Origin of the sequence: Brachybacterium vulturis (assembly GCF_043641765.1) — a bacterium.
Classification (GTDB): Bacteria; Actinomycetota; Actinomycetes; order Actinomycetales; family Dermabacteraceae; genus Brachybacterium; species Brachybacterium vulturis_A.
On record NZ_JBHZRO010000012.1, the window covers coordinates 1 to 115343 of the forward strand.

At 71.0% G+C, this 115343-nt stretch carries 94 protein-coding genes and 1 pseudogene (1 of these 95 running past the window's edge); 52 read left to right on the forward strand and 43 right to left on the reverse strand.

All coding sequences use genetic code 11. The features are described from left to right. Position 1: 1 nt before the first annotated feature. Positions 2–1246 carry a sensor histidine kinase gene (locus tag ACHUEU_RS10560; protein WP_394216082.1) on the reverse strand — a complete coding sequence of 415 codons (1245 nt, stop codon included), beginning with the start codon at positions 1244–1246 and terminating at the stop codon, positions 2–4. A gap of 143 nt (positions 1247–1389) precedes the next feature. On the opposite strand from ACHUEU_RS10560, the gene ACHUEU_RS10565 reads away from it, so the two are divergent. Continuing rightward, positions 1390–2382: a CPBP family intramembrane glutamic endopeptidase gene (locus ACHUEU_RS10565; RefSeq protein WP_394216083.1), complete on the forward strand. Its 993-nt coding sequence runs from the start codon at positions 1390–1392 to the stop codon at positions 2380–2382. Positions 2383–2462: 80 nt separating this feature from the next. Here ACHUEU_RS10565 and ACHUEU_RS10570 read toward each other — a convergent pair whose 3' ends face one another. Further along, complete coding sequence (locus ACHUEU_RS10570; RefSeq protein WP_394216084.1) at positions 2463–2873, reverse strand: VOC family protein; 411 nt, start codon at positions 2871–2873, stop codon at positions 2463–2465. A 164-nt stretch (positions 2874–3037) separates the two neighbouring features. On the opposite strand from ACHUEU_RS10570, the gene ACHUEU_RS10575 reads away from it, so the two are divergent. Further along, a complete protein-coding gene (locus tag ACHUEU_RS10575; protein ID WP_394216085.1) occupies positions 3038–4102 on the forward strand; it encodes a CAAX protease in 1065 nt (354 codons plus the stop codon). Between the two features lie 206 nt (positions 4103–4308). After that, a complete protein-coding gene (locus ACHUEU_RS10580; protein ID WP_394216086.1) occupies positions 4309–5631 on the forward strand; it encodes a hemolysin family protein in 1323 nt (440 codons plus the stop codon). A gap of 81 nt (positions 5632–5712) precedes the next feature. On the opposite strand, the gene ACHUEU_RS10585 is transcribed toward ACHUEU_RS10580, so the two are convergent. Continuing rightward, the gene (locus tag ACHUEU_RS10585) at positions 5713–10341 is read right to left on the reverse strand and encodes an endo-alpha-N-acetylgalactosaminidase family protein (RefSeq protein WP_394216087.1); all 4629 of its coding nucleotides are present in this window, start codon (positions 10339–10341) and stop codon (positions 5713–5715) included. A gap of 418 nt (positions 10342–10759) precedes the next feature. On the opposite strand from ACHUEU_RS10585, the gene ACHUEU_RS10590 reads away from it, so the two are divergent. The 3 genes from ACHUEU_RS10590 to manA all read left to right on the forward strand — a co-directional run bounded on the left by ACHUEU_RS10590 (position 10760) and on the right by manA (position 14844). Beyond that, a complete protein-coding gene (locus tag ACHUEU_RS10590; RefSeq protein ID WP_394216088.1) occupies positions 10760–12511 on the forward strand; it encodes a pyruvate dehydrogenase in 1752 nt (583 codons plus the stop codon). Positions 12512–12607: 96 nt separating this feature from the next. After that, on the forward strand, positions 12608–13639 hold the full coding sequence (locus tag ACHUEU_RS10595) for a hypothetical protein (protein WP_394216089.1): 1032 nt from the start codon (positions 12608–12610) through the stop codon (positions 13637–13639). A 2-nt stretch (positions 13640–13641) separates the two neighbouring features. After that, the gene (gene manA / locus ACHUEU_RS10600) at positions 13642–14844 is read left to right on the forward strand and encodes a mannose-6-phosphate isomerase, class I (RefSeq protein WP_394216181.1); all 1203 of its coding nucleotides are present in this window, start codon (positions 13642–13644) and stop codon (positions 14842–14844) included. 36 nt (positions 14845–14880) lie between these two features. Here manA and ACHUEU_RS10605 read toward each other — a convergent pair whose 3' ends face one another. Further along, positions 14881–15948: a MauE/DoxX family redox-associated membrane protein gene (locus ACHUEU_RS10605; RefSeq protein WP_394216090.1), complete on the reverse strand. Its 1068-nt coding sequence runs from the start codon at positions 15946–15948 to the stop codon at positions 14881–14883. A 179-nt stretch (positions 15949–16127) separates the two neighbouring features. Between ACHUEU_RS10605 and ACHUEU_RS10610 the strand changes: the two genes are divergently transcribed. The 6 genes from ACHUEU_RS10610 to ACHUEU_RS10635 all read left to right on the forward strand — a co-directional run bounded on the left by ACHUEU_RS10610 (position 16128) and on the right by ACHUEU_RS10635 (position 24504). Beyond that, positions 16128–17573, forward strand: a complete 1446-nt coding sequence (locus tag ACHUEU_RS10610; protein ID WP_394216091.1) for an aldehyde dehydrogenase family protein — start codon at positions 16128–16130, stop codon at positions 17571–17573. A gap of 101 nt (positions 17574–17674) precedes the next feature. After that, a complete protein-coding gene (locus tag ACHUEU_RS10615) occupies positions 17675–19000 on the forward strand; it encodes a M48 family metallopeptidase (RefSeq protein ID WP_394216092.1) in 1326 nt (441 codons plus the stop codon). A gap of 74 nt (positions 19001–19074) precedes the next feature. After that, positions 19075–20505 (forward strand): MFS transporter, encoded by a 1431-nt coding sequence (locus ACHUEU_RS10620; RefSeq protein WP_394216093.1) that lies wholly within the window; start codon positions 19075–19077, stop codon positions 20503–20505. Positions 20506–20632: 127 nt separating this feature from the next. After that, positions 20633–21919: a hypothetical protein gene (locus ACHUEU_RS10625; protein ID WP_394216094.1), complete on the forward strand. Its 1287-nt coding sequence runs from the start codon at positions 20633–20635 to the stop codon at positions 21917–21919. 319 nt (positions 21920–22238) lie between these two features. Beyond that, entirely contained in the window at positions 22239–23237 is a 999-nt protein-coding gene (locus ACHUEU_RS10630) for a hypothetical protein (RefSeq protein WP_394216095.1), read from the forward strand. Positions 23238–23316: 79 nt separating this feature from the next. Continuing rightward, on the forward strand, positions 23317–24504 hold the full coding sequence (locus tag ACHUEU_RS10635) for a hypothetical protein (RefSeq protein ID WP_394216096.1): 1188 nt from the start codon (positions 23317–23319) through the stop codon (positions 24502–24504). 4 nt (positions 24505–24508) lie between these two features. Here ACHUEU_RS10635 and ACHUEU_RS10640 read toward each other — a convergent pair whose 3' ends face one another. From ACHUEU_RS10640 to ACHUEU_RS10650, 3 genes are read right to left on the reverse strand one after another with little or no spacing between them, the layout of a single operon-like run. Then, entirely contained in the window at positions 24509–26041 is a 1533-nt protein-coding gene (locus tag ACHUEU_RS10640; RefSeq protein WP_394216097.1) for an MDR family MFS transporter, read from the reverse strand. A 43-nt stretch (positions 26042–26084) separates the two neighbouring features. Continuing rightward, on the reverse strand, positions 26085–27008 hold the full coding sequence (locus tag ACHUEU_RS10645) for a hypothetical protein (protein WP_394216098.1): 924 nt from the start codon (positions 27006–27008) through the stop codon (positions 26085–26087). Then, a complete protein-coding gene (locus ACHUEU_RS10650; protein WP_394216099.1) occupies positions 27005–27460 on the reverse strand; it encodes a hypothetical protein in 456 nt (151 codons plus the stop codon). The genes ACHUEU_RS10645 and ACHUEU_RS10650 overlap by 4 nt, the downstream gene beginning before the upstream one ends. Before the next feature lie 364 nt (positions 27461–27824). On the opposite strand from ACHUEU_RS10650, the gene ACHUEU_RS10655 reads away from it, so the two are divergent. From ACHUEU_RS10655 to ACHUEU_RS10675, 5 genes are all read left to right on the forward strand, one after another. Next, positions 27825–28895: a transglycosylase family protein gene (locus ACHUEU_RS10655; RefSeq protein WP_394216100.1), complete on the forward strand. Its 1071-nt coding sequence runs from the start codon at positions 27825–27827 to the stop codon at positions 28893–28895. 276 nt (positions 28896–29171) lie between these two features. Continuing rightward, positions 29172–31232 carry a polysaccharide biosynthesis protein gene (locus ACHUEU_RS10660; RefSeq protein WP_394216101.1) on the forward strand — a complete coding sequence of 687 codons (2061 nt, stop codon included), beginning with the start codon at positions 29172–29174 and terminating at the stop codon, positions 31230–31232. Positions 31233–31236: 4 nt separating this feature from the next. Continuing rightward, positions 31237–32394: a DegT/DnrJ/EryC1/StrS family aminotransferase gene (locus ACHUEU_RS10665; RefSeq protein ID WP_394216102.1), complete on the forward strand. Its 1158-nt coding sequence runs from the start codon at positions 31237–31239 to the stop codon at positions 32392–32394. Between the two features lie 6 nt (positions 32395–32400). Beyond that, positions 32401–32952, forward strand: coding sequence for a DUF6875 domain-containing protein (locus ACHUEU_RS10670; protein ID WP_394216103.1), 552 nt, complete (start codon positions 32401–32403; stop codon positions 32950–32952). Next, entirely contained in the window at positions 32949–33170 is a 222-nt protein-coding gene (locus ACHUEU_RS10675) for a hypothetical protein (RefSeq protein ID WP_394216104.1), read from the forward strand. The genes ACHUEU_RS10670 and ACHUEU_RS10675 overlap by 4 nt, the downstream gene beginning before the upstream one ends. A gap of 19 nt (positions 33171–33189) precedes the next feature. Here ACHUEU_RS10675 and ACHUEU_RS10680 read toward each other — a convergent pair whose 3' ends face one another. After that, complete coding sequence (locus ACHUEU_RS10680) at positions 33190–34311, reverse strand: phenylacetate--CoA ligase family protein (RefSeq protein WP_394216105.1); 1122 nt, start codon at positions 34309–34311, stop codon at positions 33190–33192. A gap of 223 nt (positions 34312–34534) precedes the next feature. Next, positions 34535–35878 (reverse strand): phenylacetate--CoA ligase family protein, encoded by a 1344-nt coding sequence (locus ACHUEU_RS10685; RefSeq protein WP_394216106.1) that lies wholly within the window; start codon positions 35876–35878, stop codon positions 34535–34537. 147 nt (positions 35879–36025) lie between these two features. On the opposite strand from ACHUEU_RS10685, the gene ACHUEU_RS10690 reads away from it, so the two are divergent. Together ACHUEU_RS10690 and ACHUEU_RS10695 are read left to right on the forward strand one after the other, a co-directional pair. Then, on the forward strand, positions 36026–37021 hold the full coding sequence (locus ACHUEU_RS10690; RefSeq protein WP_394216107.1) for a sugar transferase: 996 nt from the start codon (positions 36026–36028) through the stop codon (positions 37019–37021). Further along, positions 37014–38075 (forward strand): ATP-grasp domain-containing protein, encoded by a 1062-nt coding sequence (locus ACHUEU_RS10695; RefSeq protein WP_394216108.1) that lies wholly within the window; start codon positions 37014–37016, stop codon positions 38073–38075. The genes ACHUEU_RS10690 and ACHUEU_RS10695 overlap by 8 nt, the downstream gene beginning before the upstream one ends. Before the next feature lie 72 nt (positions 38076–38147). Here ACHUEU_RS10695 and ACHUEU_RS10700 read toward each other — a convergent pair whose 3' ends face one another. The 3 genes and pseudogenes from ACHUEU_RS10700 to ACHUEU_RS10710 all read right to left on the reverse strand — a co-directional run bounded on the left by ACHUEU_RS10700 (position 38148) and on the right by ACHUEU_RS10710 (position 40946). Further along, complete coding sequence (locus tag ACHUEU_RS10700; RefSeq protein ID WP_394216109.1) at positions 38148–39110, reverse strand: phenylacetate--CoA ligase family protein; 963 nt, start codon at positions 39108–39110, stop codon at positions 38148–38150. A gap of 774 nt (positions 39111–39884) precedes the next feature. Then, a pseudogene (locus ACHUEU_RS10705) lies at positions 39885–40049 on the reverse strand (IS3 family transposase); the annotation flags it as partial. A gap of 531 nt (positions 40050–40580) precedes the next feature. After that, positions 40581–40946, reverse strand: coding sequence for a hypothetical protein (locus tag ACHUEU_RS10710; protein ID WP_394216110.1), 366 nt, complete (start codon positions 40944–40946; stop codon positions 40581–40583). A gap of 1156 nt (positions 40947–42102) precedes the next feature. On the opposite strand from ACHUEU_RS10710, the gene ACHUEU_RS10715 reads away from it, so the two are divergent. From ACHUEU_RS10715 to ACHUEU_RS10725, 3 genes are all read left to right on the forward strand, one after another. Next, a complete protein-coding gene (locus ACHUEU_RS10715) occupies positions 42103–43044 on the forward strand; it encodes an iron-containing redox enzyme family protein (RefSeq protein WP_394216111.1) in 942 nt (313 codons plus the stop codon). Then, the gene (locus ACHUEU_RS10720; RefSeq protein WP_394216112.1) at positions 43041–43253 is read left to right on the forward strand and encodes a CDGSH iron-sulfur domain-containing protein; all 213 of its coding nucleotides are present in this window, start codon (positions 43041–43043) and stop codon (positions 43251–43253) included. The genes ACHUEU_RS10715 and ACHUEU_RS10720 overlap by 4 nt, the downstream gene beginning before the upstream one ends. Before the next feature lie 68 nt (positions 43254–43321). Beyond that, positions 43322–44578, forward strand: a complete 1257-nt coding sequence (locus tag ACHUEU_RS10725) for an O-antigen ligase family protein (protein ID WP_394216113.1) — start codon at positions 43322–43324, stop codon at positions 44576–44578. 19 nt (positions 44579–44597) lie between these two features. Here ACHUEU_RS10725 and ACHUEU_RS10730 read toward each other — a convergent pair whose 3' ends face one another. Then, on the reverse strand, positions 44598–45779 hold the full coding sequence (locus tag ACHUEU_RS10730; RefSeq protein ID WP_394216114.1) for a phenylacetate--CoA ligase family protein: 1182 nt from the start codon (positions 45777–45779) through the stop codon (positions 44598–44600). Between the two features lie 1053 nt (positions 45780–46832). Here ACHUEU_RS10730 and ACHUEU_RS10735 point away from each other — a divergent pair. After that, positions 46833–47006: a hypothetical protein gene (locus tag ACHUEU_RS10735; protein WP_394216115.1), complete on the forward strand. Its 174-nt coding sequence runs from the start codon at positions 46833–46835 to the stop codon at positions 47004–47006. On the opposite strand, the gene ACHUEU_RS10740 is transcribed toward ACHUEU_RS10735, so the two are convergent. The 4 genes from ACHUEU_RS10740 to ACHUEU_RS10755 all read right to left on the reverse strand — a co-directional run bounded on the left by ACHUEU_RS10740 (position 47007) and on the right by ACHUEU_RS10755 (position 51710). After that, entirely contained in the window at positions 47007–48086 is a 1080-nt protein-coding gene (locus ACHUEU_RS10740; protein WP_394216116.1) for a glycosyltransferase, read from the reverse strand. It abuts the gene before it with no gap. A gap of 242 nt (positions 48087–48328) precedes the next feature. Next, positions 48329–48886: an arsenate reductase/protein-tyrosine-phosphatase family protein gene (locus ACHUEU_RS10745; RefSeq protein ID WP_394216117.1), complete on the reverse strand. Its 558-nt coding sequence runs from the start codon at positions 48884–48886 to the stop codon at positions 48329–48331. A 2-nt stretch (positions 48887–48888) separates the two neighbouring features. Then, a complete protein-coding gene (locus tag ACHUEU_RS10750) occupies positions 48889–50469 on the reverse strand; it encodes a tyrosine-protein kinase domain-containing protein (RefSeq protein ID WP_394216118.1) in 1581 nt (526 codons plus the stop codon). 266 nt (positions 50470–50735) lie between these two features. Beyond that, a complete protein-coding gene (locus tag ACHUEU_RS10755; RefSeq protein WP_394216119.1) occupies positions 50736–51710 on the reverse strand; it encodes a glycosyltransferase in 975 nt (324 codons plus the stop codon). A gap of 596 nt (positions 51711–52306) precedes the next feature. Here ACHUEU_RS10755 and ACHUEU_RS10760 point away from each other — a divergent pair. The 9 genes from ACHUEU_RS10760 (at position 52307) to ACHUEU_RS10800 (ending at position 64113) form a co-directional block, all read left to right on the forward strand. Continuing rightward, entirely contained in the window at positions 52307–53455 is a 1149-nt protein-coding gene (locus ACHUEU_RS10760) for a glycosyltransferase (RefSeq protein ID WP_394216120.1), read from the forward strand. A gap of 51 nt (positions 53456–53506) precedes the next feature. After that, the gene (locus ACHUEU_RS10765; protein ID WP_394216121.1) at positions 53507–54748 is read left to right on the forward strand and encodes an O-antigen ligase family protein; all 1242 of its coding nucleotides are present in this window, start codon (positions 53507–53509) and stop codon (positions 54746–54748) included. A 16-nt stretch (positions 54749–54764) separates the two neighbouring features. Further along, positions 54765–56039 (forward strand): oligosaccharide flippase family protein, encoded by a 1275-nt coding sequence (locus tag ACHUEU_RS10770; RefSeq protein WP_394216122.1) that lies wholly within the window; start codon positions 54765–54767, stop codon positions 56037–56039. Between the two features lie 474 nt (positions 56040–56513). Continuing rightward, positions 56514–57308: an O-antigen ligase family protein gene (locus tag ACHUEU_RS10775; RefSeq protein WP_394216123.1), complete on the forward strand. Its 795-nt coding sequence runs from the start codon at positions 56514–56516 to the stop codon at positions 57306–57308. A 95-nt stretch (positions 57309–57403) separates the two neighbouring features. Continuing rightward, positions 57404–58345: a methylenetetrahydrofolate reductase gene (locus ACHUEU_RS10780; protein ID WP_394216124.1), complete on the forward strand. Its 942-nt coding sequence runs from the start codon at positions 57404–57406 to the stop codon at positions 58343–58345. Continuing rightward, positions 58342–60675: a 5-methyltetrahydropteroyltriglutamate--homocysteine S-methyltransferase gene (metE, locus tag ACHUEU_RS10785; RefSeq protein ID WP_394216125.1), complete on the forward strand. Its 2334-nt coding sequence runs from the start codon at positions 58342–58344 to the stop codon at positions 60673–60675. Before ACHUEU_RS10780 ends, metE begins: the two co-directional genes overlap by 4 nt. A gap of 42 nt (positions 60676–60717) precedes the next feature. Then, on the forward strand, positions 60718–61569 hold the full coding sequence (locus ACHUEU_RS10790; protein WP_394216126.1) for a PHP domain-containing protein: 852 nt from the start codon (positions 60718–60720) through the stop codon (positions 61567–61569). 172 nt (positions 61570–61741) lie between these two features. Continuing rightward, positions 61742–62809: an L-threonine 3-dehydrogenase gene (gene tdh, locus ACHUEU_RS10795; protein ID WP_394216127.1), complete on the forward strand. Its 1068-nt coding sequence runs from the start codon at positions 61742–61744 to the stop codon at positions 62807–62809. A gap of 86 nt (positions 62810–62895) precedes the next feature. Further along, positions 62896–64113: a glycine C-acetyltransferase gene (locus tag ACHUEU_RS10800; protein ID WP_394216128.1), complete on the forward strand. Its 1218-nt coding sequence runs from the start codon at positions 62896–62898 to the stop codon at positions 64111–64113. Between the two features lie 224 nt (positions 64114–64337). Here ACHUEU_RS10800 and ACHUEU_RS10805 read toward each other — a convergent pair whose 3' ends face one another. Then, complete coding sequence (locus ACHUEU_RS10805) at positions 64338–65699, reverse strand: MATE family efflux transporter (protein WP_394216129.1); 1362 nt, start codon at positions 65697–65699, stop codon at positions 64338–64340. Between the two features lie 165 nt (positions 65700–65864). On the opposite strand from ACHUEU_RS10805, the gene ACHUEU_RS10810 reads away from it, so the two are divergent. Then, positions 65865–69155 (forward strand): efflux RND transporter permease subunit, encoded by a 3291-nt coding sequence (locus ACHUEU_RS10810; protein ID WP_394216130.1) that lies wholly within the window; start codon positions 65865–65867, stop codon positions 69153–69155. 81 nt (positions 69156–69236) lie between these two features. On the opposite strand, the gene ACHUEU_RS10815 is transcribed toward ACHUEU_RS10810, so the two are convergent. Beyond that, the gene (locus tag ACHUEU_RS10815) at positions 69237–70379 is read right to left on the reverse strand and encodes a glycosyltransferase family 4 protein (RefSeq protein WP_394216131.1); all 1143 of its coding nucleotides are present in this window, start codon (positions 70377–70379) and stop codon (positions 69237–69239) included. Between the two features lie 151 nt (positions 70380–70530). Between ACHUEU_RS10815 and ACHUEU_RS10820 the strand changes: the two genes are divergently transcribed. From ACHUEU_RS10820 to ACHUEU_RS10830, 3 genes are all read left to right on the forward strand, one after another. After that, the gene (locus ACHUEU_RS10820) at positions 70531–72105 is read left to right on the forward strand and encodes a sensor histidine kinase (RefSeq protein WP_394216132.1); all 1575 of its coding nucleotides are present in this window, start codon (positions 70531–70533) and stop codon (positions 72103–72105) included. A 60-nt stretch (positions 72106–72165) separates the two neighbouring features. After that, complete coding sequence (locus tag ACHUEU_RS10825) at positions 72166–72855, forward strand: response regulator transcription factor (RefSeq protein ID WP_394216133.1); 690 nt, start codon at positions 72166–72168, stop codon at positions 72853–72855. Positions 72856–72944: 89 nt separating this feature from the next. After that, entirely contained in the window at positions 72945–73406 is a 462-nt protein-coding gene (locus ACHUEU_RS10830; protein WP_394216134.1) for a hypothetical protein, read from the forward strand. A gap of 3 nt (positions 73407–73409) precedes the next feature. On the opposite strand, the gene ACHUEU_RS10835 is transcribed toward ACHUEU_RS10830, so the two are convergent. Both ACHUEU_RS10835 and ACHUEU_RS10840 read right to left on the reverse strand, forming a co-directional pair. Beyond that, positions 73410–74198, reverse strand: coding sequence for a ferritin-like domain-containing protein (locus tag ACHUEU_RS10835; protein ID WP_394216135.1), 789 nt, complete (start codon positions 74196–74198; stop codon positions 73410–73412). 1 nt (position 74199) lies between these two features. Continuing rightward, on the reverse strand, positions 74200–75132 hold the full coding sequence (locus ACHUEU_RS10840; RefSeq protein WP_394216136.1) for a hypothetical protein: 933 nt from the start codon (positions 75130–75132) through the stop codon (positions 74200–74202). A gap of 133 nt (positions 75133–75265) precedes the next feature. On the opposite strand from ACHUEU_RS10840, the gene ACHUEU_RS10845 reads away from it, so the two are divergent. After that, on the forward strand, positions 75266–77065 hold the full coding sequence (locus ACHUEU_RS10845; RefSeq protein ID WP_394216182.1) for a hypothetical protein: 1800 nt from the start codon (positions 75266–75268) through the stop codon (positions 77063–77065). Positions 77066–77136: 71 nt separating this feature from the next. Here ACHUEU_RS10845 and ACHUEU_RS10850 read toward each other — a convergent pair whose 3' ends face one another. After that, entirely contained in the window at positions 77137–78624 is a 1488-nt protein-coding gene (locus ACHUEU_RS10850) for a pyridoxal phosphate-dependent decarboxylase family protein (RefSeq protein WP_394216183.1), read from the reverse strand. Between the two features lie 114 nt (positions 78625–78738). Here ACHUEU_RS10850 and ACHUEU_RS10855 point away from each other — a divergent pair, with 114 nt between their 5' ends. Together ACHUEU_RS10855 and ACHUEU_RS10860 are read left to right on the forward strand one after the other, a co-directional pair. Continuing rightward, positions 78739–79068: a GNAT family N-acetyltransferase gene (locus ACHUEU_RS10855; protein ID WP_394216137.1), complete on the forward strand. Its 330-nt coding sequence runs from the start codon at positions 78739–78741 to the stop codon at positions 79066–79068. 25 nt (positions 79069–79093) lie between these two features. After that, positions 79094–79603, forward strand: a complete 510-nt coding sequence (locus ACHUEU_RS10860) for a mycothiol transferase (RefSeq protein WP_394216138.1) — start codon at positions 79094–79096, stop codon at positions 79601–79603. 35 nt (positions 79604–79638) lie between these two features. Here ACHUEU_RS10860 and ACHUEU_RS10865 read toward each other — a convergent pair whose 3' ends face one another. Both ACHUEU_RS10865 and ACHUEU_RS10870 read right to left on the reverse strand, forming a co-directional pair. Continuing rightward, complete coding sequence (locus ACHUEU_RS10865) at positions 79639–79986, reverse strand: hypothetical protein (protein ID WP_394216139.1); 348 nt, start codon at positions 79984–79986, stop codon at positions 79639–79641. Next, the gene (locus ACHUEU_RS10870) at positions 79983–80453 is read right to left on the reverse strand and encodes a hypothetical protein (RefSeq protein WP_394216140.1); all 471 of its coding nucleotides are present in this window, start codon (positions 80451–80453) and stop codon (positions 79983–79985) included. Before ACHUEU_RS10870 ends, ACHUEU_RS10865 begins: the two co-directional genes overlap by 4 nt. 255 nt (positions 80454–80708) lie before the next feature. Here ACHUEU_RS10870 and dnaB point away from each other — a divergent pair, with 255 nt between their 5' ends. Then, positions 80709–82085 (forward strand): replicative DNA helicase, encoded by a 1377-nt coding sequence (gene dnaB, locus ACHUEU_RS10875; RefSeq protein ID WP_394216141.1) that lies wholly within the window; start codon positions 80709–80711, stop codon positions 82083–82085. Between the two features lie 75 nt (positions 82086–82160). Here the strand turns inward: dnaB and ACHUEU_RS10880 are convergent, their stop codons facing one another. Together ACHUEU_RS10880 and ACHUEU_RS10885 are read right to left on the reverse strand one after the other, a co-directional pair. Continuing rightward, the gene (locus ACHUEU_RS10880) at positions 82161–83708 is read right to left on the reverse strand and encodes an HNH endonuclease signature motif containing protein (RefSeq protein WP_394216142.1); all 1548 of its coding nucleotides are present in this window, start codon (positions 83706–83708) and stop codon (positions 82161–82163) included. 94 nt (positions 83709–83802) lie between these two features. After that, complete coding sequence (locus tag ACHUEU_RS10885) at positions 83803–86379, reverse strand: ATP-binding cassette domain-containing protein (protein WP_394216143.1); 2577 nt, start codon at positions 86377–86379, stop codon at positions 83803–83805. A 72-nt stretch (positions 86380–86451) separates the two neighbouring features. Between ACHUEU_RS10885 and ACHUEU_RS10890 the strand changes: the two genes are divergently transcribed. Continuing rightward, positions 86452–87015, forward strand: coding sequence for a DUF421 domain-containing protein (locus ACHUEU_RS10890; protein ID WP_394216144.1), 564 nt, complete (start codon positions 86452–86454; stop codon positions 87013–87015). An 84-nt stretch (positions 87016–87099) separates the two neighbouring features. Here the strand turns inward: ACHUEU_RS10890 and ACHUEU_RS10895 are convergent, their stop codons facing one another. From ACHUEU_RS10895 to ACHUEU_RS10905, 3 genes are all read right to left on the reverse strand, one after another. After that, positions 87100–87537 carry an OsmC family peroxiredoxin gene (locus ACHUEU_RS10895; protein ID WP_394216145.1) on the reverse strand — a complete coding sequence of 146 codons (438 nt, stop codon included), beginning with the start codon at positions 87535–87537 and terminating at the stop codon, positions 87100–87102. Between the two features lie 149 nt (positions 87538–87686). Then, positions 87687–88673 (reverse strand): malate dehydrogenase, encoded by a 987-nt coding sequence (locus tag ACHUEU_RS10900; RefSeq protein ID WP_394216146.1) that lies wholly within the window; start codon positions 88671–88673, stop codon positions 87687–87689. Between the two features lie 52 nt (positions 88674–88725). After that, positions 88726–89952 (reverse strand): AI-2E family transporter, encoded by a 1227-nt coding sequence (locus tag ACHUEU_RS10905; RefSeq protein WP_394216147.1) that lies wholly within the window; start codon positions 89950–89952, stop codon positions 88726–88728. A 23-nt stretch (positions 89953–89975) separates the two neighbouring features. On the opposite strand from ACHUEU_RS10905, the gene ACHUEU_RS10910 reads away from it, so the two are divergent. Continuing rightward, entirely contained in the window at positions 89976–91013 is a 1038-nt protein-coding gene (locus ACHUEU_RS10910) for a diacylglycerol/lipid kinase family protein (RefSeq protein WP_394216148.1), read from the forward strand. 43 nt (positions 91014–91056) lie between these two features. On the opposite strand, the gene ACHUEU_RS10915 is transcribed toward ACHUEU_RS10910, so the two are convergent. Further along, positions 91057–93003: a solute carrier family 23 protein gene (locus tag ACHUEU_RS10915; protein ID WP_394216149.1), complete on the reverse strand. Its 1947-nt coding sequence runs from the start codon at positions 93001–93003 to the stop codon at positions 91057–91059. Positions 93004–93182: 179 nt separating this feature from the next. Between ACHUEU_RS10915 and ACHUEU_RS10920 the strand changes: the two genes are divergently transcribed. Continuing rightward, positions 93183–94394, forward strand: a complete 1212-nt coding sequence (locus tag ACHUEU_RS10920) for an MFS transporter (RefSeq protein WP_394216150.1) — start codon at positions 93183–93185, stop codon at positions 94392–94394. A 73-nt stretch (positions 94395–94467) separates the two neighbouring features. Continuing rightward, complete coding sequence (locus ACHUEU_RS10925; RefSeq protein WP_394216151.1) at positions 94468–95292, forward strand: alpha/beta hydrolase; 825 nt, start codon at positions 94468–94470, stop codon at positions 95290–95292. A gap of 81 nt (positions 95293–95373) precedes the next feature. On the opposite strand, the gene ACHUEU_RS10930 is transcribed toward ACHUEU_RS10925, so the two are convergent. After that, positions 95374–95655: a hypothetical protein gene (locus tag ACHUEU_RS10930; protein WP_394216152.1), complete on the reverse strand. Its 282-nt coding sequence runs from the start codon at positions 95653–95655 to the stop codon at positions 95374–95376. Positions 95656–95772: 117 nt separating this feature from the next. Here ACHUEU_RS10930 and ACHUEU_RS10935 point away from each other — a divergent pair, with 117 nt between their 5' ends. Then, positions 95773–97059 carry a serine/threonine protein kinase gene (locus ACHUEU_RS10935; protein WP_394216153.1) on the forward strand — a complete coding sequence of 429 codons (1287 nt, stop codon included), beginning with the start codon at positions 95773–95775 and terminating at the stop codon, positions 97057–97059. A 7-nt stretch (positions 97060–97066) separates the two neighbouring features. Here ACHUEU_RS10935 and ACHUEU_RS10940 read toward each other — a convergent pair whose 3' ends face one another. The 4 genes from ACHUEU_RS10940 to ACHUEU_RS10955 form a co-directional block, all read right to left on the reverse strand. Next, positions 97067–98638 (reverse strand): serine hydrolase domain-containing protein, encoded by a 1572-nt coding sequence (locus ACHUEU_RS10940; RefSeq protein ID WP_394216154.1) that lies wholly within the window; start codon positions 98636–98638, stop codon positions 97067–97069. 28 nt (positions 98639–98666) lie between these two features. Next, the gene (locus ACHUEU_RS10945; RefSeq protein WP_394216155.1) at positions 98667–99392 is read right to left on the reverse strand and encodes an SWIM zinc finger family protein; all 726 of its coding nucleotides are present in this window, start codon (positions 99390–99392) and stop codon (positions 98667–98669) included. After that, positions 99389–102484 carry a DEAD/DEAH box helicase gene (locus tag ACHUEU_RS10950; protein WP_394216156.1) on the reverse strand — a complete coding sequence of 1032 codons (3096 nt, stop codon included), beginning with the start codon at positions 102482–102484 and terminating at the stop codon, positions 99389–99391. The genes ACHUEU_RS10945 and ACHUEU_RS10950 overlap by 4 nt, the downstream gene beginning before the upstream one ends. Before the next feature lie 78 nt (positions 102485–102562). Beyond that, complete coding sequence (locus ACHUEU_RS10955) at positions 102563–104173, reverse strand: MinD/ParA family ATP-binding protein (RefSeq protein WP_394216157.1); 1611 nt, start codon at positions 104171–104173, stop codon at positions 102563–102565. Between the two features lie 119 nt (positions 104174–104292). Here ACHUEU_RS10955 and ACHUEU_RS10960 point away from each other — a divergent pair, with 119 nt between their 5' ends. Continuing rightward, positions 104293–105048, forward strand: a complete 756-nt coding sequence (locus ACHUEU_RS10960) for a protein phosphatase 2C domain-containing protein (RefSeq protein WP_394216158.1) — start codon at positions 104293–104295, stop codon at positions 105046–105048. Positions 105049–105638: 590 nt separating this feature from the next. Here the strand turns inward: ACHUEU_RS10960 and ACHUEU_RS10965 are convergent. The 8 genes from ACHUEU_RS10965 to upp form a co-directional block, all read right to left on the reverse strand. Then, positions 105639–106397, reverse strand: a complete 759-nt coding sequence (locus tag ACHUEU_RS10965) for a winged helix-turn-helix domain-containing protein (protein WP_394216159.1) — start codon at positions 106395–106397, stop codon at positions 105639–105641. Positions 106398–106766: 369 nt separating this feature from the next. Beyond that, positions 106767–107513 (reverse strand): urease accessory protein UreG, encoded by a 747-nt coding sequence (gene ureG / locus ACHUEU_RS10970; RefSeq protein WP_394216160.1) that lies wholly within the window; start codon positions 107511–107513, stop codon positions 106767–106769. 51 nt (positions 107514–107564) lie between these two features. Beyond that, a complete protein-coding gene (locus ACHUEU_RS10975) occupies positions 107565–108470 on the reverse strand; it encodes an urease accessory protein UreD (protein ID WP_394216161.1) in 906 nt (301 codons plus the stop codon). Then, positions 108445–109158: an urease accessory protein UreF gene (locus ACHUEU_RS10980; RefSeq protein ID WP_394216162.1), complete on the reverse strand. Its 714-nt coding sequence runs from the start codon at positions 109156–109158 to the stop codon at positions 108445–108447. The genes ACHUEU_RS10975 and ACHUEU_RS10980 overlap by 26 nt, the downstream gene beginning before the upstream one ends. Before the next feature lie 2 nt (positions 109159–109160). After that, positions 109161–110870, reverse strand: coding sequence for an urease subunit alpha (locus ACHUEU_RS10985; protein ID WP_394216163.1), 1710 nt, complete (start codon positions 110868–110870; stop codon positions 109161–109163). Beyond that, positions 110863–111435 (reverse strand): urease subunit beta, encoded by a 573-nt coding sequence (locus tag ACHUEU_RS16490; RefSeq protein ID WP_463454939.1) that lies wholly within the window; start codon positions 111433–111435, stop codon positions 110863–110865. Before ACHUEU_RS16490 ends, ACHUEU_RS10985 begins: the two co-directional genes overlap by 8 nt. 10 nt (positions 111436–111445) lie before the next feature. Beyond that, positions 111446–111748, reverse strand: coding sequence for an urease subunit gamma (locus ACHUEU_RS10995; RefSeq protein WP_394216164.1), 303 nt, complete (start codon positions 111746–111748; stop codon positions 111446–111448). A gap of 81 nt (positions 111749–111829) precedes the next feature. Beyond that, positions 111830–112468 carry a uracil phosphoribosyltransferase gene (gene upp / locus ACHUEU_RS11000; RefSeq protein WP_394216165.1) on the reverse strand — a complete coding sequence of 213 codons (639 nt, stop codon included), beginning with the start codon at positions 112466–112468 and terminating at the stop codon, positions 111830–111832. A 79-nt stretch (positions 112469–112547) separates the two neighbouring features. On the opposite strand from upp, the gene ACHUEU_RS11005 reads away from it, so the two are divergent. The 6 genes from ACHUEU_RS11005 to ACHUEU_RS11030 form a co-directional block, all read left to right on the forward strand. Then, on the forward strand, positions 112548–113090 hold the full coding sequence (locus tag ACHUEU_RS11005; protein WP_394216166.1) for a dihydrofolate reductase family protein: 543 nt from the start codon (positions 112548–112550) through the stop codon (positions 113088–113090). Between the two features lie 29 nt (positions 113091–113119). Next, on the forward strand, positions 113120–113599 hold the full coding sequence (tadA, locus tag ACHUEU_RS11010; RefSeq protein ID WP_394216167.1) for a tRNA adenosine(34) deaminase TadA: 480 nt from the start codon (positions 113120–113122) through the stop codon (positions 113597–113599). 66 nt (positions 113600–113665) lie between these two features. Then, complete coding sequence (locus ACHUEU_RS11015) at positions 113666–113950, forward strand: type II toxin-antitoxin system Phd/YefM family antitoxin (RefSeq protein WP_394216168.1); 285 nt, start codon at positions 113666–113668, stop codon at positions 113948–113950. After that, positions 113947–114339 carry a type II toxin-antitoxin system VapC family toxin gene (locus tag ACHUEU_RS11020; RefSeq protein ID WP_394216169.1) on the forward strand — a complete coding sequence of 131 codons (393 nt, stop codon included), beginning with the start codon at positions 113947–113949 and terminating at the stop codon, positions 114337–114339. The genes ACHUEU_RS11015 and ACHUEU_RS11020 overlap by 4 nt, the downstream gene beginning before the upstream one ends. A 155-nt stretch (positions 114340–114494) precedes the next feature. Beyond that, positions 114495–115280, forward strand: a complete 786-nt coding sequence (locus ACHUEU_RS11025; RefSeq protein ID WP_394216170.1) for an ABC transporter ATP-binding protein — start codon at positions 114495–114497, stop codon at positions 115278–115280. Next, on the forward strand, positions 115277–115343 hold the 5' end (the start) of the coding sequence (locus tag ACHUEU_RS11030) for an ABC transporter permease (RefSeq protein WP_394216171.1). Its footprint extends 809 nt past the window's final position; 67 of the gene's 876 nt are visible here — the first part of the coding sequence; its start codon is at positions 115277–115279; its stop codon lies off the right edge, out of view. Before ACHUEU_RS11025 ends, ACHUEU_RS11030 begins: the two co-directional genes overlap by 4 nt.

Sequence of the window (115343 nt, forward strand, 5' to 3'; positions counted from 1 at the left end):
TTCACCAGAAACGCCCTCCAAATCCCCTCCCGACCTCCCGCAAAACGCACCCAAAATCCGGCCGGCGGATCCAGGCTGAGAGGGTCGAGACCGGTTCCGGCGGCAGCGGGTTCCGGGCCCGCAGCCGCACCTGCTCGTCCCGCCGGGAGAGGGTCACCTGCAGCGGCAAGCCGGGCGCATGCTTGGCGGCGTTCACCGTCACCTCGGCCAGGATCCGGGCCAGGGCCACCACGGTGCTGCGCTCACGGGAGGTGAGATCCTCCGCGGTCAGGCCCTCCCAGCTCAGCTCCACCTCCTGCCCCTCCTCCCGGCAGCGCTCGACGATGCCGGTCAGAGTCGGGGCGGTGGCCAGCGGTGCATCATCCTCGGCGGTGCGCAGTCCCGACAGCACCGTGCGCAGCTCCCGGTTCGCCTGCTGAGCGGCATCGCGCACCGTGCCCGCGGTGCGGCGCAGCGCCACCGGAGAGAGATCCTCGCGGTAGGCCATGGCGCCGGCATGCATCGCGATCGCGGCCAGGTGGTGGGAGATGCTGTCGTGCATGTCCCGGGCCAGCGCGGCGCGTTCCTCGGCGCGCACCCGGGCGGTCTCCGCCTCCCGCTCACGCACCAGCGCGGCGGCCTCCCGCTCCGCGGCGGTGCGCTCCCGCTGGGCGGTCTCCCGCTCGCGCTCTGCGGAGGCGGTCCGCTCCTCCAGCGAGGCGAGCAGCTCGTGCCGCGTGCCCACCACATGACCGAGCAGCAGCGGGATCAGGGTGAGCACCACGACGATCGCCATCGCGACGAGCATCAGGGCCTCGGGGGCCTCTTCCCGGATCCGGGCGTCGAGGCTCAGCGACGCCATCGAAGTGCCCGCGACCAGCAGGATCGCGGCGACATCGAGCGTGGTGCGGCGTCGTACCCCGATCCGGTAGAGGGCGAGCGCCGCAGCCGGCAGCGACCATGAGCTGTGCCCGGCGGCCGCCGCCAGCAGCAGATGCGCCGCCGTGTGCAGCCGGCCCGGTCGCAGGAACCGCAGCGGGCCGATGAGCAGGGTCGCGACCGCGCCCACCAGCGCATCGACGAGGTAGAGCCCCACCAGTCCCGCCGGCGGCTGGTCGGAGAACTCCACCAGCAGCGCGCCGAAGAGAATGAGGAACACCAGCAGGCCCAGCGCCGTGCCCACCAGGCTCTGCGCGAGCGCGATCGCCCACTGGCGCGGGCTGCGCACGGAGGGCGGCGCCGGTGAGCGGGGCGCGATGACGGTCATGGCACCAGGGTAGGGAGCAGGATGCGGCCGACGGATCAGCCGCTCGGACGATGCCCCGACCCGCGAGGTCAGCCGATCGGCGGTGGGGAGGAGGAGACGAACAGCGGACGCGGGTGCTCGCGGGTGACCGGCAGGATCGGGGCATGATCGACCACGACCTGCGTCCTCCTCCGCAGCCCCCGGCGACGAGCGCCCCCGGCGGCATCGGTGCGGCCCTGCCTGCGACTCTTCCTGAGCCCCAGCCCTATCATCGCGCCGCTCGCGCCCTCCGGCATCGCCGCTACTGGTGGCGGCCGCTGGTCGCGCTGGTGGTCACCGCCGTCGTGTTCGTGGTGATGAACCTCCAGGTCATGGCGCCGCTCCTGATCGCCGGCGAGATCTGGCCGGCCGCCGCGACCAGTCCGTCCCTGACCGATCCGCTGAATCCCGCCGATCAGTTCCTCGGCCTCGGCATGCTCGCGCTGCTGGTCCCCGCGGTGCTGGTGGGCACGCTGGCCGGCTACGGCCGGGCAGGGATCGCCCTGTCGGTGCGGGGCCGGTTCCGCTGGGGGCTGCTGGGGAGGGCGGCGCTGGTCGTGGCACCGGTGTACGTGGTGGTGAACCTGGTGCTGAACCTGATCCTGGAGCGCGAGGCGATCGTGGTGCCGCAGCTGGGTGTCGGCGTGGTCCTCGCCTGGCTGCTGGTGCTGGTGCTCGCTCCGCTGCAGTGCGCGGGGGAGGAGCTCGCCTTCCGGGCGCTGCCGATGCAGATGCTGGGCACCTGGCTGCGCTGGCCGCTGATCGGGATCCTGGTCCCGGTGCCGCTGTTCATGCTGGGGCACGGCTACAGCTGGATGGGCCAGATCGACATCGCTCTGTTCGCGATCGTGATGGGCCTGCTGGCCTGGAAGACCGGCGGCCTGGAGCTCCCGATCCTGCTGCACACCGCCAACAACTGGACCCTGTTCGCGATCGCCCCGCTGATCCCCGGCTTCACCGAGCAGGGCGAGGTGGAGCTGCTGGGGCTGCTGCTCGCGCTGGCGCCGATGCTGCTGCTCGCGGCCGGGATCTGGTGGTGGTACTCGCGGCGTGCGGGCCTGAGACTGGGGGAGCCGCAACGGGGGAGCGGTGCGACCCTCCCGCCGACCGGCGAGTAGGTCCACTCGTCGGCTGGTCGGCTGGTCGGGCGCGGGGCCGCGGATATCGTCCGGCCCCGCGCCCACCGCCGATGCGGAGTTCAGGCGCCGGAGACGTTCACCTGCCACAGCACGCCGAAGCGGTCGGTGACCTGGCCGTAGTGATCGCCCCAGGGGGCCTGCTCGAAGGGCATCCCGAGGGTTCCGCCGTCGGTGGTGAGCCGCTCGATCAGTGCCTTCGCCTCCGCGACCGTGTGGGGCATGATCAGCAGCGAGTAGGCGGAGCCGTCGAGCGGTCGCGAGTCCTCGCCGATGTCGTCACCGCCGGCGAGGGTGACCAGGCCGCCATGCAGCTGAGCGTGGGCCACAGCTCCGGGCGGCGGGGTGAATCCCATGTCCGGCATGCCGTCGTAGGTCATCAGATCGAGGGTGCCGCCGAAGATCTCCGCGTAGTACTCGAGGGCTTCCCGGGCGTTGCCGGGAAATGCGATGTAGGGCGTGGAACTGAGCATGTGACCTCCTGGGGGAGGGGCCCTGTGAGAGACCCGCGGGAGGCCATCCTGGCACCGCCGGCCGACGGACGGAACAGCAGGGGGCCCGCCTTCCGCCACCGATCACCGTCATCGCAGGTGGTACCCGCCAGCCTCTGGGCCGGGCGTTCTACAGTAGGGGCGACATGTCTCCAGACCATTCCCTCCCCACCGCCGCCCCCTTCCATCGCATGGCGACACTGCGCCCCGCCTGGGCGGGCCGGATCCGGCCGCTGCTGACCCTGGCCGCCGCTTTCATCGCCTACGTGGTGCTGATCTCGGTGGTGCTGGTCCTGACGATCCTGGTGCTCGCCCTCGCCCCGGGCGTGAACGTGGCCATCGGGGTCACCAGCGGCGACCCCACCAGCGTGCTGGACGTCGCGCTCGCCCTGGCGATGGGCGTGATGTGGCTGCCCGCCGCGATCATCGGCGTGCGCTTCGGAGGCTGGCGACCGCTCGGCACGGCGTGGTCGGTCGCCGCCCGGCCACGCCGCGAGCTGCTGCGAGCGCTCGGCCCGTGGGGTATTGCGATGGGCGTCGTGGTGGTCGTCGCCGCGGGGCTCTCCGGTGCGGTCGCCACCGCGATCACCGGGGCCGACGGCAGTGGGGCCGGGGCGCCCGCGGGTGCGGCCGACGCCACCGGCTCCGTACTGCAGCTGCTGCTCGTCACCCTGATCGTCCTGGCCCTCGCCCCGCTGCAGGCCGCAGGATTGGAGCTGGCCCTGCGAGGGATCGTGATGCAGGCGCTCGGCACCTGGCTGCGCAGCCCGCTGCTGCCGCTGCTCGCTGCCGGCGCCGTGATGCTCATCGGCCGTGAGCTCAGCGCCGCGGTGCTGCTGCCCGCCCTGGCCCTGGGCCTCGCCTCGGCGGTGCTGGCCTGGAAGAGCGGCGGGCTGGAGCTGTCGATCCTGCTGGTCGCGACGATCACCGCCGCCTCCCAGGTGGTCTCCGCCGTGGGCGCGGGCACCGGCGCCGGGGCCGGAGCTGCCGCGCTCAGCGCCGCGGCCGCCGCGCCGGGCACCTCCTCGGCCGCACTCGCCACTGCCGCGTCCGGATCCGCCGCCCTGGCCGGTGGCCTCGCCGCGGCGGTGGCGCTGCTGCTGCTCACGGTGGTGATGGTGTCCCGGATCAGTGCTCGCGAGGGAGTGGCCCTGCTGGAGCCGGTCACCCGCCCCGCCGGCGAGCCCGCCCCCGCACCGGTGCCCTACTGATCCGCCTGCCGCCTGCCGCCTGCCGCGGGTTGATCTCGGCCACCACTTTCCTGACCTATATGACGGTTGAGCGTCCATAGGGCGTTCGACCCTTGTATGAGGCGTATTTCCGGTGGCGGAGGTCTGCTGCCGTTGCTGTGACCGGCGGACCGGGAAACCGCCGGCGCGTCCCAAGTCACCGTCGACGCGGCAGGTAGCGTTGCCTCATGGACCTCTCCGTTCTCCTGAACATCGCCCTCGTGCTCCTCTTCGTGCTGATCGGCGGCGTGTTCGCGGGCACCGAGATGGCGATCGTGAACCTCCGCGAGACGCAGATCAAGCAGCTCGAGGAGAGCGGCCCCCGCGGTGAGCGCACCGCGACCCTGGTGCGGGACCCCAACCAGTTCCTCTCCGCCGTGCAGATCGGCGTGACCGTGGCAGGGTTCTTCTCCTCCGCCTACGGTGCCTCCACCATCGCTCCCTCCCTGGTGCCGGTGCTCACCGAGCTCGGACTGGCGGAGGCGACCGCAGGAACCGTGGCGCTGATCGGGATGACCCTGGTCATCGCCTACCTCTCGCTGGTGCTCGGCGAGCTCGCCCCCAAGCGCCTCGCGATGCAGAACGCGATGGCGATGACCAAGATCGTCGGTCCGCCGCTGGGTGTCTTCGGGCAGCTGATGCGCCCGGTGATCTGGCTGCTGTCCACCTCCACCAACCTCGTGGTGCGTCTGCTGGGAGGGGACCCGGACGCCGACCGCGAGGCCGTCTCGGCCGAGGAGATCAAATCCATGGTCCGCTCCTCCGATGCGCTGGACCAGGCCGAGTCGCGCGTGCTCGCGGACGTCTTCGATGCCTCCGAGCGCACCGTCGTCGAGGTGATGCAGCCCCGCCACCAGGTGCACTTCCTGGACGGCGCCCAGACGGTCACCGAGGTGCGGGTGGAGATCCGCAACTCCGGCTTCTCCCGCTACCCGGTCACGGGCGAGGACGTCGACGACGTGCTCGGCTTCGTCCACGTGCGGGACATGCTGCTGGTCGAGGACCCGGCCGTCACCCGCATGGCGGAGCTGGTGCGCCCCATCGAGCACATCCCCGGCACCGTCCAGGTGCTGATGGCGCTGAACCGGATGCGCGCCCACGCCGATCAGATCGCCGTGGTGGTCGACGAGTACGGCGGCACCGACGGCATCGTCACCCTGGAGGACCTGCTCGAGGAGCTGGTGGGGGAGATCTACGACGAATTCGACCGCGAGTCCTGGCCCGCCCCCGGCGGGCTCGACAGCATCCTGGAGGCCGACGGCACCTTCGAGGGCGGGCTGATCCTGCAGGAGTTCGAGGCCGCCACCGAGATCGGACTGCCCGACACCGGCGGGTACGAGACCGTCGGCGGATTCCTCATGGCCCAGCTGGGCCGCATCCCCGAGGCCGGGGACCGCGTCGCGGTCGAGGGCGGGCTGCTCGAGGTGGTCGAGGTCGACGACCGCCGGGTGCAGATGGTGCGCTTCACCGCTGTGGAGCCGTCCCCGGACGAGGAACCGCAGGCCGACTGAGAGATCCAGTCCGCTCCCCGAGCGGGGAGCGGACCGGATCTCATGGCCGCGCGATGACTCGTCGAGGGACGCTGTCCGTGCTCACCCGCCGCAGGTGATGCGGGCGTCGGCCCAGTCGCCGTGGTCGCTGCCGTTGCCGTCCCCGCCGTCGTCCACCACGAGGGTGAGCTCCTGGACCCCGGTGAGATCGGCGGTGAGCGGCACGCCGTCGTCCCCGGCGCCCAGGATGGGGGTCGGGCCGGCGAGCACTTCACCATCACCGAGGACGGTGAAGCGGATCGAGGCGGCCGCGGAGCTGATCTCGTCGTCCACCCCCACCACTGCGGAGAACTCCGTGCACGCCCCGGGGAGCTCGACTGTGATCTCCGAGGAGGCGTGCACCCCGATCCCCTTGGGGTGGACGACGCCGTTGAGGGTGAGCGGGTTGCCGTCCCCCGCAGCCTGCTCGCCGTTGGACTGGTCCCATTCGACCGGCCCCCACCCGTTGGCAGGCTCACCGACCACCCGCTCCTGCATATCGTAGAGGAACATCTGCCCCTCCGGCAGGCTCACGACCGTCGCCGCACCGCTCCCGGACCGGGGCGAGCCGGCCACGGTGTAGCGGACTGTCGCGGTGACCTCACCGCGGGGTGTCTCCTCCGTGGTGGTCACCTGCCAGGTGGCGCTGGTCGAGTCGCCGGGAGCGAGCTCCGAGGCGCCGGGGTCGACCAGCTCTGCGGTCCAGCCCTCGGGCACGTCGAGCTCGTGCTCGATGTCCGCGATCGCCTCGTCCTCGTCGTTGGTCAGGGTGGTCGTCACCTCGGTGGGCTCGCCGATGGTCGCGGTGCCGGCCGCCGCGGAGACGTCCACGGTGGCGCAGGCGGGCTGGTCCTGGGCCTCGCCCAGATCCTCGACCCGCAGGTTGTCCATGATCAGGTCGTTCTGAGCCCCACCTCCGGTGTTCTCGATACCGATCCAGGTCATGTCGTGGCAGGACCCGACGGTGAACTCGTGGCTGAACTCCTGGTCGGTGCCGCGGGCCTGGGGGATCGCGATCTGCTCGAGCACGCTCGAGCCGGGATCGCCGTCGGGGTCGGCCGCCACGGTGTCGCCGCCGATCACGAGCCGGTAGGAGTCCTCGAAGGCCGTCTGGTGAGCGAAGGAGACGCGGTAGCGGTGCCCCTCCTGCAGCGGCAGCGAGGCCTCGGTGGTGCGGAGGATCAGTCCACGGTTCTCCTGGTGGGCCATCAGCGACCAGGAGCCGTCCAGGACGTTGTCGAGCAGCTTCCCGCCCTCGACCACGTCGCCGCTCGCATCGGGCCCGTACCAGCCGGCCTGCGAGTACGGCTCATGCAGCTCGGCCAGCTGGGTGCGGGCGTCACCGCCGAGGCCGGCCGACCCGGTGACGAAGGGCCAGTAGCCGGTTTCGACGTGCTCGAAGTCCTCGAACAGCACGGTCTGCTCCGTGGGGGCGGGATCCTCGGGCTCGACGAAGGGGACGACGCGGACGTCGTCCACCTTCACGGGGGCGTCCCCCTCCCCGGCGGTGACGGAGAACGTCACCGGGGAGCCGTCGGTGCTGAACGTGACCCGCACCCGCTGGTAGTGCTGGCGGTGCTTGTCGTCGGACGCGGTGGCGTTGATCGCCGTCGACGTGGAGACGGTGGTCGCCGCGATCCCCTCCTCGCTGCCGTCCGAGGGCTCGTCCCCGTGCTTGTCGTGGCCCTTGCCCTTGCCTTTCTCATGACCCTTGCCCTTGCCGTTGCTGCCCGGAGCGGGCTCCTCGGAGACGGCGTCCTGACCTGCCTGATGGGCCGACGGCACGACGCCTTCGCCGCTGGCGGCGACCGTCACCTCGCGCGTGGCCGAGGGGTCGATCTCGACCCACGCCCAGGCGCTGTAGCTTCCCTCGGGCAGGGGCGCGGAGGGATCCTCGGCGTCGTGCAGCTCCTGGGAGATGCCGCCCTCACCGGCGCCGATCGTTGCCAGGAGGTTCCTGTTCCCGTCGGTCTCGATCGTCACCTGGCCCTCAGGGGACCACGCATCGAGGGTGCCGGAGAAGAAGCCGGGATCGGTGACCGGTGTGCCCTGACCCCACTGGGGCTGGGGCAGCTCGGGCACCGAGCCGGTGGGGTGGAGGACGTACGCGCTGCCGGCCTCGGCCTCGATCGTCACGGCGCCGTCGATGACCGGGACGGTGACCCGGTCGGTGCGTCCGGTATCGGTCAGCCGATACATCACCAGCGAGCCCTGCGAGGCCCACTGCGGGGTCAGCTGCCAGGTGCTGGTGCCGCCCTCGGGGTTCCAGTGGTACAGGCGCTTCTCGCCGTCGTCCCAGGGCAGAAGGTACTTCCCGTCCTCATAGACGGTGGCGCCGCCGCTGGTGATGGTGCGGTCGGTGGGGATCTCGTCCCCGCCGATCGAGTCCACCTCGCTGGTGGCGACGGTGCCGTCGGCCAGCACCACCCGGCCGTCCTGCCACTGCATGATCGGCGCCTGCTGCATGTACTTGGTCGGGAGATTCCGCTCCCAGACCATGTCGAAGAAGGCATCGGCGTCGTGCTGCCCGCTCCATCCCTCGAACTCCTGCACGTTCGCGTTCGAGAGCAGCGGGTCCGGGTTCCACACGTCCTTGCGGTCGTTGTCGATGAACCGGATGACCTGGGAGTTCACCCCCTTGTTGGTGGAGCCGCCGTAGTTCTCGTCATTCGCCCAGTGCGACCAGATCGAGGACCTCGGCATCTTGTTCGCCCACTCGGTGGAGACCACCCAGCCCTGCGCCTCGAGCTCCTGCGCCAGGCGCTGGCCCTCCCAGCCGTTGGGGTAGTAGACGTCCATGTACAGGAAGCTGAGATTTTCCGGAGCCTCGTCGCGGAAGGACTGGGAACGGTCCAGGACGGCGGTGCTGCCCAGATCCTTCGGTCCGTCGATCCGGTAGGACTGGTTCATCCAGTTCCAGCCGGGCCGGATCGGGTCCTGCAGCAGCTCCTCGCTGAAGGCGTGCGCCTCGGAGTACGACTCGGTCGCGTTGACGTGCACGCCGAAGGTCGCGTTCCACTCCTCGCCCTCGGTGACCAGGGTGTCCAGATCCTCCTTGCCGCCGGCGCGGAGATTGTAATGATCCGCGTAGTCGGGGTGGGCGGAGTCGTGGCCCTCGGCCTGGTAGCCCTTGAGCATCACGGACTGGCCGAGGCTGTCGGTGGCCAGGGCGACGCGCTTGGTGTCGTCCAGGGTGCGCAGGAACGGGTGGGTGGCCTGGGAGACGATGTTGAAGGGGATCCGCTTGATCACGTCGTCGGGCACGTTCTCCGCGCCGTTGATCGACGTGGCCACCTCGCGGGCGGCGATCGCGGCGTCCTGCCAGGTGATCGCGTCGTCATCGTTGCCGTCGGCCACCGGTCGCACCCGGACGAACGGATCGGCATCCGGGCCGAGACCGAGATCTGCGGTGGAGCCGCGCACCACGAAGGTGCCGGGGGAGACCGTGCCGTAGGTCGCGCCCTCGCCCGGGGCGAGCGAGACGATGTACCGGGAGTTGTCCCCCTGGACCCGTGCGGCCGTCTCCCCGCCGGCGGTGTTGTCCTCGACGGCGTTGGTCTCGAAGCCGGCGGCGAGCTCACCACCGGTGATCAGGGCGACATGGGTGGGATCGGAGACCGAGGTCCCCGGCTCCTGGGATGCCAGGTCGTAGAAGTGGTCGCCGCTGCGGCCACGGTCCACGGAGAGGTCCGCGGCGGTGAGCTGGGCACCGTCCTGGGTGCCGTTCGCGGAGGCCAGGTCCAGGCGCGGCACCGAGATCCGGTGCACGACCCCGTCGGGGTCCACGAAGTTCGTCAGCCGCCAGGTGAAGGTGCCCTCGGAGACCGAGAGCACCGCGTCGAAGGAGACGCCGGACAGCTCGGGCACCGTGAGGTGATAGGTCGCCTCGGCGCCGTCCTCGGAGATCTCCGGCGCGGAGGTCTCGACCTCGTAGGAGACGTCATCGATGGTCACCGAGGTGTGTGCGGAGCCGTACCGGCCGGCGAGCGAGGCGCCGTCCAGGGTGTAGTCCACGACCTGGGGGAAGTCGGGGTGCAGGCGCACCTGCAGGGTGCCGTCGGAGATCTCGACGGTGCCCTCGGGCGGAGTGACGACGATCGGGTCCGGGTCGGTCTCCTCCCCGATCACGTCGACGTTCAGCTCGGCGAGGGAGGCTACCTCCTCGGGAGGCGAGGTCTCCGGATCCTCGGCACGGCCGCCCCAGGAGCTCAGCCACACCACCTTGAGGCAGGTCGCGTCGACAGGGCTGTCCAGGGTGATCGTGCGCTCGGTGGTGGCTTCGGCCAAGGAGCCGCCGAAGCCACCCGTGGCGACGACGGAGTAGGCGTCGTCAGCGCAGTCGGCGGCCAGTGACGTGTGGATCTCGTAGTCACCGATCCGTCCGGAGCCGTGGGAGTCCGCCCGGGGCTGCAGGCGCACGCGGGCCACCTCGACCGGCTCCTCGGAGACCTGAACCGAGAGGTGATGGGGCAGCGGATCCTTGCCACCGCGCCATGCGGTGTGCCAGATCGTCCCGGCGTCGCCGTCCAGCACGTTCTCCGGCGGCTGATCGGCTTCGGCGGAATCGGCCTCGATGATCCGCGTCGCGTCCTGGGGAAGCGGTGCGTAGGTGGGCTCCGCCGTCGCCGGGGCCGTCAGCCCCAGGGGTGCCAGCAGCGCCGCGGCGGCTCCCAGCGCCACTGTGGCAGTCATGCCGGGAGCCCTGCCTGCCCGCTGTCCGGTGCGGGGTCGGCCGCGCCGGCGCCGGATGTCGGTGAATCGTTTTGCATCAGGGGTGCGAGGACGGTCTGAGCGGGGAATCATCGATGCCTCTGGGTGGGGGAGGGTGAGCATGCACTCCCGAGGACCGCAGCGCTCGACCATGAGCGGCGGCAGGCCTTCGAGGGTGCGACCGGTCACAATCATGCCGTACGGAGCGCCGAGATGCCATCTCTTCCGGAGGATCCGCTCCTCCACGGCGCAACAGGCGGGCTCCGAGCGGGATATCGCCGACCGCTCGGCGAGGACGGGCCCTCGGGGCGGTCCGCGCCGCTAGGGTGGCCGGGACGGGCGCCGCGCCCGGGGCCGACGCCCACCCCAACCCTGTCGCCCGTTCCCTGGAGGCACCATCATGGCCCGCAGCACCTTCGCCCAGCTCCTCGTCACCCAGCTCCGCGACCTCGGCGTCGAGCGCATCTTCGGAGTCGTGGGCGACTCGCTGAACCCCGTGGTCGACGCCGTGCGCACCACCGAGGGCATCGAGTGGGTCCACGTGCGCAATGAGGAGGCGGGAGCCTTCGCCGCCGGCGCCGAGGCGAGGCTGACCGGGAAGCTCGCCGTCTGCGCCGGATCCTGCGGTCCGGGCAACACCCACCTGATCCAGGGCCTGTTCGACGCCCACCGCGACGGTGCCCCGGTGCTCGCGATCGCCTCCCACATCCCCTCGGGCAACATCGGCACCGGGTTCTTCCAGGAGACGCACCCCGAGATCCTCTTCCGCGAGTGCTCGCACTTCTGCGAGATGGTCAACTCCGGCCCCCAGGGAGCGACCCTGCTGCACATCGCCGTGCAGACGGCGATCGCGAAGCAGGGCGTCTCGGTGATGGTGCTCCCGGGTGACGTGGCCGATGAGGAGGTCGACGTGCCCCAGCGCTGCGAGCTCGCCACCGATCTGGGTCGGGTCCAGCCCGCCGCCGCGCCCGTCGGTCGCCTCGCCGAGCTGATCGACGAGGCCGACACCGTCACCCTCTTCACGGGCGCCGGGGTGCGGGACGCCCGCGAGGAGGTGCTCGAGCTCGCCGACCGGATCAAGTCCCCGATCGGGCACGCCTTCGGCGGCAAGGAGGTCATGCAGTACGACAATCCCTTCGACGTGGGCATGAGCGGTCTGCTGGGCTACGGCGCCTGCTACGAGGCGATGCACGAGGCGGACCTGGTGATCCTGCTGGGCACCGACTTCCCCTACAGCGAGTTCCTGCCCGGCGGGGACACGAAGCGAGCCCCGCGGATCGTGCAGATCGATGCCGATGCCTCGCGACTGGGTCGCCGCGCGCCGCTGGACCTCGCGATCCACGGCGACGTGGGCCTCACCCTGCAGGCGGTGCTGCCGCTGCTGACCCGCGAGAAGAGCCCCCGCTTCCTGCACCGGCAGCTGAAGGATCACCACAAGGCGCTGACCGGAGCGGTCTCCGCCTACACGAAGAACGTCGAGAAGATGACGCCGATCCACCCCGAGTTCGTCGCCGCGACCCTCGACGACCTCGCCGACGAGGACGCCGTGTTCACCGTGGACACCGGCATGTGCAACGTCTGGGGCGCCCGCTACATCACCCCCAACGGGAAGCGTCGCCTCTTCGGCTCCTGGCACCACGGCAGCATGGCCAACGCCCTGCCGCAGGCGATCGGCGCCTCGATGGCGTTCCCCGACCGCCAGGTGATCTCGATGAGCGGCGACGGCGGCCTCGGCATGCTGATGGGGGAGCTGCTCACCGTGAAGCTGCATGACCTGAACACCAAGATCCTGGTCTTCAACAACTCCAGCCTCGGCATGGTCAAGCTCGAGATGCTGGTGGAGGGCCTGCCCGACCACGGCACCGATCACGAGGACGTCGACTACGCGGCGATCGCGCGGGGCGTGGGCATCGGCGCGGTGCGCATCACCGACCCGAAGACGCTGAAGAAGCAGCTCGCCGCCGCGCTCGCCACCCCCGGCCCGATGCTGATCGACGTGGTCACCGACCCCGACGCCCTCTCGATGCCGCCGAAGATCTCCGCGCAGCAGATCCGCGGCTTCGCCACCGCGTCGACGAAGATCGTGCTCGGCGGCGGCGTGGGCAAGATGCTCGGCATGGCCTCGGCGAACCTGCGCAACATGCCCCGCTGATCCGCAGGTCGTCCCGCGGATCTCCGCGCCCCGGGGCCTCTGTGTGGAATGCTGGGCCCACCGGAGCCGATGCACGTCCAAGGAGGGGTACCGCCCGTGGCACTGATCCATCCGCGCAGCCTCGAGCGCTGGCAGGAGTGGCGAGGCTCCCGTCGTCGGGTTCGCGGCATCCACCGTGCCCGCTCCTCCGAGCCCATCCCCGGGTACGTGCTCCACACCCGCGAGGGGGAGGGCTCGGCCCGCATCCTGCTCGGCATCGACACCGCCGACGGCGCTGCCCACGGCGGACTGCCCGCAGTGCTGCCCTACGTGCACGGCAGCGCGGTCGTGGTCACCCCGGCCGGGCTGGCCCTGGATGAGCTGGAGGGCCCCGAATGGCAGCACCGGCGCATCACCGAGCCGTCGGCCGCGCTCGACGGCCTCGGCATCACCTCGCTGCTCACCCTCGGCTGGCACCGCGAGGTGGGGCGCAGCCTCCATGAATGGGCGCGGGAGGCGGACGTCCCCGGCGCCGTCGTGCAGCACGACGTGCTCACCCCCTTCGCCCCGCCGCTGCCGCCGGATGTCACGCTGCTGTCCTGGACCGCCGCGGACGGGGAGTTCCACCGCGCCGACCGCGACGACATCGTGGTGCGGGCGGTCGGCTCGCAGCGGCTGTGGCAGGCACGGCACGAGGCGTCGGGGGAGCAGCCGGTGCTCGATGCGCAACCGGTGTTCCTGGGCCAGCTCTCCACGATCGAGCTGCCGCGCCGGGTGAGCCTGCGGGCGGCCGAGTCGTACTGCCGCTTCGCCGGTGCGCTCTACCAGCCCGGCCCGGCGGAGACCGACCGCCTCGCCCGCGCCGCGCACCTGCTGCTGCGCCGCCGGGGCATCGGATTCCAGGATCCCTCCGTCACCCTTCCCGAGCAGGGCCGCCCCCTCGCCTCGGTGTTCTCCGCCGACGTCCTCGATGCCGCCATGCGCGGCCTCCCGGCCTGGGTGCACGCCCCCGGCGCCCCCTCCTGGCTCGCCGCGCAGTGGGAGCGCTACGGCATGCGCCGGGTGGGAGGGGAGCCGACTCCGGCACCGGAGCTCGGCACCGACGAGCCGGCACGCCTGATCGCCCAGATCCTCGAAGGCGGTGCGTGAGCCTGTTCGAGCTCGGCGGCCACCTCCAGCGCTACGCCTGGGGATCGGCCACGGCGCTCCCGGAGTTCCTGGGCCGGGAGGCCGACGGCAGCCCCTGGGCCGAGGCATGGTTCGGGGCGCATCCGCTCGCCCCGGCGTCGGCGCCCGACGGCACCGGCCTGGACGCGGTGATCGCTGCGGACCCCGAGCAGATGCTGGGGGCGGACGTCTCCCGTGCCTTCGGCGGGCAGCTGCCGTTCCTGCTCAAGGTGATCGCTGCGGAGCGGCCGCTGTCGCTGCAGGTGCATCCCACCCGGGAGCATGCCGCGGAGTCCTTCGCCGCCGAGAGCGCCGCGGGCATCGACCTGCACTCGCCGCTGCGCAGCTACCGCGACGCGAACCACAAGCCGGAGATGCTGATCGCCCTGACCCCGTTCACCGCGCTGTGCGGGTTCCGGACCCCGCGGCGGGCGGCGGTGATCCTCGACGGGCTCGGCACCCCTCTCACCGATCGGCTGCACACCCTCCTGGTCGACAACCCCACCGCGCACGGCATGCGCGCCGCGTTCCGCACGCTGGTCTCCGCCTCGCTGCGGCCCGCCCCGGAGGCGGTCGAGGCGGTGGTCGAGGCCTGCCGGTCACGCTTCGCCGCCGGCTCCTCGCCGTCCCCGCGCATCGACCGCTTCGTCTCCCTGCTCGCGGACCATCACCCCGGGGACCCGGGGGTGGTCGCGGCGCTGCTGCTGAACCCGGTGTCCCTGCAGCGGGGCGAGGCGATGTACGTGCCCGCCGGGGCGCTGCACGCCTACCTCCACGGCACCGGCCTGGAGGTGATGGCGACCAGTGACAACGTGCTGCGGGCAGGCCTGACGGAGAAACGGCTCGACGCCGACGAGGTGCTCCAGTGCGTCAGCGTCACGGCGACTCCTCCGCTGCGGGTCGCCCCGGAACGCCAGAACCCCACCTCGATCGCCTACTACGCCCCGGTCGACGATTTCGAGCTCGCCCTCACCGAGCTCAGCGACCCGGTCGGTCCCTCGGCCGGGACGCATCCGATCCCGGGCTCCGGGCCACGGATCGTGCTCGGTCTGGAGGGCACGGCCACCCTGGAGACCACCACCGGCAGCCATGCGCTGCGGGCCGGGCAGGCGGTCTTCGTCCCGGCGGCCGACGGTCCGCTGCGGGCGCGGGGCCATGGCAGCTTCGCGCAGGCCAGCGTGCCCTGAACCGGTCTCGGGTGCGAGCCCGGACCGGGCACGAGGTCACGGCGCGAACGAGCGCGGCTGGCCCTGGTCCTGCGTCTCGCTCAGCTGCGTCCGGATCTCCTCGACGAACTCGATCACCGTCGAGCCGCCGTCCACCGGCCCACCGGCGAGCAGCCCGTCGGCCCCGAGCAGCACGGCCGAGGGTGCGGTCCGGCCCCCCAGCGCGGAGCGGGCCGTGAACTGCAGGTCGTGCATCGCCAGCTCCCCCACCCGCTCGGTGGTGCGCTCCCGCAGCTGGTCCACCGGCCGCGAGAACACGAACCGGACCTGGAGGACGGGCGAGAGCGCGTCGATCCACTCCGGGGCCCGGTCCAGCACCCGCTCGCAGGGCCCGCAGCCCTCCGAGGTGAAGACCAGCAGAGCGGCGCGCTGCGCGGTGAGCTGGGCCAGGGTGATCAACCGACCGTCCGGCTTCTGCAGCACCGCCGCGGGGGTGGCGGCGCGCTCGTAGTCCAGCAGCTCCTCGTCCTCGTCGCCGCTGTCCGCCGGTGAGCTCCCGGCCCCCGACGCTCCGGGTGCCGGCCGGGCGACCTCATCGGTGCCGCCCACGGTATCGGTGCCGCCCACGGTGAGGACGGTCAGCGCGATCGCCAGCAGCACGGCGATCCCGAGCCCGATCAGTGACAGCGGGGCCTGCACCAGCACGGTCGTCATCGTCCCGCTGGCGGCCGCGACCACGGTCAGCAGGCCCAGACCGACGAGCAGCAGGTTCCGCCCCAGCGTGAGCCGCGAGACGGTCGGCGCGGAGAGGGTGCCGAAGCATGCGCACTCCACCGGCTCCTCGAAGGCCAGCGCCCGGGTGATGATCACCAGATAGGCGACCATCAGCAGCGCGATCGCCGCAGCCACCGCAGTCTGCAGCGGCACGGAGGGGATCCACAGCACCAGGGCGAGCACGATCTCCGTCACCGGCAGGACCGACGCGATCGTGCGGTGCAGGCCGCGCAGCGGCAGCCGCAGCGAGGTCATCGCGTCCTCGGTGCCCTGCCGAGCCCCCAGCTTCGCGAGCCCGGAGACCAGCAGCGTGAGCATCAGCAGCAGCGGTGCGGCCAGCAGCACGATCATCCTCGAGCCCCTCCTCCTCGGCCCGGGCATCGGGCTCGTCGCCCCCTATTCTGCGTGATCGATGCTCCCGGGTGGGCAGCGCCCGTCCCCGCGCCGCATCCCGTGTCGGACCGGGGCGTGGGTGTGAGCCGCGACCACCGGCCCTCCCGCCCACCGTGGGCGAGACCTACCCTGGCTCCATGTCGACAGATGCGCACCAGCCCAGCAGCTCCTCCACGACGACAGCCGACGAGGGCACGGGGCGAGCCCGGATCGTCGCCGAGGTCGCCGCGCTGCGCACCTCCTTCGAGGCCGGTACCACCCGGCCCGTCGCCGCTCGTCTCGCTCAGCTCGAGGCGCTGCGCCGCGGTCTGCGGACGGAGGAGCCGCGCCTGGCTCGCGCGCTCGCCGAGGACCTCGGCAAGTCCCGTACGGAGAGCGCCCTGACCGAGATCGGCGTGGTCGCCCAGGAGATCACCCACACCCTCAAGCATCTGCGCTCCTGGCTGCGGCCCGAGCGCCTCTCTCTGGGCCCGCTGCTGGCCCCGGCCTCCGGGGAGCTGCAGCGGCAGCCGCTGGGCACCACGTTGATCATCGCCCCGTGGAACTATCCGGTGAACCTCACCCTCGCGCCGCTGGTCGCCGCGATCGCCGGCGGCAACACCGCACTCGTCAAGCCCAGTGAGGTGGCACCCGCGACCTCCGCCGCCCTCGCCCATCTGCTGGCCACCCACCTCGACCCCGCCTGGGTGCGGGTGGTCGAGGGGGCGGTCGAGGAGACCGCGATCCTGCTCGAGCAGCGCTTCGACCTGATCTTCTACACCGGCAACGGCGCCGTGGGCCGGATCGTGGCCCGTGCCGCCGCCGAGCACCTCACCCCCACTGTGCTCGAGCTGGGCGGGAAGTCGCCGGTGTTCGTCGACGAGGGGGCCGACCTCGCCGCCACCGCCCGACGGATCATCTGGGGCAAGTTCACCAACGCCGGGCAGACCTGCATCGCTCCCGACTACCTGATGGCCACGCCCCGCACTCTCGAGCGCCTGCGCCCTCACCTGCGCAGGGCCGTGCGCCAGCTGTACGGCGCCCGCCCCGAGCGCAGCCTGGACTTCGGCCGGATGGTCAACGACAAGCACTTCGAGCGGGTGCTCGCCCTCATCGACGACGAGAAGACGATCCTCGGCGGCACCGCCGAGGCCGACCCCGCCACCCGCTACCTGCCGCCCACGATCATGACGGGCGTGGAGTGGGACGACGCAGTGATGGGGGAGGAGATCTTCGGCCCCGTCCTGCCGCTGCTGGCCGTCTCCGGACCCGATGAGGCGATCGCCCGGATCCGGGTGGGGGAGAAGCCGCTGACCGCCTACGTGTTCTCCCCCCACCGCGAGGTCGAGGAGCGGTTCGCGGAGGAGACCTCCTCCGGCTCCCTCGCCCTGGGCCTGACCCTCGCCCATGTGGGCAGCACCGGGATGCCCTTCGGCGGGGTGGGGGAATCCGGCATGGGCGCCTACCACGGCCGCGCCGGGATCGAGGTGTTCACCCACGCCAAGCCGGTGGTGAAGAAGCCGCTCACGCCCGACACCCTGAAGCTCGTCTACCCGCCGTACCGCGGCCTCAAGCGCCGGGTGCTGCGTCGGCTGATGCGCTGAGCCCGGCCCGCCGCCCGGCGTTGCCGCCTCCGCAGACCCGCCCTCGGGGTTATCGTCGGCCGTGAGACCGCGCGCCTCGTCGGTCGAGAGGAGTCCTCGCGATGACCCAGCAGCCCCCCGGCCCGCCACCGCCCACGCCCACCGCGCCCTCCGCCGCGTCCGGGCCCGAGGGCCCCGCGCCCCGCGAGAGCATGCGCCCCGGCGACCCGAACCTGCTCAACGGCGCGACCTCGCACGGCGTCCTGGGGCGGAAGAGGATCCGCCACCCCTGGGAGCTTCCCCTGCTCGGGGCGGGCATCGCCCTGGCGACCCTGGCCTACATCGCGTGGTGGACCCTCATCATCTCGACCCTGGTGCTGCAGGTGACCGAGGGTCAGGCGAGCGTCGCCAGTCTCTGGCAGTACGTCGGGATCCTGCCGATCTTCCTCCAGCTGGCGTTCGTCCTGCCGCTGGCCCCGCTGCTGATCTGGTGGGCCCGCGCGATCATGTATGCACGGATGCGCACCCGGGCCGTGCGCATGAGCCCCACCCAGTTCCCCGAGGGCTACCGGATGGTGGCGGAGGCCGCGCAGCAGTTCGGGATGCGACGCGTCCCCGACGCCTATGTGCTGCTGGGCAACGGCGTCATCAACGCCTTCGCCTCCGGCCACGGGTTCCGTCGCTTCGTCGTCGTCCACTCCGACCTGTTCGAGGTGGGCGGGCCCTCCCGCGATCGGGAGGCACTGCGCTTCGTGATCGCCCACGAGGTGGGCCACCTCGCCGCCGGCCACGTCTCCTACTTCCGTCTCGTCTTCACCACCGTGATCCGCATGATCCCGCTCCTGGGCCCGGCCCTCTCCCGCTCCCAGGAGTACACCGCCGACAACTTCGGGTACGCTCACTGCCCCGCTGGAGCACCCGGCGTGATGGGGGTGCTCTCCGGCGGGAAGTACCTGAACGCCGAGGTCAACGTCAACGAGCTCGCCGATCGTGCCGCGACCGACCCGAGCCTGTTCGTGCACTGGGTCAACTGGGGCTCCTCCCACCCGGTGACCACCTGGCGGGCCCATGCCCTGCGCGACCGCTCGGCGCCCGGCTCGCTGTGGATCCGTCCCGGCGGGTCGCTGTTCACCTCTCCGCTGCCGCCGGGGCACGTGTGGTCCTCCCGCTACCCGACCCCGGGGGATGCACTGGCGATGCTCGCCGCTGCCGACGCGCGCCGGCCCGCCGGCGCCGGGGGCCAGTTCGGGCGCTTCTCCAGCATCGACTACTCCCATCGTCCGTCGATCCGGGAGATGCAGACCTCCGCCCCGCTGCTCTCGGGCCGCACCGACTATGTGATCCCGCCCGGCCCCTACCGTGACGACGCCCGCGGCCCGCTCCTCGACACCGCACAGAACCCCTTCGGGCCCCCACCGGACCGGCAGGGACCGCAGATGCCGTCCTGACCGCTCCTCCGCCGGGCTGTCCCGCCGGTCACCACACCCTCCTCAAATCTGCATCGAGTGCTTAAGGTGAGCCGGTGATCCCCGACCCCAGCGCGCTGACCCCACCGGTGCGCCGCAAGCCGCTGCTCGCCGTCCTCCTCGCCCCGCTGTTCATGGCCCTGATCGCCGTGAGCGTCATCAACGTGGGCCTCACCGCGATCGGCGAGGGCCTCGAGGCGGACACCGGCGAGCTGCAGTGGGTGATCTCCGGGTACGCGCTCGCCTTCGGCATGCTGCTGGTCCCGGCGGGCAGGGCGGGAGACGCCACCGGACGGCGGCGCATGTTCATCATCGGCGTCGGGGTCTTCACCCTCGGCTCCCTGCTGTCGGGCTTCGCGCCGACCGCCGACATGCTCAACCTCGCCCGCATCCTGCAGGGCCTCGGCTCGGGGCTGCTGAACCCGCAGACCGTCGCACTGATCCAGCAGCACTTCCGCGGCCACGACCGGGCTCGGGCCTTCGCACTGCTGGCCACCACGGTCGCGGTGGCCACCGCCGTCGGCCCCGTCGTGGGCGGCGCGCTGATCCAGATCCTCGGCCCCGAATGGGGCTGGCGCTGGATGTTCCTGATGAACGCCCCGATCGGGGTGATCGCGATCATCGGCGCCCTGAAGTACATCCCCGATGACAAGGCACGGGGGAAGGGCCGGCCGGACCTCGACCCCGTCGGCGCGATCCTGCTGTGCCTGGCGATCCTGGGGATCATGCTGCCCTTCCTCGAGCGCGGCGTGAGCGCGCTGGTGTGGATGTTCTTCCCTGCCGGGCTGCTGGTGCTGGGCCTGTGGTGGGTGTGGGAGCGGCGCTACAAGCGCCGCGGTCGCAGCCCGATGGTCGACACCGCGATCTTCGTCAACCAGGCGTTCCGCAACGGCATCCTCATCGTGGCGGTGTACTTCCTGGGCGCCACCAGCGTGTGGATCATCGTGCCGCTGTACCTGCAGATGCACCTGGGTCACACGGCCTTCGAGGCCTCCCTGATGGGGGTGCCCTCCTCGATCGCCGCAGCAATCAGCTCCCAGGCGCTCGGCAAGCGGGTGCTCACCTACGGACGCCGCATGGTGATCGTGGGCTTCGGCGTCGCTTTCGTGGGCCTGGCCGGCACCGCGGTGACGACTCTCTTCGTGGAGAACGGCACGGTCGCCTTCTGGTGGCTGGCGGTGCCGCTGACCCTGATGGGGCTCAGCCAGGGCATGACCATCTCCCCGAACCAGACCCTCACCCTGAACTCGGTGGACCCGCGCTTCGGAGGCGTCGCCGGGGGCATCCTGCAGCTCGGCCAGCGCACCGGCGCCGCGATCGGCACCGCGATGATCCCCGGCATCATCTTCTCCCTCACCGAGGGCGGCACCGCCTGGCTCGAGGCGTTCATCATCGCGCTGACCATCATCATGGCGCTGACCCTGGCCGCGATGGGTGTCAGCTTCGCCGATCGCGCCCGGGAGAAGGCGGGCAAGGGCGCGCTCTGAGCTGCGCCGTCGCAGCCGACGGGCCGTGCTCCTGCGCTCGCGTCCGTGAGGTGGGGGCCAGTACCCTCGCAGCAGGCGAGGACACCGGCCCGGGGATGCTGTGCTCGGCGGTCGGGGGGAGGAACGCATGGGGACGCGAGGACGCGACCGCCCCACCGGACGAGCTCTGCCGATGGGGTGGGGCGCGGAGACCGCGTCCCCCGGATCGGACACCCCGACCGGTCGATCCGGCCTGCACCCGGACCCCGACGGGGCCGACGGGCCGGAGCCCGCAGCCGCCCCGCACGGCCGGTCCCGTCCGTCCCGCAGGAGCCGTCGGCTGATCGCCGTCTGCGCGGTGCTGGCCCTAGTGGTCGGACTGCTCATCGCCCTCCCGCGCCTGCTCGGCGCCGCCACCGGCCCGGAGCACGTCACCGAGGAGTTCCTGCAGGCCGTGGTCGACGGTGACCTCGACACGGTGCGTGCGCACACCCAGGACGCCTCCTCCGCCAGCGCCGCCGCCCTGACCGCAGAGGTCCTCGCCGGGGCGGAGGACCGACTGGACTCCTTCGAGATCCAGCACGTCGCAGTCCAGGCCGGCGCCGCGACGGTCACCGCCGAGCTGCGCACCGGGGCCGAGCGCGGCGAAGGCACCTTCACCCTGACCTCGAGCGACGACGGCCCCTTCTCGCCGACGGTGTGGGAGCTGGCGCCGGTCGTGCTGCCCGAGCTCCAGATCGACCTGACCTTCGGCGTGCAGGAGATCGAGATCGGGGGAGCCACCTTCCCGGTCCACGAGATCCTCGTCGACAGGGAGACGTCCGAGCCGCGGGTCGCGGTCCAGCTGCTCCCCGGCACCTACGAGGTCCGCCTGCCCCAGGTGCCGCCCCACGTGGAGGCACCGCACCGCGCCCTCGAGGTGCCGGCCACCTTCGGGTCGGAGAGGATGCCCGTGCACGATCTGCAGCTCACCCTCGACGAGGACGGCCAGACCGAGGTGCAGCACCAGATCGACGCGGCGCTGGAGGAGTGCACGGCCAGCACCTCGAGCGCCCCCGAGGGATGCCCCTTCGCGGTGCCCGACCCGGAGGAGGACGAGACGGCCATCGGTGGGGTCCTGCCCGTCGTGGAGCGCGGCACGTGGGCGCTCATCAGCTCACCGCACATCGCATCGAGCCCAGTCAATGCGTTTCTCTGGACGGTGCAGGGCGTCGGGACGGCGGAGTTCACCCCCGCCGACGGCGCTGCACCGATCGACGTGCCCTTCATGGTCGCGGGGACCGCAGCTCTCACCGGCCAGGGCGCGCTGGAGGTGCGCCTGCACAGCGCGGGCGCGGTCCCCTTCGGCTACTGCACCGACGCGGAGACCGGAGTCATCACCGGGGTGGTCCTCCTCGAGGAGCCCGAGCAGGACCTCGTCTCCGAGTGCGGCTGAGCGCCCCGCCCGAGCACCGCTCCGGCCGCCCGGGGCACCCCTCGGGCTGACGCGGACCCGGGGCCGCAGCCTTCCGCCCGCTGCCCTCGCGCCGGAGAGCCGGTCGCAGTATCCTCGGCACAGGCGAAGACGCTGACCAGGGAGCGCTGTGGTCCGTGGACGGGAGCAGAGCACCGGCCGGACCATCCGCACGGGATGGACCGAGGCCGATGACTCCCTCACGGCCGTTCCGGCGCCCGCACCTCTTACCACGCGCCCCCGCCGACAGAGCCGCCGCCAGCAGGGTCCCCACCGGCAGGGCCTCCGCCGTCTGGTGGCCATGCTGGCCGCGCTCGCCCTGCTCGCCATCGCGATGCCGTGGCTGCTGCTGCGCGGGCAGGAGCCCGAGGAGGTCGCACGCGCCTACCTCGATGCCCTGATCGCCGGTGACCTCGGGCTCGTGCGCGATAATCACGTCCCGGTCCACGGCGCGACGGACGTCGCGCTGAACGCTCCCCTCCGGGAGGCCACCCCCGGCTCGATCACCGGGTACACCGTGGACGAGGTCGAGGTGCGCGGGGTCATCGCGACCGTCCGGGTGACGCTGCGCAACCCGCGGGAGGAGCACACGGCGGTGCTCTCGCTGATCGCCGTTCCCGACGGTCCGCTGCGCGCACTGCGTTGGGAGCTGGAGCCCGTCCCGCTGCCGCTGCTGACCCTGGGCCCGCGGGCCAGCACCGATGTGGTGCTCCTGAACGGTCGCCCCGTCGAGATCCCGATGGTCCGCTGGGCGGGCCGACGCACCGACCGGCCGAGCGTGGCCCTGCATGTGCTGCCGGGCCGGTACACGGTGGAGCTGCCGCCCGCCGCCGCGCCCCTGGTGCCCCGGACCACGGAGGTCTACGTGCCCCCGGTGCTCGGGCACTGGCAGACCGGACTGATCACCGTGGACTACCGGCCGAGCCGGTACGGGGAGGACTCGGCGCAGTCCGTGATCCTCGGCGAGCTGGCACAGTGCCTGCGCAGCGGGGTGGCCAGGCCTCCGGGCTGCCCCTTCGGTGCCGACCTCCCGGCGGACACCCCCGGCAGCTGGCGGCTGCTGGAGCTGCCGGAGATCACCTTCGGCGCAATGGTGGGCGAGACCTTCGACTATCGCGGCGAGGGCCTGGCCGCCGAGTTCATCGCAGCGGAGGGCCGCGCAGGGGGCGGCGACCTCCCTGCACCGCGCCCGCGCGTGCACCGGATGAGCGTCGACTTCGGGGTGACCCTGCGCCGGGACGGCGCAGACCTCGAGGTCCAGCACTGGGCCTTCACCACGCTGCGCCCCTGGCCGCGGTGAGCAGCCGCTGTCCTCCGGCTGCTGCCCTCCCACCGGATACTCTGCGGGGACGCAGAGACGCACGAATCCAGGGGGCGCAGTGCCGCGCAGGCAGCAGACGGGATCGGGCCGCACCATCGGGGTGGGGTGGTCCGACGACAGCTCCGCCGACGACGGCCCCGGCGCTGAGCGGTCCGCTCCCCAGGCGCCGGGCGGAGCCGGTCGCTCCGGCCCCGGGGGTCCGCTCCCGCCACCGGCCTCCGCGGCGGGCCGACGCCGTCGGCCCCTGCTCCTGGTCGGCGCGGTCGCGGCGCTCCTCGCCCTGGTGCTGGTCCTGCCGTCGGTGCTGCTCGGCGGAGTCCCGGCCGAGGAGGTGGCCGAGAGGTATCTCGAGGCCGTCGTCGCCGGTGATGCGAAGACGGTGCGCGAGCACCTGGCTCCGCAGGACGACGTCCTGGACATCGCCCTGACCGATGCGGTGCTCGCCGCCACCGGGGATCCCATCGAGCGTTTCTCGATCGATCGGGTGAGCATCGACGGCGACAGCGCCGAGATCATCGCGACGCTCGCCCGGGGCGAGGTCGCCCTCGAGATCACGCTCCATCTCGCACGGCACCGGGAGGGTCTGCTGCGGCGCCCGGTCTGGGAACTGCAGCCGGTGCAGCTGCCCGTGCTCAAGGTCGAGATCCCCGTCGGCAGCGACGCGCTGCGGATCAACGGGCACCTGCTCGAGATCCCCGTCGCGCACCGGCCCCGCGAGGCGTTCGTGATGAGCGAGATCCGGCTGCACGTGCTGCCCGGCAGCGTCGAGCTGCAGGCGCAGGAGATCGGGGACCACGTCACCCCGCGCACGGTGCGGGTGGAGGTCCCGCCGGTGCTCGGCGACTGGACCAGCCGATCCGCTGATGCCGGCTTTGAGCTCACCGAGCAGGGAACGGAAGAGCTCTCCGGGCAGCTCGTCGACTCGCTCGAGACCTGCGCCCGCAGCACCTCCGCGCATCCCGAGGGATGCCCCTTCGCCGCTCCGTCGGGAGTCTCGGGCCCCGGCAGCTGGGAGCTGACCCGCGTCCCCGACGTCCACGTCGCGGAGCAGGAGCATGGCCTCATCCACCTCATGGTGTTCGCCGACGCCGAGTTCACCGTCCCGCCCAGCGCGAGCGGCACCGCGCCGCAGACCCACCGGGTCGTCATCGACGCCGATGCGATGGCGGTGCTCGATCGAGACGGCAGGTTCCACACCGACTGGCTCCTCGGGCCGGTGTACGGCGACAGCACGCCGGGGGAGTGACCGCTCAGCCCGCGGTGGGCTCTTCGCCCGTGAGATCCTGCGACGCCCCGGGCTCGGGACTCTCCGCGGCGGCCGCCTCCTCGGGGCTGCGGCGCACGAACAGCGCGATCACCACGGTGACCAGGCCCAGCACGGCGGAGAGCGTGAACGCCGCCGAGGTGCCGTCGGAGATGCCCTCGAGCGCGCTGCCGCCGGAGTCGACGGTGCCCGCCGCGACGCGCGCCATGATCGAGACCAGCAGCGCGGCCCCGGCCGCCCCGGCGACCTGCTGCACGGTGCCGACGATCGCGGAGCCGTGCCCGTACCGCTGTCGGGGCAGGGAGCCCATCGCGGTGGTCATCAGCGGAGTGAACACGAAGGCCAGACCCAGGGACATGATCACGTGGCCCAGCACGATCAGCCAGGGCTGCTCCGGCACCCGGGACATGATCCCGATGCCGACCACCACGGCGGACAGGCCCGGCACCAGCAGCGGTCGCGGCCCCACCCGGTCGAACAGCCGGCCCACCAGCGGCGCGAGCAGACCCATCGCCAGGCCGCCCGGCAGCATCATCAGCCCGACCGACAGGGTGGACAGCCCCAGCACCTTCTGCAGGAAGATCGGCAGCAGCACCACCACGCCGAACATCGCGCCCATCATCACCACCATCAGCACGACGGCCACGGTGAAGGTGCGGGAGGAGAAGGTGCGCAGGTCCAGCAGCGGACGCTCCTGCTTCTGCAGGGCGAGCTGACGGCCGACGAACAGGCCCAGGGAGAGCACGCCCACGACGAGGCAGACCACGGCCGCGACCGGTGCCCCGCCGGAGGCGGCGTCGGCCGCACCCTCCCCGCTCCCGCCGCTGGAGACGCCGGTCAGCCCGTACACCAGGGGGCCGAAGCCGACGCCCACCAGCAGCACCGACAGCGGATCGGCCGGTTGGTCGGAGGCCTCGTTGACGTTCTCGATCCGGCGCAGCCCGAACAGCAGGGCAGCGACCGCGATCGGCAGCACCAGCACGAACAGGGCCCGCCACGGCGCGAAGGACAGGATCAGCCCGGAGATCGTGGGGCCCAGCGCCGGAGCCACCGAGATCACGATCGAGATGTTGCCCATCACCAGGCCGCGCCTGCGGGGCGGCACCAGGTTCATCACCGTGGTCATCAACAGCGGCATCATCACCGCGGTGCCCGAGGCCTGCACGATCCGGCCGATCAGCAGCGGCAGGAACGAGGGCGAGAGGGCGCAGATCAGGGTGCCCACGGTGAAGGTGCTCATCGCGAGCGCGAACACCTGACGGGTGGAGAAGCGCCCCATCAGGTAGCCGGTGGTCGGTATGACCACGGCCATCGTGAGCATGAAGCCGGTGGTCAGCCACTGCGCCGTGGTCTCGGCGAGGTCGAGGTCCTTCATGATCGGCGGCAGCGCGACCGACAGGATGGTCTCGTTGAGGATCACCACGAACGCGCTGACCAGCAGCAGGATGATGACGCTGCGATCGCGCGGGGAGAGGGTATCGGCGGCGTGTGCAGGAGCGGGGGCGGAGAAACCAGGCACCGGGGAAGTGTAAGAAGTCGGGCCGTCGTTCGACCAGTGCTTTTCAGGAGCGCCGCGCGACCGTCCGCCGCGGCAGGCGGAGCCGCTCCAGCGGCAGGAACGCCGCCCAGCAGATCGCGGTGGGCAGGAAGTGGATGCCCAGCAGCACGAGGGTGCTGAGGTGGAAACCCAGGTAGAGCGCGACCGCGACGTAGAGCGCCTTCCCCCGCAGGAACAGCACGACGGGGGAGAGGGCCTCCAGGGCGAGGCCCGCCCACTGCGCGGGCACGAACACCCAGGGCGTGAACTCCACCAGCCAGTGCGCCAGGACGCTGCCACGTCGGATCGACGCCCAGGTGAGGATCGCGCTGTTGCCCCAGTTCGCGAGCGAGCCCGAGTACAGGATCTTCGGGATCACGGAGAAGAAATAGGTGGCCACCACCGCGATCTGGATCGCGCGCAGCGCCCAGCCGGCGGCCTCGCTATGGGTGGGGGCGGTGCCGTTCGCCGCCGTTCCGGTGGCCGCGTCCCCGGTGGCCGGCACCGCACCCCCTGACGCAGGACCGCCGCGCTCCACCCCCGCGACCGTGGGCAGGACGGCCGTGGCCACCATCAGCGCCATGTGGTCGTGGGCGATGTAGCCGTAGGAGTTGCTAAAGAGCATCCACAGCCAGAACGCGACCGCGACCACCGCCCCGGACAGCCGGGGCCGCCATCCCGCGATCCCCGCGGCGCAGCCGGCGAGGATCAGGACCAGCAGGGTGAACGCCACCGGTGCGGTCACCGGTGGCAGGTGCAGCAGGCGGGCCAGCGCGATCGGGGTGTAGAACCCGGCGTTCCCGGCATGGGAGAGCACGTCCCGCGAGAAGGTCAGCACATCGATCACCACGAAGGCGTAGATCAGCACCCGCAGCACCCGCACGCGGGCCAGCGGCAGCGCCGGGAACAGCACTGTACGGAGCGGGCTCACGGGGTTCGTGTCGCTCACGGCGCCTCCCACCGGGTGACCTCGATCAGCTCGTCCTCGCCGTGCGCGGTGCCGTCCTGCAGCTGTATGATCCGCTGGCAGAGCACCAGCGCGCTCAGCGGTGGCTCGTCGGGGTGGCGACGGTCGTACTCCGCCGCCAGCGGCGCCAGCAGCTGCGGATCCGCCTCGATCGCGGGGAGGTTGTTCTCGACGTCGGCCCGCTCGATGCCCACGGTGCGCTGGCCGAACCGGATCTCGAAGGGCTCCCCGTCGCCGCGGATGCCCTGCAGGCAGGTGTTGACCACCTCGCCGTCGGGATCGGTGCCGTAGGAGAACTGGTCCAGCACCCCGAAGGGGAACAGATCGTTGGACCGGGTCAGCCCGCCCACGCTCAGCACCCCCACGCACAGAAGCACCACCAGCCCCCGCCAGGCCATGGAGACCGGGGAGAGGCGAGAGGGGGAGGAGGGCACCCGAGGAGCGTATCGGGATCGCGTCGGAGCGGGTGCGCACGGCTCGCGACACCGGTCCGCGGCGCTCACGGCACCCGCGTGCGACGCTCGTCGACCCGAGATCGGGGCCCCGCGCGCGCGGGACCGAGGCGGCGCCCCTTGTACTCAGTAATTCCGACGATGTCATTCCTCTTTGCGGCAAATTGAGTAAAAGGTACTTCAAAAGTTGGCGCGGAATTGGCATCGGGCGTTCTGAATGTGCTGGTGGGGCGGGCATCGTGGAGTCATGGTCGACGTCTCGACGTCGACCGGCTCCGCCGCACATCTCGGCACGTCCCCTGACCTTCTCCGCATTCTTCCCCCGCGCCCTTCCCAGGAGTTCCCGATGTCCGCACCCTCACGAGTCCCCACCCATCGCGCCGACGGGTCCGCGGTCTACTTCCGCGGCGCGCGCGTGGCCCCGAAGATGGCCGCCGCCACCGGCGGCGCCGTGATCGCCGCGGGCCTGGGCGTCACCGGGGCAGGGGTCGCCACCGCGGACACCGCCGTCTGGGACAAGGTCGCCCAGTGCGAGTCCACCGGCAACTGGTCGATCAACTCCGGCAACGGCTACTACGGCGGGCTCCAGTTCTACCAGCCCACCTGGAAGGCCTTCGGGGGGCAGGAGTTCGCCTCCTACGCGCATCAGGCCACCAAGGCCGAGCAGATCGCTGTGGCCCAGCGGGTGCTCGATCGCCAGGGCCCTGGCGCCTGGCCCGTCTGCGGCCAGCGCGCGGGCCTGACCCGCGACAACGGGGGAGCGGACGCGAACGCGCAGCCCGGCGAGCGAGAGGGCAGCTCCTCCCGTGACAGCGATCGCGCCTCCACCGGGGCGCTCGTGGTCGACGGCAAGTTCGGCCCGGCCACCACCCGGGCGCTCCAGGGCTGGGTGGGCACGAGCCAGGACGGCTCGCTCTCCACCGGTGACATCAAGGCCCTGCAGTCCACGGTCGGCGCGGTCCCGGACGGCAAGATCGGCTCGGAGACCACTCGCAAGCTGCGCGCGGCCATGGGGCTGGGCAGCAACGGGGTGTGGGACTTCCGGTCCAACTACTCCACCGTGAAGGCGCTCCAGGTCTTCCTCAACGAGGGCGCGCCCGCGAGCGCTCCCGCCCCCTCAGCTCCCTCCGCCCCGTCGGCGCCGAGCACGGGCGACCTCGTGGTGGACGGCAAGTTCGGCCCGAAGACCACCAGCGCGCTGCAGGGCTGGGTGGGCGTGAGTCAGGACGGCTCGCTCTCGACCAGCGACATCAAGGCCCTCCAGGGCAAGGTCGGGGCCGTCCAGGACGGCAAGATCGGCTCGGAGACCACCCGCAAGCTGCGGGCCGCGATCGGGCACGGCAGCAACGGCGTGTGGGACTTCCGCACCAACTACTCCACCGTGAAGGCGCTGCAGCAGTACCTCAACGCGCACTGAGAACCCGCGGGCGAGCGCCCGCCGCAGGACATCACCGACGACGCGTCGGCCCCGATCGGGGTCGGCGCGTCGTCGTCGTGGTCGCGGTGGCTCTTCCCGGTGGGGCGACACCTGAGAGCCCCACGTCTCGGAGCCGACCCGGCCTTTAATACCTGGAAATATGGTGCAAAACGGACATAAGGGAGGTAAGGTCGTGCTCGGAAGGGCGGACATAACGGACATACTGGGGCAGCGTGCCAGGTTTCCCGTTCCGCGTACCGCTGTGGAAGGAAGATCATGTCCATCTTTACCCTGCGCGACGAGACTCGTCCTGAGCATCGCACCGGAGAGTCGAAGCGAGCCTCCGCAGCACGTCGCTGGGGGACCAGACCTCGTCTCATCCGACGGGACCCGGGGGAGCTGCACGTGGTCCCCGAGGCCGGGGCGGCCGCCCCTGCGGAGGCCGAGCCCGTTACGCCTGCGCCGACGGCGGTGCAGAGGCCGCGAGCCAGGCGTGCGCGACGTGAGCTGCAGCCTGCCGCACTTCCCTTCGCCCTGGTCGACGCTCTGGTGTGGTTCGTCGGCCTGTGGATCGCCTCGGGGCTCCGGCTGGAGACCCCTGCCATCTCGGCCGGTCTCGCGATCGACGGGCGAGCCACTCCGTTCTTCGGCCTGCTGATCTGTGTCGGCTTCGCAGTCCTCGCCTACACGCTCCTGGCGCGCACGCTCCGCCTGCATCAGGGACGGCACCTGGTGGGCAGCTTCGACGAGCTGATGCCGCTCGCCGTCACCGTGGGAGCCGTCTCCGCCGTCGTGACCGTCCTGAACCTGGCGGCGCCGGTGCGGATGGTCCCGCTGACGGCCCCGCTGATCGCCGCACCCCTGGTGCTGGTGCTCGCTGGGATGGTCCGCTACTTCGTGCGACGGGCCGTGCTCCGCGCCACCCGGCACCTACGGAACGACACGACCGCCCGGGCGCTCATCGTGGGTGCCGGTGAAGTGGGTCGTACCCTCTCCGACTCCATGCGCTGCGACGGCTCCGCCGTCTGGGAGCCGGTCGCCTTCCTCGACGACGACCCCCGGAAGCGACACCTCCGCCATGCCGGTGCCGCGGTGCTGGGGACCACGAAGGATCTGGCGCGAGTCGCGGCGAGCTCCCGCGCCGATGTGCTGGTGATCGCCACCCCGTACATCAGTGCCGTGGCGATCGGAGAGCTCACCGCGGAGGCCACCGCGCTCGGTCTGCCGGTGAAGATCGTGCCGCCCCTCGGAGAGATGCTGGGCGGGGTGCGCCATACCGACCTGCGCGAGATCCAGCCGCACGACCTGCTGGGCCGGCGCCCGGTCGAGACGGACCTCAGCACCATCTCCGCAATGCTCGCGGGGAAGACGGTGCTCGTGACCGGAGCGGGCGGATCCATAGGCTCGGAGCTGTGCCGCCAGATCTCGAGCTTCGGCCCGAGCGAGCTGGTGATGCTCGACCGTGACGAGTCCGCACTGCACGCCCTGCTGCTCACCATGGACGGCACTGCGGACCTCGGGAAGGACAACATGGAGCTCGCGGACATCCGCGATGCTGAGCGCCTGGATACGGTCTTCGCCCGGCACCGCCCTGACGTCGTCTTCCATGCCGCGGCCCTCAAACACGTGAACATGCTCGAGAAGAGCCCGGACGAGGCATACAAGACGAACGTGCTCGGCACCCACAACGTGCTCGAAGCGGCCGAGCGCCACGGCGTCGAACGGTTCGTGAACGTCTCCACGGACAAGGCCGCCGACCCTCACAATGTGCTCGGCCTGAGCAAGCGGGTCGCGGAGGGTCTGACCGCGCAGAAAGCGCTGACGAACCCGCACGGCTCCTGGGTCAGCGTCCGGTTCGGGAACGTGCTCGGCACCCGCGGTTCGGTGATCCACACCTTCATCGCGCAGATCGAGCGCGGCGGCCCGGTCACGGTCACCGACCCCGAGGTGACCCGGTTCTTCATGACCGTCTCCGAGGCCGTGCAGCTCGTGCTGCAGGCGGCCGTGGTGGGGGACAGCGGCAAGGCCCTCGTGCTCGACATGGGCGAGCCGGTGCTGATCGAGCATCTGGCCCGTCAGCTCATCGAGGCCTCGGGGCGTGATGTCGACATCGTCTACACCGGACTGTGCCCCGGCGAGAAGATGCACGAGGTGCTCTTCTCTGCCGGAGATTCCTCCCAGCCCACGGCCCACGCCCTGGTCACCGGAGTCCCGGTGGCTCCGGTGGACATGCGGGACATCCCGACCTCGTACTCCCTGCACCAGGCAGATCAGTTCATGGGCGTCATGTCCAACGTGTGCGGCTCGATGAGCGCTCCTGTGGCCGTGGGGTTCTGACGCCATGACTCGAGTGCTCCTGTCCGGACCGGACATGTCCTACGCCGAGCGTGCCGCCGTGGTCGAGGCCTTCGACTCGGGGTGGATCGCACCGCTCGGACCCGCTGTCGACGACTTCGAGAAGCGGATGGCGGATCGGCTCGGGCGCCGTCACGCCGTCGCCCTCAGCTCCGGGACCGCGTCCCTCCACCTGGGGCTGCTCGCCTGGGGCGTGGGCCCCGGGGACGTCATCCCGACGTCGACGATGACCTTCGCCGCGACCGCCAACGCGATCACCTACACCGGCGCGACCCCGTACTTCATCGACGCGGATCCGCAGACCGGTCAGATGGACCCCGCTCTGCTCGAGGAGGTGCTCGCCACGCTCCAGCGGGAGGGGAGGTGCGCCCCCGTCGTCGTCCCCGTGGACCTGCTCGGCAGATGCGTCGACTACACGCAGATCGGCAGCATCGCCTGGCGGTACGGTGCCCGCGTGCTCGCCGACTCGGCCGAGTCCCTCGGCGCGCACCATGCCGGGCGCCCCGCCGGGAAGCATGGGGACGCCGCGATCCTGTCCTTCAACGGCAACAAGGTGATGACCACCTCGGGCGGCGGGATGTACCTCACCGACGACGAGGCCACCGCCACGCGAGTCCGCTTCCTGGCCACCCAGGCCCGGGAGCCGGTCGCGCACTACGAGCATCGGGAGGTCGGGTACAACTACCGTCTCTCGAACCTCCTGGCGGGGGTGGGCATAGCCCAGCTCAGCCGGCTCGACGGCATGATCGCCCGGCGCCGGGCGCGCCGCGAGGCCTATGCCGCCCTGGTCGCTGATGCGCCGGGGGTGGAGATCTTCCAGCGGGACGGCGACCAGGAGGACAACTGCTGGCTCACCGCAGTGGTCGTCGATCCCGACGTGGCGGGCTTCACCGCCGCCGACCTCGGGGCGGCGCTGACGGCGGCCCGGATCGAGTGCCGACCGCTATGGAAGCCAATGCACCTGCAGCCGGTCTTCTCCGCGGCCCCGGCCAGGGTCACGGGAGCCGCGGAGCGGCTCTTCACCACCGGACTCACCCTCCCCAGTGGGTCTGTGCTCACCGAATCCGAGTGCCGGCAGGTGGACGGGGTGCTGCACGAGTTCCTCGCGTCGCGACGGCCGTGCACGACGACGGCGGAGGTCTGAGCCATCGTGCCGATCGGTGTGGAGATCGTGGACGACGAGATGTCTGTGAGGGAACGTCAGGCAGTGAGGGCGGTGCGGTCCCTGGTGTGCGACGACTTCGGGATCGACGAGCGGCAGGTCGAGGAGATCATCCTGGAGTGGATGGGGTCGTACCTGTCGGCCGCGCACCCCGAGCTGCCCAGGCCCGGTGCGGTCTGTCCCTTCGTGAAGCCGGCCCTGGATGCCGGTGTCGTAGAGGTCCGCAGCGGGGGCGTCGCGGAGCGTGACCCCCAGCCCGTCGTCCTCGACGTGACCCGTCGTGCCCTGTCCGAGTTCGTGGAGACCCCGCTGCCGGGGCGGGAGAACCCGCTCCGTGCGCTGGTGCTCGTCTTCCCGGACCTCCTCGGGAGCGGGTACGTGATCGACGACGTCCACGAGGCGCTCAAGATCGAGGCGGTGCGGGCCGGTCTGATGCTGGGTCAGTTCCATGCCGATTGTCCTGAGCCCTCGGCGCGCAACGCGGACTTCCCCGTCAACGTGTCTCCTGTGCCACTGTTCGCGATCCGGTACGGTACATGACCGTCCACGACATCCTGTTCCTCCACGGGGACGGGGACTGCTTCCTGGAGTATGTGCAGCGGTTCGGTCATCTCTACCGCAAGGACCGGAGGATCGACCCGGTCTTTCGTGAGCTCTACGACCGTGCGACGGCACGCTTCGGCGCCGACGCCGGCAGAGAGGGCGACGGCGCCGGGGACCAGCGGCCGAGGTGCCCGGTCACCGGGACGGTCGGCTGAGCGGCGTCATGCGCTCTCCCTATCGAGGACCTCGCCGAGAGATCTCGAGAAGCCTCTCCGGGTCCGGGATCTCGGAGACGAAGAATCGCCTCTTCCCCTCGCTCGCGAGCTCTCCGGGACGGACGTACCGGAATTCGCAGCTGAGGATGTCCCCGACCTCCTCGTCCAGGACCTGTCGGATCCGATGCTCGAGCTCGGGGGAGGGATCGGCGTCCAGGACCCAGGTGAAGTGGCCGATCGCCCGCTGGCGGAGCTGGAACTGGCGGAGCCCGGCCGCGTCGTCGATGCGCATGAAGAGCTGGAAGTACCCGGCGCGGACCGGAGCGTCGACGGTCCCGGCGATCGCGACGTCGCTGCTGCGGCCGGCGAGCTCGGCCAGGCGACTCGGCACGGCAACGCCGTCACGATCCACCGCGAATCGTCCGAGATCGCCGGTGTCGTAGCGGAGGAACGGCATCGCGCGGTTGTAGAGATCGGTGACGACGATGCGGCCGAGCGCCCCGGGGCGGGCCGGACGATCGGAGTCCTGTTCCAGGATCTCGACGTGGAATGTGCTGGTGTCGAGGGCGTACTGCGGCGACGACCCGTTCGTGAAACCCAGGATGCCGTTCTCCGTGTTCGAGTAGCGCATGGTCAGTGCGATGCCGAACAGGCGGGGCACCGCCTCCGTCAGATATCTGGAGGCGGGCTCGCCGACGCCCAGGACCAGACCGACGGTTCCGGGCGGAAAGGAGATCTCCAGTCGTTCGAAGCCTCGCAGGAGAGTCTCGAGGAAGGAGCTCAGCCCCATGATGGTGGTCCGGGATCGACGCGTCATCCAGCGGGCGACCGCACGGATCGACTCGTCGTCCTTCTCCCCGGCGTACAGGTGCTGACCGCGCAAGGCGTAGGAGAACCGATCCCGGCGCGTGGCATGCACCCAGGGGCGACAGTGGACGAACGAGCCGAAGGGATCGGCGCCCAGGGCGCGGTACCCGCCCACCAGCTGTGCCCGATGGCGGGCGATCCGCTCCGCATCGAAGTACGAGGTGAAGGGAACCCCCGAGCTCCCGGAGGACATCCGGCTGGTGAGCAGCTCGGGCCGGAACCCCGCGGCGAAGAAGTCGTCGGGAGCCGCGACCATCATGCTCTTGTCCACCACCGGCAGTTCGTCGAAGGTCTGTGCCTCGAGCCGACGGTAGAGGTCACCTCGCTGGTGGCATGGCGCAGAATCCGGGCGATGGCGCTCGGTGCCGCGGCGGCGGGTGGACCCTCGAGGCTCTGCTGGGTCTCGAGGGCGATGGACTCGGACAGTCCACAGGGCATCGCCAGGGCGCAGAGGCGCCGGGCGCGGGGCGCGATCATGATCCTCCTGCCTGGGGACGTCAGGCGTCCCTGCGAGCGCGGGCGCTCGCGATCCTGAGGAGTTCCTCCGAATCGGAGATCTCATTGACGAAGGTCTGCCGCTTCTCGGCCCCGGAGTGGAGGGTGTCGTCGGAGTACTCCACCTCGCAGCTGATGATGTCGCCGAGCGTGTCGTCGAGGATCCGACGCAGCTCCGCCTCGAGCTCGAGCGACCTGTCGGCGTTGAGAATCCACGTGAAGTGCCCGACGTCGTGCTGACGCAGCTGGAACTGGCGGATCGACGGGATCAGCTCGACCGGCTCGATGATCGTGAAATGGGAGGCGCGGCGCGGATCCGCGCGGTTGCCGGCGATCGGAAAGTCCCGGGCGCGCCCGCCCAGTTCTGCCAGCACGTTGGGGATCGTGTGTCCCGACCCGTCGACGGCGAATCTCCCGAGGTCGCCGGTGTCGTAGCGCAGGAACGGCATGGCCCGGTTGTAGAGGTCGGTCACGACGATCCGCCCGAGCTCCCCGGCCGGCGCGGGAGTGTCCGAGTCGTGGTGGAGTATCTCGATGTGGAACGTGCTCGTGTCGAGTTTGTACGAGGAGCCGGCGGTCGAGGTGAAGCCCATCACGCCGTTCTCCGTGTTCGAGTACCGCATCCTCAGGTCGATGCCGAACTGCCGCCGCACCATTCGGCGCAGATGTGCGGTCGAGGGCTCGCCGGCGCCGAGGACGAGGGAGACGGTCCCCGGGGGGAGCTCGATGCCCAGCGCGTCGAAACGGTCGAGGAGGGACTCGATGTATGAGCAGATCCCGATGATCGCCGTTCCCGGTCGCCGGCGGAGCCACCGGGCGACGCCATGGATCGTCGCCTCGTCCTGCTCAGCGGCGTAGAGCCGCTGCCCGCGCAGAGCGTAGGAGGCCCGCTGGTGGAGGGGGACCTGGTACCACGCGCGGCAGTGCAGGAAGGTGCCGAAGGGATCAGTGCCCAGATAGCGGTAGGCGCCGACCAGCTCGGCGCGATGGCGAGCGATGCGATCGGCGTCGATGAAGGCCTGGAACTTGATCCCGGAGGTGCCCGAGGAGACCCTCGAGGTGAGGCGCTCCGGACGTACGCCGACCGCGAAGAAGTCCTGCGGCTCGGCAACCATCATCGGTTTGGAGACCACGGGGAGATCCTCGAACGCTGTCACGTTCAGGCGCTGGTAGAAGGGGACCTTGCTCATGGCGTGCTGGACGATGCGCTCGATATCGTCTGCGCCGCTGCGGGCGGACGGCGCCTCGAGGGCACGGCGCACCTCGTCCGCTACGCGCGGAGAGGCCCCGCGCGGCATCAGGCGCGCGGCGGCGCTGCGTCCTGAAGAGAGTGCCGTCGAGAGCATGGCGTCACACCTGTTCAGTAGTGGTTCGGTCGATTGCCCAGTAGTGTATACCCGAGATATAGTGATATGTCCGAATTTGTCGGACTCGGAGGTCCGGGGTGACGTGCCCGTGGACAGGTCGAGGAAGAGTCGAGGAAGTGGAGCGCGATGACGTCGCAGAGATCCCTGTCGATCACCACCTACGATCGCGTCAAACGGCTGGGGGACGTCCTGGTCGCAGGCGGAGCGCTCGCGATCCTCTCGCCGGTGATGCTGGGCACCGCGCTCCTGGTGAGGGTGAAGCTCGGGAGGAACGTACTCTTCCGTCAGGAGCGTCCCGGCGTGGACGGGCAGGTCTTCGAGATCCTGAAGTTCCGCACGATGCTCGACCCGGACCCGACGCGTGGGCTGATGTCGGACGCTGAGCGCATGACGCCCTTCGGCGACCGGCTGCGCGCCACCAGCCTCGACGAGCTCCCGAGCCTGCTCAACGTGCTCCGCGGGGAGATGAGCCTGGTCGGTCCGCGGCCGCTGCGCACCTGGTATCTCGATCGGTACTCGCACGAGCAGGCACGGAGGCACGAGGTGCTGCCGGGGCTGACAGGGCTCGCGCAGATCTCGGGCCGGAACGCCCTCTCCTGGGACGACCGCCTCGACTTGGACGTGCATTACGTCGAGACCCGCAGCCTCCTCGTGGACCTGTCGATCCTGTTCGGCACCATCCCGAAGGTCTTCCGCCGGGAAGGCATCTCGGAGGAGGGGCAGGCCACCCGCAGCGACTTCTTCGGGCCGCGGCGCCTCGGGCCGTACGAGATCCGGCCGGCCGACGAGCACTCCGACGGCCGCCTCTGGGACGTCCTGGACCGCTCCACCGGGACGGTGCTGGCCCGGTGCGGGATCGCCCCCGCCGCGAACGGCGCCGCCGATGTCGACATCATGGTCGCCCCGACGGCGGGGGAGCAGGACCTTATCCGCCGTCGCGCCATCGAGATGCTCGCCGGGATCGGTCGCGAGCTCGGACTCCAGCAGCTCCGGGTGGCGACGCCGCCTGACGGCTCCGTCCGCTCCTTCGACCTGTCGAGATCCGCGGCCGGCGGCAAGGTCACGGAGCATGATTCCTCCGCAGTCCTGACGTCCTCCCTGGAAAGGGGCAGAGGTGCCTGAACATCCCACGGTCGTGATCGGCTCGGCCGGTCGGCGCCTGTACCTCGTGGACTGGTTCCGCGACGCCTTCGCCGCCCTCGGCCTCGACGGGCGAGTGGTCGTCACCGAGAACGACCCGACCAGCTCCGCCGCGTCCTACGGGGACGTCGCCCGGCAGCTGCCGCGCTACACCGATCCGGCCTACGGCCTCGCGCTCCTCGACCTCGTCGACGAGATGCGTCCACGGCTGTTCGTCTCTGTGAACGACTACGAGCTCATGCACCTCCACGTGCACACCGATCTCGCGCAGCAACTCCGCCACCGCGGGGTGCTCGTGCCCGGGGTGTCCTCGGAGTGGCAGCGCGGCTGTGCCGACAAGCTGCAGATGGCGAGGCTGCTGGACGAGATCGGGGTCCGGACCCCGCTCACGCTCCGCGGCGGAGACCAGGACGGTCTCGCAGAGCTCGCGGGCCGCGTCGACGAAGTCGTCGTGAAGCACCGCTTCGGCAGCGGGTCCTCGGGGCTGGCGCTGGTCCCGGCCGGCGCCGCGCTGGCCGCCGTGGCGAATGCCGTCCGTACCGCCCCCGTCACCGGGGGCCGCGCTCCGACCGCGGATGACGTCGTGGTCCAGCCACGACTGACCGGCGTGGAGCACGGCGTCGACATCGTGGGCGATCTGCACGTACCGGGTGCGCTGAGCGCCGTCCTCGCCCGCAGCAAGCTGAGGATGCGTGCCGGGGAGACCGACAAGGCCGTGACCGTCGACTCGGGGCCGTTCCGCCGCAATGCCGCGCTCATCGCGCGGGCGGCAGGGCTCACGGGTCTGATCGACGTCGACATGTTCCTCGGCGCCGACGGCGAGGCCTCGGTCATCGACATCAATCCGCGCTTCGGCGGCGGCTACCCCTTCGTGCACCTCGCCGGTTCAGACGTTCCTCGCTACTGCATCGCCAGCGCCTTCGGCGTGACGATCGACGATGGGTGGAGGGACTACGAGCCAGGAGTGATCTCCGCGAAGTATGAAGGGGTGCGCGTCACCGCGCGAGCGGGGGTCGCGAGCCTGGTGGCCCGGTGAAACCCGGGCTGTCGATGAGGCTCAGCGGCTCGTCGACCCCGTCCCCAGGTCGTCCGACATGCCTTGCTGGTCCTACTGTGCGGTGCGCCCGCTCGCCGAGAGCACCCTTTCGGGATCGGGAATCTCGGAGACGAAGAACCTCCGCTTCCCCGAGTTCTCCAGTGGGATGTCGTCGGTGTATTGGAACTCGCAGCTGAGGATGCCCCCGATCTCTTCCTCGGGATGGAGCCTGAGGGCGGCATTCAGCTGCGAGGATCTCTCGGCGTTCAGGGCATAGGTGAAGCGACCGATCGCGTTCTGGCGCAGCTGGAACTGTGTGATCGTCGGAAGGCAGTCGATCTTCATGAGGAGCCGGAAAACGGTGGCGCGGACAGGAGACTGCTCGGTGCCGCCGATCGGGACATCGCTTCGTCGACCGACGAGTTCGGCGAGCTCGTTCGGGATAGGGAGCCCGCGCTCGTCCATGGCGAACCGACCGAGATCGCCGGTGTCGTACCGGATGAATGGCGTCGCACGGTTGTACAGGTCAGTGATCACGATCCGCCCGACAACTCCGGGGGGTGCGGGCTCGTCGGAGTCCAGAGCCAGGATCTCGATATGGAACGTGCTGGTGTCGAGCTGGTAGGGCTGGGTGGTGTCCTTCGCGAAGCCGATGATGCCGTTCTCCGTGTTGGAATAGCGGATCGACAGACCGATGCCGAAGTGTCGCGGCACGGCAGCCTTGAGATATGCGGAGGCAGGTTCGCCGACAGCAAGCACGACGGAGACCGCACCTCGGGGTGCCTTGAGGTCGAACTCCTCGAAGCTCCGCAGCAGCCGCTCCAGGAATGAGCTCAGCCCCATGAGCGTCACGCCTCGGCGGCGACCGATCCAGCGAGCGACCTTCCGGATGGACTGCTCGTCCTGTTCGCCGCCGTAGAGGTACTGACCGCGAAGCCGGTAGGAGACGCGATCTCGGGGAGTGGCGAGGATCCACGATCGACAGTGGACGATCGGACCGAAAGGGTCCGATCCGAGGAAGCGGTACGCCGACACGAGTTCGGCTCTGTGGCGAGTCAGCCTGCCCGCATCGAAATATGAGGTGAAGGGAATGCCTGAGCTCCCAGAGGAGAAGTGGGGGTGAGCTTCTCGAGACGGGTCCCGTCGACGTAGAAGTCTCGAGGGTCGGCCACCATCATCGCTTTGGTCACCACGGGGAGCTCCGCGAGGGGCTTCACTCCGAGCCTGCGATAGAAGGGGACATTCTCTGAGGCATGCGCGAGGATCCGCGCGATCTTCGAAGGTGCCGCCTCGGTCGATGCGCTCTCGAACGTCTGCTGTACTTCATGTGCTGTAGCTTCCGAGAGGCCGTGAGGAACTGCTCGGGCCAGGCGGAGGCGGACTGCGGACGCGATCATGCTCGCCCCCATCCGGCGCAATTGCTGGGGTCTCCGGGAGCGGCGAGTGCTGCGTCCCCACTCAGAGTGTTCCCGGGGGTGACGGCGCGTTGAGGAGACCATGGCGGGGAGCTCGGTTCTTCCGATGACAGCTGGCGCGCCCATTATATGTTGCATATGTCCGTTTTGAGGCGAACTGACACCGTGCACGTGGTGCGGGGTGGAGCTCGGCAAGATCTTGCTGTTCCGCCACCTGCGCCCTGGCCTTGATGGTCACAGCGCCGCCACCCCTGAAGTCCCCAAGGGAGTTGAGTCCCGCATGGTGGTGAAGCGCGGTGGTCCTGTGAAGTCTCAAGACATCGTGGACGGTTGATCTCATGACATCGTGGACGCTTCGACGTGGGACTGCCGCACGATCAGGTGTCAGCTGGGGTTAGGCCGCCAGGCTGACGGTAGGGTTCATGATGGTCTCGTACTCGATGGGGATCAATCGTCCCAGGCGGGCCTGCCGGCGACGACGGTGATAGGTGCGCTCGATCCAGGTGATGATCGCGATCCGGAGGTCCTCGCGGGTGTGCCACCGCTTGCGGTCCAGGATGACAGGCAGCTCGGGGAGGGACCGCGACCCCCTCCCGCGATAGAAGGGGACCGAGTCCGCGGCGTGCCGCGTGATCCGGTCGATGTCTGCGGGGGAGGACCCGGCCCGGGGACTCCAGAGCCGTCTGCACCTCGCGGGCTGCGGACTCCGACAGACCGTGGGGGATCATCCGGGCGATCTGGTGCCGGACCCTGCAGGCGATCATGCTCCACCTGACCGCATGCGGACCACGTCGTGCGCGCTCCCGTGGCGTGGGGCGAGAGGGACGTGCTCGGCCCGGAGCGTCGCATCCGGGTCTTTCATCTCGTTCACGAACGTCTGGCGTTTGCCGGCACCCGAGTGCAATGTGTCTTCGGGATAGATGACGCGGCAGCTGGTGATGTCCCCGATCTCCTCATCGAGGATCCTGCGCGACGTGCCCTCGAGGGCGTCCGAGCGGTCCGCGTTCAGGAGCCAGGTGAATCGTTCGATGTCGTGCTGGCGCAGTTGGAACTGGGTGACCTCGGAGATCTGCTCGACGGGCTCCAGGATCTAGAAGTGCGTCGCCCTCCGAGGAGCCTCGTGGGTCTCGGCGATCGGGAAGTCCCGTATGCGGCCGGCCAGTTCGGCGAGCGCATTGGGAACGATCCGGCCAGCGCTGGCGAGTGCGAAACGACCGAGGTCGCCGGTGTCGTGCCGGATGAAGGGCATCGACCGGTTGAACAGGTCGGTCATGACGACGCGGCCGAGCGCCCCGGATGGCGCAGGATCGTCGGGGTCCGGGTCGAGGATCTCGGCGTGATAGGAGCTGGTGTCCAGCTTGTAGTCGGATCCGCTCGGACGTGTGAACCCCAGCAGCCCGTTCTCCGTGTTCGAGGACCGCATGCTGAGGTCGACGCCGAACTGCTGCCGGGTCATCGTCCTCAGGGAGGCGGTGCCGGGTTCCCCTGCCGCCCAGGACCACGGAGACCGGCCCCGGGGCGAAGTCGATGCCGGGCTCGGCGAAGCGGCCCAGCAATGTCTCGATGTACGAGCAGAGGCCGATGATGGCTGTGCCGCGCCTCCGGCTCAACCATCGCGCGACCTCGCGGACGGTGGCCTCGTCGGTCTCTGCCGAATAGAGATGCTGGCCGCGCAGTCCGTGCGCGATCTCCTCCGGCGGCGAAGAAGTCCTGGGGCGACTCGACCATCATCGGTTTCGAGACCACCGGCAGCGCCCCGAACGGCACCCGTTCCAGGCGCTGGTAGAACAGTACGTTGCCGATCGCGTGCTGGACGATGCGATGGATCCAGAGTCCAAGGGCGCACGAGGTGGCGCTGCCGAGGGTCTGCTCGACCTCGGCGGCTGCCGCGGGGGTGGCCCCGTTCGGCATGATCCGGGCTGCGGCGCGGCGGGCGGAGGCGATCACGTCGATAGCTCATCTCACGTGACGACGGTACTATATGTACCATAGGTCTAAGTTGTCCGAATTGGGCAATGCTCCGCCAGGTGCCGGCGGGACCGTGCACGTCGACCCGTTGGTCGGGAGAGCAGGATTCCGATGCCGAAACTGCGATCAGGAGCCGCGCCTCGACCACCGGCAGTCCGATCTGCTCGCCGGGGTGGGCCCGGCGCGGGTCGGCTCCACCGCAGCAGGACCTCGCGAGCGGCATCAGCGCATGGTCGGAGTCGATCGTGGTCGAGGAGCAAGTCCCGTGAACGCCGTCGCCGGATCTCCCGGGTCCGCAGACCGCGATCGATCCGCGGGACCGGTGGGACAGCGGTGCCCTGTGCGGGGTGCGAGTCGACGGATCCACCTCGAGGGGGTCTGTTGAGACTGCGCTGACGCAGCACGCCATTCTCGTCACCACGGAACGCACGAGTCCTATTCCTTTCCGACCACTGCGGTCGGTGCTCTTCATGAAAGTAGTGATCCAGGTGAACTCCAACACCGTCGCATCCCCGTCCCGCCCGCTCGACGTCGCTGTCGAGATGGACGACCCGACTCACCTCGAGCAGAGGTACGAGGACCCTCCCGGGGTGGGGGCATGTCCCGAACCTGCTGCGAGCCCCGTCGGGGTCAGCAGCAGGGGCATGAGGATCCCGACCGCACGGGGCCCGCTGAGCGAGGCTGTGCTGAGGATCCTGCGCTCCGGTGACACGGACGGAGCCTCGAGCCTCCCCGCGGCAGGCAGCATCGACGACGCCCAGATCGCCCTGTGGTCCCTGTACGAGCTGCACTACCGGGGATTCGGGGGCGTCTCTGACAGCTTGGAATGGGACCCACAGCTGATCGGGCTGAGGCGGCGACTCGAGCGGGACTTCGAGCACGAACTGCGGGAGCGCGCCCCGTTGCCGCCCCCGCCGGGGGACTTCGCCGAAGACTTCTTCGCCGCGATCGCCGCGCACGACGGTCCCTCGGTCGCGCATTACCTGCAGCGCTCCGCGACCGAGACCCAGATGCATGAGTTCCTGCGGCACAAGTCGATCTACACGCTCAAGGAGTCCGATCACACGACGTGGACGATCCCGCGATTGTCCTATCCCGTGAAGGCTGCCGTGGTGGAACTGCAGTACGACGAGTACGGAGGCGGGAACCCTCATCGCCTCCACGCCAATCTCTTCGCCAAGGGGATCGAGGCGTGCGGTCTGTCCGCCGAGTACGGGGCGTACATCGACGACGCCCCGGTCGAAGTCCTGGTGCAGAACAACGTGATGAGCCTGTTCGGTCTGAATCGTCGGCTGCGGGCCGCGTCCCTCGGCTTCCTCGGCGCCTTCGAGGCCACGAGCTCCGGCCCGTGCCGCAGGATCGCCCGCGGGCTGGCCCGCCTCGGATTCCCTGCCGAGATCATCGAGTACTACACGGAGCACGTCGAAGCTGATGCGGTCCACGAACAGCTCGCCGTACGGACCGTCTGCGGGGTCCTCCTGGAGGAGGAGCCGGAGCAGTACGAGAACATCTGGTTCGGCGCCTGGGCGTGCATGTATGTCGATGACCTCTACGCCGATCGCGCTCTGGGGGAGTGGGCGTCATGAGCGCCGGGAAGGACAGCGATCATCCGGACATCGTGCTCTGCCCCGGTGGTCCCATGCTGCTGCGCGGCGACCACGTGGTCGAGGACGAGGACGGCAACGAGCACCGGACATGGCGCCCGGTGAGTGCCGTCTGCCGGTGCGGCGGCTCGGGGATCAAACCGTGGTGCGACGGCACGCACAAGATAATGCAGAAGCGGAGCACCCGCTGAACGAGATCCGGACAAGGCCCTCCGAGGGGACCGCGCGGCCCTGGCCTCGCCGCAATTCGATGTCAGGAGTGCCGATCCTCCGTCTGAGCGTCACGTTCCTCGTGCTGAGCATTCTCCTGAGCTCAAGGTTCTCGATCCCGCTGTTCGGCGGTGAACTGGACGTTTTCGGGGTCGCTTTCATCGGGCTGTCGGTTGCGAGCTGGCTCATGAGCCCGCACCGCAGCTCACGGAGCAGAGCTCCGCTCCTCTTCGCCCTCACGGCGGGGCCGCTGCTGCTTCTCCTCGGACTTCTGCCGACGCTCGGCATACTCGTGGCGGACGCAGGCATCACCCTGCTCTATGCCTGGATCCTGCCGGCGAAAGTGCTGGCCACACTCCTCCTTTCTCGCGCCGTGCAGTCGCACGGTCTGGACATTCGCAGAATCGGGCTGATACCGATAGTCGCGCACGGCGTGTACGGGCTCCTCCAGACTCTGTATCGAGCAGAACTGATCCCGACGTCCGTGTGGGGCCCGATGGCGAACTGGGACATCAGATCTCAGCAGTACTGGGACGCCGAGTACGTGATCGTCGGGCGCTCGACCGGGCTGTTCATCAACGCCAATGAATTCGGCATGTGGAGCTGCCTCGCGGTGGTGTTCTCCGCGACGCTGGCCGAGGGCAGGGTCCGGGTGATCGGGTTGTTCCTCGGAGTCGCCGGGGTGCTCGGCAGTCAATCGCGGACGGCATGGATCGTCCTGGCGCTGATCATCGTGTTCTATGCGGTTCGCGGTGCGCGGCATCGTCGGGCCGCCGAGATCACCGTGGGTGTCGTCAGTCTGCTTGCGCCGGTGGTGGCGCTCGGATGGCTCACTGGGGCATTCGCCGCCGTCGCTGACCAGATCGACGTCGAACGTATCGCGGGGGTCCTGGCCGTGGCAGAGGAAGGAGTCGACGCGGACGCGAACCTGAATGCCAGGGTGGACGCCTGGAGAGATGTGTGGATCTACAGCGGCGCCTATCCGTTTGGAACGCTCTTGCCGCCGATCGGTGTTTTCGGTGGATATATCGACAACCAGTATGTGTCCTTCTTCCTGCAGGGAGGTCCGTTCCTGCTGGGAGCATTCCTCCTCCTGCTGGCCTCGCCGGTGATGTTCAGGTGCTTGGGCTTCCGGGGCGGGATGACGCTCCGGTTGGTCGTGCTCGTCGTGGCGGTGTCGGGTCTGACCATGACGCCTGTCAGTTCATTCTCCGCGTCGTCACTGGGGTGGCTAGCCGCCACACATGTCGTCGGATCGACACCCCGGACCGCCGCCGGTCTTCGCGAGCACGGGGTCCTGGCGTAGTCGCCGCGAAAGGCTCTCGTCACCCGGTCGCCGCAGCAGAGGAGGATTCCGTCGAGTTCATCTCGCTGATGAAGTAGCGAGACTTACCGGAACGCGAGAGCGGGATGCCGGGCACGTACTCGAAGTCGCAGTCCACGATGTCACCGATCTCCACGTCCATCAGGTGGAGGAGGCGTTCCTCGACTGCTGAGGATCTCTCGGCATGCAGCGTCCACGTGAAGTGCCCGATGGCACGCTGTCGAAGCTGGAACTGTCGGATCTCATGGATGTCATCGACCTGCATGAAGAGCTTGAAGAACGACGCTCGGGTCGGTGCCTGTGCGGTGCCCCCGATGAGATTATCGGAGCGCCTCCCATGAAGTTCGGCGAGCTTGTCAGGGATGTGCTCGCCTCGCTCGTCGACGGCGAAGCGTCCGAGGTCCCCAGTGTCGTAGCGGAGGAACGGCATTGCTCGGTTGAACAGGTCCGTGACCACGATCCGGCCGACCTCGCCGGGACCTGCCGCTCTGTCGTGGTCCTGGCCGAGGATCTCGATGTGGAAGGTGCTGGTGTCGAGGTGGTACGGGCGGCCCTGTCCGGTGGCGAATCCGAGCAGCCCGAGTTCCGTGCTCGAGTAGCGCATGGCGAGTTCGACGCCGGTCAGCTCCGGAGTCGCTGCGACAAGATAGGAGGGCGCGGGCTCGCCCACTCCGAGAACGGCATCGACGCTGCCCGGAGGGAGCGAGATCTCGTGCGCTTGGAGGCCTCGGAACAGGTTCTCCACCAGGGAGCACAGTCCGATGATCGTCGTGCCCCGGTGGCGTCCGAGCCATCGGGCGACGGAGCGGATGGAGGACTCGTCCTGCTCGCCGGAGTACAGGTGCTGGCCGCGCAGGGCGTAGGAGAGTCGCTCTCGGCGGGTTGCCTGGAACCAGGGGCGGCAGTGGACGAAGGTGCCGAACGGGTCCGCGCCGAGGAATCGATAGCCCGCCACGAGCTCCGCCCGATGGCGTGCGATCCGGTCCTTGTCGAAGTACGACTTGAGCGGGATCCCGGAGCTGCCGGAGGACAGGCGGGAGGCGAGCTTGTCGGGCCGCACCCCGTCGGCGAAGAATGATGGCGGATCTGCGACCATCATCGTCTTATCGACGATCGGCAGGCCAGCGAAGGATCTGTCACCCGATCGGCGATAGAAGGGGACGTTGGTGGTCGCGAACTGCACGGCTCTTTCGATCATTTCTGGTGCCGCCCCGGCACCAGCACCCTGCAGAGACCGCTGGACGTCGGACGCCGTCGTCTCACAGAGCCCGTACGGCATCGTGCGGGCCAGTCGATGACGGACGGTGGAGGAGATCATGTCAATCCTGTCGTGACGTGGTGGATGCGCTGGAGCTCGCGTGTTCCAGAGGTCGGTCCGCACTCTGAAGCAGGAGCAGGTTCTCGGGATCGGGCGTCTCGTTGACGAAGGTCTGGCGACTGCCGGGCCCCGAGTGCAATGTGCCTTCGGAGTAGACGACGCGGCAGTTGGTGATGTCCCCGATCTCCTCGTCGAGGATCCTGCGCAGCGTGCCTTCGAGGGGTCCCGGAGGCTCCGGCGATCGGGACGTCCTCGGCGGGGCCGACCAGTGCGGTAAAGGTGTTCGGTACGTTCCGCCCGGAATCGTTGGTCGCGAATCGCCCGAGATCGCCGGTGTCGTACCGGATGAAGGGCATCGCTCGGTTGGCGGTGCTGCGGAGGGGGTAGAACACGGCGCGGCTCATCTCGTCGGAAGACGGTGTCGTATGTACTATAGATCCGATTTGTCCGAGTTGGACCATGTTTCCGCCGGGAGCCAGCGGAAAGCGCACGTCGACCCCGTTCCTCGGGGGAGCAGGTGTTCGATGCCGATGCCGCGAACAGGATCTGGGAAGAGATCGTCGACCGCCTACGAGACCGTGAAGCGGATCGGTGACGCAGCGGTCGCCGGCACGGCCGCGGAGGATGCGCGATGAGCACTCAGCCCACGGTGGTGATCGGGTCCGCTGGGAGGCGGCTGTATCTCGTGCAGTGGTTCCGCGAGGCCTTCGAGGCCCTCGGCAGTGACCGAGCGGGGACCGCTGAGCTCGCGGCCGATGGCGTGGAGCTGGTGGTCAAGCACCCCTTCGGCAGCGGCTCCTCCGGCCTCGCGGTCGTGCCGGGAGCGGGCGTGGACGACGCGGTCGCGGCCGCCGTCCGCACGGCCCCCGCCATGCCCGGGACCCTCCCCTCGCCGGCGCGGACGCCCCTTGCCGCGACGTGCAGCAGGCTTTCGATCTCGACGAGGACGAGGCCTGGAAGGACTACGCCGCCGGCGTCGTCTCCGCGAAGTACGAGAGCGTCCGGGTCACGTCCCACCCCTCGGGCCGATGGGGGTCGCGAGGCTCCGTTGCGGAGCCCCCGGCCGCCGTCATGGCGGAGTCGGAACGCTGATCAGGCGGCATACGCCCGCCCGGAAGGGAAGTTCCCGGTGGCGACCGCGTCCACGAACTCGAGGAGCATATCCGCCGCATGCACATAGGACAGCGTGGCGGGATCCGGAAGAGGTTCGTGGTCTCCTCGGGCGGATGCGAGCACGGCTTCGGCGAGTGCCTCGATGTCGTCGGACGGGGCGACGGATACGGCAGGCAGATCCCGTACGCCCTTCACGTCGAAGCCGACGACCGGCAGGCCGATGGCGATCGCTTCGAGGCCGACTCGAGGAAGCCCTTCCCAGCGGGAGGTCTGGACGAGGACGTGCGCCTGCTCGAAGTAGGAGACGACATCTGTCCGTCCTCGGCGGCGCACCAGGCCCTCGATCGGGCTTCGGGTGTCTCGGGAGTCGAACAGCTCGCCGTCACCGAGCATGTCCAGGACGACGTCGACGCCTCGCCGGTGCAAGGCGTGCGCGAGCTCCACGGCGGCGGCTGGATCCTTGCGCGCCGAGAACTCGCCGCACCAGACGAGCCGCAGCGGCTCACCGCCCTCGTCCCAGCGGATGGGACTGCGCCGCGCGAATCGATGCGTGTCTAGTCCCACTCCGCCCAGCAGGCGCAATCGCGGCGTCCGGGAAGCGTTCCGGGAGAACCATCCCTCGTCGGAGGAGTTGATCGTCACGATCCCGCCCGTGCGAGGGATGAGTGCTCGCTCGGCGATCCGGAACGGGAGATCGGCCAGGCGGCGACCATTCCAGTGCAGGCCGTGGCAAAAATAGACCACAGGGGCACCCACGCCGGCGCCACGGGCGAGCATTGAGGCGGTGGCCGTGTTGGTCAGCACCACGTCGATCCCCTTGTCACGCACCCAGGCGCGCAGTTCGCGACGTGCTCCCAGATTCCGCGGGGAGGGGCGCCTCGTCACGGACGCGAGCACCGTCTGCCTGGCGATGCCCTTCGAGGGGGACCCTGCCGCGCACTCGACGATTGCTCCCTGTGCCTGCCAACGCTCGATGATCTCGAGGAAGAAGGCGTCGAGCGTCCCGCCGCTGGAGGTGAGCAATCCGATGACCGGGGCGCGCCTGTTCGGCTGAGCCATGGCGTCGGCCGAACTCTCTTGAGTCATCATCGTCCCGTCCGACCCGCTGCGATCGACGTCCGGCAGCGGAGCTGTCCGGTTTGTACGCTTTCCCATGGTTCAGACTCTACGGGACCGCCGAGCCCTTTGGAAGCGGGACCCGGTGGCGCACACCGCGTTCGGTTGCTGCCCGTGAACTCCTGATCCGGGGAGCACGATCCGGTGCATTTCGCCTACTGAGAAAGCGCCCTGCTCGGTTCAGGTCATGATGCGGACGCGCGGAGCCGTCGAGTGATTCCTGCGGCGATGTCATCGCTCGCTCTGGACACGAGGGCGAAGCTCTCGGCGTAGCCTTCGGCCGTGCCGCCGTAAGGATCCGCGATGTCGTTGACGACACCTGGGGGATTCGCGCGTCGGCGCTTCGGTGCGCACGCATGCACGAGCTCGTGCAGGGAACCATGCTTCTCGCGGTTCTCCACCGCCGAGATGACGCGGGCGAACTCGAGCATCGTGTACGTGCGCCGGACGGAGCGTGGGGCGAGGCGCGCGACCATCGCCCGCTGCTCCTCGGTCATGGTGAGGATCAGGCCTGCCGACTCGGCGGCGGCCTTCGTGACCTGAGTGCCGCGGTGCGGGAAGTCCGTGTCGAGGGACTCTCGGATGTGGGCGAGAGCCTCCGGGGCCGGCGGGGCGCCCACCATCGCATGGGTCCCCGCGCTGTGCAGGGTGATGCCGGAGCTCCTGAGATGGTGCGCGAGAAGCGCCTCGCCGACGGGGGAGCGGCAGATGTTCCCGGTGCACACCACGAGCAGCTGTGCCACGGCTATCGCTCCTCGATGCCGGCGCCCGAGCTCTCGGCTCCGGAGCCCGCTCGGGTCCGGTCGGCGACGTCCTCGGGATGACGCGCAAGAGCGTGGCGCGGTGCCGACAGTCGAGGCGCGGTCACTGGGGAGGCGCCGGCAGCCGGCTCGCCCGCTCGGCGCCGGGCCGGGGCGGCTCCCGCGTCGGGGCCGGCTGAGGCCGGTGCCGTCGTGGCGAGGTGGGACTGCGTCGTGGCGGGATCCGCGGAATAGGTCTCCTGCGCTGAGTAGAAGTGCTGGGTGCCGCGCTGGTAGCGATTGAGGATCACGCCCAGCAGACGCGCATCGACGCCTTCGAGCTTCTCGAGCGCCCTGCCGAGCTGATGCTTCTTCACCAGGTCGCTCCTGGCCACGATGATCGTCCCGCCCACGATCTGCGAGAGGATGGCCGCATCGGTGACGGCGAAGAGCGGCGGGCTGTCCACGACGACGAAGTCGTAGGCCGCCAGCGCATCGGCGAGCACCGTCTGCATGCGCTGGCTGCCCAGCAGCTCACTCGGGTTCGGCGGGATCGGACCGGAAGTCAGCACGTCGAGACCCTCGGTGTCCAGGGGCTGGGCGACGTCCGCGATGCTCGACTCGCCGATGAGAACGGTGGTCAGGCCTGCGTTGCCCTCGAGGCTCAGGTGCTTGGCCAGCGCCGGCCGGCGCAGGTCGGCATCGACCAGCAGCACGCGGCTTCCGGACTGTGCCAGGACGTGCGCGAGATTGATCGCGGAGCTCGATTTCCCTTCGCCGGGCATCGACGAGGTGACCAGGATGCTCCTGTCATCGGTCGTCAGACCGATGAACTGCAGGTTGGTGCGGAGGTCGCGGTAGGCCTCGGCCTGGATGCTCTGCGGGGACGTCGATGAGATGAGCGGGAACGAGGCGGTGTCCCGGCTGGTGGGAATCGTGGCGATGACCCGTCGGTCGAAGGTCTTCTCGATGTCCTCCGGCCGCCGGATCCGGTTGTCCAGGGAGTCCCGGACGAGTGCCATCCCGACGCCCGCGAGCAGCGCCAGCAGGATGCCGACGGCGACGTTGCGCAGCACATTGGGAGAAGTCTGGGACGTGGGAACCGTCGCCGGGGAGACGATGGTCAGGGCGACGGCAGAGCTCTCCCCGGTGGACTCGAGCTCCCCCACCTGCGTCTGCAGGCTGGCCGCGGTGGCATTCGCGATGGCTGCGGCCTCGGTCGGGTCCTCTGAGGTCGCTGTGATCTCGAGGATCAGCGTGTCCGGCGGCACCGTGACACTGATCTGCTCGGCGAGTGCGGCCGGAGTCGTGTCCATCCCGATCTCCGTGATCACGGGATCGAGGACCAGGGGGGTGGTGCCGAGCTGGGCGTAGCTCGTGATGCGTTGGCTCGCGAAGCTGACTGCGCTGTTGAGGTCCGCGACGCTGTCACCGATCGCCGTCTGCACGAAGACGCGGTTCGTCGCCTGGTACGTCGGGGTCTGGAGCGCTGTGTATCCGAGGACGGCCCCGAGGACCACGACAGCCGCCAGCGCTGCGAAGCCCAAACGCTCCAGCAGGATATTCAGGTAATGCTGCAACTCCACGGGAATCCGTTCGATAGTCGACACTGCCCGGCGTTGGGCCGAGCGAGCCGAGGCGGCTCATGGCGATGTCGGTCCCGCGAAGGTGCAGTGCACCTTCACGACGCGGGACAAGACCACCCCTGTGCGGATATTCTACTCAGCCAGGGCGCGACCGAGGGCGGTATCGACTCCGACCGCGGGGCGTCGCGCGGTGGGGACGGCACGCTGCGGTGATCCCTCGTGCAGGCCGTTTCTCGAATCCGGCGGTCCGTGGGGGTCGGGGACCGCTATGCGGCCGTCTCGGCGATGACTCCCTCGATGAGATCGGCAGTCTTCTTACCGATCGCCTCCCAGGACAGATTCTCCTGCGCGATGGCGGAGATCGCGTCGCGACGCACGGTGCCCGCATCGGTCTCGGCCACCAGGGCGCCGACCATCTCCGCGAGCTCCACCGGGGAATCCGCCGGCACGATCCAGCGATAGCCGACCCCCTTGAGGACGTCACTGTGCCCACCGAGGTCGCTGAGGATCACGGGCGTCCCGAGCATCAGGCTCTCCGCCACCTTCAGCGGTGCGACGCCGTGCAGGTTCCTCCTGACGCGACCGCTCTGGACGCTCAGCGTCGCGTAGGATTCCGCCACCCGCTCGTGGACCTCTGCCTGGGGCAGCCGCCCGCGAAATGTCAGGGTCGGATCGCTCTGCGCTGCGGTCTCCGCCGCGCTCGCCATCGAGCCGCTGCCGATGATCTCCAGCCGAACGCCGTCCGGCCAGTGGCCGGACGCCTTGGCTGCAAGGACCGTCTCGATGCCCTGCCAGGAGGCGAGCTCCCCGAAGAAGATGACGACAGGGGGACGGCCCGGTTCCTGTGCGAGGCTGCTCAGCCGCAGGGGCGCGCCGTTGGTCAGCGCGGTGATCTTGCCTGCGCTGATTTTGGCCGCCATCAGTCGAGCCAGCCCGGGCGTGACGGTGACGACGTGGTTCGTGAGCCGGTACTGCAGAGATCCCGCCCGCGACAGCAGGGGCCGGAGGACGGCCGTGCCGGGGTGCGCGATGAAGACGTCGTCACCGCTCCCATTCACCTCGAGGATGACCTTGCAGCCCAGTAGCCGTGAGAACAGCACCGCCGGGAGTGCGAGCGGGTGCGCCCGCAGGTAGAGCAGTCCCGTGCGTGGCGCAGCGGCGATAATGCGAAGCTGCGTGGCGACGATGTCGAGCAGTCTCCTGGCGCCGTCGGACCGGTGCTCCGAGGCGATGAGGCGCACAGAGCTGAACTGCGGTTCGTGCTCGCGGAGCGCTTCGTGGACGCCGTTGATGTGCTGGGCCGCAGCTGTTCCCTCGCGGACCGCTTCGATGGATGCGACGACGACGGAACGGCGCTGCGGAGCTCGCTCGCGTCGCCCTTCTCTGGGCGAGGGTCGAAGCCCCCCGGGGCGGCTGGGAGAACTCATGGTGGCCGCATCATAACGTGACGGCCGTGGTCCGGCTCACACGTCTCCCGCCGGGGCGTGAGGCGCACCAGGGTGTCGCCCCGACGCCCGGCACCGAGTGGCGCCGGCCCTGGTCGTGCCGGCGTAGGAGTGGTGAACCCTGATGGCTGGAGTGCGTGGCGAGCAGTCGTAGTATGGTGCGGGTGGGGGTCTCGGACAATTGGGCCTCTCGGTGCAATTCGGACACGCGTGAGTGCCCGCCCTCGCCTGGCGCGACGGCGGGCCCGAGCTCTCCGTGATGGTGCGCCACGACAGGGGCGACCACCTGACATCGCGGTGCCGTACAGAAAAGTTCAGGTATGCCGAAACTCATCATTGTCACCAATGCATACCCGTATGCAGTCTCGGATTACGGTTTCGTGGACGGCGAGATGTCGACTCTCGCCGGGCACTTCGACGCCATTCGCGTGGTGGCCGCGCAGGTGCCCTCGAATGCGTCACGGGGCGAGATGCCAGGAAACGTCGAGCTCAGCGCAGCGATACCGGGAGGCCGAGGTCAGCTCGTCCGTGAGAGCTTCCGTCGCTCGGGCGCGCTGCGGGAGTCGATGATCATCTTCCTCCGCGATCTGCGCCACGTGACCGGGGTTCGCACTCTGCAGCGACTCGTCTTCGCCACGTTGAGAGGCCGTCTCGTGGCGCTGAGGATTCGGGACGTCCTCGACGAGGACGCCTGGAGCGATGCCCGTGTCTACTTCTTCTGGGGCGCTTGGGGCGCTTATGCGATGCCCTGGCTGGAGGGCGAGGCCGCCACTATCTCCGTCCGCTTCCACGGCGGTGACCTGTATGTCGAGAGGAGCGGGGGGTACATGCCGTTCCGCCGCTCGATCTTCCGGCGCGCGGACCGGATCCTCACCGTGTCCGCGCACGGCCGTGACTACATCGCCGAACAGGGCTGCAGCGAGGGGGCCGGGGGCGAGGGCAAGGTCGTCCTGGCTCCCCTCGGGTCGCCGGATCTCGGACTGGGGCCGGTTCCTGACGGTGGAGGTCTGCAGGTCGTCAGCTGTTCAGCAGTGGACCAGAACAAGCGGGTCGGGTTGATCCTGGCGGGCCTGAAGCTGCTCGCCGAGGTCGGGGTCGAGGTCAGGTGGACGCATTTCGGAGACGGGCCGGAGATGGCGGCGCTGAGGCAGGACGCGGGCGACCTGCCGGAGGGGCTCACGGTGGAGCTCAGAGGGCGTACTCCACGGGACGAGATCCTCGCGTTCTACCAGGAGACTCCCGTGGACGTCTTCGTGAACGCCAGCCGTTCCGAGGGCGCTCCCGTCAGCATCATGGAGGCCCTGTCGTTCGACATCCCCGTCGCGGCTCCAGCGGTCGGGGGGATTCCGGGGATGCTCCCGCGCGACAGTTCTCTCGGCGTCGTCTTCTCCGCCGACAGCGACGCCGACGACGTTGCGTCGGCAATCCACAGGGCGGCCGGATTGCGGACGGTTGGTCCCGGGGCGCGGCGGACGCATTGGGAGAAGCATTTCGATGCGCACACGAACAGCACCATCGTCGCCGAGCTGTTGGGGCCATAAGTGCTGCGGCAATATCGGGAGACGGTGATCCGCGCGCGTCGGGATGCCCGAGTGCCTCAGGTCGCGGCGCTGCTCTATTGCGCCGCGGTCCCCTTCGATGCGTTCACCGTGATCGCCGGCAGGACTCTTCCCTCGCTCGTCGGGGCCGTCTTCCTTGTGACCTGGATGGCGAGCTTGACGAGGCGCACGGCCCCGCTTAGGTTCCCGAGGGTGCTCGTGGTCAGTGCCGTGGCGCTGCTCGCATGGGCTATCACGACTCTGCTGTGGGCTCCCCCGGAAGTGAGGCTGATCGGGGTCGCTTCGATGGCGTACAGCATCGTGCTCATGGCGCTGTTGGTGGACACCATGAAGGAGCGGCTGCGCAGTGCCCTCCTCGCGTACATCGCCGGCGCGTGCGTCCTCGCGACGTGGCTCGTCGTCTCACCCACTCAGCGCTACTCCGGGCGGTACAGCGTGGGTGGGGCGGATGAGAACGAGACTGCCTTCCAGTTCGCCATCGCGATCGGTGCCGTCGTCTGGTTGTACCTCAATGCCCAGGTGCGCTCGTCCCTGTTGCTCGGTTCCGGATTGCTCCTGGGATTCGGGGTCATCCTGACCGGCTCCCGTACGGGGTTCGTGGCGATGGCGGCGATCGTCTGCGCGGGCCTGGCCCATGGAGCTCTGTCCCGGCGGGGGGCGTCGCTGCGGATGGTGCTCCTCGTCGCGATGGGACTCATCGCAGTCGCCGTCGCTGCGGCATTGAACGTGATACCGCTGCGGGTGCTGGAACTGCTGGAGGGCGAGACCAGCCTGCGCGATTCGAGCCGAGCTCAGATTGCGGAGCTGTACCTGAAGACGGTCGATCACTGGTGGTTCTTCGGGGTGGGGTACGGCTCCGACGCCGTCTATCTCGAGGCGACCGAGGGCGTGGTGCTCAATGCCCATGGACTGTTCTTCAAGGGATGGGTCGAGCAAGGAGCTGTGGGTCTCCTCCTGATCGTGGCGCTGCTGCTGTCGGCGTTGGTCACGGCGCGGGTCAACGATGGCGCGGTCGGATACTTGATCCTGGCCGTGCCGGTGCTCATATTCGGTATCACGCTCGCGGGACTGGGTTTCGCCGGTTTCTGGTTCGTGCTGGCCCTCTCCGCGCTGACCAGCGGAGGTGGACCGCCGGGCCGAGGCGGCGGGGCGGCGGCCCCCGTCGACGGTCGACCGGATGACGTGACGAGGTCCCTGCCGCCCACCCCACGGACAGGCGCAGCGGAGAGCGATGGTTCCGGGGGGACGATCAGAGGGAGAAGGGGTGTCTCGTGACAGTCGTGCGGCCGATATGACCGATGAGAGCGGTGGTCCGAAGAAGCAGGTCCCTTCCTTCCTGCGAAACGTCCTCCATCTGTTCACCGGAAGTGCCGTCGCGCAGGTCGTGACCATGGGGGCCCTGCTCGCCACGGCTCGGTTGTACGGCGACGAATCGTTCGGGGCGCTGGCGCTGTACACCTCCACAGTGGCGATCGTCGTGCCGATCGCGTCGCTGCGCTACAACTTCGCCATCATGCTTCCGGAAGAGGACCACGATGCGTGGACGATCGTGCAGCTCTCGCAGCGGATCGTGCTGATGATGGCGGTGCTCTCGTCGCTCGTCGTGGCGGCGGTGGTGATCTGGGGACCCGAGGGGATCGGTGGGCCCTACGCGGCCTGGCTGCCGCTCTGCGGTGTCAGCATCTTCCTGCTCGGGCAGTCCAGCGTCCTGGGATACTGGCTCAACAGGCAGGGAGAATTCGCCAAGCTGGCCCGGAACAACGCCCTGCTCGCATCGGGGACCGGGGCCAGTCAGATCGGTCTGGGTCTCCCGCGCGGCGCGGGCGCGAGCGGGCTCATCGTCGGGACCATCTTCGGGCAGTTCGTGGCGTGCGTGCGGCTCTTCCAGCTCGCCCGGGCGTCTCTTCCGAAGACCAAGCCGGACCGTCGGCGAATGGTCGAGATGGCGAAGGAGCATGTGCGGATGCCACTGCTCAACGGGACCACCGCGATCATGGATGCGATCCGGCTGAACGGCATCAACTTCCTGATCGGGGCCGGCTCCGTCGCGGCTCTCGGCCAGTACAACATGGCGTGGCGACTGACGATGGCACCGATGAGTCTGATGAACGCGGCCATCAGTCAGGTGCTGTTCCACAGGCTGGCACGATCCGCACCCGGCGAGATGACACCGCTGCTGAGGAAGATCATCGTGAGGCTCGCGGCGGTCGGCCTGCCCTGTTCGGCCGGTCTGTACCTGCTGTCCCCGACCCTGTTTCCCCTGTTCCTGGGTGCGGAATGGGTCGATGCGGGAGAGTTCGCGCGGTCCTTGACGCCCTGGCTCCTGCTCATGTTCGTCAGCTCGCCGATCTCCACGGTGTTCATCGTGGCCAACAGGCAGGGTGTTCTGCTCGTCTTCTCCATCCTCTATGCGGCCGCGCCGCTTCTCTTCGTGTCGCTCTACGATGCGGACCTGCACGTGGTCATCACGGTGATGAGCTGGATCATGGCCGTGTTGCTGGCGGTGGTGGTCGGACTGGCCCTGTGGGTGGCGCGTCGGTTCGACGCACGGCAGCAGGGGTCGTGATCCGTTCCGGTGGCTCGGTCGGGCGCGTCGGGTCAGGCTCGCGCTGATCGCGGGTCCGTGCGTGCCCGGGGGTCGGGCTCTGGTGACCGTGGCACAATGGACGCCACGTGCGCCCGAATTATGACGATTCGCCTGACTGTCCTCGTGGCCATCGAGGTTCCGACCTCACGGGCGGCCGGCCGAACGATCTCGAGGACCGGCACACCACGAGGCGCACCTCGTGGGAGACGACGGGGCATTGGCGTGAAGGACGGAACGGAAGATCCCGGTGAAAAGGGTCCGGGCGGGCCCGCGCGCATCGCGCTGGCTGCGTCCCTGGTCGCTCTGCTCGTGTGGATGGTGCTCGCGGCATGGCGGGAGTCCCATGACTTCTCGGTGGGGCTCGTGCATGGAGTCGCTTCACTGGTTCTCGGCGTGGGTGCCCTGCTCGGCGGCGCGGCCGCGCGCCGCGGGGCCGGAGCTCCTCTGGGGGCGATGGCACTTCTCCTCGCGCTCCTGGTGCTGCTCGGCAGGCCCTTCTACACCAATGCGGAAGCAGCCGCCGGTGTGCAGCTGGTGGCCCTGTCCGGCCTGTTGCTGGCGGGCTCGCCCTCGGGTCCGCGCGCGGGACCGATGACGGCCGTCCGGACGGTGCTCGCCGCGGCGACTGGGGCGCTGGGAGTGCTCCTCGCCGCCCGCTCGCAGGCCGCGTCGGTGCTCGTCGTCCTCATGGTCGTGGTCGTCGTCCTGGCCCTGCGCAGGGGCACTGCCCCGGCGCGACACGCGATCCTCGCAGCGGGTCTGGGCGTGATCGGAGCCGCGATGGTGGTCGTCGTCGTCCTGGGCGGACTGCCGGTGTGGCCCCGGTGGTTGCGTGCCCACGGCAGTCTCAGCGGAGCACGGCACCGGCTGTGGGGCGACGCGCTCGCCCTGTGGGGCGAACACCCGGTCCTCGGCGGGGGGCCCGGATCGTTCCTGGAGTTCTCGGCGACCGCCCGCTCGGAGCCCCACCTCTATGCCGCCCACTCCTCGATCCTCCAGGTGGGCGCGGAGTTCGGGGCCGTCGGAGCGCTGCTGTTCGTCGGCGTCCTGGTCACGGGGACGCTGACCGCCTCCCGGGGCGAGGGTGCACGCGGGGTGATCGGGGTCGCCGCCTGGTGCGCCTTGGCGGTGCACTCGATGATCGACCACCTGTATGAATTCCCGCTCGTCTGCCTGCTGGCGGGGCTGGTGATCGGGTGGGCTGGATCCAGAAGATCCCATGCCCCTCTCCGTCGTGACTCCGCATGAACCCCGACGACGACCCACCACCCTCCGCCGTCGCGCAGGTTCACACGTGAACACGATCCTTTCACCGCGGCGGCGCGGCCCGTAGTTTTCCCGCCATGTCCGCCACCACCACGCTGCCCGAGCTCGAACGCACCGCGCCTGTGCGCCACCGCCCTGCGCTCAGCTACGAGCTGTTCCCCGCGCGGACCGACCACTCCTTCGAGCGGCTGCGGGAGACCATCACCCAGCTCGAGGCCACCGCCCCCGACCACGTCTCGGTCACCAGCCGTGCCGGCCACGGCAACCTCGCCCGGGTCCTCGAGCTCACCGAGCACGTGCTGGCCGAGACCAGCCTGCGCCCCCTGGTGCACCTGACCTCGATCGGCTCCACCCGCGTCCAGCTCACCACGATCATCCATGCACTGCTGGACCGGGGCGTGCGGGGCCTGCTGGCCCTGCGCGGGGACCAGCCGGCCGGGCACCGCCTCGACGATGACGAGATCCCCTTCGCACGCCCGCTGATCGAGCTGATCCGCCAGATCGAGCGGCAGCGCACCGCCGGGCTCGCCGGCGGGCGCGTCAGCATCGGTGTCGCCGCCTACCCGCACCGCCATCCCGAATCGCCCACCACCAGTCATGACATCGAAGTGCTGGTGGCCAAGGAGCGGGCCGGTGCGGACTTCGCCATCACGCAGGTGTTCTTCGACCCCGAGGACTACTGCCGACTGCTCGGACGCACCCGGAGCGCCGGAATCCGGATGCCGCTGGTGCCCGGCTTCGTGCCCGCCACGAACCCCGACCGCCTGGCGCGCCTGGCCGCGCTCAGCGGTGTCGCGCCACCCCGGGAGCTCCTGCACGAGCTCGAACTCGCCGCGGATGCCTCGGAGCGGCGCCGGATCGGGGTGCGCTTCACCGTCGACCTCGCCACCCGCGTGCTCGACGCCGGCGCCCCCGGGCTGCACCTGTTCACCTTCAACCAGCACACCGATGCCCTCGACGTGCTCGACCATCTCGACCTGGACCGCTGGTCCACCACCTCCCAAGGAGACGCTCGATGACCCTCGACACCACCCCGCTGCCCGCCGCCACGCCCCTCGGCTACCCCCGGATCGGCCCCGACCGTGAGCTGAAGAAGGTCGAGGAGGCCTACTGGGCCGGTCGCATCGATCATGCCGAGTTCACCCGCCGCGCCCGCGAGCTGCGCCGCGCCACCCGTGCCCGCCTCACCGAGCTCGGGCTGGATGCCGCGGCCGCCGCCCCGGAATCCTTCTCCCTCTACGACCAGGTGCTCGATGCCGCACTCGCCGTCGGCATCGTCCCGGACCGCTTCGCCTCCGTGGTGGAGGCCGGCGGCACCCTCGACGACGACGCTCTGTTCGCCCTCGCCCGCGGCACGGCGGAGCAGCCGCCGCTGGAGATGACCAAGTGGTTCGACACGAACTACCACTACCTGGTGCCCGAGATCGGCCCCGACACCGACCTCCGCCTCGCCTCCACGCGGGCGGTGGACCTGTTCACCGAATCCCTCGAGGACGGCGCGGGCACCCGCCCCGTCCTCGTCGGCCCCCTCACCCTGCTGCTGCTGGCCAAGGCGCAGGAAGGCGCCCCCGCCGACTTCGACCCGCTGGACCGCCTCGACCAGGTGGTGGCCGTCTATGCGCAGCTCCTCGAGGCACTGCACGCCGCCGGCGCTACCTGGGTGCAGCTGGACGAGCCCGCCCTCGCCGCTGATCAGCGGGTCGACGAGGCCGTGCTCGCCGAGCTGCTGCAGCGCTCGATCGGCCGCCTCGCCGCCGGTCCGGACCGCTCTCAGCTGCTGCTCACCACCCCCTACGGCGGCATCGGCGATCTGCTCCCGGCGCTGCTCGCCACCGGCGTCGAGGCCGTGCATGTGGATCTCACCCGCGGCGACCTGCCCACCATCGCGCAGCTGGCCGGCGTCGACACCGTGCAGCTGGTCGCGGGGCTCGTCGAGGGCCGCTCCGTGTGGCGCACCGAGCTGCCCACCGCCGCGGCGCGCCTCGCCGAGCTGCGCCGCCGCGTCACCGAGGCCGGGGGAGCGGCCGAGGAGGTCGTGGTCTCCACCTCCGTCTCCCTCCAGCACGTCCCGCACACCCTGGAGCGCGAGACGTCGCTGCCCGCCGAGCTCACCGCCACCCTCGCCTTCGCCGACGAGAAGATCACCGAGCTCGTCACCCTCGCCGACGGCGAGGTCGAGGCCGGCTCCGCGGACGGTCCGCGCTCCGTACCGCGCCTCTTCGAGGGCGTGCGCGTCGGGGCAGTGCGCGAGCGCGCCGCCGCGGTCACCGCCGCCCACGCCGAGCGCGAGGACTACGCCGTGCGCGCCGCCGCTCAACAGACCGCGCTCGGCCTGCCCGGGCTGCCCACCACCACCATCGGCTCGTTCCCACAGGTCGGTGAGGTGCGCGCCGCCCGGGCCGCCCACCGCAAGGGCGCCCTGGACGACGCCGGGTATGTGCAGGCGATGCAGGACGAGATCGCCCGCGTGATCACCCTGCAGGAGGAGCTCGGCCTGGACGTCCTGGTCCACGGCGAGCCCGAGCGCAATGACATGGTCCAGTACTTCGCCGAGCACCTCGAGGGCTTCGCGACCACCGAGCACGGCTGGGTGCAGTCCTACGGCTCCCGCTGCACGCGCCCTTCGATCCTGTTCGGTGACGTGCACCGCCCCGCACCGATCACGGTGGACTGGGCGACCTACGCCCAGTCGCTGACCTCGCGGCCGGTCAAGGGCATGCTCACCGGGCCCGTCACCATCCTGGCCTGGTCGTTCGTGCGCGATGACCAGCCGCTCGGGGACACCGCCGCCCAGGTGGGACTGGCTCTGCGCGATGAGGTCACCGACCTCGAGGCTGCTGGGATCGGCATCGTGCAGGTCGACGAGCCCGCGCTGCGCGAGCTGCTGCCGCTGCGCGAGGCCGAGCGCGAGGCCTACCTCGACTGGTCGGTGCGCTCCTTCCGCCTGGCCACCTCCGGTGCCGCCGCGGTCACGCAGATCCACACCCACCTCTGCTACAGCGAGTTCTCCGTGGTGGTGGGGGCGATCGAAGCCCTGGATGCGGATGTCACCTCGATCGAGTCGGCCCGCTCCCGCGGCGAGCTCCTCGAGGCTCTCGCGCCCGACGCCTTCCCCCGCGGCATCGGCCCCGGCGTGTGGGACATCCACTCTCCGCGCGTGCCCGGCGCCGAGGAGATCACCGAGCAGCTGCGCCGCGCCCGCGCCGTCATCGGCCCCGAGCGGCTGTGGGTGAACCCGGACTGCGGTCTGAAGACCCGCGGCTACGTCGAGACCGAGGCCAGCCTGCGCCACCTCGTCCAGGCCGCTCGCGAGGTGCGCGCCGACGCGGAGGTGAGCGCCGGGGTGTGAGCGCGCCGTCGGCGGGGCAGGGCGCTGTGCCACGCTGGCCTCATGACCCTCCCCGCAGACAGCCACGTGCACAGCGAGTTCTCCTGGGACACCGGCGGTCCCGACAGCCCCGCCCGCGGCACCATGGAGGCCACCTGTGCCCGGGCCGTGCGCATCGGGCTGCCGGCGCTGTTCTTCACCGAGCACCTCGATCTCGAGGACGCCTGGTTCACCGACCCCGAGGACTTCGGCGACCACGAGCGGCACCTCGTGGGGGCCGACGGCGTGGTCGCCGTGCCCCGTTTCGACGTCGAAGGATATTTCGAGAGCATCGAACGCTGCCGCGCCGCGTTCCCGTCCCTGCGGATCGGCACCGGGCTCGAGGTGGGCCAGCCTCATCTCCACCTCGCGGCCGCCGGCGTGGACCTGGACCTCAGCCGCTTCGACCGGATCCTCGGCTCGCTGCACACCCTCGAGTTCGAGGGCCGACGGGCCGAACCGAACACCCTGTTCCGCCGGCTCCCCGCCGAGGAGGTGCTGCGCCGGTACCTCGCCGAGGTCCCCGACCTGGTGGCCGGCGACGAGCCCTTCGAGGTCGTCACCCACCTGGACTATGCGCTGCGCTACTGGCCCGTGGAGGAGGTGGGGCCGTTCGATCCACGCAGCGTCGAGCAGGAGCTGCGCGGTGCGATGGCCGTGATCGCCCACAGCGGCCGCGCGCTGGAGATGAACACCCGACGGCTGTGGCCGTGGATGCCGCAGTGGTGGGCCGAGGAGGGCGGCCGCTCGATCAGCCTGGGCAGCGACGCCCACACCCCCGGAGCGCTCGCCCACGGCTTCCCCGAGGCGGCGGCGATGGTCGAGGCGTTCGGTTTCCGCGCCGGCCGTGACCCGAGCGAGCTGTGGCGGCGCTGAGGTCCTCCTCGCCGCCCCTGGGGCGTGCCCGGGTCCCTCGGGGCCCGTATCCTCGGCGGGGCGGGTTCCTACCCGGAGCCCGCCGCCCCGCGACGGCACGATGCTCACCCCGGCATCGCGCGCCGGCAGCGGGAGCACAGCGCTCCGAGCAGGAGCCGGACGAGGAGGTCTGATGCGCGCACTGCGCAAGGTCGCGCCCGGAGCCGGGCTGGAATGGACGGACGTCGAGGAGCCGGGCTGTGGCCCCTGGGACGTGAAGGTGCGGGTGCTGCGTGCCGGGATCTGCGGCACCGACCTGCATATCCTCGGCTGGGACGCCTCCGCCGAGGCCATGTGCGATGCGGTGCCCTTCACCCCGGGCCACGAGTTCTACGGCGAGGTCGTCGAAGCCGGAGAAGAGGTCACCGACGTGCGCATCGGCGACCGCATCTCCGGCGAGGGCCACGTGGTGTGCGGGGTGTGCCGCAACTGCCGCGCCGGCCGCCGCCAGATGTGTATCCGCACCCGCTCCATCGGCGTGCAGCGCGACGGCGCCTTCGCCGAGTACGTGACCCTCCCGCACCAGAACGTATGGGTGCACGAGCACGACGGCGGCGAGGAGCTGATCAGCCCCGAGCTCGGCGCCGTCTTCGACCCGCTCGGCAACGCCGTGCACACCGCCCTGAAGTTCCCGGTGGTCGGGGAGGACGTGCTGATCACCGGCGCCGGCCCGATCGGGCAGATGGCCGCCGCCGTCGCCCGCCACGCCGGTGCCCGCTACATCACCATCACCGACATCTCCCCGCAGCGGCTTGCGATGGCCGAGGGCTGCGGCGCGGATGTGGTCCTGGACGTGGCCAGCATGAAGGTGCGCGACGCCCAGCGGCGCCTGGAGATGCGCGAGGGCTTCGACGTGGGCCTGGAGATCTCCGGACAGGCCCGGGCGCTGCAGGAGATGATCGAGAACATGAACCACGGCGGCCGGATCGCGCTGCTGGGTCTGCCCTCCAAGCAGTTCGAGATCGATTGGACCATGGTCGTCACCCGGATGATCACCCTGCAGGGCATCTACGGCCGGGAGATGTTCGAGACCTGGAACGCGATGTCCGCGATGCTCAGCACCTCCGAGACGCTCCGCGCCGCGATCACCCGCACCATCACCGACGTGCTCCCCGCGAGCGAATGGGAGCGAGGCTTCGAGATCGCGAAGGCCGGCACCGCCGGCAAGGTCGTGCTCGACTGGAGCACCCTGGACGCCTGACCCCGCGCGCCCGGCGCTCGTCGGGCGCCCTGCTCCTGCTCCCCGCCGTGCCGCTCACCGTCACCCCGACAGAAGGACACCCCCCGATGTACACCGCCCTCAAGGACCAGCTGACCGCCGAGCTCGCCGAGATCGAGCAGGCCGGAACCTTCAAGCACGAGCGCGTCATCTCCACCCCGCAGGGCAACCGGGTCACCGCCGGCCCCGTCGGCCGCGACGGTGCCGAGGTGCTGAACTTCTGCGCCAACAACTACCTGGGCCTGGCCGATGACCCCCGCCTGCTGGAGGCCGCGAAGCGGGCCCTGGACGAGCGCGGCTTCGGGATGGCCTCGGTGCGGTTCATCTGCGGCACCCAGGACCTCCACCTGCAGCTCGAGCGCGCCGTCTCCGACTTCCTGGGCACCGAGGACACGATCCTGTTCTCCTCCTGCTTCGATGCCAACGGCGCCGTCTTCGAGCCGCTGTTCGGTGCGGAGGACGCGATCATCTCCGACGCGCTGAACCACGCCTCCCTGATCGACGGCATCCGCCTGTCCAAGGCAGCCCGCTTCCGCTACCGCAACGCGGACCTCGATGACCTGCGCACCCAGCTCGAGGCGGTCGCGGCCCTGCGTGACGGGAAGGGCGCCCGCCGCACCGTCATCGTCACCGACGGCGTCTTCTCCATGGACGGCTACCTCGCCCCGCTGCCGGGCATCTGCGATCTCGCTGAGGAGTTCGGCGCGCTGGTGATGGTCGACGACTCCCACGCCACGGGCTTCATGGGCGCCACCGGCGCCGGCACTCCCGAGCACTTCGGGGTCTCGGACCGGATCGACATCTATACCGGCACCTTCGGCAAGGCGCTCGGCGGTGCCAGCGGTGGCTACGTCTCCGGCCGCGGAGAGATCGTGGCGATGCTGCGCCAGAAGGGCCGCCCCTACCTCTTCTCGAACTCGCTGGCCCCGTCGATCGTGGCCGCCACCCTCACCGCGCTCGAGCTGGTCGAGGGCAGCGGCGAGCTGCGCGAGACCCTGTTCCGCAACGCTGAGCTGTTCCGCCGAAGGATGAGCGAGGAGGGCTTCGAGCTGCTGCCCGGCGAGCACGCGATCGTGCCGGTGATGTTCGGGGACGCGGCGCTCGCGGCGAAGATCGCCGACGCGATGCTCGAGAACGGGGTGTACGTCACCGCCTTCTCCTACCCGGTGGTCCCGCAGGGCAAGGCCCGGATCCGGGTGCAGCTCTCCGCCGCGCACACCGAGGCGGACGTCGAGACCGCGGTCCAGGCCTTCATCGCCTCCCGCGCTGCGGTGCAGGGCGGCTGAGCGCCCCTCGCGCTCCGCGCCTCGCAGTGCGGCCTCACGCACCTCGACCGCTCTGCGTTCTCGGCGGCCGCGGGGAGATCTTGTCAGGTTCCGTTCCAGAACAGGGCGTGATCCGGAACAGAAACTGACAATCCCGCTGTCGCTGCCGCTGCCGCTGCCGCTGCCGCTGCCGCCGCCGTCGCTGCCGGGTGCGCGCCGGGCCAGGAGTGCGCCCTCCCGTGGCGTCAGCCGCCCAGCCGCATCCACGCATCGGTGCGCACCCGTAGGCCCAGGCTGATCGCCCGCAGCACCATGAACAGGAAGTTGCAGGCCAGCCAGAGCATCGCCAGGCCCAACGGTCCCTCGGGAGACCACCACGCCACGGCGATGGCGCCGGGGATGATGGCGACGGCGATCAGGGCGCCGACCTTCGCGAGGTAGGGGGCATCGCCAGCGCCCATCAGCACGCCGTCCAGCACGAACACGTACCCGGCCACGGGCTGGGCGAGCACCAGCACCCACAGGGCGGCGCGCAGGTTCTCCTGCACTGCGACGTCGGGCGTGAACCATCCGGGGACCACGTAGCTGGCCGCCAGCAGCAGCACCGACACCGCCGCGCCGCCACCCACGCCCCAGCTCATCAGCCGCCGGGTCACCGCATGCACGGTGGCCGGGTCCGAGGCGCCCAGGTAGCGGCCGGTCAGGGCCTGGCCCGCGATCGCCAGCGAATCCAGCGCGAGGGACAGCGCCGTGAACACGGTGGTCGCGAGCTGATGGGCGGCGAGCTGCACCTCGCCCAGGCGGGTGGCGACCACGGTCGCGGCGATCACCACCACGCGCAGCCCGAGCGTGCGCACGAACATCGGCACCGCATCCCGACCCACGGCCACCAGGTTCCCCAGGTGCGGCGTCAGCGGGATCTCCTCCCGACGGGCACGGTGGACGATCACCCCCAGCAGCACGGCCACCATCCCCCATTGGCACACGACGGTGCCGAGCGCGGACCCGGCGATCCCCAGGTCCAGGCCGAAGATCAGCACCGCGTTCAGCGGGATGTTCACCAGCGCCCCGCCCACGGCCACCACCAGCGGCAGCTTCGCGTCCTGCAGGCCGCGCACCAGCCCGGTCGCCGCCTGGACGGCCAGCATCGCCGGCAGCCCGAACGCGCTGAGGCGCAGATAGATCAGCGCCTCGGCGAGGACGTCGGGGGAGGGGCCGAAGGCGGCCAGCAGCGGCCGGCCGGCCCCCACCAGCAGCACGGTCGCCAGCGCGCCGACCACCAGCGCGAGCCAGCAGGCGTCGATCCCGCGCGAGATCGCCTCCCGGGTGCGGCCGGCGCCGAAGGAGCGGGCCACCGCCGCCGTCGTGGAGTAGGCCAGGAAGATCGCCAGTCCCACGATCGTGGTGAGCACCGTCGAGGCCAGCCCCAGGCCGGCCAGCGAGGTGGTCGCGACCCGGGCGATGAAGGCCGAGTCGGTGAGGAGGAACAGCGGCTCCGCCACCAGCGCACCGAGGCTGGGGATCGCCAGGCGCAGGATGTCGCGGTCGACGGTCTTCCGGGCGCGCTCCTGACGGGGGGACTCATCGGGGGAGGGGGAGGCGGACACCCCCCTATTGTGCGGCCCGGTCACCGACGATCGTCGGATCCGAGTTCGCAGACAGTCGTGAGAGAGTTCCCGCGGAGGACTCGGCGCCCGCCCTCGGGCCGCGGCGACGGGCCGCACCGCCCGATCACGCGCCGCCCCCGTCGCGCACGACCCCTGAGGAGCAGGATGACTCGCCTGTCCACGCTGAGCCTGAACAACCGGTCGTTCATCGCGCTGGTGTGCATCGCCGTGTCGATCATCGGCGTGTTCGTGATGTCCACGATGCGACAGGAGCTCATCCCCTCGGTCTCGCTGCCGCAGATCCAGGTGATGACCACCGCTCCCGGCTCCTCCTCCGAACAGGTGAAGGACCGCCTCACAGCACCGATCGAGCAGTCCCTCAGCGGGCTGGAGAACGTCGAGGGGACCTCCTCGACCTCGCAGGCGGGCCTGTCGATGGTCACCGTCGAGCTCACTTACGGCACCGACATCGCCCGCTCCGCCAACCAGGTCGACGCCGCCCTGACCCGCATCGAGGGACAGCTGCCGGAGTCCGCGGACCCGCAGGTCATCTCCGGCGGCACCAGCGACCTGCCGGCCGTGGTGCTGTCCGTCTCCTCGGACCTGGACCCCTCCGACCTCGCGTCCCGGCTCGAGACCTCGGTCACCCCCGAGCTCGAACGCGTCACCGGGGTCTCCTCGGTCGCGGTGATCGGCGCTCCCGAGGAGATCGTGCGGATCACCCCGGATGAGGACGCCCTGGTCGAGAACGGGCTCACCGAGGACGACATCACCACCGCCCTGGACGCCAGCGGCCTCTCGCTGCCCGGCGGCTCCGTGGTGGACGGCGAACGCACCCTGGACGTGGTGCTCGGCCAGGGCATCGACAGCATCGAGAGCCTCGAGCAGATCGTGCTGATCCCGGACGACGGCGGGCAGCCGGCGCAGCAGCCTGCCGAGCCGGTCACCCTCGCCGAGGTCGCGACGGTCGAGCGCACCACCGAGGAGCCCACCTCGATCTCCCGCACCAACGGCCGGGAGTCGCTGGTGCTGATGGTCACCGCGACCGTCGACGGCAACGTCGTGGACGTCTCCGAGGGCGTCGAGGGCGTGCTCGCGGACACGCTCCCGGGCATCGGCGGCGACGCGAAGGCCGATGTCGTCTTCGACCAGGCGCCCTTCATCGAGGAGTCGATCCTCGCGCTCGCCGAGGAGGGTCTGCTGGGCCTGCTCTTCGCCGTCGGCGTGATCCTGCTGTTCCTGCGCCGGGTGCGGCCGACGGTGGTCACCGCGATCTCGATCCCGACCTCGCTGCTGATCGCCTTCATCGGCATGTACGTCACCGGGTACACGCTGAACATGCTGACCCTGGCGGCGCTGACCATCTCCATCGGCCGCGTGGTCGACGACTCGATCGTGGTCATCGAGAACATCACCCGCCACCTCGCCTACGGCAAGACCAAACGCCGGGCGATCCTCGACGCGGTGGGGGAGGTCGCCGGCGCCATCACCGCCTCGACCCTCGCTACCGTGGTGGTGTTCCTGCCGATCGCCGTGGTCGCGGGGATGGCCGGGGAGCTGTTCCGGCCCTTCGCACTCACCGTCGGCATCGCGATGCTCTCCTCGCTGCTGGTGGCGCTGACGATCGTGCCGGTGCTGGCCTACTGGTTCCTGAAGCTGCCCGCGGGCCATGAGGACGTCGACCCGGACGACGCCGCCCAGGTCACCGCTATCCGTGAGCAGGCCGAGGCGAAGGAGGAGCGCAGCTGGCTGCACCGGATCTACGCGCCGGCGCTCTACCTGGTGGTGGACACCCTGCCGCGACGAGTGGCGACCCTCGCCGTCTCGGTCGCGATCCTGGTGGGCACCGTGTTCCTGATCCCGCTGCTGAACATCAGCTTCCTCGGCGACACCGGGCAGAACATCGCCTCCCTCACCCAGACCCTCCCAGCCGGCACCAGCCTCGAGCAGTCCTCGGACAAGGCCACCGACAGTGAGGAGGCGCTGTTGGAGATCGACGGCGTCCAGACCGTGCAGACCACCATCGGCGGTGGCCAGTTCGGCTTCGGCGGCGGCAGCTCGAACGAGGTCAGCTTCTCGATCACCACCGCCCCCGATGCCGACCAGGAAGCCCTGCTGGAGGAGATGGTCCAGGCCCTCGAGGGTCTGCCGGGCTCCGGCACCGTCGAGGCCGCGGACGTCGCCTCGCCCACGGGCTCCAGTTCCGTGGACATCCTCCTCACCGGCCCCACGTCCGCGGACCGGCAGGCCGCGAGCGAGGCGCTCCTCGCCGAGCTCGACCCGCTGCCGGACGGCGTGGCCGAGGTGAGCAGCGATCTGCAGGCCGATCAGCCCACCGCGGTGGTGACCGTGGACCGGATGGCCGCCGCGCAGCGCGGACTCACCGAGGAGGCTGTGATCGGCATGGTCGCCCAGCAGATGTATCCCGGCGCGATCGGGTCCATCACCCTGGACGACAAGGAGCTGGACATCTACGTCGCCCGTGGCGAGAGCGTCGACACCTTCACCCAGCTGCAGGACCTGATGCTGAGGGGGACGATCCCGCTGCAGGACGTCGCCTCGGTCGAGGAGGAGCTCTCGCGCCCCTCGATCTCCACCCAGGACTCCCTGGAGACGGTCACGGTCTCCCTCACCCCGGCAGGGGAGGACGTCGGGGCGGCGACCGACGCCGCGAACGAGGCGATCGAGAGCGCGGAGCTGCCCGAGGGCGTCGAGGCGACCCTGGGCGGCACCGCCGCGGACATCGAGGAGACCTTCGGCCAGCTGGGCATCGCCATGCTCGCCGCCATCCTGCTGGTGTACGTGCTGCTGGTGTGGATCTTCAAGTCGCTGATCCAGCCGCTGATCCTGCTGGTCTCGATCCCCTTCGCCGCCACCGGTGCACTGGGGCTGCTGGTGATCACCGGGGTCCCGCTGGGGCTGCCCTCGATGATCGGCCTGCTGATGCTGGTGGGCATCGTGGTCACCAACGCGATCGTGCTGATCGACCTGGTCAATCAGTACCGACGCCACGGGATGACGCTCGAGGACGCCCTGCATCTGGGCGCGGCCAAGCGACTGCGCCCGATCCTGATGACCGCTGCCGCGACCATCTTCGCGCTGGTCCCGATGGCACTGGGCATCACCGGCAACGGCGGCTTCATCGCGCAGCCGCTGGCCGTGGTGGTCATCGGTGGCCTGATCTCCTCGACCCTGCTGACGCTGGTGATCGTGCCGGTGCTCTACCGGATCGCCGAGGGCCCGGGGGAGCGGAAGCGGGTGAAGGAGGAGGCACGGCTCGCGCAGCTGCGGGAGACCCGCGAACGGCGCGCGGCCGGCGCCGCAGACGGGGGCGACACGTCCTCCGGCACCGCGGTCACCGCTCGGCGCGCCGACCGGGAGCGAGGATCGCGAGGAGCCCTCCGGGAGCGGGGCGGCATCATCGGTATCGTGAAGCGGCGCCTGCGCCGAGACTGACCCGGATGCCGGACCGCTCAGCAGGGACCTTGCGGGCTGGTCGGCCCCACCGGCAGGGCGTGGCGGAACAGCGGCGCGTCCTCAGCCGCCCTCGGCCGCGGAGCCGCAGAGCCGTGCGATGGTCTCCCGGTATACCGAAGGTGCGTGGCGCCGAAGGGCGGTCTCCCGGCTGGTCGGGAGGCGCTCGACGATCTCCGACCAGCGGTCCACGAGCTTGATGAGGGCATCGACGATCCCCTCGACATCGTCAGGTGCCACCAGGCGGACGGTGCGATACCGTTCGAGCGCCTCACGGGTCCCTTCGGTGTCCCCGATGACCACCGGACGCAGCGCGAGGATCCCGTCTATCGCGGAGACGGGGAACGGTCCGTCCAGGCGGGTGGGCAGCACGACGACGTCGGCCCGGGCCAGGAACGCCTCGGCGCTGCAGCCGGGCCGTTCGATCTCGATCGTCACGTCCTGGAGGTCTGTGCGTTCCTGGAGCTGCTCCTCGAACCAGGCGTCCTCGGGAGCGACGGTCACGAACAGGGTGACCGACGTGCTCCGGCCCTGCTCGTGCAGTCGAGCCGCGGCCTCGAGGACGAGATCCGGTCCGTTCGCCGGTGTCAGCGCACCGAGGAACAGGATCCTCAGAGGTCCCTCGAGAGGTTCCCGAGGCGGGAGGGGCCTCATCGGGGACTCGATGGCGTCGAGGACGATCTCGGTGCGCGTGTCCAGCGAGGGGAGGATCTGCTGGAGCGTCTTCGCGGTGGAGGGGCTGTCGATGAGCACGCGGTGTGCGGCCAGGAGGGGGAGGAGCCGCAGTCGGCCGATCGGCTGCTCACCTCGATCTGGCCGGCGGAGATGGACGAGTGTGCGGTCGCGCCGGAGCCGGGCGAGGATCACCCAGAGTGGGATGTCGTCCGCGGAGGCGTACACCGTCAGGGGACGCACGCGCGCCAGCGCCCGCCAGGTGCTGAGCAGAGCCGCCGGAATGCTGCGCAGGTGGACGTACCGGCCGGGGGAGCCGGCGTGACGCCTGCGCAGGACCAGTGTCGGCACGATCAGCACCTCGGCGCCGGCACGGTGCAGCGGGGTGACGAGGGGGCCGTCCCTCGCCACGGCGACCACGACGCGGTACCGCGCGCGACGCAATCCGGTGACGGTCTCGAGCAGGCGCCGTCCCGGCAGGTCGAACTCGGCGTCCGAGTGGGCGACCATCACAGTGCGAACGGGCGTGCTCATCCGACCCGAATCTCCGTCCTGCCGGGTAGGCGAGCTCCCGCGCACAGTGGTCCAAAATGTCCGTATTGTCCCAATGTAGCCCCGGAAGTGGCTCCGGGTCCATAGCGGCGAGACGGGAACCTGCCCGGCCCCGTCGCCTACGATGCGCCCCATGACCGAGAACCGTCCCCGCGAGCGCGCCCCCGGAGCGGCGAGGCGCGGTTGGACGGTGCGGATCCGGGTGCTGACCACGACGCTGGCCTTTATGACCGTGGGCCTCGCCCTGACCGGCGTGCTCACCTACGCGGCCCAGTTCCGTGCGCTCGACCAGCGGATCGACGCGGAGCTGTGGCAGGAGTTCGATGAGCTGAAGCTTCTCGCGGAGGACACGGGGGCCGACGGCGCCCCGGTGCACACGACCGTGGACAGCGTGCTGGTGCACGCCACCGACTCCGCGGCCCCGTCGGACTACGAGTCCGTCATCACGCTCCTGGACGGAATGGCGAAGTATCAGCCGAACCAGCAGGCGTTCGGTCTGCTGCCGCGACCCTCGCCGGACGACACCGCGGAGGAGACCGCCCGGATCGATGCCGAGTCCGACAGGGTCCTGCGGGAGATCCTCGCGGCGCATCGGCCGGGCAGTGCGAGGATCGTGTCGATGGAGGCGCAGGGCAGGGACCTGCGGGTCCTGATCGCGTCGGTGTCGGTGCAGGGCGACCCGTCCGCAGGCATCTTCGTGGTCGCGAGCGATGTCGGCGCCCAGCACCGCGGCCTGTGGCAGAGCGTGCTGACCTTCTCCGTGCTGTCGGTGATCACGCTGCTGCTCGCCGGCTGGGTGGGGTACGTGGTCACCGGCCGTCTGCTGCGGCCGCTGGAGGATCTGCGCGCCGCCACCGAGCAGATCACCGTCGATGACCTCGAGTACCGGGTGCCGGTGCCCGCGGAGCGGGACGACATCAGCGCGCTCGCACAGAACTTCAACCGCATGCTGGGCCGCATCCAGGCGGGCTTCGCCGAGCAGCGCCGCTTCATGAGCGACGTGGGGCACGAGCTGCGCACCCCGCTGACGATCGTGCGCGGCACCCTGGAGACCACCGACATCGAGGATGCCCAGGACGTGGGGGAATCGCGGGAGATCGCGCTCGAGGAGCTGGACCGGATGGGTCGCGTCGTCGGCGACCTCTCCGAGCTGGCGGCCTCGAAGCGGCCAGACTATGTGCGCCCCAGGCCCCTGGACCTGGCGGCGTTCGCGCGCTCCGCCTTCGCCCGCATCGAGCACATCGCCGAGCGGGAGTGGATCCTGGAGCACACGGTGGAGGCGGTGGCCGACGCCGACGAGCAGCGTCTGGTCCAGGCGGTCGTGCAGCTGGCCGCCAATGCCGTGCGCTACAGCGATGAGGGCAGCCGGATCCGTTTCGGGGTGGACCGGGTGCCCGGCCCGGGCGGAGCCGAGATCCAGGTGAGCGTGCAGGACGAGGGCGTGGGCATCAGCGCGGAGGATCAGCGGCGCATCTTCGAGCGCTTCACCCGGGTGGACCCCGGCCGCGGCGCGGGGACGGGGCTCGGGCTGCCGATCGTGCAGTCGATCGCCGAGGGCCACGGCGGCAGGGTGCAGCTGCAGTCCGCACCCGGTCACGGCTCGACCTTCAGCATCGTATTCCCGCAGTCCACGCCCGTCCCAGCGGCCGATGTCGCGCACCCGACGGCACGCGATGCCGCGGCTCCCGGCACGACACGTGATACTTGAACACCGGGGCCGATCCCCGGCCCACGACGATGACACCACTGCCCGCAGGAGGGACGACGGATGAGGATCCTCATCGCCGAGGACGAGGCGCGCATCGCCCGCTTCGTGGAGCGCGGCCTGACGGCGAACGGCTTCGCCTCCACCGTGGTGGAGGACGGCATCTCCGCCCTCGACCTCGCCTCCAGCGGCGACTTCGACCTGCTCATCCTGGACGTGGGCCTGCCCCGCATGGACGGCTTCCAGGTGCTGAACGCCCTGCGGGGGATGGACGTGCAGATCCCGATCCTCATGGTCACCGCCCGCACCGGGGTCGACGACACCGTGCAGGGGCTCGAGGGCGGCGCGAACGACTACATCGCCAAGCCCTTCCGCTTCGAGGAGCTGCTGGCCCGGGTGAAGCTGCGCGCCCGGGAGGCCGCCGCCGGGGCGGGCAGCGTGAGCGCCGATGTCCTCGAGCTGGGCGATCTCTCACTGGACCTGCGCACCCGCATCGCGACCTGCGAGGGCGACGGCACGCCGCGCTCGGTGGAGCTGTCCTCCCGCGAGTTCACCATGGCCCGCGTGTTCCTGGAGAACCCGCACCAGGTGCTCACCCGTGACCTGCTGCTGTCCAAGGTGTGGGGCTACGACTACGACGGCGCCTCGAACGTGGTCGACGTGTACGTGGGCTACCTGCGCAGCAAGCTCGGCGCCCCGCGGCTGGTGACCGTGCGCGGGGCCGGTTACAAGCTCGTCGACCCGGCGGCCTGAGCCGTGCCGCGGCGGCGAGCACCGGGAGATGAGAGTCCTCTCATGTCGCCTTCACCCCCGTCTCATCGCCATCGGGGACGATGCCTGCCATGAAGACCCTGCGGACCTACGGGATCATCGTGGCCGTCGCGCTCGCCGCGATCGGTCTCGCGCTGCTGCCCTCGGCGGAGGAGGCGCCCCAGGCCCGCCCCGGCATCACCGTCGGCGGGACGGCTCCCGCCGACCCCGCCTCCCGCGATGCGGGCGCCGCGCCGTCGGCCGAGGGAGCGGCGGTGGCTCTGCCGACCGCCTCCGGGCCATCCGCGCACGGATCCGGCACCGACGCGGGCCTCGGCACGATGGAGACCGGGCCCTCGCCGAGCCCTGCCCCTGCGCCGCAGCGGCCCCGCGCCTCGCGCGATTCCTCCGACAGCTCCTCCTCAGCAGGCGACGAGGGCGCGCGCGGGCGCCCCTCGGGGGTCTGCGAGTGGGACGACGGCGAACTCCAGTGCGAGGACGACCATGACCATGACGACGACGAGGATGGGGACGAGGAGGACGACGACGGCTGAGCCTCAGGCAGGGATGCCGAGGCGGGCGAAGGCGTTGCGGAAGATGGTCAGCCCCTCCAGCCCCGGCATCTTCTGGACCCGTTTGTCGAGCTTGTCCAGCTCGGTGGACCGGCCTGCGAAGAGATGGTTCATCACATGCACCACCTCGGACTCGTCCATCATCCCGCTGCCCACGGGCTTCCAGATTCGGGACATGATCATCCGGACGATCTTCTGCGCCGTCTCGGAGGCCAGCAGTCGCTCCCGGCCCTGGGTGGTGTAGAAGGCGACGTGGCGAGACTCCTGCTGGGCGATGCGCTTCAGCAGCGGGGACAGCGCCGGATGGTCGGTCATCGCGGAGAGCTGGCGGTAGGCGGCCACGGCGGAGAGCTCGTTGGCCGCGCCCCACACCATGTGCACGGCCACGAAGTCGGTGCCCGCGAGGTTCGACAGCACCGACTGCTTGAGCGGGCCCAGCGCCCCCGTCCAGCCCAGCTTGACCCGCTTGGCCTTGACCTCGTCGTAGTCGACGATGATCCCGTGGCGCGCCAGCACCATCGACAGCGCCTCGCCGTGCCAGAACTCCTCCCGGTTCCACATCGTCATGAACCCGCCGGCGTCCTCCTCGCGGTGCGAGGGCGTGACCAGCATGTCCCGCAGGAAGCATGAGGTGTGGAACTCGACGTCGCACATGTAGCGCAGCGAGCGCAGGGTCTGCGCGTCCAGGGGCTGGCTCTCGAAGGTGTCGAAATCGAGGTCCTCGTACTTCACGGGGACAGAGGTCTCGGCGAACTGATCGAGGTCGAAGGCCATGTCACACTCCGATCCGAGGCAGTGAGCTGAGATAGGGGTCCGGGAGATCGGGGCCGGGCAGCAGCCGGGTGATCTCGAAGCGGGCGCGATGCAGCGCGGCGCGATCCGCGGGGGCAGCGCCGATGACGGCCAGCGCGGAGGGCAGGTCGGGGTCGGGGAGGCCGCCGCCCTCGAGCGGGGAGCCCAGGGACAGCAGCACCCGCGCGGTGCGCGCCTCGCGCGGCGAGCGGGTGAGGCGACCGATCGCCTCGGCGGTGAAGAAGTCCACCGCCGCCTGATGGCGGTCGACGACCAGCTCAGTGACCCGGTGGGCCTCGCCGGTGAGTCGCCGGGAGACCGCGACCAGGGCCGCCTGCAGCGACGCCTCCTGCACCGCCATCCGCGCCATGTGCCCGGCCGCCACGGCCTCGCCCGCCAGGCCGGTCCACACCGCGGACAGCAGCGGCTGCACCCGATCCAGGTGGCGTCGGCGCAGGGTGTGCAGGGGGCCCGGCCGATGCCGGTGCCGCGGCCGCTCGGTGGGATGGTCCCCGGTGAGCAGGTCGCGCAGGGCGCGGGACTGCCAGAAGCGGTCCACCATCCAGGTGGCGAGGAAGGCGGTGATCCGGGCCTCGTTCCCGGTCGCGGTGGCGAGCATGGCCCGGGACTCCGCGAGCGCCGAGGACTCCAGCCGCTGGAGCACCTCCAGCGCGAGGTGCAGATCTTCGCCCAGCGGGTCCTCGGAGGCCAGCAGGGAGGTGTCGACCGGCAGGCGGGAGGTGCCGCGACGGATGTACGCGTCGACATCGACGTCCGTGCGCAGCACCGGGGTGATGCTCGCGTCGAAGTGGACGTGGCCGGCGTAGGGCCCGTCCACCGGGATCGCGGTGTGCGGATCCGGGGCGCTCAGCGCGGGCGCGGTCGGCGCCGCGCCTGCGGCCAGGTCGACCGACAACTGCTACCTCTTCTCCTGGGGATGGGGGCTGGGCCGTTGATGGCATGCGTGTCCCGCCCGTGGCCCGGGATCATTGTACGGAGCGGATCGGGCTATGGGACGAGAGGCGGAGGCTTGGTAGGTTTCGACCGTGATGACCTCCGGCGCCGCCTCCCTCCCGGCCGCGGCCGGCGAGCCGGGAGGTACGGGCCTGCCGGACCTGGACAGGCTCCGGGCCGCGCTGAGACCCGCGGAGCTGCCCCTGCCGTCCCCGCGCGATGCCCGGGAGGCCGCCGGCCGGGTCAACGATCTCCTCCACGCGGAGCGCTATGGGGAGGCGCGCGTGCTGGTGGAGCAGTTCCGTGACGCCCCCGCCGCCGCCGAGGACCGGTTCGCCCTGCTGCGCGCCGCCCTGCACGGAGCGGCCCTCTCCAGGGCCGGGGAGCAGGTCGCCCGTGACGCGGTGGACCTGGTCACCCTCCTGCGCCGCAGCGGGAATGCCGGGCAGGCGGCGGCCGTGGTGGCCGTGCTGCTCGAGCGCGGACCGTTCGCGCAGGCCGCCTCGAGCCGGACCCGAGCCGCGATCGAGAAGATACCGACCGGTAAGGGGCGCCGCCGGGGGCAGGTGCCGCAGGCCACGCCCGAGATGCTCGTCGTGGTCCGCGCGCTGGAACGCTCCGCCGTCCCCGGCCCGCGCGGCACGGCTGCGGATCCGCGGCGGGACGCGGCCCGGCTGCGGGCGGCGCTCGCGGCGCTCCCGGCCGTGCGGGAGCAGCTGCTGGTCGATCCGGAGCAGGAGCTGCGACTGCGCCTGGCCCAGGTGCTCGAGGGGGCCGGGGAGAACGCGGCGGCGACCACCGCGGCGCTGGACGTGCTCGACCTGATCGCGGAGCGCGCCGTCGCCCTCGCGGTCGATGTCGACGCCCGGGATCCCCGCACGGATCCCGAGCGCCTCGCCACCGCCGCGCACGCGGTGCTCGCGCGCACCCTCGGCGTCGAGCGGCCCCTGCAGGCGGTGCACCACGCCCTCGAGGCCCTGGACGCGATGCCGGGGATCGAGGACCCTCCGCTGCGTATCGGGCTGATCACCGCCCTGCTGCAGGCGCTGATGGCCGCCGGGGCCACCCGCCAGGCGACCTTCACGGCCGGGCGGCTGGCCTCGTTGCAGCGCACCCTGCGCCGGGATGCGCTGCGCATCGCCCCGCTGCTCGCCGTGGCCGCGCAGCGCGTCCGGGCCGAACGGTACGACGCCGCCCGGGGGTCCCTCGAGCAGGCCCGCACGCTCGCCCGGGAGGCCCGCGATCGTCACGCGCTGCTGGAGGTCGCCCGGCTCGCCGCGAGCATCCACGAGCGGTCGGGCGAGCACGCCGCCTCGTTGCACGAGCTGCGGAGGATGGCCCACCAGGCCCGCTGGCTCGCCGACGACCTCGCCACCCCCACCTCCGCCCAGGGCGAGCTGATCCGCACCGAGCTGCAGGCCAACGCGCTGGTGATGCGGCGGGCGCTGGATCTCGGGCGCAGCGGTGCGGTGGAGGAGGCGACGACCGCCATCGAGCGGCGCACCCGTCCCGGCGGTGGCCGACCGGTGCTGCCCGCCGAGCTGCTCTGGGATCACCGGGTCGATGCGCGGGTGGGGCGTTTCCTCGCCACCGGGGACGCCCTCACCCGAGGTGAGGCGGGGGTCGAGGAGGAGACCTGCGAGCGCCGCCGTCGCGAGGCGCAGGACGCCATCGACGAGAGGCCGCCGGGCCACGAGGACCGGGCCCGCTACTGGAGCGCGTACCTCGAGGACCGCCATGCCCACCTGCTCGCCGAGCGCGGGGCGACCGCGCCGGCGCTCGAGGCGGCCCGTCGGGCTCGCGCGGCCTGGGTGCGGCTCGGCAGCGAGGAGGACGTCACGCGCCTGGACGCACTGCTCCGATCGCTGACGGGGGAGGGGACCGGCGAGGGGTGAGGTTCCTGCGCCGGCCGGTCGAGGCGCGGCAGTGCGGTCGCTGAGTGGTCGCCGACCAGCGCCGGCGCCGTTCAGCTGCCGTCGGCCGCGAGCATCGTGGTGCGCAGCACCTCGATCACGGCCTGCGGGTCCGTCGAGGGGTTCACGAAGGCCAGACGCAGTGCGATCTCCCCGTCGACGGCGGTGGGCACGCATAGGACCGTCCCCTCCCTCGCCAGCCGCTGCGACCAGCGGCGATAGGCGGCCGGTGACCATCCGGGCCGACGGAACAGCACCACCGACAGCTCGGGCTCGGCCAGCAGTCGCAGGTGCTCGGTCCCCGCGATCGCCCGGGCGACGGTCCGCGCGGTGTCCAGGCACGCCTCGACCGCGGCGGTGTAGGCGGCGGTGCCGTGCGTGGCCAGCGAGTACCACAGCGGCAGTCCGCGGGCGCGGCGGGTCAGGTGCGCGGCGAAATCAGCGGGATTGGACTCCCCGCGATCGATCGTGTCGAGATAGGCGGCGTGCTGGGAGTGCGCGGCCGCAGCCGGACGCGGGTCCCGGTACAGCAGGGCGCAGCAGTCGTACGGCGCGAACAGCCACTTGTGCGGGTCCACCACGAAGGAGTCCGCCCGCTCGATGCCGGTGAAGCGCTCCCGGGCGCTGGGGGCGACCAGGGCCGCACCGCCGTAGGCGCCGTCCACGTGGACCCAGGCACCATGGCGGTGGGCGACCTCGACCACCGGGGCGAGGTCGTCGACGATCCCCGCGTTGGTGGTCCCGGCCGAGGCCACCACCGCGCAGATCCGCGGGTCGGACTCCAGTGCCCGCTCCAGTGTCTGGCCGGTGAGGTGGCCGCGGTCGTCCACCGGCACGCTGACCAGATCCATGTCGAGCAGCCGGGCCGCCGAGGAGATCGAGGAGTGCGCGGTGGAGGCGCAGGCCAGCGCCCAGCCGCCCGCGGGGCGACGACCCCGCACCCGCAGGGCGTGGTCCCGCGCGGTGGCCAGCGCCGAGAGGTTCCCGTGGGTGCCGCCGGCGACGAACACCCCGGCGGACTCCTCCGGCCAGCCCAGCAGGTCCGACAGCCAGCGCAGCACCTGGTTCTCCGCGAAGATCGCCCCGGCGCCGAACTCCCAGACCCCGCCGAACACGTTCGCGGCGGAGACCACCGTGTCGAAGGCGACGGCGGCCCGGGTGGGGGCGGCCGGGATGTAGGCGAGGTTCATCGGGTCCTCGACGGACCGGGTCGCCGGCAGCAGCACCTCGTCGAAGAGCGCGAGTGCACGGGCGGCGCCGATGCCGTCCTCGGTGATGGTCGCGCCGACGTCGGCCTGCAGGTCGGAGGCGCTGCGGAAGGTGGTCTTGGGATCGGTGGCGACCGTGGTGTGGGACGCCGCCCAGTGCAGGGCGATGCTCACCGCCTCCCGCTCGTCACCCCAGATCGGTGACGGCTCACGATGGCTCTGCAGGGCGTCGGAGGCAGCGGAGAAGGCGTTGCGCTCGGCGGATGCCGCGGGCCCCGCGGAGGCGTCCGGATCGGTGGTGAGAGGGCGACGGGACGGCGCGGGCTTCTGCATCACGTCGAGCATGGTGTCATGCGGTCGTCCGGCGGGGGAGTGGATCAGGGCTCGCCCCCTGACAGGCCACCGCCCCTGCCGTACCGTGGGGGCAGCGGCCGGGAGGGAGCCTTGATGACCACGACCGACCCCGAGGATCACGTCCACGGTCCGGATGAGGCGATCGCCGTGCGCGACAACCCGCGCGCCGAGCGCTACGAGGCCGTGCGCGGCGACGAGATCGTCGGCATCGTCACCTACGCCCGCACCCGGCGGCGGCTCGAGCTGATCCACACCGTCACCGACTCCGCGCACCGCGGCGAGGGCGTGGCCTCCGTGCTGGTGCGCACCGTCCTCGCCGAGGCCCGGGCGGCGGAGCTGCCGGTGCTGGTGATCTGCCCCTTCGTCGAGAGCTGGCTCCAGCGCCATCCGGAGCAGACCGGCGGCGTCGTCGTCGACGACTGAGGGCGGGCGGGGTAGCGTCGGTGCCATGGACGCTCTCGACATCCTCCGTGACCTCACCTCCCGCCCCCGCGCGGCTGCCGCCGCGCTGCGTAGCCAGCTGAACCCGGTGAGCCTCAATGCGCGCCCGGGCGGGCATGACAACTCCGTGGCCTGGTTGCTCTGGCACACCGGTCGCGAGATCGATGTGCAGCTGGCCGATCTCACCGGGGACGAGCAGCTGTGGACGGCGGGCGGCTTCGCGGCGCGCTTCGCGCTCGGCGAGGTGGGGGACTCCGTGGGATATGGCCACACCTCGGCCGAGGCGCGCCGCATCCTGGTCGAGGACGGCGAGGGCCTGCTGGAGTACGTCGACGCCGCGCTCGCCGCCCTCGAGCGGCATCTCGAGATGGTCACCGTCGCGGACCTCGAGGACGTGATCGATGCGCAGTGGGATCCGCCGGTCACCCGCGGTGCGCGCCTGGTGAGCATCGTCGATGACGCCGTCCAGCACCTCGCCCAGGCCGCCTACGTGCTCGGGATGCCGCTGCGCGAGTGAGCGGTGCTGCTCGGCTGGGCGCCGCACCCCGCAGCTCAGACCAGTTCGCGCTCGATCCGCTGCAGGTACGCCATGCCGACGGGCGTGAGCACGAAGTCCTGCCGCTTCGCACCGGTGCGGGCCACGTCCACCTTCTCCAGCTGGAGCACCCCGGAATCAGCGAGCCGTCGCAGGGTGCGATAGAGGCCGCGGTCGGTGAGCGTCCATCCGGTCGCCTCCGCGAACCTCGGCGCGATGCCGGCGGCGGGGACCGGACCGTGCTCCCGCACGATCCGCAGCAGCGCGAGCGTGGTCGCGGACTTCTTGTAGACCTCGACCCAGGAGCGCGCCAGCTCCTCCACCCATTCGGCGTCCTCCGCCGCGGGAGCATCCGGCGCCGTCACGGGCGCGGGCCCTCGAAGCCGCGGTCGGCCAGCGCGCCCAGGGCGTGGGCGATCAGGCCGAGCCCCCAGAAGCCGGCCATCCCGAACGTGGCGCCGAACCACGTGGGCTCCAGCGCGAGGTGGCCCTCGCCCTGGATGGCCGGGGAGCCCATCATGATGAGGACGTAGGCGTGCAGCAGGTAACCGGTGTTGACCGCCGCGTAGGTGAGGGCGTGGGCGACCAGGCGCCCGTAGCGCACCTGTCCCAGCGGGCGGCCGACGGTGAGCAGGTAGACCGCGTATCCGATCGCGACCGCGACCAGGGGCAGCGTGGTCAGCACCGTGAGGCGATTGTCGCCGAGCACGATGATCACATGCACCACCCCGTTCGCCCCGAGCAGGCAGAGGGCGAACGGGAGCAGGCTGGCGTGCGCGCGGGCGGCCCGGGAGGCGGCGCCGGTCGGGGGCGAGGCGGGGGTGGTGGTCATGGCGAGCCTCCTGCAGGGAGATGGCTGTGTACCGATGGTGTAGTGCCTACTGGAACTGTACCTGTGGTGCACTGCCTTGTCCAAGGGATTGCGGGGCCCGGGCGGCGACAGTGGCGTGGGAGCGGACGCCGACCCTGTCGCGCCGTGTCCACGACCGGTCCTCCCCATCGGCATCCCGCCGCCGCCCCATGACCCTCGTCCCCCTCGACGCCGGGCAGGTACCCCCTCCTGCCGCGGACTTCCTACACTGGCCCGGTGACATCCACCGAAGCCTTCGAAGCCGGGCCCGATCGCGGCCTCGAGCGCACCCCGCCGCAGGACCTTCCCGCCGAGCGCGGCGTGCTGGGCGGCATGATGCTGTCCAAGGACGCGATCGCCGACGTCGTCGAGACCGTCCGCGGCAACGACTTCTACCGCCCCGCGCACGAGATGGTCTTCGAGGCGATCATCGACCTGTACGGCCGCGGCGAACCGGCGGACCTCGTCACCGTCTCCGACGAGCTCTCCAAGCGCGGCGAGCTGGCGCGGGTGGGCGGCGGTGCCTATCTCGCCGACCTCATCGACATGGTCCCCACCGCCGCGAACGCCGGCTTCTACGCCGAGATCGTCGTCGAGCGGGCCACCCTGCGACGCCTGGTCGAGGCCGGCACCCGCATCGTCCAGCTCGGCTACGCCTCCGACGGCGGCGAGGTGGAGGAGGCCATCAACGAGGCCCAGGCGCAGGTGTACGCGGTCACCGAGCGCGGCCAGAGCGAGGACTTCCTGCCGCTGGGCGAGGTGATCGACGAGACCCTCAACACGATCGAGGCCACCCAGAATCGCGGCGGTCAGGTCACGGGCGTGCCCACCGGCTTCGCCGAGCTCGACGACCTCACCCAGGGCCTGCACGGGGGGCAGATGATCATCTTCGCGGGCCGCCCCGCGATGGGCAAGACCACGCTCGGCATGGACGTGCTGCGCTCGGCATCGATCCACAACGGCAAGACGTCGGTGATCTTCTCGCTGGAGATGGACAAGACCGAGATCACGATGCGTCTGCTCTCGGCCGAGGCGCAGGTGCCGATGAACCGCATGCGCGACGGCTCCATGGATGACCGGGACTGGCAGGCGATGGCCCGCGCCATGAGCCGCATCGCCGACGCGCCGCTGTTCATGGACGACAGCGCGAACATGTCCCTGATGGAGATCCGGGCTAAGTGCCGCCGGCTCAAGCAGAAGCACGATCTCAGCCTCGTGGTGATCGACTACCTGCAGCTGATGAGCTCGGGCAAGAAGGTCGAGTCCCGCCAGCAGGAGGTCTCCGAGTTCTCCCGTGCCCTGAAGCTGCTGGCCAAGGAGATCGACTGCCCCGTCATCGCGATCTCGCAGCTGAACCGAGGCAGCGAGCAGCGCACCGACAAGACCCCGATGATGAGCGACCTGCGCGAATCCGGCTCGATCGAGCAGGATGCCGACGTCATCCTGCTGATCCACCGCGAGGACTACTACGAGAAGGAGTCCGCTCGCGCCGGCGAGGCGGATCTCATCGTGGCCAAGCACCGCAATGGTGCCACCAAGACGATCCCGGTCGCCTTCGAGGGCCATTACTCCCGGTTCAAGGACATGGCGGGCAGCGGCGGCTTCAGCGGCTGAGCGGATGCCGTTCGCGGGGCCCGAGCGCACGGCGTACCGCGCACGGCGGCTGCGGGGGTCCGAGGGGGAGCCCGTTCACGCAGCGAGGTCCACGGCGCTGCGGCAGAGGGCGTCCACGCAGTCCGCGAGACGGAAGCCCGCTCCGCCCGTGGTCGCCGCGATGCGTTCCGGGTCGGCGTCGGGGTCATCGCTCGCGACCGTGAGGGTCCGGATCGAGAGGTGCTCGAGCGTGGCGGGCCAGCGGGCCTGGACCGGCCGTCCTGCGGCGTCGACCACGGCGAAGCGTCCACCGGGCAGCGCTGCGGAGCGGGGTTCGCAGATCAACCGCAGGCCGCCTTCGTGGACCATCACATGGTGACGGCGGCACAGCAGCGCGAGGCCGTCGATATCGGTGGGGCCGCCTTCTGACCAGGGGACCACGTGGTGGGCGTCGAGGTGCTGGGACTGATGGCAGCCCGGGAAGCTGCAGGTCGTGTCCCGCAGGCGCAGTGCGCGGCGCTGAGCCCGTGAGGCCAGGCGTCGTGACCTGCCCAGATAGAGGATCTCGCCACCGGCATCGGTGATCGAGATCGCGACCTCGCCGGTGCAGGCGAGGCGCTCGGCGGTGCGTGTCTCCAGCGGACCCGCGCCGAGCGCGCCGCAGACCTCGGGCGTTCCCGCGGGAACGTCGAGCGGGACCGGCTCGACAGCGAGCCCGGCGGCGGGCGGTGGCTCGGCGGGCGGCGTTCCCGCGGGAACGGTCTGCGCGAGCGCTTCGGCGCTGACCTGGACGACCACCAGGTGGCGGTCCTCGCCGGAACGATCGTCGGGCTCCGCGTCGAGGAAGCTGCGCGCGACATCCAGCAGGGCGTCGGCCCTGCGCTGCTCCAGGGTCGGTGCCGTGGTGATCTCGGCCGCGCGCCTGCTGGCGTCCTCCGCCGAGAGCTGATCGGCATGGGGGATCGTCCGCGCGGCGCCGCTGTTCGCGACGTCTCCGATCGCAGGCCTGTCGGCGTCCGGATCGATCTGCGGCGGCTCGGTCCCGTCGCGGTGCAGGGAGAGCTCTAGGGCGGTGATCACCTCGGCGCCCAACTCCGCGGGCAGCAGGGCACGGATCTCGACCATCCCGTCATCGCGGACCTGCCACCGCGCCTGGCGCACGGCGTCCTGGCCGAGCCGGCTGCCGTCGACCGCACGGAAGGTGGAGATCGTGCGGGCGAGCTGCGAAGCCGTCATGGAACGGGCGAGATCCACGAGCAGGGCCTCCTCGGCGCGGTCGACGACGCGGGTGATCTCACGGACCTTCGAGTAGGACAGCCGCCCGGCGCGGAACTCGGCGACGGTCAGCGGCATCTCCGGCAGAGCGCGGGCCACCCGGACGTGCTCCCGGGCGGTGCCGGGCGACATCGAGCAGGACCAGGACAGCCAGTGCGCCGTGGACTTCAGGCCGCCGAACCAGCCGAGTCCTCCACGGGCGTCGAACTCGCCGACCATCAGCAGCAGCTCGCACGTGGCCTCGGCGATCATCGCCGCCTGCTGCTGGATCCGGGCACCGAGCTCCTCGGCAGCGGACCGGGTGAGCAGGGCGTGAGCTGCGGGTTCGGGAGGGGGCGAGGGGGTCTCGAGCGGTGGGGTGCGGGTCATCACGGCCTCCGATGGACGTCGACTCTGATCGTCGACCTCAGTCCATCAGAGGGGTGTGACAGACGGTGCGGAGGGGCGAAGGGCGAGGGGCGAGTCAGGCGTGCTCGGGGCGGGCGACCTTCCGCAGCTCGCTCCCGGTCAGGCTGGCGTCCGCCTCGAGGATCTGTGCCGGAGCCCCCTGGGCGACGATCCGCCCGCCCTTGTCGCCGGCGCCCGGGCCCATGTCGATCACGCGGTCGCTCTGGGCGATCACGCGCTGATCATGCTCGACCACGACCACGGTCTGGCCGGCGTCCACCAGTCGGTTCAGCTCGCCGACCAGCAGATCCACATCCGCCGGATGCAGGCCCGAGGTGGGTTCGTCCAGCAGATAGACGCTGTGCCCGCGCACGGTGCGCTGCAGCTCGGTGGCCAGCTTGATCCGCTGCGCCTCGCCGCCGGAGAGCTCGGTCGCGGGCTGGCCGAGGGCGAGGTAGCCGAGACCGATCGCGGCCAGTGCATCCAGCGCCCGGGAGATCCGCTGATCGTCCGCGAACACCTCGCGGGCACGCGCCACGGACAGGGACAGCACCTCGGCGATGCTCAGTCCCTGCCAGGTCACCTCGAGGGTCTCGGGGCTGTACCGGGTGCCGTGGCAGCGCGGGCAGGTCGCGTACGAGCCGGGCAGGAACACCAGCTCCACCTCGATGTGTCCGGTGCCGCTGCATTCGGGGCAGCGCCCCTCGGCGACGTTGTAGGAGAAGCGGCCCACGCCCCAGCCGCGCGACCGCGCCTCGGGGGTGTCGGCGAACAGGCGCCGCACCCGGTCGAACAGGCCCGTGTAGGTGGCCAGGCAGGAGCGCGGGGTGCGGCCGATCGGCTTCTGGGTGATGTGCACGAGCCGATCGATGCCCTCGCTGCCCCGCACCTCGCCGTGCCGCACCCGGTCATCCGCGAGGCCGGTGCCGGTCCCGGTGCCGGCCTCGGAGGCGGCGGCCCCGCCCGCATCGGCCGTCGGGTCGGGATCATCGGCCACCGTGGTGCGCACGCGCTCGCCGAGCACGGTGCCGAGCACATGGGTGACCAGGGTGCTCTTCCCGGCCCCGGAGACGCCGGTGACAGCCGTGAACGAGCGCAGCGGCAGCCGCAGATCGATTCCCTGCAGCGTGCGGGTGTGCACGACGTCGATCTCGAGCCATCCGTGGGGGTCGCGCACCTCGGACGGCGTCCGCAGGGCGAGCGCTCCAGGCCGCAGATACCGGGCCGTCACCGAGGTCTCCGCCTCATCGAGGCCCTCGACCACGCCCGAGTAGAGCACCTCGCCGCCGTCGGCCCCCGCGCCCGGGCCCACATCCACGATCCAGTCGGCGTCGGCGACCAGGGTCATGTCGTGCTCGACCAGCAGCACCGAGTTCCCCTCGGAGAGGAAGGAGTCCAACAGATGCTGGAGCACGCCCTTCTCGCTGGGATGCAGCCCGGCCGAGGGTTCGTCGAGCACGTAGGCCACCCCGAACAGTCCCGAGCGCAGCTGCGCGGCCAGCCGCAGCCGCTGCAGCTCGCCGGTCGAGAGGGTCCCCGCCGCTCGATCCAGGGCGAGATGCCCGAGGCCCAGACCCACGATCGTGCCCAGCACGGGCAGCACGGTCGGCAGCAGGATCCGTTCCGCCTCCTGTTCGGGCGTGCCCTCCCCCGCGGGCAGCGCCTGGAGGCGGGAGGTCAGGGCGGTCACGAGATCGTCCAGCGGCATCGCGGCGAGCTGCCAGATCGGCCGCCCGACGTAGGTCACGCGCAGGGCGTCCGGACCCAGTCGGTGCCCCTCGCACAGGGGACAGGTGGCCACCGAGAAATGCGTGAGGGCGCGCCGCCGGGAGGACTCCGCCTTCGAGGTCGCGACGGCATCGCGCAGATACCGCTCGACGCTGCGCCACTGCCCCCGATAGGTGCCGTGGGTCTGGCCCGGTTCGCGCACCGGGTGGACGGTCACCACCGGCTGCTCCTCGGTGTGGAGGATCCACTGGCGGGTCTGCTCCGGCAGGTCTCGCCAGGGGCGATGGACGTCGACGCCGAGGGTGTCGAGGATGTCGCGGAAGTTCTTGCCCAGCCACGCCCCGGGCCAGGCCGCGATCGCGCCCTCGCTGATGGACAGTGAGGGATCCGGGACCATCGAGACCTCCGTCGGCTCGCGCAGCACACCCACCCCGTGACAGCGGGGACAGGCGCCGTCCGGGGTGTTCGGCGAGAAGAAATCGGAGGTCAGGCGACCGCCGTGGAGGGCGGAGCCCTTCTCGAGCACGTCGGCGGGATGCTCCCCGGCCCGCGAGTAGAGCAGGCGGATCGCGTTGGAGAGGTTCGTGGTGGTGCCGACGGTGGAGCGGGCACCGCCCGCGGAGGTGCGCTGCTCGAGCGCGACCGTGGGCGGCATCCCGGTCACCGCCTCGACCTGCGGGTCCACGGCGCTGCCGATCAGCCGCCGGGCGAACGGCGCGACCGACTCGAGATAGCGGCGCTGGGACTCACCGTGGATCGTGCCGAAGGCGAGGGAGGACTTCCCGGATCCGGAGACGCCGGTGAAGGCGACCAGCCTCCCGCGCGGAAGATCCACCTCCACCTCCTGCAGGTTGTGCAGACGCGCCCCGCGCACGTGCACGTAGCCGTCGTCGCCGCCGGTCAGGGAGAGGTCGGGGAGGTTCATCCGCCCAACGTAGCAAGCGCCGACGGTACCCTGCCGCGGAGCGGGGGAGCGCAGGTGGGGGAGAATGAACCCATGACGTTCTTTCAGGAGCTCTGGTACCAGATCGGGGCGTCGCCCGCCGGTGCGCTGGGCGTGCTCATCGCGAGCATCGTGCTGTACCTGGTCTTCACGCTGATCCTCCAGATCGCCGGGCCGCGCCTGAGCGCGAACCCATCGATGCTGAGCTTCGCGGTGATGGCGCTGCTGGGGTCCCTCATCGCCCGCGCCATCCTCGGCGAGACCCCGACCCTGGTGGGCGGCCTGATCGCCGTGACCACCCTGCTGGTGCTCGAGTACCTCCTGGGCAGCCTGCGGCCCGGCTTCGATCGCGTCTTCACCCGGCGCGGACCCCGGCCGACGGTGGTGATGGTCCACGGCCATGTGCTCCGCTGGCAGCTGCGCCATCTGGGGCTGCGCGAGGCACAGCTGCTCACGCTGCTGCGACGGGGCGGCGTGCGCCGCGTGATCGACACCGACCTGGTGATCCTCGAGCCGCGCGGAGGGCTCACCATCGTGCATCGGGGCGAGACGATCGATGAGCGCCTGGTGCGCGGCGTGCGCGGCGCCGGGATCATCCCCCGCTCGCTGACGCGCTGAGCCCCGGCCGCCGGGACGGTGCGACGCGGTCCGGCCCTGCGCCGCAGCGGGTGCAGGGCCGGAGGTCGGTGAGGGAGTGCGGACTCAGGCGAGCGAGGCCGTCAGCGTGATGTCCACGCCGGCCAGTGCCTTCGAGACCGGGCAGCTGCTCTTGGCCTCCTCGGCCAGGCGCTGGAAGTCGGCGTCCTCGATACCGTCCATCGTCGCGGTGACGCTCAGTGCGATCCCGGTGATCCCGCCCTCGGCGATGTTGAACGTGACCGCGGCGGAGGTGTCCACCGAGGTGGGCGGGGTGCCGTTCTCGGCGAGCATGTTGGAGAACTGCATCGAGTAGCAGGTGGCATGCGCGGCTCCCAGCAGCTCCTCGGGGGAGGTGGTGCCCTGGGCGGCCTCCTCCGAGCGGGCCTTCCAGTTCACGTCGAAGGTGCCGAGCTGCGAGGTCTCCAGGGTGGTGGTCCCTGAGCCGGAGAGCAGATCGCCCTTCCAGGCGGCGGATCCGGTGCTGACGACGGGACGGGGCATGGTGACTCCTTCGATCGGCGGTCGCCCCCGCGCTGCCGCGAAGGGCGCTTGCCCCCACCCTAGCTCCGGAGCGGGGATCGGGAGAGGGGTCCTTCGTCCCGCCCGTGGGAGGGCCCCCGACCTCCCGGCGCCGGGCGGCTGCCGGCGATTCAGAGCAGACCGAGGCGGCGGACCGCGTCACGCTCCTCGACCAGCTCTGCCACCGAGGCGTCGATCCGGCCCCGGGAGACGTCATCGATCTCCAGGCCCTGGACGATCTCCCACCGCCCCCCGGAGGAACGGACCGGGAACGAGGAGATCAGCCCTTCCGGCACCCCGTAGGAGCCGTCGGAGACGACTCCGGCGGAGGTCCAGCAGCCCGCGGGGGTGCCGTGCGTCCAGTCGTGGACGTGGTCGATCGCGGCGTTCGCCGCCGAGGCGGCCGACGAGGCCCCGCGGGCGTCGATGATCGCTGCGCCGCGCTGGGCGACGGTGGGGATGAAGCTGCCCGTGACCCAGGCCGGGTCGTCCACCACCTCGAGGGCCGGCCTGCCGGCCACCGAGGCGTGGGAGATGTCCGGGTACTGGGTGGCGGAGTGGTTGCCCCAGATGGTCAGGTTCTCGATGTCGGCGACCGCAGCACCGGTCCTGGTGGCGAGCTGGCTGAGCGCCCGGTTGTGATCCAGCCGGGTCATCGCGGTGAACCGGTCGCGGGGCACATCGGGGGCGTGCGCGGCGGCGATCAGCGCATTGGTGTTGGCCGGGTTGCCGACCACCAGGACCCTGACGTCGTCCGCGGCGCCCGCATTGATCGCTGCGCCCTGGGGGGCGAAGATGCCGCCGTTGGCCTCGAGCAGGTCGCTGCGCTCCATGCCCGGGCCGCGGGGGCGGGCGCCGACGAGCAGGGCGATGTTCGTGCCCTCGAAACCGGCCGTCGGGTCGTCGAAGACCTCGACGCCGGCGAGCAGCTCGAAGGCGCAGTCATCGAGCTCCATCGCGGTCCCCTCGGCGGCCTTCATCCCTTGGGGGATCTCCAGCAGCCGCAGTGAGACGGGGGTGTCCGGGCCCAGCAGCTGCCCGGAGGCGATGCGGAACAGCAGGGCGTAGCCGATCTGCCCGGCGGCACCGGTGACGGTCACGGTGACTGGTGATGGCATGTCGATCTCCTCGATCGTCGTCGATCCGGACGTCCCGACAGATTACTCGAGCTCAGGAGTCGTCGTCGGTGGGGAGGGTCTCGGCGGCCGGCGGGGGGCTGCTGCGCATCCGCTGATACTTCCACCGCTCGGCGAGGCTGGACTTCGACGATGCCCGGTGGCGGGACGAGAGGGGATCCTTCCCGAGGACAGGATCGTCGCCGGTCTGGTAGGTGTCGGTCCAGACCTGGACCACCGACCAGGCCACGGCGGTCAACGGCACGGCGAGGATCGCGCCGAAGAACCCGCTCACGATCGTGCCCACAGCGAGTGCCAGCAGCACGACGAGGGGGTGCAGGCTGAGCGCGTGGCCCATCACCAGCGGCTGGAGCAGATGGCTCTCGAGCTGGTTGACGAGGACGACGATCCCGATGACCACGAGAGCGATGAGGGGGCCGTGCGTCACGAGCGCGACGAGCGCGGCCAGGGCCCCGGCGACCGTCGCACCGACGATGGGCACGAAGGCGCCGACGAACACGATGACGGCCAGGGGCAAGGCGAGCGGCACCCCGAGGATCGCCAGCGGCACCCCGATGAACACGGCATCGGCCGCCGCGATGATGGCGGTGCCGCGCACGTACCCGCCGAGCAGCTGAACGGTCCGGTCCCCGGATTCCGCCAGCTTCGCGCGGGTCCCGTCGTGGAACCAGCGCAGCGTGAAGCTCCACAGCAGCTGGCCGTCCTTGAGGAAGAAGAACAGGATGACGATCATGAGTACGGCCCCGGTGGCGACCCCGGTGGCTGCGCCGATGCCGCTCAGCGCGCCGCCCAGGAAGGTTCCGCTGGTGACGAATCCGGTGGCCTTCTGCAGCGCGGAGTCGAGGGACGCGGTGTCGACGGGGATCGGACCGGTGCGCAGGAAGCGCTGGAGCTCCTCCCAGCCACCGACCGCAGAGGCCGACAGCTCATCCCACTCGCTGCGGACGGCGAAGACGATCCCGGTCACCACCCCACCCAGCACCAGCAGCGTGCCCAGGAACACCGTGAGGGTGGCCAGGGCGCGGGACCAGTGCTTGCGGACGAGCCAGGCCACCATCGGGGAGACAGCCGAGGCGAGGATCAGTGCCACCAGGGCGGCGACCACCACGATCCCGACCCGCATCAGGACCCACAGCAGACCGCCGACCACGGCGGCGATCAGCAGCAGCTGACCACAGCGCACGCTCACCCGCCCCAGAGGATCGGACCAGAGGGCGGGGACGTTCTCGTCGCCCGTGCCGGGGAGCGAAGGGGTGGACATGCTCAGGAGACTACGCTCCGACCATGTCGTCCGAGGCGCGCACAGCGGATCACGCAGCGATCATCTACAACCCCGTCGCGGTCCCCCTCGACCGGATGCGAGACGCCGTCGGGGAGCAGGAGAGCCGCCACGCATGGGGTCCGTCCCGATGGTTTCCGACCGACCGGTACGACTCGGGGCGCAGCGCGGCCCGCCGCGCGCTCGCGGCATCGCCCTCGGTCATCATCGTGGCGGGAGGCGACGGGACGGTCCGTGCCGTCGCCGGGGTGGTCCTGGACAGCGGTACGCCGCTCGCACTGCTGCCCTTCGGCACCGGGAACCTCCTGGCCCGCAACCTGGGGCTGCCCCTGGGGGACGTCACGGCGGCCGTCGCAGCGGCATTCGGCGGGCCGACGCGACCGGTCGATGTCGGCGTCGTCGAGCTCGAGGACGAGGAGGGCGCGCGGAGCGCAGAGATCTTTCTGGTGATGGCCGGCATCGGCCTGGACGCGGAGATGGCGCGCACCACGAAGCCGTTGGCGAAGCGGTTCCTCGGGTGGTCGGCGTATGTCCCGGCGATCGCCCGGTCGGTGCTCGCGAATCGGCCGGTCGACCTGACGTACCGGGTCGATGACGGACCCACCAGGACGGCGCGTGCCCATACCGTGATCATCGGGAACTGCGGAACTCTCACCGGAGGCATGCTCCTGCTTCCGAAGGCCACCTTCGACGACGGGCTCCTGGACGTGGTGATGCTGCGGCCCTCCCGCAGGATCGGGTGGGCGCGGATCGGGACGCGCTTGACGGTCCAGGGGGTCGCCCACCGTTCCCGGTTCGGCCGCGGCATGCTACGCCTCGCGCCCGGACTGCGGGCTCTGACCTATGCCCAGGGGCGACGGTTCGAGGTCCGCTTCGCGATCCCCTACGTCGTGCAGCTCGACGGCGACAGCATGGGGCTCACGCGCACGGCCCGGATCAGCCTCGATCACCGTGCCCTGCACGTGTGCGTCGGCGACGATCGCGGACGGGGCACCGGGCGGGAGGGACCTGCTGCGGCGGAGGCTCCTGGGGTCGATGGCTGATCGCTCCCCGTGCGAGAGCCGGCTCAGGCGCCCGCGTCGACCCTCACTGCAGCGACTCGAACTTGCGGATCCAGGCGGAGCCGATCGGGTTCGCCTCGGCCACCATGATCCCGAAGCGGTCCCCGGCGATCTCGGCGACCTCGCTCAGCGCGACGCGCCGCTCGTGCTCGCGGGAGTGGTCCAGGCGCCGCACCCCGTCCGCGATGATCGTCGCGAAGGCGTCGGTGCGGGCCAGATAGGCGACGAAGGGCATGTCGAACCGCTCCGCATAGCGGGCGGAGAGGTCGCGCAGGGCCTCGACGTCGTCGTCGGTGAGGTTCTCCAGGGCGAAGGAGCCCACGTCCTGGCTGATGGCGCCCGCCTGCTCCTCGTCGGCCGTGAGCAGGGCGGCCATGTCCGGGTAGGCACGCACCAGGGCGTCCTGCTCGGCGCGCTCCGCGGTGAGCACCGCGTCCTCGATCGCGGCGCGCAGGGTCGTGGCGTCGGCGAAGGGCCGGGCCTCCCAGGCGCGTTCGAGCGGCCAGGTGGCACCGTTGAACAGGGACCCGAAGGTGGCCACGAAGGTCTCGCGGTCCATCGCATCGACCTCGGCGATGCCGATCCGCTCGCCCTCGGCGGTGGTGGCGATGTGCGCCCCGCGCTGGCGACCGAGGTGGAAGAACACCAGGTTCAGCACGATCGCGGTGAGCGCGCCGACGGTCACCCCCGAGGAGACGAACACCTGCGCCCAGGCGGGGAACACCCCGGCGATGTCGGGCTTGAAGCTGACCAGCATCGCCAGGCCCAGCGAGGTGCCGACGACGACGGAGTTGCGGTTGTCGGTGAGGTCCACCGTCGACAGGGTCTGGATGCCCACCAGCGCCACCGAGGCGAACAGGGCCAGCGAGGCGCCGCCGAGCACGGGGGAGGGGATCGCGGCGACCACGGCGCCCGCCTTCGGCAGCACGCCGAGCACGATCATGATCACCCCGGCCCCGGCGACCACCCAGCGGGACTTCACCCGGGTCAGGCGCACCAGGCCGATGTTCTGCGCGAAGCAGGTGTAGGGGAAGGAGTTCAGCACCCCGCCCAGCAGGGTCGACAGGCCGTCCGCGCGGATCGCCTCGGAGATGTTCCGGGGCCGGATCCGCTTGCCGACGATCTCCCCGGCGGCGAAGACGTCACCGGTGGTCTCCACCATCGTGATCAGCATGACGATGATCATCGAGACGATCGCGGTGAGCGAGAAGGTGGGCACGCCGAAGTAGAAGGGGGTGGTCACCCCGAAGGCGGAGGCCTCGGTGACGCCGCTGAAGGAGGTGTCGCCCAGCAGCACCGCGACGGCGGTGCCGATCACCAGGCCCAGCAGCACCGCGATGGTGCCCAGGAAGCCGCGGAAGAACCGCTGGACCAGCACGATGATCCCGAGCGTGCCCAGGGCGTAGAGGATGTCACGACTCGCGGGGGTGCCCTCGGCATAGTTGGTGATGTCCCCCGCGGAGACGCCCAGCAGGGTGATGCCCATGGTGGTCAGCACGGTGCCGATCACCACCGGCGGGAAGAACCGCAGGATCTTCGCGAAGTACGGGGCGACCAGGAAGGTGGACAGGCCCGCCACGATGATCGAGCCGTAGATCATCGGCAGGCCCTCCACGCCGCCCTCGCCGCCGGTCGCGGCCAGGCCGATCGCGATGATGGGGCTCACCGCGGTGGTGGTCACGCCCTGGATGATCGGCAGGCGCACGCCCACCTTCCAGAAGCCGACGGACTGGATCAGCGTGGCGATGCCACAGGTGAACAGGTCGGCGTTGATCAGATGGATCGTCTGCTCGGCCGTGAGGTTCAGCCCGGAGGCGATCAGCAGCGGCACGATCACCGCACCGGCGTAGAAGGCCAGCACGTGCTGGAGCGAGAGCACCGTGAGCCGACCCGCCGGCGGGACCTGGTCGACGGGATGGCGGCGCGGGGTGGTGGTGCCGGGCAGGGGCGCGGGGGCGGCGGCGGTGGTCATGGGGTCCTCGGGGAGCCGTCGAGCGCGGACCTCGACGTGGGGAGCGGGGGCGGGCCGGGGCGGGCCGCGCACCAGCGTAGGCCTCTCCCGGGGGCTGCCGCGGGCGCGGCCCCGGCGGCGGGACGTGAGATCCCCGTCATCGTGTGGCCGAGGCCGCCGATGCGGGGTAGAAGAGTACGGTGACGACCCCTGCGCCCCGCCGACCGCGACCCCTCGGCATCCTGCTCACGGTGTTCGCCGTCCTCACCGTCGGCGTGAACCTGCGCCCGGGGGCGACCAGCCTCGGGCCGCTGATGACAGAGGTCGTCGAGGACTACGGACGCGGAGCCTTCGCCTCGGGTCTGCTCACCGCCCTGCCGCCGCTGATCTTCGGTGCGTTCGGCCTGCTCGCCGTCCCGCTGTCGCGTCGGATGGGGCTGACCGGCACGATCATCGGCTCCTTCGTGATGGCCGCGCTGGGCCTGCTGCTGCGGCCCGCGAGCGAGGCCTTCGCCCTGTTCGTGGCGCTGTCCGGGTTCGCGCTGCTGGGCCCGGCGCTGGGCAACGTGCTGGTGCCGGCCTGGATCAAGCTGCACGGGGGGAACCGCACCGTCGGGCTGATGACGCTGTACAGCGCGACCCTCGCGATCGGCGGCTCAGCCGCCTCGGCGCTCGCGGTGCCGCTGGCCGGCACCGCGGCCGACGGATGGAAGGACTCCCTGCTGGTCTGGGGGGTGGTGATCGCGGTGCCGGTGGTGGTCTGGGCGGCGGTGCTGACCCGCACCGGGCACGACTTCCCGCCTCCCCCGGCGCACGGCGAGATCGGCGGCTCGCTGCTGCGCTCGCCCACCGCGATCGCTCTGACGCTGATGTTCGCGCTGCAGTCGCTGAACGCCTACACCCAGTTCGGCATGCTCCCGCAGGTCCTCACCGATGCCGGGATCAGCCCCGCACGGGCCGGGGTGCTGGTCGCGGTGATCGCCGGCTGGGGCCTGGTGGGCGGGTTGGTGATGCCGACGGTGATCGCACGGGTCCCGGGCCTGCCCTGGATCGTGGGCGGCTTCGGCCTGTTCAGCGCCGCCGGCTACCTCGGCCTGCTCCTGGTCCCGACGGTCAGCCCGATGCTGTGGGCGTGCGTGCTGGGCATCGGCGGTTTCGCCTTCCCCACCGCGATCGCACTGCTGCCCGCGCGCACCCGCTCCCCGCTGGTCACCGCCCGGCTCTCGGGCATGGTCCAGCCGATCGGCTATCTGCTGGCCGCGCTCGGCCCGATCACCGCGGGCATCCTGATGGACGCCACCGGATCCTCCTCCGTCGTGCTGTGGTTCCTGGCCGGGACCGGCCTGCTGTTGGCCGTCGCCGGCTTCCGGGTGGGGCTGCCGCGCCTGGTCGACCACGAGATCAGGTCCTGACCTCGCCGGGAGACGGCCCCGTGCGCGGCGGATTCCCCGGGAGGACCCGCCTGATCCATGGCAGGATGCACCCATGAGCCTCGTCCGCACCCTGCGCATCCTGGCCTCGCAGCGGCCGTCCCTGCCTCCGCATGCCCTCGCCGCCCCCGCCCGCGTCGAGCGGCGCCGGCACGGCCATGTACCGGTCACCTGGATCGATCCGCACCTCGCGAGCACCGCGACCATCGTCCATCTGCACGGCGGTTCCTATGTCGCCGGGGAGAGCGTGCAGACCTGGGACTTCCTCGAGGAGACCGCTCGCCGCAGCGGTGCGGCCGGGGCGATGATCCATTACCGTCTCGCCCCGCGCCACAGCTTCCCCGCCGCGATCGAGGACGTGCTGCATGCGCTCGATGCGCTCTCCACGCAGGCCACGCTGCGGCCCGGACGCTGGGTGCTCTCCGGGGACGAGGCCGGCGCCGGGCTCGCGCTCGCCGTGGCGCAGGTCCTCGCCGCGTCCGAGGTGGGGTCCCCGGCCGCGCTGCTGCTCTCCTCGCCGTGGGTGGATCTCACGCGCGAGGAGTACGCCGACGACCTGCGGGGGACGGCCGCCCGGCTCTACGCCGGCGCCGTGCCGCGCACCGATCCGCGTCTCAGCCCGCTGCTCGGCGAGCTGTCCGACCTCCCGCCGGCGCATCTGGTGACCGGGTCGCAGGGCGTGCTGGTCGAGGACGGCCGCCGCCTGGATGCCGCCTTCACCGCGGCGGGGGCCCGGCACCAGCATCTCGAGATCGCCGGCGGCGGCGACCAGGTGGCGCTCGTTGGCCCGGGTCCGCACTCCCAGCAGGCGCGTCGCTTCCTCATCGAAGCGGCCCGCCGGGCCATGGGCCTGGAAGAGACCGCGGGCGCCGGGCACTGACCGCGCCTGCGCAGGAGCGACCTGCTCATCGATGCCTGTTCATCGACCCCTGATCAGCACAGCCCGTTCAGCACCGTCCGGTCACCGCAGTTCGGGCTCGGCCGCGTCCGCGCGCCCGGTGTCCGCATCGAGCCGACGGCGGATCGTCGCCGCCGTCTCGCGGTCCTGCCGGGTGGCCTTGTCGACCAGCGCCGCGGTGTCATGCTCGGGCTCGTCCGGCTGCAGCACCGTCCACACCACGAAGCCGACGGTCAGCAGGAGGCAGATGCCGGAGAGGATCAGCAGCACGGGCCAGGAGAAGGCGACCGGCTCCCACAGCGGGGCGCCCGCGACGGACGGAGCGGCTCCTGCGACGATGCCCACTGCTGCCCCCTGATTTCGCGACGAGAACGCCCGAGGTCCATGGCGGTGCTCCCCGGGGCGCACAGATCACCGCCAGCATAACGCCGCTGTGCACCCTGAGGTTATGCTGGAAAGACTATGGCTGACGTTATTGTCGGGCGCTTCGCGCTCATCGATCTGATCGCGAAGGGCGGTTCCGGATCCGTCTGGCGCGCCTGGGACTCCAAGTCCCAGCAGCTCTGCGCCGCCAAGGTCCTGCGTCAGCGCGACTCCGCGGATCTGATGCGCTTCGTCCGGGAGAAGGGCGTCAGCTTCGACCACCCGCACCTGCTCACCCCCTACGGCTGGGGCGCCGAGGACGAGCACGTCGTGATCGCGATGCCGTTGGCCTCCGGCGGCACGCTCGAGTCCGTGGTGAGGACGAAGGGCAAGCTCGCCGAGCCCGCCGTGGTGGTGATCCTCGATCAGCTGCTGGACGGTCTCTCCCATGTCCATGCCGAGGGCTGGATCCACCGTGACGTGAAGCCCGCGAACATCATGTTCGAGCCGCGCGGCACCGCCTTCCCGGTCTCCCGGCTGGCGGATTTCGGGATCGCGGTCCACGAGACCGACGTGCGCTTCACCCATGTGGGCATGGTCAACGGCACCCCCGGCTTCATGGCCCCGGAGCTGTTCTCGATGGCCGAGCCGGTGCCCTCGCATGACCTGTACGCGGCCGGGGTGGTGGCGATGGTCGCGCTCCACGGCCCGATGAAGCTCCATGACGGCTCCTTCCGGCCCGATGAGCTGAACCAGTACCTGAAGGGGGTCACCCCGAAGCTCTCGGCAGTGATCCGCCGCCTGGTGGCGCCGCAGCCCGAGGACCGCTACCAGGACGCCGACACCGTGCGGCGCGACCTGCCGCGGGTGCCGCAGGGCTACCCGCTGACCCATGCCGACGGGGCCCCGCTGGATCTCCGGGACACCCTGGACCCGCTGCCGTCCGATGCCCCCGGGGCCGTCCGCCCGGAGCACCCGGCGCCCCCGGCGTCAGGCCCCTCGATGGAGGCGATCCGGTCCGGGCGGGTCCAGCAGGGCTTCGGCGCCGGCTCCCCGTCCTTCTCCCCGCAGACGGGACCGCAGTGGGCGCGGCAGCCATCGCCGCAGGGCGCTCCCTCGGCGCAGAGCGTGCCGTTCAGCCCGCATCCGTACACCGCGACGCAGACCGGCCCCACCGGGGGGAACGGTGCGAACCGGCGCAGCACGATGATCGCGGTGGCGCTGGGGACGGTCTCGGCACTGGTGCTCGGCGCGATCGTGGCGATCGTGCTGCTGCTGGTCTTCGACGCCCCGTCGGCCGGCGGGCCGTTCGACGGCGCGGCGGTGAGCAGCGTCGCCGCCTCCTGCGCCGAGGCGAGGGACGGCGAGGTGCTCGCCCCCTGCTGACCCGGGCTCAGCGGGCGGTGACCGCCGTGGTGTCCAGGGACTGCACCAGCCCGTCCCGCCGCGGATCCATCAGCAGCTCGATCCGCAGCGACGGCGCGCCCGGTCCGCGGCCAGGCACCGTCCAGCGGAGCTGGGCGCGGCTGAGCACCTGGGCCCCGTCGGCCCGCAGCTCCGCGAGCACCGGTGCGTCCAGCCCCGCGCTCGCCAGCGCCGCGGTGAGTCGGCGCCGCCGCTCCGCCCGCGGGACGTCGAGATCCATGGTGTCCGCGAACCAGGCATCAGCGAGGGTGTCGGGATCAGCGTCATCGCCGGCGTCCCCTCGCAGCCAGGACAGTGCCGCCTCGGCGGCCGCGACGGTGCGGGGCGCGGCCTGCAGCGGGCGCCGGGCGAGCAGGGCGGGCAGCTCTCGCTGCAGCAGGCGCAGGGTCTGCATCGACAGCGGGGTGGCCGGAGCGTACTTCGAGTTCGCCAGTGCCACCACGCCCACGCCGGAGTCGCGGTGCCACACCATGAAGGAGCCGTACCCAGGGTAGCCGCCGGAGTGGGAGATGACCTCGCCGAGGTCCGGGAAGTGCTCCACGACCAGCCCGTATCCGTAGCCGCGCACCCGGTCGAAGCCCGGGGAGGTGCGGGAGGGATCCGCAGGGTCCGCAGGCAGGGAGCCCAGCGGATGGTGGCGGTGCAGCTGCTGCATCTCGCGGCGGGAGGCGGTCGCCAGCGGCCCGGTCTGCCGGGCGGCGGCGTCGGGGGCATCGGCCGCGGCGAGGAAGCGCACCCAGGCCGCGATGTCGTCGACGGTGGAGAACAGCCCGGCCATCGCGCCGTACACGCCATGGCCGTCCAGCGGTACCGGTTCGAAGCGGCTGGCGTCGGTGCGGTCGGCGAGGCGGTGACCGGTCGCGAGCTGCGCGGTGTCGATCTCCTGCCCGGACCAGCCGCTGGCCGTCATCCCCAGCGGGGTGAGGAAGCGCCGCCGGATCTCGCTCGCGTAGTCGTCGCCGGTGATCTCATCGATCACGCGCCCCAGCAGCGCGTAGCCGGTGTTGGAGTACTCGAAGCCGGTGCCGACGCGGTGGACATGGCCCAGGCCCCCGCGCAGCGTCGCGGTGAACTCCTCGCGGGTCATCGCCTGCTGACGGTCGCCCCAGGGGTTGTCGGTCACCAGCCCGCCGCTCATGGTCAGCAGCTGGCGCAGGGTGGGCTCGCGCTCGTCGGCGGCGAGGTCGAAGGCCCCGGCGGCCTCGGGGACGTGGGCGGAGACCGGGTCGTCCAGGCGCAGACGGCCCTCGTCCCGCAGCGCGAGGAGCGTCGCGGCGGTGAACGACTTGGTCATCGAGGCGATGCGGGAGACGGTCGCGCGGTCCATCGGTCCGCTGCCCGCGGCGGGCAGGCCGCCGATCAGATGGCGATGACCGGCGGCGCCATGGGCCAGCACTGCGTGCTCGTGGTCGTGGCCGCCGATGATCGCCCAGGTCACACCCGATGTCTTGTGCTCGGCGACGGCGGTGTCGAACAGTGCGGAGACAGCGTCGAGCACGGTGGAGGGGAGGGCGGGGGAGAGCAGGCTGGTCTCAGGCATGTCAGTCACTGTAGAGCCTGCGGCGACCTCAGGCGGGACCGGTGAAGAAGCGGTGGATCACCGCGGCGACCTCCTTGCCGACCACCTCGGCGAGCCGTGCCGGGTCGGTGCGGGCGGGGTCGAAGGCGGCGGGCGCCGCGGCGGTCGAGGCGGCTGTGCCCTCGACGCCGTCGACGCCGTCGGCGCCGTCGGCAGGCTCCGGCACCGTCGCCCGCTCCTCGGGCCCCGCGGGCGCGACCAGGTCCTCGAGGGAGAACCCGCGCAGGGTCAGCAGCAGCAGTGGCGCATCGTCCACTGCCTCGACCAGCACGTACAGCAGCGCTGAGACGTGCCGGCAGGGGCCGGGCCAGTCCGGGCAGGAGCAGTCATGGGACAGCTCGGCGCCGTCCCGCGGCAGCAGGGACACCATCGAGGCGGCCAGCTCCGCCTCGATCTGCTGCGGATACTCGCCGGCGGCCAGGCGTGCCGGCAGCTCCGGATGCGCGCGGGCCACCTGGAGGAACGCCCGGCGGTCGTCCGGGCGGAAGGCCGGCAGCTCGAGCCGGGCCTGGTAGAGCTCGCCGTCGGCGTCCCGCACGTCGCCGCGCGCGACCCCGGCGTCGACGTCCAGCCACTGCACCCGACCGGCGCGGGCATCGGCCTTCCCGCGCCCCGTCCGGGCCGGGCCCAGCAGATGCTCCGCGCCATCGCGCAGCGCGACCGCATGCCAGCTCGTCCCGACCGCTCCGCGGCGGGAGCGCAGTGCGATGCTCATGAACCGTCCTCCTCGTCGAGGGAGAGCAGGTCGAAGAGCCGGTCATCGTCGAGGGAGGCCATCCAGTCCTCGCCCGGGCCCACCGTCAGCTCCGCCAGCGCCTGCTTGTCCTCGAGCACGGTGTCGATCTTCTCCTCGACGGTGCCGGCGCTGACCAGCTTGTTCACCATCACGTCGCGGCGCTGACCGATACGGAAGGCCCGGTCGGTGGCCTGGTTCTCCACGGCCGGGTTCCACCAGCGGTCCAGGTGGACCACGTGGTTCGCGGCGGTGAGGGTGAGCCCGGTGCCACCGGCGCGCAGGCTCAGCAGCATCAGGCCGGGACGGTCCCGGTGCTGCTGGAACTCGGAGACCATCTGGTCGCGATCGTGCTTGGAGACGCCGCCGTGAAGAAACGGCACGTCGATCCCGAACTCGCCGAACCTCTCCTGCCAGTAGGGGACCAGCAGGTGCCCGAAGGTGGTGAACTGCGTGAACAGCAGCGCCTTCTGGCCCTCCTCGAAGGCGGTCTGCAGCAGGTCGTCGACCAGCTCGAGCTTGCCCGAGCGGTGCTCGCCGTCCCGCACCAGCGGCGAGCCGTCACCGAGGTAATGGGCGGGATGGTTGCACACCTGCTTCAGCCGGGTGATGGCCGAGACCACCAGGGTGCGGCGCTGATTCTGCTCGGCGCCGTCGATCGCCACCCTCAGCTCGTTCACGATCGCCTCGTACAGCCCCGCCTGCTCGGCGGTCAGGTTCACCACCCGGCTGAGCTCGATCTTCTCCGGCAGGTCGGCGATGATCGAGCGGTCCGTCTTCAGTCGCCGCTGGATGAACGGGCCGGTGACGAGCTTGAGGCGGCTGAGAGCGGCGCCGTCGCCCTCCTCCTCGATGGGGGTCGCCACCCGTTCCTGGAAGCTCTTCGCGCTGCCCAGCAGTCCGGGATTGACCACCTCCATCAGGGAGTGGAGATCCGCGAGCCGGTTCTCCACGGGGGTTCCGGTCAGGGCCAGCCGGCGAGCGGCCTGCAGCGTGCGGGCGGCGCGGGTGACCTGGGTGCCGGGGGTCTTCACATGCTGGGCCTCGTCGAAGACCAGTCGGTGCCAGGGGACCGCGGAGAGCAGGGTCAGGTCGCGGGCCAGCAGCGAATAGGTGGTGATCACCAGGTCCTTCTCCGCGGCACCGGTGACGAAGGAGGTGTCCCGGCGACGGTCCCCGCCGTGATGGACGTGCACGTCCAGGTGGGGGGCGAAGGTCGCGGCCTCGCGCTGCCAGGCCCCGACGACGGACATCGGGCACACCAGCAGAGTGGGGCCGGCGGGGTCGGTCGGCGGCTCACCCTCGTCCATGCCGAGGGTGCCCTCGCGCTCCCGGCACAGCAGGGCGAGCACCTGCATCGTCTTGCCCAGCCCCATGTCGTCGGCGAGGATCCCGCCCAGGCGCTGCTGATCCAGCGCCCACAGCCAGTTCAGGCCGTCGACCTGGTAGGGCCGCAGCGTGGCCCGCAGACTGCGCGGCGGCGGGTGCGGGGCGGGGCCCGCCGCCCCCGGCATCAGCCGCGCCAGGCCGTGGTCGCCGCCGGCGAGCAGGGCCGTGACCCCGAAATCGACGTCCGCCGCCTCGGGGGACAGGATCAGCGAGAACATCTCCATCCAGGGCGCCCGGCCCTCGATCTCGGCCGGCACCGGCGCGGGGCGCGGCGGGTCTGTCGTGGCGGAAGGTGCTCCCGAGGAGGGTCGTGCCTCGAGCAGGCGGCCGGGCGCCGTCGACCCGGGTGCCGAGCTGCCCGCCGGCCGCTGCTCCTTCCTCTCTCCGCGCGTCCGCGCGCCGAAGGTGTCCAGGAACTTCTCCGCGGCGCGCAGCGTGCTGGCATCCAGCCGCACCCACTGCCCCCGCAGCCGCACCAGCTCGGACTGCGCCTCGCGGATCTCCTCCATCTCCGCCTCGGTGAGCTCGGTGTCGCCGACGGCGACCCGCCACCGGAAGGAGACCATCGCCCCGAGCCCCACTCCGGAGCCCTTCCGCTCGCCGGGCTCCTCCTCGACCTCCTGCGGGCGGACGGAGGTCTTCTGCCGGGTCCAGTCACGCGGCAGCAGCACGGTCAGCCCGGCCTCCTCGAGGGCGGGGGTGTCCTGGGACAGGAAGGCGGAGGCCTCGGCGGTGGTCAGCAGCCAGTCCACCCCGGTCTCGTCGACGGCCGCACCGCGCACCGTCGGCGCGAGCCGCATCACCGCGGCGGAGGCCTCGGCGGCCCCGGCGGTGGTGAGGTCGCCGACGGCCTGCAGGTCGGCCACGGGATGCACGGTCCCGTCGTGCTCCCGCAGGCAGGTCTGCAGCGGCCAGGCGGTCCCGACCGGCGGCTGGAACAGCCGCACCACCACCTCGCTGTCCCGCGAGCCGAGCGTGACCCCGGGCCGGCCGGAGTCCACGTAGGCGTCGAAGGCGGCGGTGAGGCGGCGCTGGGCGGGGAGGTCCGCGCGGAGCTCCCCCTCGTCGGCCAGGGCCCACAGCACGCCGAGGCGGTCCTCCGACGGTGCCTCGGCGCGGCGCAGGTGGGCGGCGAACGCGTCGCGGGCGTGCCCGTCCACCAGGGCGTGCAGCATCGCCGGGGCGTCCTTCTCGGGCGCGCGCCACTGCATCAGCGGCCGCCCGAAGCGTTCCCCCGCCCGGGCCCGCAGCTGGCGCTGCGCGACCAGCGACCGTGCACGCAGGTCCAGCACGATCGCCGCCACCAGGTCCGGCATGGCGATCAGCTCGTCCGCGAGCCGCACCGCGGCGCCGTCGCCGACCAGCGCGGCCAGATGCTCCTCTAGCTCCTCGCCGAAGCGCTCCTCGAGCAGGCCGGTCGCCGCCCCGACGAACCCGGTCAGCGCGGCGCCGGACAGCGGCAGGGCGGCCACCCGGCGATCGCCGTCGCGACCGGGGAGACGCACCCGGTGGCGCAGCCGGTCCGGAGCCTCGGCGAGGGCCCCGGCGAGCGGTGCGGGCGCCTCGCGCCGCAGGGAGACGAGGTCCTCGAGCGCACGCGAGCGCCGGGGCCCGGTCTGCTCGCGCACCCACAGGGCCGGACCGAGATCCTCGTCGACGACGAGGTGGAGGCGGCGGACGGGCATGGACTCAGACTAGGCGCCGCGCCCGGCCCCCGGCGGTCCCGGGGCCCGGTTGTGGACGCAGGGCCGGCTCCCGAGGGCTCACAGGCCGTCGATGATCAGTGCCGTCGCGTCGAGCCAAGCTTCCTTGGTCCGCGGGGAGACCCGATCCCAGTCCAGATGGGAGCCGTCGACGAACTGCCGCTCGTAGGGCACCTCGGTGACCGCGCGGGTGTGCGCACCGAAGTGCGCCCGCAGCCGGTCGCGCAGCGTCGCATCGAGCTTCCCCCTGGAGGAGTGGGACAGGATCGTCACCGCGTTGTCGACCTGCCCGGCCAGACCTGTCGCCCGCAGCTCGTCGATCATCCAGGCCGCGGCGTTGAAGGTGTCCTCGCGCACGGTGGAGACGATGATCAGCTGGTCCGCGCTCCTGACGGCCGCCAGCCAGTTCGAGGCCCGCACGTTGTTGCCGGTGTCGATGACCTTGATCCGGTAGAAGCGCGAGAGCGCGTCGTCGAGCTCGCCGAAGGCGGCGGCGTCGATCGAGGCGGCCGAGCCCGGGTCCTCGTCGGAGGCCAGGATGTCGAAGCGCATCCCGCCCTGCGGACGCACGTACGGGTCGAGGTCCGCATTGCTGGCCGCGGCGGAGCGCAGCTGGTCGATGTCGTGCAGCAGGTCCACTGCGGTGCGGTGATGGTCGGTGGGGATCCCGCGCCAGCCGAGCGTTCCCCGGGTCTCGTTGTTGTCCCAGGCCAGCACGTTGCCGCCGCGGGTGACGCCGAGGGTCGCCGCGATCATCAGGGAGGCGGTGGTCTTGTGGGCCCCGCCCTTGAGGTTGACCACTGCGATGTTGCGGGGGCCGTCCAGCGGCCGACGGATCCGCTCCAGGCGCTCCGTCTCCCTCCGCTCGCGCCGGTCGGGCCGCGGTGAGATCGCTCCGCGGGTGAGCCGGGTGATGAACCCGGGGACGCCGCGGGTGGCCTTGACCCGCTCGGGCTTCGCGGTCGAGGTCTGCAGGTCCTTGAGGGTGGGGCGCGTGCTGTCCGTCGCCGGCGCCGTGCGCGCGGGCAGCGGACGCTTCGTCCCCGCAGGCTCCTCGACGGGAGCGAACGAGGACGGGACCTCCGGCGGGGCGGAGGACGCTGATCCGGCGGAGGCTGCGGAGGCTGCGGACAGCGCAGAGGACGCGGAGGGCGCCGACCCGGTGGAGTGCGACCCGGCGGCCGATGCGGGCCGCGCCGCGGGGGGCATCGCAGCAGCGCGACGCCGCCTCCCGCCGTGCGGGCGCACGGCGGCCAGCTCCCCGGTGGTGGGGGAGCCGATCGCGGCGTGCTCGCCCGTGCTGGGCGAACCGACCGCGGCGCGCTCGCCGGTCCGCGGGCGCAGCGGCGACTGGGCGATCCCACGGGGATCGGCGGTGTCGTCGGTGGGCGGGGCGATCAGCGGGTCATCGATCCCGGGGCCGTGGACCGGCCGCTCGTCCGCGTCCCGGCCGGTGATCCGTCCCGAGGGCTCGACTCGCAGGTGGTGTCGCACATCCGGCTCGACGATGACCACATCGAGATCCTCGTCGGCGGATTTGGCCGCGGCGATGAAGGCCTGCTTCACGCGGTCCCGGATCTCCGGCAGGTCGGTTCCGGAGACCTCGATGGTCTCCTCGGCGAGATGCACGGTGGCAGTCGTGTCGGAGGTGATCCGCGCCTGCGCGATCATCTGGGTTCCTTCCGCGTCCTGAGCGTCGCCGCGCCCGGAGCGGGCGGGCGGCATGGTCCGCGCCCACTCTACGGGCGCGGAGTGCTCGTCTCCCGCTGCGGGATGCTTACAGTGGCGGCGTGCACACCACGCTTCTCACCGACCCGGCGATCCAGCGCGCGAACGAGGACGCCGCGGGAGTGCTCGGGCCCGTCGCCGTGGTGATCGATGGCGCAGGGGTGCCCTCCCGCTTCCGGGCCGGCTGCCGTCACCGCGTCGAGTGGTTCTCCCATGTCCTTGCCGCGCGACTGCTGGACCGCGCCCAGGAGCCGACCGTCCCGCTCCGGCAGGCGCTGGCCGGGGCGATCACGGACGTGCGCTCGCTCCACGAGGGGCAGTGCGATCTCGACCTCGGCGGACCGTCCGCGACAGTGGTCGCGGTGCGATGGGGTGCTGAGCACCTCGAGCACCTGGTGCTGTGCGACTCCTCGCTGCTGCTCGAGCGGGCCGACGGGACGACGAGGCGACTGACCGATCCGAGGATCGAGGACGTGGTGAGCGAGGAGGCCGGGGCGGAGGCGATCGAGGCCCGTCGCAATGCGGCCGGCGGATTCTGGGTGGCTCGGCACGAGCCCGAGGCGGCGGGGCAGGCACTGGTCGGCCGCACGGCGCTCGCGGATCTGCGGGCGGTCCACCTGGTCTCCGACGGCATCACCCGAGCGGTCGATCTGCTGGGACTGCACGATGACTCCTCGCTCGCCCGCGCCCTGCGCGAGGACCCGGGCGCCCTGCTGCGGCGCCTGCGTCGGGCCGAGGCGCAGCTTCCTGCCGAGCAGCGACCCCGCAAGCTCCATGACGATGCGACGGTGCTCACCCTTCGGCCGGATGCGCCCTGAGGAGATCGTCGGGATCGTCGGGGAGCGGGGCGGCGACAACGGCGCTATGATCGGACATCTCGGGCATGTTGTGCTCGCGGAAACTCCTCCTCGCCTCGCGGTTTGATGCACACATGACGAAGCCTGAGGGCGGCCGACGATCGCTTCCACTCGTCCAAAATGTACGTGCTGCCTGCGGAAACGGGATGCTCCTGCGCGTTTACAGCGACCCCCCGCAGGGCCTACACTCGCAGGTGCGGGGGAGCGTCGACGGGTGTGATCTCGGAGTCGATCGGGGATGGCACCCGGATCCCCTGGTAGTGTTCCGAGTGTCGGAAGACGTTGAAAACTTTACAGATGTGCCGTTCCTCAAGACCCCCCTCCTGGGGAGCGGCCAGACGGGCACCATGCCAGGTTCCCCCACCTTTGGCAGCCCGTCCCGCCTGTTCGCCCGCACCCACCCCTGACGGACGACAGGCATGACGAGCGGTCCGTGAGCCCCCGACACTGTCGGTTGAGTGCTCCGGGCCGCTCGTCGCTTTCTGCGCAGTGCGTCGATCAGCTGTGCTGTCGGGCTGGTCTTCTGCCGCTCGTGCCTCGCAGTACGTCGATCAGCCGAGGATCGCGACGTCGCTGCCGGGGTCCAGGCGGTAGCCGGCCCCGCGCACCGTCGAGATCAGGCGGCGGTAGCGGCCCAGCTTCGTGCGGACGCGGCGCACATGCACATCGACCGTGCGCTCACCGGTCTCCTCGGGCGACTCGGCCCAGACCGTCTCCATGAGCTCGGAGCGGGAGATGGTCCGGCGCGCATTGCCGGCCAGCTGCGAGAGCAGTTCGAACTCCTTGTAGGTGAAGTCCACGTCCTTCCCGTCGATCCGCACCCGTCGGCCGAACAGGTCGATGACCAGGCTGTCCTCGGAGGCGGCAGACGGGCTGGAGGGGCTGACGGCGGTGGCCTGCAGAGCACGGCGCCGAGCGGCCTCCGCATCCCGGCGCGCGGGCGAGGTGGGGGAGACCACGCCGGTGCGGCGAGAACGTTGCGGCGCCGCGGCGGGGGCATCTTGGCCGCGGGGCGGCAGGGGTCGGGCCGCGGCACGGCCGGCGGCGGCGAAGGAGTTCGGGCTGTTCACCGAGACGGCGATGCGGCCGTCGCGGACGCCGACCAGGCGCTGAGCACCGGTGCGCAGCTCATCGGCGAGCAGGGCGGTCTCGACGTCGCCGGTGCCGGCGGGAAGAGTGACCGTCACGGTGATGGTCACGGCATCGGTCGCGGGGCGCGGACGCGGCGCCGCGCCCCCTGCCCGGTGCAGCGGGCGCGAGGCAGGACGACGATCGGTGCGGGTGGTGGGGCGGTCCAGGGTGATGGTCATGATGCGAGGTCTCCGAGGTGCGGCGCTCTGAGCGCGGCGGCTGGTGGACCCGGGATCCCTGGGATCGACGCCCGCAGGCGGATCGTTCAGGGCTGTGCTCCCGGAAGCACCTGGAGCCCGCGCCTTCCGGCCGGCTCCTGTCAGCCGACCTCGGAGGAGTCGTGAGCGCTCAGAGGCTCGGCTGACGATGCATCATCGGCATCATCATCATGGACATCATCGAGCGCATCGCGGAGCGGACCACCCGGCGGGTGGTCTCGCGGAACGCGGCGTTCGAGGTCATGGCAGAAAGGATGCCCCGTCCCGTCCCGGAGAGCAAGAGCCTGTTCACATGGCGGGACGGAGACGGGGCACGGGGCGGCGTCGAGGTCAGTGCGAGTGGCCGGGGGCCGTCTCCTCGTGCGAGTGCGTGTACCCGCCCTCACCGTCCTCATCGGCATGGAAGTGCGGGGCCATCGGGCCCGGGTCCTGCGGGACATGGCCGCCGGCGGTGAACGCGGTGTGCATCTGCCGCACCCATCCCGCGAGCGCCGCGACCGTCTCCGGCTGCTTCCGCGACACCCCGATCACCGCGCGACCCTCACGGGCGTCGGAGGCGTCGGCCAGCATCTGCGCGACATCCACGTCGACGTACGGCGCGAGATCGACCTTGTTGATCACCAGCAGGTCCGCCCGGCCGATCCCCGGACCGCCCTTGCGCGCCACGTCGCCGCCGCCGGCGACATCGAGCACGAACAGCTGGGCGTCGACCAGGGAGGGGGAGAAGGTGGCGGTGAGGTTGTCGCCACCGGATTCGACCAGCACGATGTCCAGCGGATCGAAGTCGCGCTCGAGATCCTCGACCGCCAGCAGGTTCATGGTGACGTCGTCGCGGATCGCGGTGTGCGGGCAGGCCCCGGTCTCCACCGCGCGGATCCGCTCGCCCGGCAGCACGCCCTCGGCGCGCAGGAACTGCGCATCCTCGTCGGTGTAGATGTCGTTGGTGATCACGCCGATCCGGAACTCCTCGGCGAGGGCCCGGCACAGGTTCGCGATGGTCGAGCTCTTGCCGGTGCCGACGGGACCGGCGACGCCCAGGCGCAGGGCCCGGTGGGGGGTGGTGGTCTCAGCGTTCATGGTTCCTCCGATGGGTGGTGGTGGATGCTGGGGCGGTGCTCACCGCGGCGGTCATCGCGGCACGGCGCTCCAGGTGCGCGGACCCTGGGCCGCCCAGGGCGGGCCGAGCAGGTCCATGCCGGCGTCCAGCCGGCGGCGCAGGGTCGGGGCGTCGTGGGCGAGTGCGGAGATCTGCACGGTGCACGGATCCTGCCGCATCACGGCGCTGCCGGCGTCCGGGGTGGCGGCGGCCGGCCCGGGGGCGCCCTCGGGGTCGACGACGACGGCGTTGCCCACGGCGCGATGGCCGCCGAGCACGCTCGGGGAGCGTGACCCGGCGGCGCCGGGTCCCAGGTCGATCTGCTGGACCACCGCGGGCGCCCCCTCGCGGCGCACGCTCAGGCGGGCCGAGAGGGATCCCGGGTCCTCGAGGTGGCGGCCCAGCACCAGCTCCTCGCGGAACAGCAGCCGGGCATCGGAGGCCAGGTCGGCCTCGACGATGTGCTCGTGACGGCAGTCGCGGGCGGCGATCACCGGTTCGGGGATCCAGAGGCAGGTCGCGCCCTCGTCGATGTGCAGCCGGGTCACCCAGCGGGAGAGCTCACCGTGCGGACCGGGCAGCACCAGGGTTGCGCCGACATCGCGCAGCACCAGGGTGGAGCCGGCGCCCACGTGGATGTCCAGCAGGTAGGTGTCACCCCCGACGGGTCCGGCCGCGCTCGCCGACATCCGGATCCGGGCGGCGTCCCCGCCGCGCACGAACGGCTCCTCGCCGCTGGCGATCGTGGGACGCGGCGACAGCGGGGTGTCGGCCCGCAGGCGGGAGATCGCCGTGCGCCCGGCGCGCAGCTCGGTGGCGATCACCGCATGGCACAGGAAGGAGCCGCGGGACGTGCGGCGCCGTCCGCGGCCCGCCTCGACCTGTGCGAAGTCGGGCAGCGGAGCGACGCCCTCAGGAGGCGAAGAGACGCTGGTCATGATGGGAATGCAGCTCCGCGGCGAGGTCGGTGAGGGGGGCGGCGAGGGAGGGAAGCTCGCGAGGGTCGGAAGTGGCGTGCGCGGCCGCTCGCTCTGCCAGCTCGTCCAGTTCGGGGGCGAGCTCGGCGAGACAGCGATGGGTCGCGAACGGGTCGATGCTCATGAGTTTCACGGCGGCCACCGCCGGGGTCGCCGCCGCCTCGTAGAGCACCACGCCGGCGGCGTCCCGAGCATCGAGCCCGAGGGCGGCGGAGACCACCCCGTAGGCGATCGGCTGCTGCAGCGCGGCGCCGGCGGCATCGAGCACCGCGGCCTGCGCCGGGACGATCGAGCGCATGGCCCGCAGCAGCATCCGACCCAGGTCCTGCCCGATCTTCCGCAGGGCGGGGGAGGGGGTGCGCGCGATCAGCTCCCGGTCGAGCTCGGCGAGCTCCGCCCGCAGGCCGGTGAGGTCCCCGGCCTCGAGTGCGAGGCGGGTCCGGTGCTGCGCCGCCGCGGCGAAGGCAGCGGTGACCAGCCCGGTGGTGTGGACCCGGCCGCGCAGGTAGGCGGAGATGCCGTCGGCGTCGCGCACCCAGCCACGGGCGATCGCCTGCTCGAGACCGGCCGAGTGCGCATAGCCGCCGGCGGGCAACCGGCCGTCGCCGAGCAGCAGCAGGGCCGCCGATCGGGTGAGAGGAGCGGGCATCGTCAGAACAGGAAGTATCGCTGCGCCATCGGGACGAACTCGGCCGGTTCGTGCTCGATCAGCTCACCGTCGATCCGCACCGCGTAGGTGTCCGGGTCCACGTCGATCCGCGGTCGGGCCGTGTTCAGCGGCAGGTCGTCCTTGGTGACTTCCCGGGTGGAGGTGATCGGGACGATCTCGTGCTCGACCCCCATCCGTTCGACCACGTCGTTGTCCATGGCCAGCTCGGAGACGAAGGCGAGGCTGGTGGCACCGGCCGCCTTCGTGTGGGCGTTGAAGCCGAGCCGTCCCGAGACGGGCTGCGGGGTGGGGATCGAGGCGTTGGGGTCGCCGATCGCGGCGACCGCGGCCATCCCGCCCTTGAACACCGCCGAGGGACGCACCCCGAACAGGGCCGGCTGCCACATCACGAAGTCGGCGAGCTTGCCCACCTCGATCGAGCCCACGTGCTGATCGATGCCGTGCGCGACCGCCGGCGCGATCGTGTACTTCGCGACGTAGCGGCGGGCGCGGTGGTTGTCGGCCGTGGTGTCACCCTCGAGCGGGCCGCGCACGCGCTTCATCTGGTGCGCGGTCTGCCAGGTGCGCATGATCGTCTCGCCGATGCGACCCATCGCCAGCGAGTCCGAGCTCATGATCGACAGCGCGCCCATGTCCTGCAGGACGTCCTCCGCGGCGATCGTGCCGGCCCGCACCCGGGACTGCGCGAAGGCGAGGTCGTTGGGGATCTGCGGGTTCAGGTGGTGGGCGACCATCACCATGTCCAGGTGCTCGTCCACCGTGTTGACGGTGTAGGGCCGGGTGGGATTGGTCGAGGCGGGCAGCACGTTCAGCTCGCTCGCGACCTTGATGATGTCCGGTGCGTGGCCGCCGCCGGCGCCCTCGGTGTGGAAGGCGTGGAAGGTGCGACCCTTCACCGCCGCGAGCATGTCCTCGACGAAGCCCGCCTCGTTGAGGGTGTCGGAGTGGATCGCGACCTGCACGCCGGTGGCGTCGGCGATCTGCAGCGTCCTGTCGATGACGGCCGGGGTCGCGCCCCAGTCCTCGTGGATCTTGAAGCCGCCCATCCCGGCGCGCACCTGCTCGAGCAGCGCCTCGTCGTTCATGGCGTTGCCGCGTCCCAGGAACATGAAGTTCACCGGCCATGGATCCAGGCCCTGGAACATCTTCTGAAGCCACCAGGCGCCCGGGGTCGCCAGCGCCGCCTTGGAGCCCTCCGCCGGTCCGGTGCCGCCGCCGATCACCGTGGTGACACCCGCGTTCAGTCCCACCTTCAGCTGGTCCGGGGTGACGAAGTGGACGTGGGTGTCGACCGCGCCGGCGGTCATGATCATGCCGTTGCCGGCCATCACCTCGGTGGAGGGGCCGATCACGAGCGACTCGGTGACCCCGTCCATGACGTCCGGGTTGCCGGCCTTGCCGATCCCGCAGAAGCGGCCGTCGCGGATGCCGACGTCGGCCTTGACGATCCCCCAGTGATCCAGGATCACCACCCCGGTGATGACCAGGTCAGGGGTGCCCTCGGCGCGGGTGCGGGCGGACTGCAGCATCGATTCGCGGATCGACTTGCCGCCGCCGAACACCGCTTCGTCCCCACCGACGTAGTGGTCCTGCTCGACCTCGATCACCAGATCGGTGTCGGCCAGGCGGATGCGGTCCCCGACGGTGGGCCCGTAGCTGGCGACGTACTCGGAACGGCTGACCTCAGTCATCGAGCGGACCTCCGCATTCTCCGCGGAAGCCCAGCGCGATGCGCCGTCCGCGGAAGTCGATCAGTTGGACATCTTCCTCGGCCCCGGGCTCGAAGCGGACAGAGCCTCCGGAGACGATGTTCAGGCGCTTGCCGCGGGCGGCCGCGCGGTCGAAGTCCAGCGCCGGATTGGTCTCGGCGAAATGGAAATGGGAGCCGACCTGGATCGGGCGGTCGGCGGTGTTGACCACCCGGACCGTGAGGGGTTCGCTGCCGGCGTTGAGCAGCACCGGCCCCTCGGCCAGCAGGATCTCCCCGGGGATCACCGGGGCACGCTGATCCACCGCCTCGGCGGTGATGCGACGCGGAGCCTGGCGGCTGCCGGACCCCGAGCGGCGCGGCTCGCTGGGCGCGCCGACGCCGGAGCTCCGCACGGTCTCGTGGGGCTCGTACCCGCGGCCGGGATCGTCCGAGGGGTGGGCCGGCGGCTCGGGGGCGCCCTCCGGAGTGAGGCCCGGGTTGTCGAAGGGGTTCTTCTCCATCGCCGGCGCGTCGGCCGGATGCTGCGGAGGCTTCTCGTTGCTCATCGGGACTCCTTCACTGCACCGGGTGGGTGACGGTGACCAGCTTGGTGCCGTCGGGGAAGGTGGCCTCGACCTGGACCTGGGCGAGCATCTCGGGCACGCCCTCCATGACGTCGTCACGGCCCAGCACGTAGCGTCCGCCCTCCATGAGGTCGGCGACGGACTGGCCGTCCCGTGCGCCCTCGAGGAGATATGAGGTGATCAGCGCGGTCGCCTCCGGGAGATTCAGCTTCAGCCCGCGCTCCTTGCGCTCCAGGGCGAGCTTCCCGGCCAGGTGGACCATGAGCCGTTCCTGCTCGTGGACACTCAGGAACATTGCACACTCCTCGACGCACGGGGACAGGGACCTCATCTTGACCCCTGGGCAGGCCGGGGTCAATCCACGGGTGTCAGCGGCTCAGTCGACGACCCCGAACAGGCGGTCGCCCGCATCGCCCAGGCCGGGCACGATGTAGCCGTTCTCGTCGAGCTTCTCGTCGATCGCGGCGGTGACGATGGTGAGGTCGATGGAGGGATCGATGGCCTTCTCCATGGCCTTCAGTCCTTCCGGCGCGGCCAGCAGGGTGACGCAGGTGATGTCGCGGGCACCGCGCTCGTGCAGGTACTCGCAGGACGCGATCAGGGTGTTCCCGCTGGCCAGCATCGGATCCAGCACGAAGCACTGACGGCCGGAGAGGTCGTCCGGCAGACGGTTCGCATAGGTGGTGACCTCGAGGGTCTCGTCGTTGCGCACCATGCCCAGGAAACCCACCTCGGCGGTGGGCAGCAGGCGGGTGAGGCCGTCGAGCATGCCGAGGCCGGCGCGCAGGATCGGCACCACCATCGGCTTGGGGTTGGTCAGCCGGGTGCCGGTCATCGTGGTCACCGGGGTCTCGATCTCCGCCGGGGCCACGGCGACATTGCGGGTCGCCTCGTAGGCCAGCAGGGTCACCAGCTCATCGGCGAGCTGGCGGAACACCGAGGAGTGGGTGGCGCGATTGCGCAGCACCGACAGCTTGTGGGCGACGAGGGGGTGGTCGATCTGGAGTACGCGCATGGGGCGAATCTACCGGAGCGAGCTGCGGGGCGCGGCCCGGACGATCGGCCCCGGGGCCCTGCAGACGAATACTGGGTCCATGACCCGATACCGCTTCTACACCGCGACCACACTGGACGGCTTCCTCGCCGACGAGAGTGACAGCCTCGACTGGCTGCTGTCCCAGCCCGTCGAGGGGGAGAGCATCCTGCCCTACGACGACTTCATCGCCGGGATCGGTGCGATCGTCACCGGGCGCTCCACCTACGACTGGGTCCTCGAGCACGAGGGGGCCGTGGAGGGCGCCTGGGTCTTCACCCAGCCCACCTTCCTGTTCACCCACCGCCGGCCCGCCGCGGGGCGGGAGGGCGTCACCGTGGTCTCGGGCCCTCCCGCGGCGCATCGTGCCGCGATCGAGGCGGCGGCCGGGGGCGGGGACGTGTGGATCGTCGGCGGAGGCGGCCTCGCCGCCGAGTTCGCCCGCGAGGGGATGCTGGACGAGCTCTTCGTGTCGTTCGCCCCGGTCACGCTCGGCGCCGGCAAGCCGCTGCTGGGCGGTCGCTTCGACCTCGAGCTGCTCGAGCACGGCGCCCGCGGCGCCCTGCTCGAGGCCCGCTACCGCGTGGTGGGCGAGCGCGCCTGACCCGCCGGGACCGGGGCGACAATGGAGCCATGACCGATGACGCACTGATGGGCCTGGCGATCGAGGAGGCCCGCGCCGCCGCGGACCGCGAGCCGGCCGATGTCCCGATCGGCGCGGTCGTCACGAGCCCCGACGGCCAGGTCCTCGCCACGGCCGGGAACCGCCGCGAGGCCGACGAGGACCCCACCGCCCATGCCGAGATCCTCGCGCTGCGCCGCGCGGCCAAGGCCACCGGTCGCTGGAACCTCACCGGGTGCACGCTCGTGGTCACCCTCGAGCCGTGCACCATGTGCGCCGGCGCGATCGTGCTGGCCCGCATCCAGCGGGTGGTCGTCGGCGCCATGGATCCCAAGGCGGGGGCCACCGGATCGCTCTATGACCTGGTGCGCGAGCCGCGACTGAATCATCGCGTGGAGCTCATCACCGGGGTGCGGGGCCAGGAGTGCGGCGAGCTGCTGCGTGAGTTCTTCCGATCGCGGCGGAAACGGGTCGCCGGCCCCCCAGGCTGACCAGGGTGGGGAAACTGGTCGACCAGGCGCCTGTCCGGCTGGTCGGATCCGCGGTACTGTGATGACATGAGCGCAAAGACGGGCCCGGAGAGCAGGCCCGAGCGCCCGGAGCGGGTGGTGAAGGTTCAGGAGGCGAAGACCCGCCTCTCTTCGCTGCTGCGCGAGGTGGAGACGGGCAGCGAGGTCGTCATCTCGCGGGGGAGCACCGCGGTCGCCCGGCTCGTGCCCGTCGACGCCCCGCCCCAGAAGGACCGCCGGCGCCCGATGGGATTCCTGCGGTTCCGGGTCCCCGACTCCTTCTTCGACGAGCTCCCCGAGGAGGAGCTGCGGGCCTGGGAGGGCGAGGCGTGACCGAGCTGCTCGTGGATACCCACGTGCTGCTCTGGGCGATGGCGGAACCGGAGAAGCTCACTCCCGCCGCCGACGAGGCGCTCGCCGATCCGGACACCATCGTCTGGGTGTCCGCAGCGTCGGCCTGGGAGATCGCCACCAAGGTCCGCATCGGCAAGCTGCCGGGAGCAGAGTCCCTCATCCTCGACTATGCACAGCATCTCGAGAGGTGGTACGCGACGCCGCTTCTCATCGACTCCGCCGATTCGATCCTCGCCGGTTCGCTCGTGTGGGATCACCGGGATCCCTTCGACAGGATGATCATCGCGCAGGCGATCCGTCGGGGCCTTCCCCTGGTGAGCGCGGATACGGTCTTCGACAGCCTGGCGGGTGCCGATCGTCTCTGGTGACCGCGGCCCCGCCTGTCTCATCCTGTCCGGGCAGTGAGATGAGGGTCGGAGGAGCAGCGCGACCTCCTACAGTGAGCGGATCCGAGTCCGCTCCGCCACGACACGTCCCGCACCGTCTGCCGCCGACTCCGCCGACGGGGCCGAGGGAGAGTTCCATGCATGCCGCCGACCAGGCGACCGTCGTCGCCGAGGACGTCTCGAAGGTCTTCTTCTCCGGCGGGGATCCCGTCTGGGCCCTGGAGAGCTTCTCCCTCGCCCTCGAGCCGGGCTCCTTCACGTGCATCGTCGGCCCCTCCGGCTGCGGCAAGTCGACCTTCCTGCGGATCCTCGGCGGGCTCGAGGAGCGCACCGTCGGCGCGGTCACCATGACCGGCGCCGAGCACCCGGTGCCCGCGGCCTTCGTGTTCCAGGAGCACGGGGTGTTCCCCTGGATGACGGTGCTGGACAACGTCGCCTTCGGCCTGCGCATGACCGGTGTCTCCCGGCGGGAGCGTGAGGCCACCGCCCGGGACTGGCTCGCCCGGGTGCGGCTGACCGACGTCGCCGCTGCCTACCCCCACCAGCTCTCCGGCGGCATGCGCCAGCGCGTCGCGATCGCCCGCGCCTTCGCGACCGGGTCCCCGGTGCTGCTGATGGACGAGCCGCTGGGCGCCCTGGACGCCCAGACCCGCATGCTCATGCAGGAGGAGCTCATCGCCCTGTGGGAACAGGAGCGCAAGACGGTCCTCATGGTCACGCACGACATCGACGAGTCGATCATCCTCAGCGACCGCGTGATCGTGATGTCGGGCCGCCCCGGGACCGTGCGCGAGGACCTCACGATCCCCTTCGAGCGCCCCCGCTCCTTCGACATCGAGCGCAGCCCCGAGTTCGGCGAGCTGCGCTCTCGCATCTGGAACCTGCTGCGCGATGACGTGCGCACCGCCGAGGAGACCGCATGAGCACCGTCGAGAACCGCGGAGCGGGGCAGAGTCCTGCGGGCCGGCACGTCGAGGACGAGCGCG

Excerpts from the sequence above, each read along its gene's own strand:
- metE (WP_394216125.1), top strand. The coding sequence starts at position 58,342 with ATGACCCTCGACACCACCCCGCTGCCCGCCGCCACGCCCCTCGGCTAC.
- ACHUEU_RS10760 (WP_394216120.1), top strand. The coding sequence starts at position 52,307 with ATGTCGACTCTCGCCGGGCACTTCGACGCCATTCGCGTGGTGGCCGCG.
- ACHUEU_RS10935 (WP_394216153.1), top strand. The coding sequence starts at position 95,773 with ATGGCTGACGTTATTGTCGGGCGCTTCGCGCTCATCGATCTGATCGCG.
- ACHUEU_RS10710 (WP_394216110.1), bottom strand. The coding sequence starts at position 40,946 with ATGACCCGGCAGCAGTTCGGCGTCGACCTCAGCATGCGGTCCTCGAAC.
- ACHUEU_RS10915 (WP_394216149.1), bottom strand. The coding sequence starts at position 93,003 with ATGACCACCGCCGCCGCCCCCGCGCCCCTGCCCGGCACCACCACCCCG.
- ACHUEU_RS10790 (WP_394216126.1), top strand. The coding sequence starts at position 60,718 with ATGACCCTCCCCGCAGACAGCCACGTGCACAGCGAGTTCTCCTGGGAC.
- ACHUEU_RS10820 (WP_394216132.1), top strand. The coding sequence starts at position 70,531 with ATGACCGAGAACCGTCCCCGCGAGCGCGCCCCCGGAGCGGCGAGGCGC.
- ACHUEU_RS10630 (WP_394216095.1), top strand. The coding sequence starts at position 22,239 with ATGCTGGCCGCGCTCGCCCTGCTCGCCATCGCGATGCCGTGGCTGCTG.
- ACHUEU_RS10850 (WP_394216183.1), bottom strand. The coding sequence starts at position 78,624 with ATGCAGAAGCCCGCGCCGTCCCGTCGCCCTCTCACCACCGATCCGGAC.
- ACHUEU_RS10845 (WP_394216182.1), top strand. The coding sequence starts at position 75,266 with ATGACCTCCGGCGCCGCCTCCCTCCCGGCCGCGGCCGGCGAGCCGGGA.
- ACHUEU_RS10810 (WP_394216130.1), top strand. The coding sequence starts at position 65,865 with ATGACTCGCCTGTCCACGCTGAGCCTGAACAACCGGTCGTTCATCGCG.
- ACHUEU_RS10895 (WP_394216145.1), bottom strand. The coding sequence starts at position 87,537 with ATGCCCCGTCCCGTCGTCAGCACCGGATCCGCCGCCTGGAAGGGCGAT.
- ACHUEU_RS10945 (WP_394216155.1), bottom strand. The coding sequence starts at position 99,392 with ATGAGCATCGCACTGCGCTCCCGCCGCGGAGCGGTCGGGACGAGCTGG.
- ACHUEU_RS10690 (WP_394216107.1), top strand. The coding sequence starts at position 36,026 with ATGACGTCGCAGAGATCCCTGTCGATCACCACCTACGATCGCGTCAAA.
- ACHUEU_RS10900 (WP_394216146.1), bottom strand. The coding sequence starts at position 88,673 with ATGCCATCACCAGTCACCGTGACCGTCACCGGTGCCGCCGGGCAGATC.
- ACHUEU_RS10675 (WP_394216104.1), top strand. The coding sequence starts at position 32,949 with ATGACCGTCCACGACATCCTGTTCCTCCACGGGGACGGGGACTGCTTC.
- ACHUEU_RS10830 (WP_394216134.1), top strand. The coding sequence starts at position 72,945 with ATGAAGACCCTGCGGACCTACGGGATCATCGTGGCCGTCGCGCTCGCC.
- upp (WP_394216165.1), bottom strand. The coding sequence starts at position 112,468 with ATGCGCGTACTCCAGATCGACCACCCCCTCGTCGCCCACAAGCTGTCG.
- ACHUEU_RS10590 (WP_394216088.1), top strand. The coding sequence starts at position 10,760 with ATGGCCCGCAGCACCTTCGCCCAGCTCCTCGTCACCCAGCTCCGCGAC.
- ACHUEU_RS10605 (WP_394216090.1), bottom strand. The coding sequence starts at position 15,948 with ATGATCGTGCTGCTGGCCGCACCGCTGCTGCTGATGCTCACGCTGCTG.
- ACHUEU_RS10780 (WP_394216124.1), top strand. The coding sequence starts at position 57,404 with ATGTCCGCCACCACCACGCTGCCCGAGCTCGAACGCACCGCGCCTGTG.
- ACHUEU_RS10855 (WP_394216137.1), top strand. The coding sequence starts at position 78,739 with ATGACCACGACCGACCCCGAGGATCACGTCCACGGTCCGGATGAGGCG.
- ACHUEU_RS10660 (WP_394216101.1), top strand. The coding sequence starts at position 29,172 with ATGTCCATCTTTACCCTGCGCGACGAGACTCGTCCTGAGCATCGCACC.
- ACHUEU_RS10560 (WP_394216082.1), bottom strand. The coding sequence starts at position 1,246 with ATGACCGTCATCGCGCCCCGCTCACCGGCGCCGCCCTCCGTGCGCAGC.
- ACHUEU_RS10685 (WP_394216106.1), bottom strand. The coding sequence starts at position 35,878 with ATGCTCTCGACGGCACTCTCTTCAGGACGCAGCGCCGCCGCGCGCCTG.
- ACHUEU_RS10815 (WP_394216131.1), bottom strand. The coding sequence starts at position 70,379 with ATGAGCACGCCCGTTCGCACTGTGATGGTCGCCCACTCGGACGCCGAG.
- ACHUEU_RS10625 (WP_394216094.1), top strand. The coding sequence starts at position 20,633 with ATGGGGACGCGAGGACGCGACCGCCCCACCGGACGAGCTCTGCCGATG.
- ACHUEU_RS10825 (WP_394216133.1), top strand. The coding sequence starts at position 72,166 with ATGAGGATCCTCATCGCCGAGGACGAGGCGCGCATCGCCCGCTTCGTG.
- ACHUEU_RS10775 (WP_394216123.1), top strand. The coding sequence starts at position 56,514 with ATGGCACTTCTCCTCGCGCTCCTGGTGCTGCTCGGCAGGCCCTTCTAC.
- ACHUEU_RS10860 (WP_394216138.1), top strand. The coding sequence starts at position 79,094 with ATGGACGCTCTCGACATCCTCCGTGACCTCACCTCCCGCCCCCGCGCG.
- ureG (WP_394216160.1), bottom strand. The coding sequence starts at position 107,513 with ATGAACGCTGAGACCACCACCCCCCACCGGGCCCTGCGCCTGGGCGTC.
- ACHUEU_RS11005 (WP_394216166.1), top strand. The coding sequence starts at position 112,548 with ATGACCCGATACCGCTTCTACACCGCGACCACACTGGACGGCTTCCTC.
- ACHUEU_RS10890 (WP_394216144.1), top strand. The coding sequence starts at position 86,452 with ATGACGTTCTTTCAGGAGCTCTGGTACCAGATCGGGGCGTCGCCCGCC.
- ACHUEU_RS10980 (WP_394216162.1), bottom strand. The coding sequence starts at position 109,158 with ATGCCCGCTCCTCTCACCCGATCGGCGGCCCTGCTGCTGCTCGGCGAC.
- ACHUEU_RS10770 (WP_394216122.1), top strand. The coding sequence starts at position 54,765 with ATGACCGATGAGAGCGGTGGTCCGAAGAAGCAGGTCCCTTCCTTCCTG.
- ACHUEU_RS10940 (WP_394216154.1), bottom strand. The coding sequence starts at position 98,638 with ATGCCTGAGACCAGCCTGCTCTCCCCCGCCCTCCCCTCCACCGTGCTC.
- ACHUEU_RS10585 (WP_394216087.1), bottom strand. The coding sequence starts at position 10,341 with ATGACTGCCACAGTGGCGCTGGGAGCCGCCGCGGCGCTGCTGGCACCC.
- ACHUEU_RS10870 (WP_394216140.1), bottom strand. The coding sequence starts at position 80,453 with ATGACCACCACCCCCGCCTCGCCCCCGACCGGCGCCGCCTCCCGGGCC.
- tdh (WP_394216127.1), top strand. The coding sequence starts at position 61,742 with ATGCGCGCACTGCGCAAGGTCGCGCCCGGAGCCGGGCTGGAATGGACG.
- ACHUEU_RS11015 (WP_394216168.1), top strand. The coding sequence starts at position 113,666 with ATGAGCGCAAAGACGGGCCCGGAGAGCAGGCCCGAGCGCCCGGAGCGG.
- ACHUEU_RS11025 (WP_394216170.1), top strand. The coding sequence starts at position 114,495 with ATGCATGCCGCCGACCAGGCGACCGTCGTCGCCGAGGACGTCTCGAAG.
- ACHUEU_RS10975 (WP_394216161.1), bottom strand. The coding sequence starts at position 108,470 with ATGACCAGCGTCTCTTCGCCTCCTGAGGGCGTCGCTCCGCTGCCCGAC.
- ACHUEU_RS10985 (WP_394216163.1), bottom strand. The coding sequence starts at position 110,870 with ATGACTGAGGTCAGCCGTTCCGAGTACGTCGCCAGCTACGGGCCCACC.
- ACHUEU_RS10570 (WP_394216084.1), bottom strand. The coding sequence starts at position 2,873 with ATGCTCAGTTCCACGCCCTACATCGCATTTCCCGGCAACGCCCGGGAA.
- ACHUEU_RS10910 (WP_394216148.1), top strand. The coding sequence starts at position 89,976 with ATGTCGTCCGAGGCGCGCACAGCGGATCACGCAGCGATCATCTACAAC.
- ACHUEU_RS10925 (WP_394216151.1), top strand. The coding sequence starts at position 94,468 with ATGAGCCTCGTCCGCACCCTGCGCATCCTGGCCTCGCAGCGGCCGTCC.
- ACHUEU_RS10740 (WP_394216116.1), bottom strand. The coding sequence starts at position 48,086 with ATGGCTCAGCCGAACAGGCGCGCCCCGGTCATCGGATTGCTCACCTCC.
- ACHUEU_RS10575 (WP_394216085.1), top strand. The coding sequence starts at position 3,038 with ATGTCTCCAGACCATTCCCTCCCCACCGCCGCCCCCTTCCATCGCATG.
- ACHUEU_RS10715 (WP_394216111.1), top strand. The coding sequence starts at position 42,103 with ATGAGGATCCCGACCGCACGGGGCCCGCTGAGCGAGGCTGTGCTGAGG.
- ACHUEU_RS10995 (WP_394216164.1), bottom strand. The coding sequence starts at position 111,748 with ATGTTCCTGAGTGTCCACGAGCAGGAACGGCTCATGGTCCACCTGGCC.
- ACHUEU_RS10655 (WP_394216100.1), top strand. The coding sequence starts at position 27,825 with ATGTCCGCACCCTCACGAGTCCCCACCCATCGCGCCGACGGGTCCGCG.
- ACHUEU_RS10880 (WP_394216142.1), bottom strand. The coding sequence starts at position 83,708 with ATGACCCGCACCCCACCGCTCGAGACCCCCTCGCCCCCTCCCGAACCC.
- ACHUEU_RS10565 (WP_394216083.1), top strand. The coding sequence starts at position 1,390 with ATGATCGACCACGACCTGCGTCCTCCTCCGCAGCCCCCGGCGACGAGC.
- ACHUEU_RS10720 (WP_394216112.1), top strand. The coding sequence starts at position 43,041 with ATGAGCGCCGGGAAGGACAGCGATCATCCGGACATCGTGCTCTGCCCC.
- ACHUEU_RS10615 (WP_394216092.1), top strand. The coding sequence starts at position 17,675 with ATGACCCAGCAGCCCCCCGGCCCGCCACCGCCCACGCCCACCGCGCCC.
- ACHUEU_RS10965 (WP_394216159.1), bottom strand. The coding sequence starts at position 106,397 with ATGACCATCACCCTGGACCGCCCCACCACCCGCACCGATCGTCGTCCT.
- ACHUEU_RS10905 (WP_394216147.1), bottom strand. The coding sequence starts at position 89,952 with ATGTCCACCCCTTCGCTCCCCGGCACGGGCGACGAGAACGTCCCCGCC.
- ACHUEU_RS10610 (WP_394216091.1), top strand. The coding sequence starts at position 16,128 with ATGTCGACAGATGCGCACCAGCCCAGCAGCTCCTCCACGACGACAGCC.
- ACHUEU_RS10800 (WP_394216128.1), top strand. The coding sequence starts at position 62,896 with ATGTACACCGCCCTCAAGGACCAGCTGACCGCCGAGCTCGCCGAGATC.
- ACHUEU_RS16490 (WP_463454939.1), bottom strand. The coding sequence starts at position 111,435 with ATGAGCAACGAGAAGCCTCCGCAGCATCCGGCCGACGCGCCGGCGATG.
- ACHUEU_RS10885 (WP_394216143.1), bottom strand. The coding sequence starts at position 86,379 with ATGAACCTCCCCGACCTCTCCCTGACCGGCGGCGACGACGGCTACGTG.
- ACHUEU_RS10955 (WP_394216157.1), bottom strand. The coding sequence starts at position 104,173 with ATGATCGCGCAGGCGCGGATCACCTCCGACACGACTGCCACCGTGCAT.
- ACHUEU_RS10665 (WP_394216102.1), top strand. The coding sequence starts at position 31,237 with ATGACTCGAGTGCTCCTGTCCGGACCGGACATGTCCTACGCCGAGCGT.
- ACHUEU_RS10835 (WP_394216135.1), bottom strand. The coding sequence starts at position 74,198 with ATGGCCTTCGACCTCGATCAGTTCGCCGAGACCTCTGTCCCCGTGAAG.
- ACHUEU_RS10950 (WP_394216156.1), bottom strand. The coding sequence starts at position 102,484 with ATGCCCGTCCGCCGCCTCCACCTCGTCGTCGACGAGGATCTCGGTCCG.
- ACHUEU_RS10580 (WP_394216086.1), top strand. The coding sequence starts at position 4,309 with ATGGACCTCTCCGTTCTCCTGAACATCGCCCTCGTGCTCCTCTTCGTG.
- tadA (WP_394216167.1), top strand. The coding sequence starts at position 113,120 with ATGACCGATGACGCACTGATGGGCCTGGCGATCGAGGAGGCCCGCGCC.